The sequence below is a fragment of the Bradyrhizobium sp. USDA 4454 genome (genome assembly GCF_054822705.1).
In genome coordinates this window covers 1,358,735-1,474,077 of sequence record NZ_JBTRCN010000001.1, presented here as the reverse complement: position 1 = coordinate 1,474,077, position 115,343 = coordinate 1,358,735, and the positions used below count along the sequence as shown (strand labels likewise).

103 protein-coding genes and 3 pseudogenes are annotated in these 115,343 nt (G+C 58.3%); 38 read left to right on the top strand and 68 right to left on the bottom strand.

Annotated elements, in window-relative coordinates:
* The first annotated feature begins 344 nt into the window (after positions 1-344).
* Both ACVIW0_RS06855 and ACVIW0_RS06850 read left to right on the top strand, forming a co-directional pair.
* The gene (locus ACVIW0_RS06855) at positions 345-1,226 is read left to right on the top strand and encodes a radical SAM/SPASM domain-containing protein (RefSeq protein WP_461345034.1); all 882 of its coding nucleotides are present in this window, start codon (positions 345-347) and stop codon (positions 1,224-1,226) included.
* A 954-nt stretch (positions 1,227-2,180) separates the two neighbouring features.
* Entirely contained in the window at positions 2,181-4,508 is a 2,328-nt protein-coding gene (locus ACVIW0_RS06850; RefSeq protein WP_461351629.1) for a hypothetical protein, read from the top strand.
* Between the two features lie 592 nt (positions 4,509-5,100).
* Here the strand turns inward: ACVIW0_RS06850 and ACVIW0_RS06845 are convergent.
* On the bottom strand, positions 5,101-5,841 hold the full coding sequence (locus ACVIW0_RS06845; RefSeq protein ID WP_461351628.1) for a hypothetical protein: 741 nt from the start codon (positions 5,839-5,841) through the stop codon (positions 5,101-5,103).
* A gap of 1,693 nt (positions 5,842-7,534) precedes the next feature.
* Positions 7,535-7,975: a VirK family protein gene (locus ACVIW0_RS06840; RefSeq protein ID WP_461351627.1), complete on the bottom strand. Its 441-nt coding sequence runs from the start codon at positions 7,973-7,975 to the stop codon at positions 7,535-7,537.
* Positions 7,976-8,661: 686 nt separating this feature from the next.
* On the opposite strand from ACVIW0_RS06840, the gene ACVIW0_RS06835 reads away from it, so the two are divergent.
* From ACVIW0_RS06835 to ACVIW0_RS06820, 4 genes are all read left to right on the top strand, one after another.
* Positions 8,662-9,594 (top strand): hypothetical protein, encoded by a 933-nt coding sequence (locus ACVIW0_RS06835; protein ID WP_461351626.1) that lies wholly within the window; start codon positions 8,662-8,664, stop codon positions 9,592-9,594.
* A gap of 2,043 nt (positions 9,595-11,637) precedes the next feature.
* Positions 11,638-12,327, top strand: coding sequence for a response regulator (locus ACVIW0_RS06830; RefSeq protein ID WP_461351625.1), 690 nt, complete (start codon positions 11,638-11,640; stop codon positions 12,325-12,327).
* 26 nt (positions 12,328-12,353) lie between these two features.
* The gene (locus tag ACVIW0_RS06825) at positions 12,354-13,811 is read left to right on the top strand and encodes a type II and III secretion system protein family protein (protein WP_461351624.1); all 1,458 of its coding nucleotides are present in this window, start codon (positions 12,354-12,356) and stop codon (positions 13,809-13,811) included.
* 9 nt (positions 13,812-13,820) lie between these two features.
* Positions 13,821-14,456 carry a CpaD family pilus assembly lipoprotein gene (locus tag ACVIW0_RS06820; RefSeq protein ID WP_461351623.1) on the top strand — a complete coding sequence of 212 codons (636 nt, stop codon included), beginning with the start codon at positions 13,821-13,823 and terminating at the stop codon, positions 14,454-14,456.
* Between the two features lie 172 nt (positions 14,457-14,628).
* On the opposite strand, the gene ACVIW0_RS06815 is transcribed toward ACVIW0_RS06820, so the two are convergent.
* The 11 genes from ACVIW0_RS06815 to ACVIW0_RS06765 all read right to left on the bottom strand — a co-directional run bounded on the left by ACVIW0_RS06815 (position 14,629) and on the right by ACVIW0_RS06765 (position 23,731).
* Positions 14,629-15,666, bottom strand: a complete 1,038-nt coding sequence (locus ACVIW0_RS06815) for an EscU/YscU/HrcU family type III secretion system export apparatus switch protein (protein WP_461351622.1) — start codon at positions 15,664-15,666, stop codon at positions 14,629-14,631.
* Positions 15,663-16,478, bottom strand: coding sequence for a type III secretion system export apparatus subunit SctT (gene sctT / locus ACVIW0_RS06810; protein WP_461351621.1), 816 nt, complete (start codon positions 16,476-16,478; stop codon positions 15,663-15,665). Before sctT ends, ACVIW0_RS06815 begins: the two co-directional genes overlap by 4 nt.
* A 699-nt stretch (positions 16,479-17,177) precedes the next feature.
* A complete protein-coding gene (locus ACVIW0_RS06805; protein WP_025038819.1) occupies positions 17,178-17,453 on the bottom strand; it encodes an EscS/YscS/HrcS family type III secretion system export apparatus protein in 276 nt (91 codons plus the stop codon).
* A gap of 1 nt (position 17,454) precedes the next feature.
* A complete protein-coding gene (sctR, locus tag ACVIW0_RS06800) occupies positions 17,455-18,120 on the bottom strand; it encodes a type III secretion system export apparatus subunit SctR (RefSeq protein WP_461351620.1) in 666 nt (221 codons plus the stop codon).
* A complete protein-coding gene (sctQ, locus tag ACVIW0_RS06795; protein WP_461351619.1) occupies positions 18,113-19,168 on the bottom strand; it encodes a type III secretion system cytoplasmic ring protein SctQ in 1,056 nt (351 codons plus the stop codon). Before sctQ ends, sctR begins: the two co-directional genes overlap by 8 nt.
* A 57-nt stretch (positions 19,169-19,225) precedes the next feature.
* Entirely contained in the window at positions 19,226-19,762 is a 537-nt protein-coding gene (locus ACVIW0_RS06790) for a hypothetical protein (protein WP_461351618.1), read from the bottom strand.
* Complete coding sequence (gene sctN / locus ACVIW0_RS06785; protein WP_461357267.1) at positions 19,738-21,087, bottom strand: type III secretion system ATPase SctN; 1,350 nt, start codon at positions 21,085-21,087, stop codon at positions 19,738-19,740. The genes ACVIW0_RS06790 and sctN overlap by 25 nt, the downstream gene beginning before the upstream one ends.
* A 2-nt stretch (positions 21,088-21,089) precedes the next feature.
* The gene (gene sctL, locus ACVIW0_RS06780; protein WP_461351617.1) at positions 21,090-21,713 is read right to left on the bottom strand and encodes a type III secretion system stator protein SctL; all 624 of its coding nucleotides are present in this window, start codon (positions 21,711-21,713) and stop codon (positions 21,090-21,092) included.
* Positions 21,710-22,327: a nodulation protein NolU gene (locus ACVIW0_RS06775; protein ID WP_461351616.1), complete on the bottom strand. Its 618-nt coding sequence runs from the start codon at positions 22,325-22,327 to the stop codon at positions 21,710-21,712. The genes sctL and ACVIW0_RS06775 overlap by 4 nt, the downstream gene beginning before the upstream one ends.
* 22 nt (positions 22,328-22,349) lie before the next feature.
* A complete protein-coding gene (sctJ, locus tag ACVIW0_RS06770; protein ID WP_461357266.1) occupies positions 22,350-23,189 on the bottom strand; it encodes a type III secretion system inner membrane ring lipoprotein SctJ in 840 nt (279 codons plus the stop codon).
* Between the two features lie 32 nt (positions 23,190-23,221).
* A complete protein-coding gene (locus ACVIW0_RS06765; protein WP_461351615.1) occupies positions 23,222-23,731 on the bottom strand; it encodes a nodulation protein NolB in 510 nt (169 codons plus the stop codon).
* Positions 23,732-23,995: 264 nt separating this feature from the next.
* On the opposite strand from ACVIW0_RS06765, the gene ACVIW0_RS06760 reads away from it, so the two are divergent.
* The 11 genes from ACVIW0_RS06760 to ACVIW0_RS06710 all read left to right on the top strand — a co-directional run bounded on the left by ACVIW0_RS06760 (position 23,996) and on the right by ACVIW0_RS06710 (position 34,167).
* Positions 23,996-24,637, top strand: a complete 642-nt coding sequence (locus ACVIW0_RS06760; protein WP_461357265.1) for a secretin N-terminal domain-containing protein — start codon at positions 23,996-23,998, stop codon at positions 24,635-24,637.
* Positions 24,638-24,935: 298 nt separating this feature from the next.
* Complete coding sequence (locus ACVIW0_RS06755; protein WP_461351614.1) at positions 24,936-25,565, top strand: hypothetical protein; 630 nt, start codon at positions 24,936-24,938, stop codon at positions 25,563-25,565.
* Positions 25,566-26,173: 608 nt separating this feature from the next.
* Positions 26,174-27,979: an HrpF/NolX family T3SS translocon protein gene (locus ACVIW0_RS06750; protein WP_461351613.1), complete on the top strand. Its 1,806-nt coding sequence runs from the start codon at positions 26,174-26,176 to the stop codon at positions 27,977-27,979.
* A 330-nt stretch (positions 27,980-28,309) separates the two neighbouring features.
* Positions 28,310-28,444, top strand: a complete 135-nt coding sequence (locus tag ACVIW0_RS06745; RefSeq protein WP_461351612.1) for a hypothetical protein — start codon at positions 28,310-28,312, stop codon at positions 28,442-28,444.
* Positions 28,445-28,831: 387 nt separating this feature from the next.
* Complete coding sequence (locus tag ACVIW0_RS06740) at positions 28,832-29,128, top strand: hypothetical protein (RefSeq protein WP_461351611.1); 297 nt, start codon at positions 28,832-28,834, stop codon at positions 29,126-29,128.
* Between the two features lie 73 nt (positions 29,129-29,201).
* Positions 29,202-29,408 (top strand): nodulation protein NopA, encoded by a 207-nt coding sequence (locus ACVIW0_RS06735; protein ID WP_076828259.1) that lies wholly within the window; start codon positions 29,202-29,204, stop codon positions 29,406-29,408.
* A 114-nt stretch (positions 29,409-29,522) separates the two neighbouring features.
* Positions 29,523-30,413, top strand: coding sequence for a SctD/MshK family protein (locus tag ACVIW0_RS06730; RefSeq protein ID WP_461351610.1), 891 nt, complete (start codon positions 29,523-29,525; stop codon positions 30,411-30,413).
* A 33-nt stretch (positions 30,414-30,446) separates the two neighbouring features.
* Complete coding sequence (locus tag ACVIW0_RS06725; protein WP_461351609.1) at positions 30,447-30,986, top strand: hypothetical protein; 540 nt, start codon at positions 30,447-30,449, stop codon at positions 30,984-30,986.
* Positions 30,987-30,988: 2 nt separating this feature from the next.
* Entirely contained in the window at positions 30,989-31,417 is a 429-nt protein-coding gene (gene sctY / locus ACVIW0_RS06720; RefSeq protein ID WP_461351608.1) for a type III secretion apparatus assembly chaperone SctY, read from the top strand.
* 8 nt (positions 31,418-31,425) lie between these two features.
* Positions 31,426-33,537: a type III secretion system export apparatus subunit SctV gene (sctV, locus tag ACVIW0_RS06715; protein WP_461351607.1), complete on the top strand. Its 2,112-nt coding sequence runs from the start codon at positions 31,426-31,428 to the stop codon at positions 33,535-33,537.
* Between the two features lie 105 nt (positions 33,538-33,642).
* Positions 33,643-34,167 (top strand): tetratricopeptide repeat protein, encoded by a 525-nt coding sequence (locus ACVIW0_RS06710; RefSeq protein ID WP_461351606.1) that lies wholly within the window; start codon positions 33,643-33,645, stop codon positions 34,165-34,167.
* Positions 34,168-34,493: 326 nt separating this feature from the next.
* Here the strand turns inward: ACVIW0_RS06710 and ACVIW0_RS06705 are convergent, their stop codons facing one another.
* Entirely contained in the window at positions 34,494-34,679 is a 186-nt protein-coding gene (locus tag ACVIW0_RS06705; RefSeq protein ID WP_461351605.1) for a hypothetical protein, read from the bottom strand.
* Positions 34,680-35,462: 783 nt separating this feature from the next.
* Between ACVIW0_RS06705 and ACVIW0_RS06700 the strand changes: the two genes are divergently transcribed.
* The 3 genes from ACVIW0_RS06700 (at position 35,463) to ACVIW0_RS06690 (ending at position 38,574) form a co-directional block, all read left to right on the top strand.
* Positions 35,463-36,173, top strand: a complete 711-nt coding sequence (locus tag ACVIW0_RS06700; protein ID WP_456709120.1) for a hypothetical protein — start codon at positions 35,463-35,465, stop codon at positions 36,171-36,173.
* A gap of 872 nt (positions 36,174-37,045) precedes the next feature.
* A complete protein-coding gene (locus ACVIW0_RS06695; protein ID WP_456709119.1) occupies positions 37,046-37,795 on the top strand; it encodes a P-loop NTPase family protein in 750 nt (249 codons plus the stop codon).
* 59 nt (positions 37,796-37,854) lie between these two features.
* Entirely contained in the window at positions 37,855-38,574 is a 720-nt protein-coding gene (locus ACVIW0_RS06690; protein WP_461351604.1) for a hypothetical protein, read from the top strand.
* Positions 38,575-38,783: 209 nt separating this feature from the next.
* Here ACVIW0_RS06690 and ACVIW0_RS06685 read toward each other — a convergent pair whose 3' ends face one another.
* From ACVIW0_RS06685 to ACVIW0_RS06675, 3 genes are all read right to left on the bottom strand, one after another.
* A complete protein-coding gene (locus ACVIW0_RS06685; protein ID WP_461351603.1) occupies positions 38,784-40,604 on the bottom strand; it encodes an NEL-type E3 ubiquitin ligase domain-containing protein in 1,821 nt (606 codons plus the stop codon).
* 775 nt (positions 40,605-41,379) lie between these two features.
* The gene (locus ACVIW0_RS06680; RefSeq protein WP_456709116.1) at positions 41,380-41,625 is read right to left on the bottom strand and encodes a hypothetical protein; all 246 of its coding nucleotides are present in this window, start codon (positions 41,623-41,625) and stop codon (positions 41,380-41,382) included.
* A gap of 187 nt (positions 41,626-41,812) precedes the next feature.
* On the bottom strand, positions 41,813-43,408 hold the full coding sequence (locus ACVIW0_RS06675; RefSeq protein ID WP_461351602.1) for a hypothetical protein: 1,596 nt from the start codon (positions 43,406-43,408) through the stop codon (positions 41,813-41,815).
* Positions 43,409-45,174: 1,766 nt separating this feature from the next.
* Between ACVIW0_RS06675 and ACVIW0_RS06670 the strand changes: the two genes are divergently transcribed.
* The 8 genes from ACVIW0_RS06670 to ACVIW0_RS06635 all read left to right on the top strand — a co-directional run bounded on the left by ACVIW0_RS06670 (position 45,175) and on the right by ACVIW0_RS06635 (position 53,099).
* Positions 45,175-45,411, top strand: coding sequence for a hypothetical protein (locus ACVIW0_RS06670; RefSeq protein WP_461351601.1), 237 nt, complete (start codon positions 45,175-45,177; stop codon positions 45,409-45,411).
* A 116-nt stretch (positions 45,412-45,527) separates the two neighbouring features.
* Positions 45,528-45,929: a hypothetical protein gene (locus ACVIW0_RS06665; protein ID WP_461351600.1), complete on the top strand. Its 402-nt coding sequence runs from the start codon at positions 45,528-45,530 to the stop codon at positions 45,927-45,929.
* Positions 45,930-46,761: 832 nt separating this feature from the next.
* A complete protein-coding gene (locus ACVIW0_RS06660; RefSeq protein WP_461351599.1) occupies positions 46,762-47,832 on the top strand; it encodes a cytochrome-c peroxidase in 1,071 nt (356 codons plus the stop codon).
* A 1,348-nt stretch (positions 47,833-49,180) separates the two neighbouring features.
* On the top strand, positions 49,181-49,684 hold the full coding sequence (locus ACVIW0_RS06655) for a hypothetical protein (RefSeq protein WP_461351598.1): 504 nt from the start codon (positions 49,181-49,183) through the stop codon (positions 49,682-49,684).
* Positions 49,681-50,877, top strand: a complete 1,197-nt coding sequence (gene modC, locus ACVIW0_RS06650) for a molybdenum ABC transporter ATP-binding protein (RefSeq protein ID WP_461351597.1) — start codon at positions 49,681-49,683, stop codon at positions 50,875-50,877. The genes ACVIW0_RS06655 and modC overlap by 4 nt, the downstream gene beginning before the upstream one ends.
* Entirely contained in the window at positions 50,861-51,565 is a 705-nt protein-coding gene (locus tag ACVIW0_RS06645; protein ID WP_461351596.1) for a DUF2478 domain-containing protein, read from the top strand. The genes modC and ACVIW0_RS06645 overlap by 17 nt, the downstream gene beginning before the upstream one ends.
* A gap of 424 nt (positions 51,566-51,989) precedes the next feature.
* Complete coding sequence (locus ACVIW0_RS06640) at positions 51,990-52,544, top strand: peroxiredoxin (RefSeq protein WP_076828230.1); 555 nt, start codon at positions 51,990-51,992, stop codon at positions 52,542-52,544.
* Positions 52,545-52,550: 6 nt separating this feature from the next.
* A complete protein-coding gene (locus ACVIW0_RS06635; RefSeq protein ID WP_461351595.1) occupies positions 52,551-53,099 on the top strand; it encodes a carboxymuconolactone decarboxylase family protein in 549 nt (182 codons plus the stop codon).
* 187 nt (positions 53,100-53,286) lie between these two features.
* Here ACVIW0_RS06635 and ACVIW0_RS06630 read toward each other — a convergent pair whose 3' ends face one another.
* The 7 genes from ACVIW0_RS06630 to nifH all read right to left on the bottom strand — a co-directional run bounded on the left by ACVIW0_RS06630 (position 53,287) and on the right by nifH (position 61,141).
* Positions 53,287-53,583, bottom strand: coding sequence for a ferredoxin family protein (locus ACVIW0_RS06630; RefSeq protein ID WP_461357264.1), 297 nt, complete (start codon positions 53,581-53,583; stop codon positions 53,287-53,289).
* A 39-nt stretch (positions 53,584-53,622) separates the two neighbouring features.
* Positions 53,623-54,930, bottom strand: a complete 1,308-nt coding sequence (locus ACVIW0_RS06625; protein ID WP_461351594.1) for an FAD-dependent oxidoreductase — start codon at positions 54,928-54,930, stop codon at positions 53,623-53,625.
* Positions 54,931-54,941: 11 nt separating this feature from the next.
* On the bottom strand, positions 54,942-56,051 hold the full coding sequence (locus ACVIW0_RS06620; RefSeq protein ID WP_461351593.1) for an electron transfer flavoprotein subunit alpha/FixB family protein: 1,110 nt from the start codon (positions 56,049-56,051) through the stop codon (positions 54,942-54,944).
* A gap of 968 nt (positions 56,052-57,019) precedes the next feature.
* Complete coding sequence (gene nifW, locus ACVIW0_RS06615; RefSeq protein WP_461351592.1) at positions 57,020-57,361, bottom strand: nitrogenase stabilizing/protective protein NifW; 342 nt, start codon at positions 57,359-57,361, stop codon at positions 57,020-57,022.
* Positions 57,362-57,837: 476 nt separating this feature from the next.
* Positions 57,838-59,022 carry a homocitrate synthase gene (gene nifV, locus ACVIW0_RS06610; RefSeq protein ID WP_461351591.1) on the bottom strand — a complete coding sequence of 395 codons (1,185 nt, stop codon included), beginning with the start codon at positions 59,020-59,022 and terminating at the stop codon, positions 57,838-57,840.
* A 374-nt stretch (positions 59,023-59,396) separates the two neighbouring features.
* The gene (locus ACVIW0_RS06605) at positions 59,397-60,107 is read right to left on the bottom strand and encodes a nitrogen fixation protein NifQ (protein WP_461351590.1); all 711 of its coding nucleotides are present in this window, start codon (positions 60,105-60,107) and stop codon (positions 59,397-59,399) included.
* Positions 60,108-60,256: 149 nt separating this feature from the next.
* Complete coding sequence (gene nifH, locus ACVIW0_RS06600) at positions 60,257-61,141, bottom strand: nitrogenase iron protein (RefSeq protein WP_229157553.1); 885 nt, start codon at positions 61,139-61,141, stop codon at positions 60,257-60,259.
* A 567-nt stretch (positions 61,142-61,708) separates the two neighbouring features.
* Between nifH and ACVIW0_RS06595 the strand changes: the two genes are divergently transcribed.
* Positions 61,709-62,122, top strand: a complete 414-nt coding sequence (locus ACVIW0_RS06595; protein ID WP_461351589.1) for an ArsC/Spx/MgsR family protein — start codon at positions 61,709-61,711, stop codon at positions 62,120-62,122.
* A 459-nt stretch (positions 62,123-62,581) separates the two neighbouring features.
* Positions 62,582-63,313 (top strand): OmpW/AlkL family protein, encoded by a 732-nt coding sequence (locus ACVIW0_RS06590; RefSeq protein WP_461351588.1) that lies wholly within the window; start codon positions 62,582-62,584, stop codon positions 63,311-63,313.
* Between the two features lie 540 nt (positions 63,314-63,853).
* On the opposite strand, the gene ACVIW0_RS06585 is transcribed toward ACVIW0_RS06590, so the two are convergent.
* The 13 genes and pseudogenes from ACVIW0_RS06585 to ACVIW0_RS06525 all read right to left on the bottom strand — a co-directional run bounded on the left by ACVIW0_RS06585 (position 63,854) and on the right by ACVIW0_RS06525 (position 75,441).
* The gene (locus tag ACVIW0_RS06585; protein WP_461351587.1) at positions 63,854-64,201 is read right to left on the bottom strand and encodes a (2Fe-2S) ferredoxin domain-containing protein; all 348 of its coding nucleotides are present in this window, start codon (positions 64,199-64,201) and stop codon (positions 63,854-63,856) included.
* Positions 64,202-65,586: 1,385 nt separating this feature from the next.
* The gene (locus ACVIW0_RS06580; protein ID WP_461351586.1) at positions 65,587-66,033 is read right to left on the bottom strand and encodes a Rieske (2Fe-2S) protein; all 447 of its coding nucleotides are present in this window, start codon (positions 66,031-66,033) and stop codon (positions 65,587-65,589) included.
* Between the two features lie 586 nt (positions 66,034-66,619).
* Positions 66,620-67,774 (bottom strand): DegT/DnrJ/EryC1/StrS family aminotransferase, encoded by a 1,155-nt coding sequence (locus tag ACVIW0_RS06575; protein WP_461357263.1) that lies wholly within the window; start codon positions 67,772-67,774, stop codon positions 66,620-66,622.
* A 44-nt stretch (positions 67,775-67,818) separates the two neighbouring features.
* Positions 67,819-68,088 carry a hypothetical protein gene (locus ACVIW0_RS06570; RefSeq protein ID WP_461351585.1) on the bottom strand — a complete coding sequence of 90 codons (270 nt, stop codon included), beginning with the start codon at positions 68,086-68,088 and terminating at the stop codon, positions 67,819-67,821.
* 33 nt (positions 68,089-68,121) lie between these two features.
* A complete protein-coding gene (locus ACVIW0_RS06565; protein WP_461351584.1) occupies positions 68,122-68,481 on the bottom strand; it encodes a DUF3024 domain-containing protein in 360 nt (119 codons plus the stop codon).
* Between the two features lie 15 nt (positions 68,482-68,496).
* Positions 68,497-68,736 carry a nitrogen fixation protein NifZ gene (locus ACVIW0_RS06560; protein WP_456709096.1) on the bottom strand — a complete coding sequence of 80 codons (240 nt, stop codon included), beginning with the start codon at positions 68,734-68,736 and terminating at the stop codon, positions 68,497-68,499.
* Positions 68,733-69,053 carry a nitrogen fixation protein NifZ gene (locus ACVIW0_RS06555; protein WP_461351583.1) on the bottom strand — a complete coding sequence of 107 codons (321 nt, stop codon included), beginning with the start codon at positions 69,051-69,053 and terminating at the stop codon, positions 68,733-68,735. Before ACVIW0_RS06555 ends, ACVIW0_RS06560 begins: the two co-directional genes overlap by 4 nt.
* A 1,341-nt stretch (positions 69,054-70,394) precedes the next feature.
* Entirely contained in the window at positions 70,395-70,619 is a 225-nt protein-coding gene (locus ACVIW0_RS06550) for a 4Fe-4S binding protein (protein ID WP_461345087.1), read from the bottom strand.
* 10 nt (positions 70,620-70,629) lie between these two features.
* On the bottom strand, positions 70,630-72,189 hold the full coding sequence (gene nifB, locus ACVIW0_RS06545; RefSeq protein WP_461351582.1) for a nitrogenase cofactor biosynthesis protein NifB: 1,560 nt from the start codon (positions 72,187-72,189) through the stop codon (positions 70,630-70,632).
* 341 nt (positions 72,190-72,530) lie between these two features.
* Positions 72,531-73,395, bottom strand: a pseudogene (locus tag ACVIW0_RS06540) (SIR2 family NAD-dependent protein deacylase).
* A complete protein-coding gene (gene nifT / locus ACVIW0_RS06535) occupies positions 73,392-73,580 on the bottom strand; it encodes a putative nitrogen fixation protein NifT (RefSeq protein ID WP_461357262.1) in 189 nt (62 codons plus the stop codon). Before nifT ends, ACVIW0_RS06540 begins: the two are co-directional and overlap by 4 nt.
* A 39-nt stretch (positions 73,581-73,619) precedes the next feature.
* On the bottom strand, positions 73,620-74,864 hold the full coding sequence (nifS, locus tag ACVIW0_RS06530) for a cysteine desulfurase NifS (protein WP_461351581.1): 1,245 nt from the start codon (positions 74,862-74,864) through the stop codon (positions 73,620-73,622).
* A gap of 256 nt (positions 74,865-75,120) precedes the next feature.
* The gene (locus tag ACVIW0_RS06525) at positions 75,121-75,441 is read right to left on the bottom strand and encodes a HesB/IscA family protein (protein ID WP_461351580.1); all 321 of its coding nucleotides are present in this window, start codon (positions 75,439-75,441) and stop codon (positions 75,121-75,123) included.
* 271 nt (positions 75,442-75,712) lie between these two features.
* On the opposite strand from ACVIW0_RS06525, the gene ACVIW0_RS06520 reads away from it, so the two are divergent.
* Positions 75,713-76,303, top strand: coding sequence for a hypothetical protein (locus tag ACVIW0_RS06520; RefSeq protein WP_461357261.1), 591 nt, complete (start codon positions 75,713-75,715; stop codon positions 76,301-76,303).
* A gap of 9 nt (positions 76,304-76,312) precedes the next feature.
* Here the strand turns inward: ACVIW0_RS06520 and ACVIW0_RS06515 are convergent.
* Positions 76,313-76,648 (bottom strand): annotated as a pseudogene (locus ACVIW0_RS06515) (Rieske (2Fe-2S) protein).
* Here ACVIW0_RS06515 and ACVIW0_RS06510 point away from each other — a divergent pair.
* Entirely contained in the window at positions 76,619-76,801 is a 183-nt protein-coding gene (locus tag ACVIW0_RS06510; RefSeq protein WP_461357554.1) for a hypothetical protein, read from the top strand. The pseudogene ACVIW0_RS06515 and the gene ACVIW0_RS06510 sit on opposite strands and share 30 nt — an antisense overlap.
* 593 nt (positions 76,802-77,394) lie before the next feature.
* On the opposite strand, the gene ACVIW0_RS06505 is transcribed toward ACVIW0_RS06510, so the two are convergent.
* From ACVIW0_RS06505 to ACVIW0_RS06460, 10 genes are all read right to left on the bottom strand, one after another.
* Entirely contained in the window at positions 77,395-78,252 is an 858-nt protein-coding gene (locus ACVIW0_RS06505) for a host specificity protein (RefSeq protein ID WP_461351579.1), read from the bottom strand.
* 424 nt (positions 78,253-78,676) lie between these two features.
* Entirely contained in the window at positions 78,677-78,976 is a 300-nt protein-coding gene (gene fdxB, locus ACVIW0_RS06500; RefSeq protein WP_461351578.1) for a ferredoxin III, nif-specific, read from the bottom strand.
* A 3-nt stretch (positions 78,977-78,979) separates the two neighbouring features.
* Positions 78,980-79,189 carry a CCE_0567 family metalloprotein gene (locus tag ACVIW0_RS06495; RefSeq protein WP_461351577.1) on the bottom strand — a complete coding sequence of 70 codons (210 nt, stop codon included), beginning with the start codon at positions 79,187-79,189 and terminating at the stop codon, positions 78,980-78,982.
* 8 nt (positions 79,190-79,197) lie between these two features.
* Complete coding sequence (locus ACVIW0_RS06490; RefSeq protein ID WP_461351576.1) at positions 79,198-79,662, bottom strand: NifX-associated nitrogen fixation protein; 465 nt, start codon at positions 79,660-79,662, stop codon at positions 79,198-79,200.
* 6 nt (positions 79,663-79,668) lie between these two features.
* Positions 79,669-80,064, bottom strand: a complete 396-nt coding sequence (gene nifX, locus ACVIW0_RS06485; protein WP_461351575.1) for a nitrogen fixation protein NifX — start codon at positions 80,062-80,064, stop codon at positions 79,669-79,671.
* Entirely contained in the window at positions 80,061-81,467 is a 1,407-nt protein-coding gene (gene nifN, locus ACVIW0_RS06480; protein WP_461351574.1) for a nitrogenase iron-molybdenum cofactor biosynthesis protein NifN, read from the bottom strand. The genes nifX and nifN overlap by 4 nt, the downstream gene beginning before the upstream one ends.
* Positions 81,468-81,476: 9 nt before the next feature.
* The gene (nifE, locus tag ACVIW0_RS06475; protein ID WP_461351573.1) at positions 81,477-83,123 is read right to left on the bottom strand and encodes a nitrogenase iron-molybdenum cofactor biosynthesis protein NifE; all 1,647 of its coding nucleotides are present in this window, start codon (positions 83,121-83,123) and stop codon (positions 81,477-81,479) included.
* Positions 83,124-83,211: 88 nt separating this feature from the next.
* On the bottom strand, positions 83,212-84,768 hold the full coding sequence (gene nifK / locus ACVIW0_RS06470) for a nitrogenase molybdenum-iron protein subunit beta (protein ID WP_461351572.1): 1,557 nt from the start codon (positions 84,766-84,768) through the stop codon (positions 83,212-83,214).
* Positions 84,769-84,832: 64 nt separating this feature from the next.
* Entirely contained in the window at positions 84,833-86,335 is a 1,503-nt protein-coding gene (gene nifD / locus ACVIW0_RS06465; protein ID WP_461351571.1) for a nitrogenase molybdenum-iron protein alpha chain, read from the bottom strand.
* A 391-nt stretch (positions 86,336-86,726) separates the two neighbouring features.
* Positions 86,727-87,608 carry a LysR substrate-binding domain-containing protein gene (locus ACVIW0_RS06460; RefSeq protein WP_461357260.1) on the bottom strand — a complete coding sequence of 294 codons (882 nt, stop codon included), beginning with the start codon at positions 87,606-87,608 and terminating at the stop codon, positions 86,727-86,729.
* Between the two features lie 139 nt (positions 87,609-87,747).
* Between ACVIW0_RS06460 and ACVIW0_RS06455 the strand changes: the two genes are divergently transcribed.
* From ACVIW0_RS06455 to ACVIW0_RS06430, 6 genes and pseudogenes are all read left to right on the top strand, one after another.
* Positions 87,748-88,497: an SDR family NAD(P)-dependent oxidoreductase gene (locus ACVIW0_RS06455; RefSeq protein WP_461357259.1), complete on the top strand. Its 750-nt coding sequence runs from the start codon at positions 87,748-87,750 to the stop codon at positions 88,495-88,497.
* A 20-nt stretch (positions 88,498-88,517) separates the two neighbouring features.
* The gene (locus tag ACVIW0_RS06450; protein WP_461351570.1) at positions 88,518-89,363 is read left to right on the top strand and encodes a transketolase; all 846 of its coding nucleotides are present in this window, start codon (positions 88,518-88,520) and stop codon (positions 89,361-89,363) included.
* Complete coding sequence (locus ACVIW0_RS06445) at positions 89,360-90,370, top strand: transketolase family protein (RefSeq protein ID WP_461351569.1); 1,011 nt, start codon at positions 89,360-89,362, stop codon at positions 90,368-90,370. Before ACVIW0_RS06450 ends, ACVIW0_RS06445 begins: the two co-directional genes overlap by 4 nt.
* Before the next feature lie 166 nt (positions 90,371-90,536).
* Entirely contained in the window at positions 90,537-91,562 is a 1,026-nt protein-coding gene (locus ACVIW0_RS06440; RefSeq protein WP_461357258.1) for a TRAP transporter substrate-binding protein, read from the top strand.
* A 3-nt stretch (positions 91,563-91,565) separates the two neighbouring features.
* The gene (locus ACVIW0_RS06435) at positions 91,566-93,449 is read left to right on the top strand and encodes a TRAP transporter large permease (protein ID WP_461351568.1); all 1,884 of its coding nucleotides are present in this window, start codon (positions 91,566-91,568) and stop codon (positions 93,447-93,449) included.
* Positions 93,450-93,941: 492 nt separating this feature from the next.
* Positions 93,942-94,090: pseudogene (locus ACVIW0_RS06430) on the top strand (transposase); the annotation flags it as partial.
* Between the two features lie 201 nt (positions 94,091-94,291).
* On the opposite strand, the gene ACVIW0_RS06425 reads toward ACVIW0_RS06430, so the two are convergent.
* The 20 genes from ACVIW0_RS06425 to ACVIW0_RS06330 all read right to left on the bottom strand — a co-directional run bounded on the left by ACVIW0_RS06425 (position 94,292) and on the right by ACVIW0_RS06330 (position 114,904).
* Positions 94,292-95,539 (bottom strand): cysteine desulfurase, encoded by a 1,248-nt coding sequence (locus tag ACVIW0_RS06425; RefSeq protein WP_461351567.1) that lies wholly within the window; start codon positions 95,537-95,539, stop codon positions 94,292-94,294.
* Positions 95,536-96,858 carry a Fe-S cluster assembly protein SufD gene (sufD, locus tag ACVIW0_RS06420; RefSeq protein ID WP_461351566.1) on the bottom strand — a complete coding sequence of 441 codons (1,323 nt, stop codon included), beginning with the start codon at positions 96,856-96,858 and terminating at the stop codon, positions 95,536-95,538. Before sufD ends, ACVIW0_RS06425 begins: the two co-directional genes overlap by 4 nt.
* A 19-nt stretch (positions 96,859-96,877) precedes the next feature.
* Positions 96,878-97,630 carry a Fe-S cluster assembly ATPase SufC gene (gene sufC / locus ACVIW0_RS06415; RefSeq protein ID WP_461351565.1) on the bottom strand — a complete coding sequence of 251 codons (753 nt, stop codon included), beginning with the start codon at positions 97,628-97,630 and terminating at the stop codon, positions 96,878-96,880.
* 59 nt (positions 97,631-97,689) lie between these two features.
* Complete coding sequence (gene sufB / locus ACVIW0_RS06410; protein WP_461351564.1) at positions 97,690-99,186, bottom strand: Fe-S cluster assembly protein SufB; 1,497 nt, start codon at positions 99,184-99,186, stop codon at positions 97,690-97,692.
* Positions 99,187-99,377: 191 nt separating this feature from the next.
* Entirely contained in the window at positions 99,378-99,572 is a 195-nt protein-coding gene (locus tag ACVIW0_RS06405) for a 4Fe-4S dicluster domain-containing protein (RefSeq protein ID WP_128971097.1), read from the bottom strand.
* 637 nt (positions 99,573-100,209) lie between these two features.
* Positions 100,210-101,322: an alanine dehydrogenase gene (gene ald, locus ACVIW0_RS06400; RefSeq protein WP_461351563.1), complete on the bottom strand. Its 1,113-nt coding sequence runs from the start codon at positions 101,320-101,322 to the stop codon at positions 100,210-100,212.
* A gap of 420 nt (positions 101,323-101,742) precedes the next feature.
* Positions 101,743-102,789 carry a hydrogenase expression/formation protein HypE gene (gene hypE, locus ACVIW0_RS06395; protein WP_461351562.1) on the bottom strand — a complete coding sequence of 349 codons (1,047 nt, stop codon included), beginning with the start codon at positions 102,787-102,789 and terminating at the stop codon, positions 101,743-101,745.
* Positions 102,786-103,928 (bottom strand): hydrogenase formation protein HypD, encoded by a 1,143-nt coding sequence (gene hypD / locus ACVIW0_RS06390; protein ID WP_461351561.1) that lies wholly within the window; start codon positions 103,926-103,928, stop codon positions 102,786-102,788. Before hypD ends, hypE begins: the two co-directional genes overlap by 4 nt.
* Entirely contained in the window at positions 103,925-104,161 is a 237-nt protein-coding gene (locus ACVIW0_RS06385) for a HypC/HybG/HupF family hydrogenase formation chaperone (RefSeq protein WP_461351560.1), read from the bottom strand. Before ACVIW0_RS06385 ends, hypD begins: the two co-directional genes overlap by 4 nt.
* A gap of 1 nt (position 104,162) precedes the next feature.
* A complete protein-coding gene (gene hypF / locus ACVIW0_RS06380) occupies positions 104,163-106,421 on the bottom strand; it encodes a carbamoyltransferase HypF (RefSeq protein ID WP_461351559.1) in 2,259 nt (752 codons plus the stop codon).
* The gene (gene hypB, locus ACVIW0_RS06375; RefSeq protein WP_461351558.1) at positions 106,418-107,116 is read right to left on the bottom strand and encodes a hydrogenase nickel incorporation protein HypB; all 699 of its coding nucleotides are present in this window, start codon (positions 107,114-107,116) and stop codon (positions 106,418-106,420) included. Before hypB ends, hypF begins: the two co-directional genes overlap by 4 nt.
* Before the next feature lie 251 nt (positions 107,117-107,367).
* The gene (hypA, locus tag ACVIW0_RS06370; RefSeq protein ID WP_229159175.1) at positions 107,368-107,709 is read right to left on the bottom strand and encodes a hydrogenase maturation nickel metallochaperone HypA; all 342 of its coding nucleotides are present in this window, start codon (positions 107,707-107,709) and stop codon (positions 107,368-107,370) included.
* Positions 107,702-108,796 (bottom strand): hypothetical protein, encoded by a 1,095-nt coding sequence (locus tag ACVIW0_RS06365; protein ID WP_461351557.1) that lies wholly within the window; start codon positions 108,794-108,796, stop codon positions 107,702-107,704. Before ACVIW0_RS06365 ends, hypA begins: the two co-directional genes overlap by 8 nt.
* A 99-nt stretch (positions 108,797-108,895) precedes the next feature.
* A complete protein-coding gene (locus ACVIW0_RS06360; protein WP_461351556.1) occupies positions 108,896-109,759 on the bottom strand; it encodes a hydrogenase expression/formation protein in 864 nt (287 codons plus the stop codon).
* A gap of 20 nt (positions 109,760-109,779) precedes the next feature.
* Positions 109,780-110,190 carry a thioredoxin domain-containing protein gene (locus ACVIW0_RS06355; RefSeq protein WP_461351555.1) on the bottom strand — a complete coding sequence of 137 codons (411 nt, stop codon included), beginning with the start codon at positions 110,188-110,190 and terminating at the stop codon, positions 109,780-109,782.
* 184 nt (positions 110,191-110,374) lie between these two features.
* Positions 110,375-110,665 carry a HypC/HybG/HupF family hydrogenase formation chaperone gene (locus ACVIW0_RS06350; RefSeq protein WP_461351554.1) on the bottom strand — a complete coding sequence of 97 codons (291 nt, stop codon included), beginning with the start codon at positions 110,663-110,665 and terminating at the stop codon, positions 110,375-110,377.
* Positions 110,634-111,260 carry a HyaD/HybD family hydrogenase maturation endopeptidase gene (locus ACVIW0_RS06345; RefSeq protein WP_461351553.1) on the bottom strand — a complete coding sequence of 209 codons (627 nt, stop codon included), beginning with the start codon at positions 111,258-111,260 and terminating at the stop codon, positions 110,634-110,636. The genes ACVIW0_RS06350 and ACVIW0_RS06345 overlap by 32 nt, the downstream gene beginning before the upstream one ends.
* 17 nt (positions 111,261-111,277) lie before the next feature.
* Positions 111,278-112,009 (bottom strand): Ni/Fe-hydrogenase, b-type cytochrome subunit, encoded by a 732-nt coding sequence (gene cybH, locus ACVIW0_RS06340; protein ID WP_461351552.1) that lies wholly within the window; start codon positions 112,007-112,009, stop codon positions 111,278-111,280.
* Entirely contained in the window at positions 111,999-113,789 is a 1,791-nt protein-coding gene (locus ACVIW0_RS06335; protein ID WP_461351551.1) for a nickel-dependent hydrogenase large subunit, read from the bottom strand. The genes cybH and ACVIW0_RS06335 overlap by 11 nt, the downstream gene beginning before the upstream one ends.
* A gap of 23 nt (positions 113,790-113,812) precedes the next feature.
* Entirely contained in the window at positions 113,813-114,904 is a 1,092-nt protein-coding gene (locus ACVIW0_RS06330) for a hydrogenase small subunit (RefSeq protein ID WP_461357257.1), read from the bottom strand.
* Positions 114,905-115,343 lie beyond the last annotated feature (439 nt).

The following is a 115,343-nucleotide window of genomic DNA, read 5'->3' as shown; positions in this document are numbered from 1 at the left end:
ACGGAGATGATGTGGTCCTCAGGATCGAGCACCTCCCGGAGCCCGATTTGCGGCTCTCCTCGACAACATTAAGAGCTGTCGAGCTGACGTGTTTCTGGAGGAAAGGAGGATGCTAGGCGCAGACATGGTGGTAGGCGGCAATCGACACCCAGAGAGAGGAGCGCCGTACGGGTCCTCCTGTAGCCTGTTGTCGAAACCAGCGTGGCAAGGCACGGGCTTCATTCAAGGCATCTGGCCCAACGTCCAAACTCCGGTTGCGATCGTTTCAGGCAAGACGCGACGCTGCGTTAGCTGCGCTCGATCTGCGGCAATTGCCTGCTCCGGCACCTGAAAGGACCAGATACATGACGGCATACCCTAGGGTCTTACAAGAGTTGCGTGTGGTTGAGCCCGGCCATCGGGTATTGGAGATAACCACGACCACCGGCTGCATCGTCAGATGTTCTTATTGCTCCCAGGACAAGTTTGCAGATCGCCAAAGGCCCGTATCCCAAGCCAAGCATCTGGGTGTTCAGGATTTCAAGCAATGTCTCTCACGCGTACCGACAGCTACTGGCATTAGTTTTTCCGGATATTCGGAACCCTGGTTGCATCCGCATTGCAGCACGATGGTTGAGCATGCTTACGCACGCGGCCACGACGTCCGGATCTTCACGACCCTTGTTGGAATGAACAGGACTGACGTTCGACGTCTGCAAATGCTCCGATTCAAGACTTTCGTCGTGCACGTTCCCGACGATGGCACTTATATGAACAGCCGCCTCGTCGGAAAAAACTACATCAATGTCATGCGCCGACTGATTGAGGCAAACATTCCCTCGATTCAATTTGTGATCCTGGGTAAAATCCATCCTGATCTAGCCGATGTAATCCCCGCCAAAAAGCTGCAACGCTTGCGGCCGCTGAGTAGCAGGCGAGGACATATAGATCCGAAAATGATCACCCCGCGGCAGCCGATCGCCGGCACTTTGACATGCAATGGGAAACAGCAACATCGGAATGTCCTTCTTCCAAACGGCGATGTTACCTTGTGCTGCATGGATTTTGAGCGGCGTCATGTCATTGGGAATCTTTTGCGCGACGAGTACGAAGATCTGTTCGAAGGCCGGATCTTTAGCGAAATCGCCGACCGCATGAACGGTACGGATGGCTTTCTACTTTGCAGGACGTGTGAATTTGCCAAACCGGAGCCGGAATGCTGTAGGGCCCCTGCCCGCGCGCTGTGAGGAATGGCGATACCAATGGAAGCTCGCCGCACCAGCTGGACTCGTGCCAGAAGGCGGATCAGAGCGCGCTTCGGCGAAATGCACGAGCCGGGGCCCGCCCGTAAGAGAGCCCCGAGGATCGCCTATGTTCAACTGGTGCGACTGGAGGTGGTAGATGCTTTTCCGGCAGGATGACGAACGATTCGGCCTCGCGGTTGATCTCGTGCCTCTCGATTGATCCAAAAGCCCTTGCCGTGTTCAGCAATTCAACACCGCTCTCCAATGGAAGTTTCGAGAGTACAAGAGAGCGTAACGGGCCTGCCCCACATGCCCGCCTTGACTCGACCAACGTTGCGCTTGCAATTCAGCCAGGTGAATAGCTACAGAATATTTCATCCACGATCGATCACAACGACATCGACTTGCGGATCGTCCCAAGAAAACCCGCACACGGCGGCGCCGGTGCCGTCAGCTCCCACAAACCGTGCGATGTGGGCATCCGACAACTCGTTCCCCGGAAGGTCATCACCTGCGCATCGTGAGATTCTGCCGCAGAATCAACTGCGACATTGTACGCTGATCTTCCGCTCAATAGGACGCTCATAGCGCAAACAGTATTGGCCGACGACCGTTCTCATGGGGGGAGGGATTATCCGGCTGAAGGAGCGATACGCTCTCCTCTCATCAATCGCGAACTCGGCCAATGGCAGACCGATCATCACGATGACAGGCCTGGGATCCTCGCGATCGCGAGCTGAGCGTTGGATCGAGGTCCTCGCATCGCATTTCAGTTCGAACCTCAGTTGAAGGATTTGTCATCCTGCGCTCTCCTTTTCGCGACGCGAACACACACCATCGCCTTGGGTGCCGCCCTTGTTCGCTATCATTCTCTGTCGTGCTTGGGGGCCACGTCAGGTTTTGGTCAGCCACCGCTAGTACCGAGGCGCCGAGACCGATGCAAGCGGAGACGCGACCATGAACCAATTTGACAATATCAACCCTGCCGGTAATCGTCCCGCTGCGTCTGAGACAACCGTGGAACAACCGCAACCGCAGCAAGTCCACTTTGAGCAGCAGCTCGCAGACGTGCAACAGCTGGGGCCTATATATGATCACAGGCAGCTTTACGATGTTAGTGAGGAAGACGATCGCCTGATCCAGGCAGCGTCTGGTGTGGCCCTCGAGCGAGGACCACTGCCCGGGCCGACAACCATCAGCATTTACGATCGCCGCCTTCGCAAGTTGGCTGAGGCTCTGAAGGAGGATGGCAAATCCATGGCAGCCCTCGATGATGATACGTTGCTCGATTGCGCCAAGAAGCTATTGCCAAACGATAAGGTTATCGCCCCAGCATTGTCGATGGTCAGCCGCTACCGCAAGCCTGGCGCCGCCGCTCGGATCACCGCGACACATTACCGTCCATCGGACGAAGACGAACGCCTCATTAGGAAGGCCGCCGAGGCAGGCTTCGGTCGAGGGATCGACGCGAAAACGGCCGGAAATTACGCAAGCAGTCTTCGGAAGTTGGCGTCAGCTCTCCGCCCCCTGTCCATTGCCAGGCTCAGTGCCGACAAGTTGCGCGGTCACGCCGATACTTTGTTCCCGAAAGACACGAAACTCCGCTACGCTTTGAACAGACTCCGCGACTATCGCGCGGGCGTCAGGCAGGACAATTTAGAAGGACAAGGAGGTGGCTCGCATCCGCCAACTCAGCCGGCCGTGCGTTCGTCCATGCTGACTGTCGAGAACCAGCTTTTGGAGAATGCTGCGGATCAGGGCGTATTGCTGGCTGGCAATCTCAATGCTCCGGAGGTTTGGCGTGAAATGGATTTGGCCGCTCATTCTCCCCCACAAAGTGTCGCGCAGGATCTGCTTTTCGACAACGCGGCGCGGAGCGGAGAGCTTGCGGTCTCCTGCTTCGATGCACCGTTACTTTGGCAGGGAATGCGCGCCCCCGCTTTCTCGTCCGTACAGAGTTTTGCTCAGGAAGAGCTTTTCGATGCTACGGATCGCGAGAGCCTGATGGCAGCCGCACCCTACGATCAATCGGCGCTTTGGCGAACGATGAGCGCAGCCTCCCATTCGAACCTGCAAAGCGCCGACCAAGGGGCGCTTTTCCATGGCATCGATCGAGATGATTTGCTGCCGGGGATGGCCTTCGATGCACCGGAACCGGCGTCGCGGGTGAATCTGGTCGTCCCTTCGCCCGTGCAAAGCATAGCCCAGAAACAGCTTTTCGAAGCCGCGGATCTGGAGGGCTTCCTGGTCGCGGACGATCTTATTGTGCCGGAGTTTTTGCGGGAACTGGAGTCAACTGCCAACCTGCCCATTGAAAGTGCCGGCCGAGAAGAGTTTCTCGATGCTGCAACCTCGCAGCCGAACTCGCGACTGCGGAACCTTGCCTCTGAAGAATACCTCGCACGGACGATGGACCAAGGCGGTGCCGCCCCGGCCACAACGCCATTCCCAGCCAGCGAAAGCTTTGATGCTTCTTTGGTCGTTCCAGATGACTTCTCCCACGGCAACCAGCCCGCGCCGGATATGATGCGCTCCAAACTGGGCCATTGGGGACTGTTGCCGGACGCGACGCAGCCGGTGAAGACCTACGACATTCACGGCGAGCCCTATACTGCCGTGTTAGGACCCGGAGGACACAATGATATTCAGCTTATTCATCTGCGCTCTCTCGCCGTCGGCGACACGTTTGATGTTTCATTCGCCGTGCCGAAGGACTTTTCCCATTGCACCCAGCCGGCACCCGACATGATGCTTTCTCAGTTGGGTAATTGGGACTTCTTGCCTGATGCGGAAAATCCGGTGATGAACTATGAGATTGCCGGTGAACGCTACACGGCCGTATTGGGACCGAGAGGGCCCAACGACGTTCAACTTATCCACCACCCTGGGTTCGTTTTGCGGGGTGAAGCTGCGCTTGTGACGCCGACGGCTCCCCCGCATATCTATAGCGGCCCTGTATCCGGGTTGAATCCACCCGCCACGCTCGAATTACGAAAGGACGCCCCTTCGACACTGGAGCCAAACCTTCCACTGCCGTCTGCGGCTTCGGCATGGAGCCATCAGCCGGCCCCGCAAATGCCTGAACTCGGAGAGTTGTTCGGCCCAGACTGGAGGGACGGCCCCCGAGAGGCTTCGCCTTTCGTGATCGACATGCTCCAAGACCTGGGTCTTCTGCCGAGCCAGGGCGTCCCCATGACCTGTTTTTTGATCCACGGTCAGCCCTACACGGCCGAAAGCTTACCCGGAGGCCGCATTCTTCTATTTCATCGGCCGCAATTTGACTGAGTGAGGTGCTCGTTGGCACCTTGTACGGCTACTCAGGCCGCGAAATCACATCGAAGCGTTTGCTTTTAGAGAACTTAAGACCGCAAGCGCATCAGAAGAGAGCTCGGCAAACTGTATCCGCGAGCGCGGAGAAGACCTTCAAAGACGCCGCTGGACATCTTCGCCTTCAACGTCGGTGACGGCCAACACGTCCTTCATATTGAGAATGTCGGCATAGAGATGGACGCCGTCCACGCGGTAGGCGAAAGCTCATGAAGGACGATTAAGAAGAGCCTTTGAGAAGACTCTCTCCATGCGACTTGTCCGAACCATCGATTTCGTCAAGTTCGCCGAAACCAAGAATGCCGCCCTTCTTACGTTCTCCTCGACTTGGATCATCGGTACGATGAACCTGCTAACGAGCCAGGCCAGCTTGCCACTTGGTTACAACGTCGCATTCTGCGCAGCGCTTCTTCTCTTCGCTGTGGGCGGTCTGGTTTGTATTCTGTCGTTTGTCCCGCAGGTGTTGGCTCATTTTTTCGAGACGGATGACGACTCCGTCAGCTTGCTATATTGGGGCGCCGCGCCGAGCACACATTCAGGCGCTGCCTTCTTATTCCATATGCGAGGCGCTCCAAACCCTGATGGCCCGGGGTGCCAGTCTGGTATCGACGAGTTTGCTCCAGGACTTGCCTACTTCGATCCAGCGGCATTTTCGCGCGGGCAAGGTCTCCAGCACTTTTTGGGCAATAGGTGCGAGACTCGCAGCTTCGGAGGTTGGGTCAAGGCCAGCATCTGCAAGGATTTTCACGGCGGTCTCTTTGGATCGCATCCACGCCGCTTCGGTGAACCTGCTCTCCGAGAAATACTCGAAACAGGTGCGAAACGTCAGAGCACGGCCGATGACCTTATGGTTTGGTAATCCCGTCTCACTGAGCCATCGGCGCAAATGGTCGCACCATTCCTTGCTGCTCAAGTCGAGAAGGTGGTCACCTTCGAAAATCAAAAGCGCCGCCATGCCGGCGATTTCACATCGCACGTCCTCATCTTGTTTTTCGAACCATTCGCGGATTGCTTGCAAGGGCGTCCTCGGCATCCCGGCCGCGCCGGTCCGTTTGAACGGGACGACGTTTTCCAGTGGGGGCATGCGCGGCCAAGGCTTGCCCTTTGCGTCCCATAAGACCCAACGCTCTGCGATCGCTTTTGCTTCTTCCGGTGATCTGGTCCGCCAAAGCTCCTTGAGCGCCTCGCCGACGTAGTATGAAACATCTGCCTTTAGGCCACGTATACGTGCGATTGCTGCTAGGCGTCCGGCGTCAAGGAGCCGGGCCGCGAAGTTGTTCTCTGCATTCATCTTCCGAGGTCTTCCCCGTCCTCTCCAGCGCGTCCCGCTCATTCTGCTCTAAGCCCATTACAAACTCGCTATTCACGCCGTTTAAAGCTAGCGGTGACGCGACAAGACGCCCGCCGGTATCGGCAGACGCCGTCTGCCTAATGTCACTGGTCACTAACTACAGTGGCCAGCCATGGCCGCAAATTGCGGTGGTAGCCATGCCCGGAACGCCCCTAGGCATGGCTAAGGATGTGCATTCTTCGTGCCAAGCAATAGTCGACAGTTTCGATGACGTTTGTGTTGGGTTTGTCTGTTTCCCGACATACTAAGGTGTCGATCCTAGCAGGAGAGCTTGTCCGCAGCGGCTCATCTTGATGCTGCGGTCTCCGCAACCACGCGAGCGAAGCCACTGGTGGATCAAAAAGCCCATTGGCGCTTTAAATCGGCTCGCCGGCAACAGCGCTGGGCTGCCCCATGGTTAGTTTAGTCAGTCCAGTTCGTACAAGATTCCTGCTCCAAGCTGGTTGCTCTCACTCCTAGACACACAACCTGCGTTACAATCATCTCAATAGCAGCCTGGCCGTTGGTGATTGTGCTTTCTGTCTCGGGCGTCTTCACAATCTTCCGACAACGACGGCATTTTAACGTCGCCGGCACGTACATACGCGAGAGATGCGCTGAGACCCAATTAGGACAATATTCATTAGTCGAATTTTGGACAACTTAACGAGCGTATCGCGTGCGGAGATCGACTCTAACAAACAGATCGTTCCTTTCCGAGGAAGATCAGTTCTTTACTTTCTTCCATCGCAAAAAAAGGAGATGTGGCTTTCAACTCTTGACGAGATCGATCGGCGCCGCCTTGGGCTTACCTTAGTCGAATAAGCAATTTATCGAGTTGGCGCGTCGGCTTCGCCGACTTGGCTCGACGCGCGCCGAGCCTCCCACCCCGGCCTTCGATTTGCCCCTCGCGAGGGGCTCCGCCCCCGGCGCCCAAGAGGACCGTTGCGCTCGCCGCGGCCGTCTCCCAGCCTTCCGCGCTGCGCTTGTAAGGGCTGAGTGACCCCCTCCGCAACGTCGTCCCTGCGTGCGCCCCCGGTCTCAGTGGGCTTGGCGTGTGACGATTCAGAGTGGAAGTCTGCGCTGAATCGTTACCCCAAATGGAAAACTGAAAAATCAAGAATTGCGTTCAAACGAGAGCTTAAGGTGTACAAACGCACCGCGGTAGTCGCGGCACGATCTTAAGCGGGATGGTTCAATCACTGTGACCACGTTTGGGAGCACGAAACTCTCAGATGAAAGGACCAAAAAGACGCGGCATGCATGATACGAGCACATTGTCGGGCGGCCGAGGAGTAAGCGTCATTATCGCGGGCCATCAGCTTGATCGGGTTCAATCCTCACAGGATCGCGGGCCAGCTGCGGACGTAATTTGGAAAGACCCGCCTGGAATGTTCAAATGAGAGGCCTGTCCGCGAACAATATGAGGATAGCCGGAACCGCCGATCTTCCGATAGGTGAGGTTCAATGAGGATCGATGGCCTACGGTACCTTGAGACAGCAATTTCGTCCACTCGATGTGCTCAGGAAAAGACGGCCAGAAACAATCTGGCCATCTCTCACGATCGAAACCATCCGTCATGACGTGCGAAGGTGTTTGCACGGTTAACGGATCAAGGTTTCGAAGCGCGCCCCCCTGCGCTGTTCTGTTCGTTTACCAGATGAACTTAGCGCCATCCGGCAGTTCGCAGATGAATTCGCCCTGGTTCACGAGTTCGGTGGTCCCGACGACAAGCTTCGAGGCCCGCACGGTGAGCCTGCCTTCGCGGCTGAGGCTATGGCGGATGTACTCGGTCACGGCATGTCCGGAGCTGTCCACCGTTTGGTGGGCATTGGCGAAGCTAATGCCGTTTTGGGGGGTGACCCTGAAGGCGTTGATGACCAGACCAGCCTGAGTTGCCGACGCAGCTTTGGCACCCTCCGCGGAGGTACAGCGGCTCATGTCCAGTACGAGCTTCACATTCTTGCCGGTCTGCAGGGCGTTGAGCACCTCGGTGTATTTCGGTGAGACCTCCTCGGCTCTCGCCATCGTGCTCACGCCTATGATCGAAAGCAAGCACAACACGATCGCCTGTCCTTTGCCGGCACACTTCATACGCTCTTCTCCCTCGATAAGCATCACAGATCGCAGTTGCGAGACGTCGTGCTCCTAAGTCGATTGGCGGATTCAAGACATCTGCGCGCCTGCCACAAAGACAGCCTGCCGCAACTAGGCGCAAGTGGTTGTGACGGCTATTCCGACGTCACAACCTCGTAGGTCAGGTTTGCTAAAGTGGCTCGCCCCCGTGCGAAATCGACTACAACGATTTGATCGAGCGTCGGTCGCTTGGAAACCACAAAATGACAACCGGTCGCGCTCGCCCATTAATGCTGATCCGACGACCGAAAGGATGCCATTCTTGCATCTTTGTAAGCAAAACGCCTTGAAACGAACACGTCGGCCCCGTCGCATCCGCCAACTCGTGCATATGATAGCCGGGCACGGACTGCGGCCCCAAGAGGGCATGCCCGCAATGTGATGGTAGAGCGAACCTCGTGCGGCGGTCCGAACAAGCTCAGTCAAGGAACCTGATCTCGGCCTATTCGCAACAGCAATGACAGAGGGCACCAGACAGCGCCGACTTCTGATGCCTAGTATTGCGCGCCTTCCTTCTGGCTGACGATCGCCTTACTGACCAAATCGATCCGGCCACTCATGGCTTTCTTCCTGGTCCGTCAGCTTCTCGAAAGCTGCGCCTGCAATAGTCTACGCCAATAGCCGGCGCGCGAATGGAGACTGAAATGAACGTTGATCCCCGGATCGCCGCAGACACTACATTCGAGGCTCACGACGTGTTGCAGCAGCCGAGCCGCGACAGGCATTGCGAGGATCAAGCAAGCTTTGAGCAGCAGCTCGATGGCCTGGACCTAGATGACCAAGATTCGGTCTTCCCAAAGTCGGATTCAGTCTCGTCAGTTCCAGACTCCACAACCGGCTTGTCCTCGTCTGCGCCGAGCGAGGCTCCGAACGCTAGTTACTATCCAGCCGCATCATTTGTCAGCGCCCGCGCCCAACTTGCCGCAACACTGACGGGTGCCACCCTTGAAGCACTCAGGAACGAGATCAACCTTGCCGAGCGGCAATCGGCGCGTTGGTCACCGGCGACCGCACCTCCCGTCGATCGGGACCGCGTATTCGAGGACGTGGCGGGCTCGTCATACGTCACACTGCGGCGCTTTCAGAATCAGGACAGCGATTGCAAGCCGCGCGCCGAAGAAAACACAAGCGCAATATCGCATGTCCGTAACACGGCTCGGGATCACACTTCCGTTGGATACCCGCTAGAGCGCTACCCTCTCGACCGGGCCCGCCAAGCTGGCTGGCATATGCGCGGCAAGACAACCGCATCTGCCTTCGTATCGTTGGTCGAGGATCCGGAAAAACTCGCCGTTTCGCGCGATACTTGGGCGAGAGCGATCGCCAACAATGCGGACGCGCTGCACACCTACACGGTGCCGAAGTCGGCGGTCTGGACGCCCGACGACGTGCTGAGCAGCATCGGGCTTGGAATGAATGCCGACGATTCCTACCACATCGACGGGGACGTCGATTTGATGTGTTCACTCGGCAGAACTCCAACCCGAGAGACTGAGCGTCTCTTCCTTGGCGGCAATTTGGAGAGCTATCGAACCGCCAGCGAAGCAAATCCCTATAAACACGGGAGTAATGAATAGATAATCTGGCCGCGCCATTTAGCATGGTTCGTTGGGCTCATGTACCAAGACAACCTCAAAGTAGATCTGGAGCACGGCACATCTTACGCGTAACGGTTTTAGCATAGGGCGTGGCGCGGCCGATGTCTGATCAACATCGCCAATTGAACACGGCAGACCCTACGCAATGCGCTACGGGCGGTTGAGAACTCCGAGAGGGAAAGTCACACCTGGACGGCCGGCGGAGCTGGCGTTCGGGCATCCTGGTATCCTGGCTGCGTTATGACATCGCACCGCACGGCCTCAATTTATTAGTGGTCATCACACGTGGCCGGAAGCGTGGTGAAGTAAGGTGCTGAACACCAAGCATCGCCCGTTTTAGCCAGCTCGACCTTACATTGACCGCGCGATCAGCGCTTCGGCCGCGATGGCTTCAGCTATTCATTCGTCTGCGGCAAGCGAAATTGTTGCATCAGGCCGATCCGTCACCTGGATGTGTTCCATCAAAACAATCGATTTTGCCGGTGACACCTAAGCGCCTCATAGTCGACCGCGATCTATGGAGGCAGCATTCAAAATGACGTCTGGCAATCGATTCTCTGTCCAGTTCCTTGATGATCAGATTGATTCGCACGATCGCTCGTCCGCATCTCGACTGGTAGCCCATGCCCGTCACGTGAACGCATACCCGCCCCGGTCTTCCCGCAATATTGCCACGCATGAGGCGGGTACGTCGATCGTCCGATTGTGAAGCCATGGCTTTGCTTAACGCGTCGCAAACGACTGGCTCTTCGTGCACATCCATGGCTCTGGCCCTAAGCGTGATCGGACGGCGAAATAATCACGACCTGGACAGCGCGAGACAGACCGCTATGCGAAGGTTGATGATCTAGTCCAGACTGTGTCGCCCGTTGTCTCTCAAGGCTTTCGAGTTTGATGGCACCGCGACAAGCAGTCGAAGGCACTTGAATCTTACCTAGCGTCAGATTGTAGGATTTCCGACAGTTTCGCGACAGGATCCGCTCGCGTGAACTCTTCCCGACAGGTAGCAAGAAATGCGAACGTCTCAAAAACTCGATGCTCGGTGGCTCCGCCTCGTTACGCTGCTCGATGACTTCTATTCAGAGCGGACTGACTTCTATTCAGAGCGGACATCGTGCGTCGCCTCTGCGCATAGCAGAGGACGAAGCGCCCCACGCGTAGCCAGAGCAGGATCCGGCCGGCAAGAGGAACGGGAGCAGTCGCAATCTTGCTCATGCCAGTCACACGCCGAGCTAGAGATGAAATCATTCATTCGCCATCCATCCCGTAGGACGACACGGTGCCGGCGTAAGCACCTCTGGCGATGCGCGATGACAACACCGGATTCGATTCGCTCTTCGTCCGCAGCATTCGCTCCGCGGCGACGTGGGAGGACTTCGGCGCGTTCGAACTTCGGGATGCTTGGCACCTCGCGTGGTAATCACCGGCCAGCGAGAGGATGCCTATCAGGCCGATAGACGTACTGATCTTTTGTCATGCATCGCGGCCTTATCCAGCACTTGGCCAGATGCAGAGCGCATGAACCGTCTTGAATGCGCGGGAAAACTTGCATTGTCGTGGCTTGACGACAGTACGGGCTCAACGCCTAGCAGGGACTGACCGCGAATTAAGACGAATTGGGAGAGTTTCCAAATGTCAGCTTCGCTAGTCTGTTCGGCCAATTCAGCCGGTCTAGCCTGCGATTTCGTTTCGCTCGTGCGGCTTGGCCCAATCGCTCCTACAGGCGGCCTCGGCCTACAAACGCATCAGCGCGCTGCCAAGGCTTTCAACCTTGTTGGAAATCGCAGAGCTCTTGCCGACATACAGAGTCTTTTGAACGCTGTCTCCGGCGGACGCAATGCGCGCCAGGCCGCCTATGCGATGACGATAGACTGCCAGACATTGATCGCCCGTGCTTATGCTCAACCTTGGTATTTCCGACTTTTCGAATTCACCTCAAAGCGGCCGCCTCTCGGATCCACCGAGCCTTATGGTCAACCGTGACACGCTCAAGTCCTGCCGAGGATGGACGAGAGGCAATGAATGCGAATTCTCCTGGTTGATCATCATGCCGACTTTGGTCGCGCCGTGAAGGAAGCGCTCTTGGATTGCGGCTTCGCCGTTGATGTGACGCGCACACTGGATGAGGCGTCGGCCGCGCTGGAATGCGCGAACTACCACATGGTCCTGCTTGAATCTGTCTTGCCCGACGGAGACGGACTTGACTGGCTGAAGCAGTTGCGGCGCGAGGGACGATCAATGCCGGCGATGATGATGAGTAGTCTCAATGATCTCAGCCGCCGAATTGCAACTTTCAATGCGGGTGCAGATGATTTCCTGCCCAAGCCCGTGTCTATCGACGAACTTATCGCCCGCATGCGAGCTATTCTGCGGCGGTCGACGCAAATGACAGCGCCGGTGGTAACATTCGGCAACCTGCATTTCGACCCGATCGCAAGGCAAGTCTCTGTTGGCGGTCGGATACTGAGAATTGCGCGGCGCGAAGTGTGCATTCTCGAGCATCTGCTCAACCGCGCCGGCCGCACCGTGCCGCGCACATCGCTGGAAGATAGCTTGTATGCGTTTGACGACGAGGTCTCGACCAATGCGCTGGAAGTCGGGATCTATCGCTTACGCGCGCATTTGAACCAGGCCGGTGCGACGCTCAGGATCAAGACTGCGCGCGGCGTTGGCTACACCCTTGAACTCGTTGGCGCAGCATCGGCTGCCTAGCAATCCAACTTGAAAGCAACAATCCCTTGAAGGTCGTCAAGAATGCTGCCGGCGCCAGTCTGCCGCCGATGGTCATCATCTCGCAACGCTCTGCCGCCCTGCCCCGCTTGTGCTACGTCCTGTGCGGGCTTGCTCTGCTGTTTCCACTTGCTGGCGCAGCCGAGACAAAACGGGACGGCAAAGGAGAGCCTGCACGTGCGGCGCCTGGCAGCACCACCGGCACGCTCAACCTCACCTCCTCGCAGGGCAAGACGGTTCATCTGAACGCGCCGGCAGCGAGCATTTTTGTTGCCGACCCGGCGATCGCCGATTACCAGGCGCCATCGAGCAGCACGATATTCGTATTCGGCAAAAAATCCGGACGAACCAGCCTGTTCGCCTTGAACGAGAACGGCGAGGCTCTCGCCGAGCTGCGCGTCGTTGTCACCCAACCGATCGAGGACCTGCGTGCCACGCTGAAGGCTGAGATCGGCGATTATCCGATCCAGGTCAGCTATACCCCACGCGGCGCAATCCTTGGTGGTACGGCTCCCAACGCCGATATCGTCGAGACGGCCAGGAAGGTGACCGAGCAGTTTCTCGGTCCGGGTGCGCTGGTCGTCAACAAGATTCAGGTGGCAGGTTCGCTGCAGGTGAATCTGAGTGTGCGGGTGGCAGAAGTCTCCCGCAGCGCCGTCAAGGACCTCAATATCAATTTCACGGCTTCCGGTCCGAACGGCGCTTTCCTTGTCACCGGAAAAAGTGGCGGTTCCGCGCCCGCCCGCGGCGGCGGCACGATCGGCATCGGGTACAGCGCTGGCAATACCAACCTGAGCGCTGTTCTCGATGCGCTCGCCAGCGAACACCTCGCCTCGATCCTGGCTGAACCGAACCTGACCGCCATGTCTGGGGAATCCGCAAGTTTTCTGGCCGGTGGCGAATTTCCAATTCCGGTGATGCAGGACAACCGGCAAGTCTCGGTCCAATTCCGACAATTCGGAATCAGCCTGGAGTTCGTCCCGACCGTTCTCAGCAATAATCAGATCAATATCCATGTGAAGCCTGAAGTCAGCGAGCTGTCGAAAGAAGGCGAAGTCAGCGTCAACGGAATATCGGTGCCCGGTCTCTCCACGCGTCGTGCCAGTACTGTTGTCGAGCTCGCCAGCGGCCAAAGCTTCGCCATTGGGGGGCTCATCAGGCGCAATTTCAGTACCGACATCGGCACTTTTCCTTGGTTAGGAGATGTTCCGATCCTTGGTGTGCTGTTTCGCTCCTCTTCATTTCAGAAGCAGGAGACCGAACTGGTCATCATTGTCACTCCCTACATCGTCCGGCCGGGATCTGGCCCGGGCAAGATGAGCGCTCCAACTGATCGCATCGGGCCACCTTCGGACGTAGGGCGCACCCTGACGAATACGCTGGCTGGTTCATCGAAGGGCCGTGAGGCGGCGCCGGCCACGGCCAGATCGGGTGCAACCGTCGGTGCCGGCTTTATCATTGAATGAGGACTGCCAATGACCTTGCGACGACACCTATGTCTTTTGATCGCAGTTGCGGCTGCCCTTGGCGGATGTGCAAACAGTACTGCGATTTATTCCGGACCGGCCGGACAAACGGTCAGGGTGGAGCGGAAGACCAGTGTCCTGCTGCTTCAAAATCTTCGTCGCAACGAGAGATACGGCCTGCGGGATTTCATTGCGAATGCTAGCCGCGGGCGGCGCGATGCACTCCAACTCGACGTAGCCGGCTCACCGCGGCTCGTAGCGCAAGTTGCCCATGAGGCGCGCGCGATGGGCATTGCCCCCTACAATATCCGCCTGTCCGCCTCTCCCGTCGACCTACCCGCACATTTCGGGGTCCGGATCGAGGCAATTACCTACGAAGCACATCCGGCCGCCTGTCCGCCGTTCGCTGTCACCGGCCCTTCTCTAAGCGACAATTCGTTCGATCCAACGCTTGGCTGCTCAGTCCGCAATAACCTCGCAGTCATGGTCAATGATCCCGGCGACCTGCTAGGCAATAGCGCCGTCATGCCGACCAGCGGTGATCGTGCAGTGCTTCCCATCACAGCGCGTGGGCCCGCGGCGACCGGCAATCGCAGCAATTTGGAGGATGGAGCCCAAAACAAGGGTGCGCCCGAAACCCAATAATATCCGGCCAGGACCAATGACGCTGGGCACTCCGGTTTCCATATCAGTTTTTGCGATCGGCCGACGAGCTCGTGGACTCCGGTCTGTGCTCGGCCGTTGTTTTTGGTTCGCGGAGCTTTTGCCAAGTTATGCGACAATAGGGGTTTCGACCGAAGGTCCGAGCGCGTCGACGCTACACAAGGCCGGCGGCAAACACCGCCTTTGCGACCCTCTCAAAACAAACCATGGGAACGGCCTTGCCCATCGCACCTTTACTGATCAGCTGACGCGCCAATACGTGATCCTCGACAATGCTCAGACGCTGGGCCCGCGCCTGCCCAAGTAACTGTAGCGCCACCTCGCCTTCACCGCGGCACACCAGGACCGGGACGCCTGTCTCGCCCCGCACGTAGCGCAGCCCAATCACCGTCGCCGGTCCAGTCAATATCAATGTTGCCTGATGGATGCCGAGCGGAGACTCGTTCGCCGATTCGCGACGGAGCCTGCGGTGTTCACCCTTGATGTGCGGATTACCATCCTGTTCCTTGGACTCGCGCTTGGCCTCGCTCTGCGTCATGCGCATGTCGCGCAGGAATAACCAACGCTGAATGAGCAGATCGGCGAGCCCACCAATCAGAAAGGCGACGGCAGCAATCGCTATCAGCACTTTCAGCTCGTTAAAGACAAAACCAAGGCAGCTTAAATCGCACACGGGCAAATAGACCAATGCCCTCCAACCTGAGAGCACAGTGAAGACGAACGTGGCACCAAGAACCAATACTTTGACGAGGGACTTTCCAAGCTCCACAAGCGAGCGCTGGGACACAATCCGCTTCAGCCCTTTGACCGGATCCAATTTCTCAAAGCTAGGTTTCAGCGGCTCGACGGAAATCGTCAGCCCGCCGTTGGCCAAGACGCCGGCCAAGATGGCCGCAACCAACGCCGCACCCAGGATTGGGGCTACGGCTGCCATTGCAAGGTCCATCAATCCGACCAATGCCTGCCGGACCGCACCGTTGAATGGCTGGCCCTGCAGCTTGTCGATGAGCCGCACTGCTTCGCGCCATCCGTCTTCGATCGGGCCTGCCCTGAAGCACAGGCAGCCGAAACCAGCGCAAAGGCTTGCCGCGGTCACAAAGTCGGCGCTACGCGGACTCTGCCCTTTCTTACGCGCGTCCCTCAGCTTCTTGTGGCTCGGTGGAAGCTTTTTCTCCTCACTCGTGTCATTCATTTCAAGAACTTCTCGAGCCAATCCAGTACACCGTCGAACTGAACGATCTCGGCTCCCATATATTCGATCAGGAAGACGGTGTAGCTCACCATGATGATGCCAAAGGCGGCATTCTTGATGGTCGGAGAGAGATCGTTCAGCTTGATTTGCGGCGCAAAGCGCCCAAGCAGCATGAGGGATACGTCAATCAGAAGCAGCAGAGCCAGCACAGGCCCGGCGACCACGAGCGTCGCATGCATGATATGGTCGAGAAGCTTGATAAATTCCATTGCCCCCTGCTGGGTCAGGGGCGGTAGCAGCCGATACACGGGCCAGATCAGATAACTCCCGTAAAGGCATCTGACCATTGTCTGCAGGCCTCCCGATACGACGAAGATCGTAACCGCCGCAGTTCCGAGAAAGAGCCCCATTGCGGAGGTTTGGCTGCGTGTCGCCGGATCGTCTACCTGACTGGAGATGCCGCGCTGGGTATCAATGATGTCACCAACGGCTTGGATGCTCCAAAGTGGTATGCTGAGCAGAAAGCCGAACAATAGGCCGATAAATATCTCCTTCACACCGAGGAGCGCGACCGCAATTATACGGGTGCCGGGATCCAGCGCCTGCAAGCCGCTCTTGATTTGCATCAAGCAAGGCAATCCAATTACAACCGTCGCGCTTGCGCGGATCATCCCGCCAATGTGCGGCCGCGTGAATACCGGATGAACCAGCATAATGCCAAGCGCACGGGCCGCGCTAAGTCCAGCCGCGACGACGAATTCGACGGCAGTCTGAACCAGACTTTGCGTCTCGGTGGGTGACAACGCATCCATTTGAGCTCAGCTCACCGCTCGCTTCAAGCCAATCTAATCGCCCGGGCGCCTCGCCATTATGCGAGTCGTCAACTCTGCTGGTCATCTACCTCGTGTCCTAGCGGCTGCAGATCGACATACCTAACGCTAGGGTCACGTCACTTGCGCTTCAGCTCTCCGCAGCCACGGCTGTCCACCAATAAGGTATGACCATCTCAATGATAGGACCCGCCGAATAGCGCCGCTACCAGGCCAGCAAGCCAAGCTCCTTTGGCTGTCACCGGCCGCAGGGCGGTTTCTGGTGACCTGGAGCTTCGGAGCTTGCATCATTCAACAGTTCGCGGCGATCGGTCTCGGCCGGCACTTCATCGCGGCTTGATCCATCAGATCGTCAAAACCCTGCGCCCACTTGAGATCAAATCGGTTCGCCTATCCACCTAGTTAACAACTCGCCAGGTTATGCATCGAGGGCCAGGCCTCACAGCAGGTCATTTCATCGTGGAGCCAGACTCGAATTGAGTGGATGACAATTTCAGATGAGGTCATTCCTCCTCCGAAGGCCGATCGAGCTGAACAGGACACTCCGGATATCTATCTGTCCCATGATAATGAGGCGAGCTTTCGGTAAGCTGACGAAACTCGTCTCTTCCATGGTTCAGAATGAGGACAGACAAGCGCGACGCCATAGCTGCAGGCTTGGTCCGCCTTGCGTTCCCCGCACTAATACCTCGCTGTGAGCGCCGGGAACTCGGTGAAGATGTGCTGTGCTTGCTCGATCAGTGGCGCGCTCAGCACCGGGGCGAACAGAACGAGCACCGCGACGACGACGAGGAGCTTCACTGTCAGTGGCAAGGTTTGATCCTGGAGCTGGGTTGCTGCCTGCACGATGCCGATACCCAGTCCGGCCACGAGGGCTGCCAGGAGCGGGGGAAGAACCCAGATCATGAATAGGACAAGTGATCGGCTCAGGTGGGTGAGGATGCTGGCTTCGTCCATCTCAACCTCCGGGGGTTGCGTAGCTTAACACCAGTCCGTGCATGAGCCGCGACCAGCCGTCGATTGTGACGAACAGAAAGAGCTTGAAAGGAACGGATATCATTGTTGGTGACACCATTGACATGCCCATGGCCATCAGAATTGTCGTCACGATCAGGTCAATCGTGATGAATGGAAGATAGAGAAGGAAGCCGATCTCAAATGCACGCTTAAGTTCCGAGATCAAAAAGGACGGCACGAGAATTGCAAAATCATCGGCTGTTGCGTTGCTGCGCATCTCGTCCGACCAGATATGTTCCGTCGATGACAGGAAGAACGTGCGCTGCTCCTCAGTAGTGAACTTTTTGAGGTGGGCGCGCAGCGGCTCGCTGCCCTCCTTGGCGGCGGTCAACCAGTCGTCGGCGGTCTGGTAGCGAAGTTGCGGATCGGTCACGCGGCTGTAGGTCTGCTCGAACACTGGAGCGCCTATGAACACGGTAAGAATCAATGCAGCGCCATACAGAACGATATTCGGTGGTATGGACTGAGTCCCGAGCGCGTTGCGAACCAGGAACAGAACGACAGAAACCTTTATGAAGGCGGTCGTTGTGACGACTGCGAACGCCAGTAGGCCAAGGCCGACCGTCGCCGCAAGAAGCGCAAGGATGCTCGGTTGAATGTCAACCATTGACTGCCAACCTGCTACGCAACCGGATCCCAAGCGCCTCACCAATGCGCACGATATCGCCCCGGCCGATCAATTGACCGTTGGCTACAATATCGACCGCACCGTCCAGGGACCGCCCAAGTTCGAACACGTGTCCCTCGTTGATGCTTCTCAACGTACCCAGCGGGATAGGCCAGCGGCCGCATTCGAACACAAGCGTGATCTCAACACTGTCGATGTCGGCTTCCGAGGGCGGGATTGCTTGTTCCGTTTGGGGGCGTATCGTCATATCTACATACCTTAGAGGATGGGGCTGCAGGCGGAATGGTCCGCGAAGGACAAGTCTGTCGTCCACGGCCTGCGCCGGCGCCCACAACTTGTCCGCCGTGAGGATCAGCTGGCTATGGGCAAAGGGAATGACGTCGGGCAGCAGTGCGTCGCCCGGCTGTGCTTGGCGAAGTAGCCTGACAGGCGCCCGCAGCGAGCCGATCTCTGTCGTAATCACGACCGGCAATTCCGACGAAATCTTGCCTTGCTCTCGCGGTAATTGGCCGATCAATTCGCCTAACAAGCGAAACGCAGAAGGAATCCGACCATCAAGCGGTGCGAACAATAACAGGCGGGCCTTTCCCGCCAGCGCTCCGATGGCAACATCGAGCTCCAGATAGGGGTCTTTGGCCGTTGCGTCTTCGATGCGGATCAACTGCACATTCGATGCGAGCACGTTCTCTAGTCCAGCGATCCAGGGTTCCAGTGCGAGCTCGAGAACGAGCGAGCGGGTTGGGTCGGAAGGTAACGTAAGGCCCTGCTGGACCGTTGAAATCAGTGTCTCGACGAGAAGACGAGGTAAGGACAAAACAGCTGTCTCGCCGCCGGCGCCAAATACGCAGTCGAGCATCGACATGTCATATGGCTCTGCCTGCCAGACAAGACGGCTCACACGGATGGATAGTGGCTTGTCGCCATGGCGGCTCTGGAAGATGGTACGCCGTGCGGCAATCTCGTTGGCCCACGAGACCACTTCATGCGCCAGCTTCACCGCTGGCTGAAATAGTGCGGGTTCAGCCACGGCGCTTACCGACAGGTTGCACAGGCGCAGTTCGTGACGTCATAACAGAACAAGCCATTAGAACGCCCCGCCGATCGTCTGGCTGCGCGAACCACCCTGATATCGGAGCAAAACCTCATCGTCGGCGTCGACTTCGGCCGCAGACTCCGAGCGGACGGCGCTCGAGCGCTGGACATTGCCCTCAATCTCTTGCCATTTCTGGCTCGCCGCCGAACGCCCGGCCCATACTGCCCGCGCCTCACTCACCGCCCGCTGTGCCTCCTCATGCGCGATGCGTGCCCGCTCAAGCGCCTGACGCGCCGATTCGATCTCTGCTGCCAGTCGCCCAGTGACGAGTTGACACCGTCGATCGAGTTCGGTCACGGACGTTATGCCGAGCGCCGCCAGTTCCCGATAAAGTTCAGCTTCGACCTTGGCGCGATGCTTCTGCGCGGCTTCAAGCCCCCCAGACGCCAGCTGCAGCGCGTCGGCTGCAATTCGGCGCTTGGCTTCCATGTTCGACAATTCACGAAGCGCGCTTCGCTCCCTCATGTCTTTCACCAGTCGCAATTTCGACGCTTGCACGGGATTCAGGCCGTGAGACGCGACATCCATGAAACGGTCTCCTCAAAGCTGGACGGCTCGTCCTGTCCCTGGCGCAAGAATGCGCGCAGTTCCTCGATTGAATCGATTGCCCGATCAGTCAGTGGGTCGCTGCCGGGCTTGTATTCACCGACCTTGATCAGAAACTCAGCTTCATTGTAGCGCGAGAGCAGATCGCGGAAGACGGAGGCCGCCTTGCGATGTGGCGCGGAGGCGACCGCATCCATGACACGACTTCGGCTCGACAGCACATCGATGGCGGGAAAATGCTCGCGCGAAGCCAGCGCGCGCGAAAGAATGATATGACCATCAAGAATGCCGCGCGACTCTTCGGCAATCGGATCGCCCGTGCCGTCACCTTCGACAAGCACTGTATAGAATGCCGTGATGGAGCCCCGCTCTCCCATACCGGCACGTTCCAAAAGACCAGGCAGCAGCGCAAAAACGGAAGGAGGAAAGCCGCGTCGGGTCGGAGGTTCTCCCGCGGCGAGGCCGATTTCGCGCATCGCGCGGCTAAAGCGCGTCAGCGAATCCATCATTAGCACGACCTGCAGTCCTTGATCCCGAAAATACTCCGCGAGTGCGGTCGCCATATGAGCGCACTGCGCCCGCTCCATTGCGGATCGATCGGATGTCTCAACGACAACGATCGTGCGCGCAATGGCATCTCCAATATGACGTTCAATGAATTCACGCACCTCGCGGCCGCGCTCTCCTATGAGTGCAACTACGGTGACATCAGCGGCCGCCCCTTTTACAATTTGCGACATCAGCGTCGACTTACCGCACCCAGCATCTCCATAGATTCCGATCCGCTGACCTTCGCCACACGTCAGAAGCCCATCCAACACGCGAACGCCGAGAGGAAATGGCTGCTCGATGCTACGCCGTTTCATCGGGTTGGTTGCCCTGCCGCGGAGCGGACGAGTGTGGACCGTCTTTATGGGCCCCTTGCCGTCGAGTGGACGGCCGAAGCTGTCGATCACGCGACCGAGCAGGCCGGGCCCGACCGACACTTCCTGCATGCGCCCGGTCGGGACCACTTCCGCGCGGTGTGACAGGCCTACCATGTCGCCGATAGGCGTCAGCAGAACCCCATCCGGCAGCAAACCGATGACTTCGGCCTCAAGCGCCCATCCGGATGCGTGATCCTGCAACAGGCAAAGTTCTCCGACACGGGCCCCTGGTAATACGGCATGAAGTAACGTGCCGATCGCTCGCGTGATCCGTCCCCGCACAGCACGCGTATCGACATCCTTTGCTGCGGACCTTACAGATGCCAGCGCCGCACGCAAATCTCCTTCTCTGGCCGCTTGACCAGGGCCTGATCGTTGCATCGTCACGATTCGCCTTCCTGAGAGGACGGATCAAGGCTGAGACGCAATTTGCGGAGTTGTGCGGCAAGTCCTAAATCCACATTGCCGAACTCGCTCCACAGAACGCACTGGTCAGGTCCCATAGCCGGGTCCGGATCAATTCTGACTTTCGGCCGACCATTCGTCCCGTCGAACGCCTCGAATTCATGTCTTAGTGCATCAGCGTTCACAGGAGACACGTGAAGGCATACTTCCGCGCTGCCATATCTTTGCTCGACGGCGTGACGAACGGTTCTTACCAGCATCTCGCCGGGATCAAAGGAGCCCAACAGGTCGGTCAATATCTCAAGGACGAGCTGTGGCAACTCCTGCTGCAGAACGGCTTTTCGCCGGGCCACATCGGAAGCAGCTCGGGCGATCAGCTGCGCCATTTGGTCCGATCCTGACCTAAGACCCTCGCTGTGGCCGCGCTCCCGCTCCTGCTGATAGGCTTTGCTTGCCCAGCTGCGAACTTGCTGTAGATATCGGTCGGCTAGCGCACGCGTCTGCACCGCATCGTACCAGATGCCGAGTTCCGCGGCTGGTATGAGTGGACCGACCGGCCGTATCCGCGGGCTATCTGGCTGGGCCATCTCATTGGCCGTCATGCCGCTGGCGCCTCGTTGGCCAAGTGGGCTACCACCAAAGACAGCAAACGACCCGCTGCGCTGTGGTGTTCGGCTGCTGGGGATTCGGCGGCGGTCCCAACACGTAAGCGGAAAAGGACGCGCAAACGGTCAAGCTCCGATGCGTCCTTGAGCCAGGCACCAAGACTCGCATATCCGTCATGTTCAATCTGGCTCGACAGTTTATACGGATCGACAATCGATGTGGTCGCGACTGCAGCAGATAAGTGTCGGATTGCGAAAGCGTGCGCTTCCGCACCAATATTTTCGATCAGAATCGCCACATCACGCTTTGACACAAGCTTCAGCACCGAACGGGCATGCCAGATACTGCCAGCGAGCAAGGCCGCCCGACGCGGATCATGCCCGAGCAGAACGTCCCTGCCCCAGTCAGTTCCGTTCGAGGCCAGCTCACTTAGCAGCAATTCGGCCAGTCTTTGCTGCAACCTCGGAGTCTTCTGCAACTGCAGCACCGTGGCCTCCGACAGGAGCCCATCAAGATGGCCGGCCAAACGGCTGGGATGGATCAAGGCGGCAAGCTCGCGCAGGCGATCGGAATGCGCGTTGAGTGAATGATTTTGGTCGGGGGATACCATCGATACGAACCTGAATGCCGGCCTATTTCGCATCGGAGGAGAGCTTCTTGCCAGCGGACTGGACCGCTGGCTTGCTGGCACCACTGCCGAGATTTATCAGCTTACGCCAGGATTGGCGAAGTTGCCCCCCGCGTGCGCTCAGCAGCAGGCAAGATACGACGCCCAATACGGCGAGCGCACCGCCTGCGCCGATCGCAATGGGAGCCGCGACGAACCTGGTTGACTCGTTTGACGCTGCCGCTGGCGTAACCGAGACCTCATGCTGAGTCCGCTCGACGGGCACGAACACGACCGCCACTTTGTCGTATGATAGACCTTCGATGCTATTGGCGACGAGCATCTTGATTTGCGGCAGCAAGGCTGAGAGCTTCGCGCTGGAGGCGTGCCGAATGAAAACCGACGCCGAGGACGGGGTTGCATCCTGCCGCAGCAGATCATTCTTCGGTAGGACGACATGAACACGGGCGGAGAGAACCCCATCAATATCGTTGATCGTACGCGACAATTCTTCACTTAGGGCATAGACGTAGCGGGCCCGCTCCTCGACCGGAGAGGCAACGAGCCCCGACCCCTTGAACACCTCACCAAGGCTCTTGAAAGGCTGGCGCGGCAAGCCCTGGTCATTTAGCAACTCGATGGAATAGGCGAGCTGCTTTTCTTCGACCTGAATGGTGCTCGTCCCATCCTTACCGACGACCCGGATGGCATCCACGCCCCTGCTCAGCAGCAGCCCAAGCATCTCGTTGGCGTCACGCTCCTGCACTTTGGTATACAGATCCGTTTTGCAACCGGTGAGGGTCGGTAAAAGTAGCAGCAGAACAAGAGCATGAAGCCGCTTGCTCGCGGGCCGACCGTTACCGATCTCACCTTTCGTCAAGACAGCCAACGGCCCGCTCAGCCTGCTGATAGAAGTTTATTCAGAGATGAACTGACGGCACCCGTACCCTTGGAGATGAGCGAAACTTGGACGACGCCGTTGTAAACATCGCGCAAATTCGTCAGCGCCGAATCGAAATGATCCGCACCTTCCGGCTTGCCTGCCGGATGCACCTCGACTTGCTGCGGCCGCAGGAGCGGTTGCGCGGCCGGACCAAGCTGGAAACTCTTCGCAGGATCAAGGCCGCCGACGAGCGTCGGCGAAACTGCATCTCCAGGAAATGGTTTGCCCTGGTGGATAGCAGAAATGCCCTGAAGGACGTGATCGCCAAGCGGGCTCGCCGGCGTGACGGCGCGCTGCACCTCCGGCACTGATGAAACTGGCGCGCGCTCGGTCGCAGAAGAGTCGCCCCCCTGTTTCAAGGCGGCCTGCGCGAGACTCTCGTGAAACTGAGCGTGCGCCAGCGAACAGCCGCTGGAGGCACACTCGACGGGGTTGGCGGAGACCGACGCAATTCCAAGCAACATGGGAGAAATCATTTCTGTCCCGCGGTGAGATTAGCCATTCGCTCTCATGAATGGGCTGGCACCCTAGAGACCCAAACTGACCAAAAGCTGACGAGCATCTGTCATCTAATAATCACGGTTGGCTTCCAATTTCGGGCGAAGCGTCGGCCTCCAAATTTTGGGACGAATTCCGGTGCTTGGTCTCAATTAGAAGAAAATCGCGGAATGCTCATCCCGTCTACAAGGTTGCATATCTTGAAGAAAGTTCTCTGTCTTGCTGTTTTCATGTGCTTGGGCGCCATCAAGGCGCTCGGCGCCCCGCTGGCGCTGCCGTCGACGCCGTATAGTTACACAGTGCTGGATCAGGACCTCGCGACCGCGCTGCAGGAGTTCGGTAACAACCTCAATATCAGAGTCAATATCAGCACCGGGGTGAAGGGACGAATTCGCGGGCGAATGCCGGACCTCCCACCGCGGGAGTTTCTCGAACGGTTGATCAGTCTCTACAATCTTCAATGGTACTACGATGGGCTGGTGCTCTACGTATCTGACGCGCATGAGGCGCAAAGTCGCCTTCTGATACTGAATCCGATCAGCTTTGACGCGTTCAAGGCGGCGCTCGACGCACTTAACATCTCGGACGAGCGCTACATCGTGAGAGCCGTGCCGGGAGATGGCCTCGTCTTCACGTCCGGTCCGCCTCGCTTTATCGCGCTTGTGGAGCAAACACTCAAAGGACTGGTGACGGAGGCACAGGCGAGACGAAACCCGAACGGAGCCGAAAAGCCACCGCATGAGTCGGTCTTGATGCTGTTTCGCGGATCTTCCAGCGTGGTCGTTCGCGAAGGACGCCCCAACGACGCTCCTTCACCCGAGCTTTCACATCAAGACGGCGTGGATCACGCACCCGATACTGGTAAGAAATGAACGGATAATAACAGATGGGTTGGGAAGAGATGTAATTTCTACCTATGCTCTCTGTCAGCTTTTCGAAAGCTGCAGCTGTCATGACGAGAGGGCGGCTGTCCAGCGGCGATGCCGCAAGACAGGCAATAAAGGGCCGGGCCTGCACCACGGATGCTCGAGCCGAAAAGGGCAAGCAGTATCCGTGACCTGCTTTGCAGCCTTAGCGTTTCATGCGAGCTTTTGAAAAGCTCTACGAAGTCCGTCATGAACTTCGCCGCATCGGTTGAGAGCCGCTTTGTTGTACAAAAGGAGGAACAGGATGGACTTCAATGCGCTAGGCGGAGCAGACAGGAGCCCACCGCCCCGCCCGCTCTCATCGCCCGCCGATCGAAGTGAGTTTGAGCGTGAACTGATGGCATTGCATGAAATGCCTGGATACAGTCAGGACCTGATTTGGCAGGAGCTTGGAGGCCGACCGTCGCACGTCGGGCCATCATTGACCGGCGGCGAGCAGTCCAATTCCCAACAGGCGGCCGCTCAAGATCGCGCGGGCTCCTCCGATTTCGGCAACGACCCGGTTTGGCAAGATCTTGAGCCTGGACTCATGCACGCGGGGTCGCCTCACGCCGGACGGTCTGAAGGGCGGCCCGCGCTGCCCGCACGCGTCGCGCCGCCGGAACTTGGCGATTTCGTCATGGCGAACGGATATCTCGCCAGGGAAAACTGGGTCTTTATCGGCCAAACAGCTTCACCTGCTCAGATCGAGATGCTGAGAGGCCGTGACGTCATGCCGAGCAGAAATGTCCGGACTACAACGTTCACCATCCTGGGTGTGCCTCACACGGCGCAATGGCGAGCAGAAGGGTTCATTCGTCTCGAACCGTCGCTGGAAGCCGCTTTTAGGCCCGCAGGTTCGGGCGAACACCCGCCACGTGACCAAGCACAATAAGATTGACAGATGCAGAGTGCATCTGAGATTCGAGGCGTCAGAGTACCATGCACCGCTCAACTTTATGGGCGATGGATTGATTCGTGCGGCCACCCCAGCAATCTGATCCGGTCATGCTGCATCGCCCCGATCGGGCAGACGCCAATAACTCGTTTGACACGCAGGCGCGAGCTGGCTGAGCGCTGGTGAGTTGCCGAGAGATGTTGCGGAACCCGCGATGTGTTGCATGAACCGGCGCACGCGACTCCTGCGAAGATCGGCAGACTCGTTGGCCTGGCTGTCGCAGAGGCGACCGAGCACCGAAGCAAGCCGATGCCGAACTGAGGACCGTCGCCGCCTAGAGCGACGTCATTTCTCAACTCATTGTGAAATCCTTTGAGCGCCGTCAGCTTCTCGAAAGCTAATCGCTCCTACCATACGGCGTGAATATCTAGACGGCGATATGCCGATAGATTGTAGCCAAACTGAGCGCTGGGAGCGCTGTGCAATCGAAAGCAAGCGGTAGGAGCCATTGAAGCCTATCGACATCTCTTGCTCGTTGTTCGCCGCGATCTCAGGCTGCGCCACATAGCCAGCTTGTGGTGCGATCTCAAATCAGAGGACGTATGATGTCAGTCAACAATCTGCCGCTAACCACCAGCTCGAATTTGGCTTTGTCGGGGCTAGCTTCCGGGCCCTCGCCGGCGCGTGACTTTTCAAGCTTCGAGGCGGTGCTGGTCAGTTTGTCGTTGAAGGACGCGACTGACGAGCATTCCCCACCGCAAGGTCCGGCGACCGAGGACTCGGCCAAGCAACTGACGGAGGAACTCACGCAAGAGGTGCGGAACATCATCCCGCCGGAGATTAAGGCCGCACTGGACGCATGTCAGGAGACCCCCGAGCCGTCCTCTGAGGATTCCTCCTCCGCTGCGAACGCCCCAAAGATTGCAGAAGCCCCCGTACAAAGCTCCAGAATTACGTGGAACAGCGGCACCCCGACTGAGGCCGAGCTGCAGATTGTGTCGGTGCTGATCCGACACAAGGACAAATGCCCGCTGGATTGGAACTCTCTGGGAGATTTGGCCAACGATCCCTCCACACCGCCGGATCTAAAGGCGGCGATCGAGGCACTGCAGCGAGATCCCGAGCTCTTCTACGCGATAGGCTCGCAAGGCGACGGCCACTGCGGCGGCAAGATCAAGGCGGGTGATCTCTCCGGCTTCTCCGATCACCACCCGCAAGTCGCTGAGTTCCAGGAGCAGCGGGCAAAGAACTATACGCAAAACTACATCCCCTCCGACGGCAGCGGCAATGGCGAGCCATCGGTTATGATGCTGACCGATGCATTGCGCGAGCTCTATCGCTATTCCGACAACCTGCCCAAGAACCTGAGCCTCTCGGATTTCAAGCAGATCGTCGACGGCGAAGCCAAGACGGGCAAATGCCCGCCGCAGGTTATCGCGGCCGCTCAATACTTCCTCGACCATCCGAACGAATGGAAGCAGTTGTATGGCGGCTCGATAGACAAGGTCCACAAAGAGGACTTCCTGCAGGTTGCTTCATCATCGGTGAATCTCACAAAAGCCGAGCTCGATACGCTCGACACGATCAGCAAGAACCAAAGCGCCTTTTTCGGGAAGGGCGACCTGACGCGCGAAAAGCTGGCGAGCATGGCCGACGACAAGAGCCTCGCGCCCGAGGTGCGAAAGGCGGCAGCCCAGCTGCTGTCCGATCCTGTGCTGTTCGGGTTGATGAACAACGCGATTACGGGCTACAAAACCCACCACAAGTTCTTCGATTTCGGCGGCGGCCATACGGTCGATTCGGGCAATATCAGCAAGAGCGACTTCAACCAGTTCTTCAGCAACATGTCCGGTGCGAACCGCACCGTTCAACATGTGAAGACGCATGCCGCCCGAACGGCCGCCGATAAGGACGCGGTCGCGGACATGACGATGGGCGTGGCAGACCAACCCGACGTCAAGTCTCCCAAAAAGAACGGTGGCGCCTTCATGCACGCAATCAATGACGTGCTCAAGGTTGGCTCTAAGGTACTCGACTGGGCTGCGACAGCAGTCGGTGTACTTAGCTTCATTCCAGGCTTGGGTGAATTGGCCGATTTGGCGTCAATGGTGCTCGAAGCCGAATCGCAAGCTGCAAATCTTCTTCATACGGCGATCAGCGGTGGCAACATAAAGCAAGCGCTCGAAGAGGCTGGCCTGAGCCTTGCGGCACAGGCGGTAGGCTGCATCGGCGGCCCTGAGGTCAAATTGGCAATGCGAGAAGGCTTGGTGAAGCAGGCAATTCAAGAAGCGGCAACGGCGGGGGTCAACCTCCCGGTTTCGGTAGCCCAGTCCTACGCGGAGGACTACCTGAACAACTTGAAGGCTCGCATCGAGTCCGAACGCATGCAAACTGCAGGCGTTAACGCCTAGTCGGATCACACTATCTGTCAAGATCAGGCTGAAAACGCCGGTCGAGCTTGTGCGGCTAACGCGCGGTCGGGCCTCCCTGCCGAGTAGTCCGCCGCGCAAGCTCTACCATCCTCGATAGCGCCGCCGGATCCGAGGACCTTGCTCGCTCTTCAGTGCTCACAATTTATGTGGGCCGCGATCGATCGCGCGAGGCCGACCTCAAATCCAGTCTGCCGCTGCGAAGGTCAAACGGCTGCATACGCAGCTCGGCACGAAGCTCAATGCATCAAAATCGCGCGACATAACCGGTCAGAGCCGCGGAACCTGCCGGCCTGTGCAAGGATCAGGAGCATGCTGATCGCAGAGCGCCAGGGCGAAGGACCCTTCTCGAGCGGCACGCTGCTGTTCGCGCTGCATGGAGGTGGGTCCCCCATTGATGAATCCTTCATGAGCCCCCACGACCGAGGGATCGTCCTTGACCGCTGAATCGCCGTCAATTTCGCTTTCCGCCCGCTCCAAACCAAGTCAAGCTCCGTCCCGCTGCGCCCGGCCGCAAGCAAATTGTCGAAGACCCCGCGGCATCGAAAGTGACGTCAGCCCTGGATTGCAGCGCGTCGACTTCAAAAGCGATGTATTAAACGCGTTAACATCCGCCTGCTGAAGCTTTCGACTTGATGAGCAGCGATTCGACCGGTCGAGCTCCATAAACGAACGTTTGTCCTGGTACATACCATCTGATCTACAGCTTTCGCATATCCAGCATCGGCCCATGGCATTTTCTAGAACTCGTCAGCTTCTCGAAAGCTAACGTTTGCACATTGGTGGGTGGAGACTGCCTCCATTGGCACGATTGAATTGACATAGGAGAACCCGATGCGCGTTACAAGCTCCAGCGCCACTGGGCACGTTGATGCCGACCTTCATGCGGCTGGCGGCAAAAGCAGCGGCAAACAAGGATCTCACAAACCTGACGAGCGCGATGATCATGGTCGATCGCCAGATGCGAACATTCCCGTAAACGGCGGCGCATCCACGCCAGGCGGAACCTCGCACGAAGCCGCGATGCAGCAAGCATTTAGCGCCGCTCTCGGAGCTGCTGCTCTGCAGCTTGCAAATAGTGCAATGAGTCATTTCGACGACGTCATGGCCGAAACAGAAGAGGATTCCTGACGTCGCATGTTGCGGCGTAAGGAAAATAGGAGCCGCACGTTGCGGCGAAATTCAAGCAAACAGGAGAACTAATATGACTAAGGGTGTTGGTGCAGCGGGCACCGCTGCTGCTGCAACCGCTTCCACCGCCGCTGAAGTTGCTGGAGAGGCGGCATTCCAACGGCAAATCGCCGCTCTGACTCTCACCAGCACCAAGGCTGCTGAGCGGGATGTGGAACTCCGCGTCGTCTCGACCGAGCTCTCGACCGTCAAGAAAGCAGCCGATGAGCGGGTGCAGTAAGGGATGAGGTGGGCGACGTACGTCGCACACTTTCTCGGGCTGCTTAGTCCGTGAAGTCGCAACGGGCCGTACGGTTTTGCCGTACGGTTCCGTTCGCTGTTCAGGAGAGCGACCGTGAATGAGCCACATCGCTGGCGTTTCGAAGTGCTGCTGGGGTGCTATTCTGGGTTAACAAGTGAATTGGGGGTCGGATCGTGTCTGATCGGCAGCAGCCTCGATGCTGATTTAATCTTTGTCGAGCAAGGCCTCGAACCGCACCATCTTCGTGTTACCCCGCATTCCAATTCCATCGAGATTGAGGCCCTGGCGAGCGACGTCCGTGTCGACGGGCACGACAATATTTTGCCTAACGAGCCCGTCGTTGTCCCTCTTCCCGTCGTCCTGCATGCCGGCCAGATGTCGATCCGTTGGTCTATCGAGGGTCTCGAAAAAGCCGGCTCTATCGATCGCCGGCGTGTATCGCTCATCGGACTTGCCTTGGTTGTTATCGGCTTTGCCGCGGTTGGCGTATTAACGACCAGTTTTGTCCAGACCGACACCGCTGCGGTGCCAAGTTCCTCGCCTCCTGCCGCGGACATTGCACCCAAGCTGGCGCTCAGCGCTCCTGATGCTCCGGCCACCGATGCAGCTGCCGGGCTGCTGCAGGAAGAAGTCGACAGAGCGGGCCTTGTCGGCATCAAGGTCGGTTCTGGGGCCGGGGTTGTCACGGCCGACGGCAGCGTTACGCCCGCTGCACTCGCCGCTTGGCAAGACATCCAACAACGGTTTGATCGCACTAGCAACGGCGCTTATACGCTCGTCAATGCAGTCGCCATCAAGGATGAGAAGACACCTTCCGCGATCGGGATCCAGGCTGTGTGGCGCGGTAGCGATCCTTACATTGTCGTTGCTGGCCAAAAGTATTTTGTTGGCGCACTGTTGAGCAATGGATGGACCGTCAACGGAATTGAGGAAGGGCGTGTTCTGCTGAGCCGGAATGGCCGTCTTTCCGCTCTGTCTTATTAGTGTTTCAGGCTGCAGGTAAGGAAGCAAAGTGCCATGACTAGGCTGCCCCCGAATTCTGTCGAGCCTGGCCCATCTTTTGAGGGACCAAACGTTGATCATCATGCATCTACTATCACGCCGGTCAATTCTCGAGCCAAGTCCATCGGGATCGATCAGACGCGCGGCAATGATGACAGGAGTCACGGCGCAATTTCCCAGCATAACGACGCGCCCGATCGCTTGGTTGAGGGCACGATCGACAGCGCGCTCGAGCTCGGTTCGATCAATGCGATTTCGCGCGTCAATCTCGACGAGGCCCGCGCCCAACCAGGTCAGGTCGAGCCAGGCTCGGAACTCGCTTGGCTTAAGGGGCCTAATCTCGCGCATAGCCTGCTCTCTTTCGTGACGCCGCGGCTACGTCATTCGCACGTTCTGCGTCCCGAGCAACACGGCCCTCTTTTGGAGCGTTTAGCCAATACGCTATCTGCCGCGCCAGAGGACTTGGTAGCACGCGAAGGAGCCGCCCTTCTGCAGCTGGAGCTGCAGCGGTTAATCTTGCTCCGGCAGAGCCACAACGGCTTGATCAAAGGCTAGCGATGGCCGAGCCAGACAAACTGCAACACGTCACATCTACGCAGCCGCCAGACGTTTCCGACGCCGATGCTCTCGAACTGGTCTCTGGGCCGGAGCGAGATTTGCTCTGCGTGCTTTCTTATATCTATCTTTCGTGCGGGCAGAGCGCAAAGAGCCTGGCTCTGTTGCGGCTTGTTGCTCACGAACACTCTCGAGACATCGGCCTGCTGCGGATTCTGGCCTATGCTCTCATCTCGGAGCGTCGCGGTGACGAAGCACTGTCGGTATTGGATCGGCTTGACAAACTGGATGGCGAACCGTCTTCGTCTCTGCCCTTGATGCTGATGCGCAGCCACGCCCTGCGTCACGCCGGCCGCATGACCGAAGCGCAGGCCGTCTTCAAGCGCTATGTTTCATTGCGCGGTAACACAGCTCCAGCCAAACAACAATAAGGCTTCTCATGGCCAACGTTCTACGAAATCTCATCACGCGCGCGCCCGCCCACCCGGATTTGATGGTCGCGCTGATGCTTCTTCTGGCGATCGGAATGATGATCATGCCGATCCCGATCGTCGTGATCGATATGCTGATCGGCTTCAATCTTGGCTTTGCCATACTGTTGCTGATGGTCGCCCTGTATCTCAACACGCCGCTCGACTTTTCGTCCCTGCCGGGCGTGATCCTGATCTCCACTGTTTTTCGTCTCGCTCTTACCGTTGCAACAACGCGGCTGATCCTGGCCGAGGGCGACGCCGGCAGCATCATCCATACGTTCGGCGATTTCGTCATATCTGGCAACATCGCCGTCGGCATTGTCATATTCCTGATCGTAACCATGGTGCAATTCATGGTTCTGGCCAAGGGCGCCGAACGAGTGGCAGAGGTGTCGGCGCGCTTCACGCTTGATGCGCTGCCGGGCAAGCAGATGGCGATCGACGCTGAGCTGCGCAACGGCCATATCGACCAGCACGAAGCCCGCAGCCGACGCGGCGTGCTGGAGCGGGAAAGCCAGCTTCACGGCGCGATGGACGGCGCCATGAAATTCGTGAAGGGCGATGCCATCGCCGGACTCATAGTCATCTGTATCAATATGCTAGGTGGTATCACGATCGGATCGCTCTCCCGGGGCATGTCCCTTGAAGAAGCGATGCATCAATACACCATCCTGACGATCGGTGATGCGCTCATTTCGCAGATCCCGGCCCTGCTTCTGTCAATTACGGCCGCAACCATTGTCACTCGTGTCAACGGTCCTTCCAGACTTAATCTAGGCGCCGATATCGTCAACCAGCTTACGGCCAGCACACAAGCGCTCCGGCTGGCCGCCTGCGTCCTGCTTGTGATGGGCCTCGTTCCTGGCTTCCCTTTGCCCCCCTTTGTCATACTGGCCGCGCTCTTTTCCGCCGCCAGCTTTGTCAAGGTTGGCGAGCCAGAGAACAAGACCGCTCCCAAGGCCGGCGTCAGTCCCTCCGGTTCGGCTCCCGCTTCCACGCAGGCTCAGAAGCAAACCCTGCCTGCCGAAGCACTTCCGATTACCCTATTGCTAGCGCCGAACCTGATGAAGGCAATGGACGTGGGGGAACTCGAGCGGTGCGTCGCACGGGTTTCGGCACTGGTCTCAGCTGATCTGGGCATCACAATTCCACGCATTCCCGCCCAAAGCGCAAACCACCTTGCCCGATCGCAATTCAGTGTGGCCGTCGAGGGCGTGCCCGTAGAAGAGGGCGCTATTGACCCGACAAAGCTCCTGCTTGATGACGACGTAGCGAACATCGAATTGAGCGGCATCCCCTTCTGGCAGGATCCAGACACGAATCGGATCTGGATCGAACAGGGCCATGCGGCTGCTCTCGAAGCGGCCGGCATAGGGCATCACGGACCGAGCGAAATCATCGCCTTGCGCGTCCGGTCTACGTTGATGCGCTATGCACAGCGCCTGGTTGGCATTCAGGAAACGCGCCAGCTGCTCGGCAGGATGGAGCAGGAATATGCCGATCTTGTGAAGGAGGTGCTGCGCACGACACCGATCCCTCGGATCGCGGATGTCCTGCGCCGTTTGCTGGACGAGGGCATCCCGATCCGCAACACCCGCTTGGTTCTGGAGGCGCTTGCGGAATGGAGCGAACGGGAGCAAAACGCTGTACTGCTCACCGAATATGTGCGCTCTGTTCTGAAGCGGCAGATCTGTCACCGCTATGCCAACGCACATCGCGTTGTGGCTGCCTTTATCGTCGAGCGTGAGACTGAGGACATCGTGCGGGGTGCCGTGCGCGAGACCGCCGTCGGCCCATACCTCGTTTTGGAGGACCGGCAAAGCGAAATGCTGCTCTCCCAATTTCGCCAGATCCATTCAAGCATCGCGCGCAGCCAGAACCAGCCAGTTATTCTAGGTTCGATGGATATCCGGCGTTTCGTTCGCGGCTTTCTCACCCGTAACGGAATCGACCTACCTGTCCTTTCCTATCAAGACCTCGCCGCGGATTTCACGGTCCAACCGATCGGATCCGTGAAGCTGGCAGCCGCCAAGGACAAGAGCCCTTCCCCGGGTGGTCTCCTGAGCGCTGCGAGTTGAGACTGCACGGCAGATCATCGTGAGCAGGCTATGAATTCAAATGGAACCAAACGTCGGCTACGCTTGTGCTTCGTTAGTCCAGCCCCATGGTCGGCTCTGCCTGCGATGCTCACTATTGTGATGCTCACCGGTTGCGCGAGCCCGTCCGATCTTTCGCGCCAGCAGCGGTCCACGTCAGACTTAGCAAGCGCCAAAGAGTTTGACCCCGCCATGCGCGAGCGCATCTCGCGCGCTCTCGTTGATGCTGATGAGCAGAGTCTACGCGCTACGTTGGACCAACAACCGGACAACATCAATGCGGCAATTTCCCTTGCACGGGCCTTGTTGGCGCGCAACTCCGCAGATGAGGCACTTCAGGTGCTCAATGCGGTACTATTGGCAACACCCGGCGACCTGCGCGCATTGAATGCCAAAGGCGTAGTACTCGATCAACAAGGGCGCCACGAGGAGGCGCAAGTGCTATATCGTCGAGGCCTCGCGATAGAGCCCACAAATACGATGCTGCGCAGCAATCTCGAGTTGTCGGCCGCACTTGAAAGCAAGACGGGCATCCGAAACTCCAATCAGGAGTTGCAACCAGGCGACCAGCACGCATTAGCCAGATCGAGATCTCACAGCCGACAACCGTAAAAAGCCTATCCATGTCAGTCGGCTGGCCGACAGACAGCCAGATAATAATCGCGTGCAGAGACTACAAGGCGCATTTGGTTTCGAACGATGTTGTCGCGAGGAGCGCAACTTTATCGTGTATAATCGGGAGAGCCGAGCGCTGTCTCTTGGCTAAATGGCGTGAGCCCGACACGCGCTCGCTTGGACGGAGCAGGCCTCTACCCTCAGTTGGACGCCGGTAGGCAGCCGATCTTTCACACGACTTCGTAACCAGGTCACCTGGCCAACATTCTGGATCTTGAGTTTACCTATTCTTGGGTAGCGGATCTTTGGAACGTCCGGCCCCTTCAACGAAGACATGCAGGCGAACAATTAAAATATCTCTCGAGCTCCGCAACCGCGCGTTCCTCCCACTCTATAGCTTGCGCCAGCAATGAGCCGCCTTGTATTGGCCGAAATGCGGCGGCCTGCCGGCACAGAGACGCTATCGCGCGATAGCGGCGCACGTTTTCCATAACGGCAAGTCCAATCATGTGCGGATATTTCCCCTGCTGTCCCAGGCGAGAACTTGCTGCATAACAGTTTTCGATCCGTTAGCGGCAAGGGCGAAAGGCGTGAATGGTTGGCAGATTCTTGCCGGCCTGACAGCCGATGAACCTTTCCCAGGAGATGATCCTCCATCAAACGCGCTTCGGCATTGCCGGCCGAGGGCGCCGCCGCTCCGCGTTTGCTCCGCATACATCTTCAGCCAGGTAAGAGTATAGATGAAGAACAGGAGCGAGGGCACGTCTCGGCTTGCACAACAATCAAGCGACCTTTGTTACTGGTTGGCTTCCAATTTGACGTCGCATGGGGAGGCCAACGTTATCAACCCCCGCGACGAGGCCAAGGTTTGGAATCGACGCCGACGTACATCGACGTCTCTTGGTGCCAGTCCGAACCTCGGTCCCATGCCACACTACGGGGCTAATTCAACGCGGTCCAGACTGACCGATCCGTAGCCCGAACCAGCGGCGTCGCTGGATCTGGAGACATTAAGCCCATCAGCATGACAGCCCGCCGAGGCAGCACTCTCAGCGTCAGGTGCACCATCTTTCGCCTCCAAACGAGAGTCGGGCTTTCGATTTGCGGCCCTGGCCCCCAGCAGTTGCTGCCCCTCTCGGGTGACGCTTCCGTCAAGGCTGACGTCTCCGACCTAGAATCAACTCGCCAAAACAGATGGGGGACAGCACGTGTTGTTTGCAGCAGACTGCCTTACAAGCGCTCGGTTAACAATGGCACGCTGGAGCGCTCGCACCGCGATTAGGGGCACTCAGATGATCACGCCGGTTCGGCGGAACTGGAGTCCAAAAGAACTATTCAATTCTCTTACGCCAGCGATGTTCAACGCTGAGCCGTCGGCTATACGTGCGCGTTGGGATAAATTGTGGCCTGACCTGTACACGGAGTATGACGCCCGGCACTTAAAACAAGAGTTAGCCGACCGACAACTCATCGTTAGCGATGAAGCTGCGGCATTCTTCAGCGCCTGGGCGATCGACGAGGAGCGCCACACCGATGGCTTCATCCGCGTCATTGAACTCGTCGCTAATGGATCCGAAAAGGATCTTCGGGAGAGATTAGACGCTCGGTCGCACGATTTTGGTCCAATCGGTGAACACCTGAAGGACGAATTCTCCCTGATGGTTATGATTGCATTTGATGAGATGTGCACCTGCCGTGCCTATGCGGCAGAGAAGCCCTTCTATGACGCCCTTGGCAACACCACGTTTCATCACTGGCTGAGGGAAGTGATTGCCGATGAGGCGGTTCACTCGATGAACGCCGTGAACGTTATCCGTGCGCGCCACCGCGACCGCATTGGCCAAGCGGCCTCAATTCTCGATAACCTAATCCGCGCAACCGAAAGTCTACGCTATTCCGGAACCTTCGTCCTCGACTACTTCGGCGCAGTGTACTCCAAAGAGCTGCTCGCCGGCTCTCGCCTCGTGACTATGAGAAATATCAGCAGGCCATTCACGGTGTAGCATGGAATGTTGACAGGGATCCTATCGAAGCTTGAGTCGCGCCACATCGCCGCCCTTCGCCTAACTTTCCATCCTGCCAGCTGGCCCAGCTCTTCATTTGCGTTCGAGCGGTTTCGACGACCGCGTCGGGAAGCCGCAATTCGACGCCCGATCTTTTGCAAGTCCGCCTTAGCTAGATAGATGCGGTTGACATTGCGCCCGATGTTGTCGGACCGGTGCCCGGATTCCCTGCCTAACTTGTCCGCGACAAGATAATCCTGCTTCGACGCGAACAGATGCAGGATTGCGATTTGCGCCGTCGTGGATTCAAGCGCTCGCACATCCCGACGCCATCCTACGAGGGAGAGAGCGAGTTCGTACCCACCCATTTTTGAAACTGACAAGCCGCGTTCTAGTGAAAACGTCATCACGCGTCTGGAGACATTGGATCGGGCCAACCCATGTCGAACGAGCTAGATCCGCAACTTTTTCTCAAGGTCAATGTAGCACCACCTCAATCCTGTTTACATCGAGGTTGAAAGCTGACGCAGCGTAAGATTCACGCCCTTTATGCCAATCCAACAATCGGTAGATAGAACCTATCGTTATCGCAACGACCACCAAGCCACGGTTGATCCTTTGGTCGCCGACCTTTCGGCTACTCACAAACCTGACGTAGATCACGAGCGGAAGCGATTACTTGCTGCTATCGGCGTGCGCTGGCGTCTCAATCAAACGACGCAACTTGCTTGATGTTGAAAACGTTCATCAACCTGAGGAGCTCGCGCATCGAAAATTCAATTACCCTTCTTTCTGCCATGTTCTCACCCAAAGCAGAGACACGCCGTTGCGCACTTCGCGCGCGGCAATAGCGAGTGTCTCAGGAGACTTTGATGGTGAAGCCAGTTGTGATTGTGGTGGGCGCGGACAAGGGAGGAGTCGGCAAGACGACCGTATCACGAACGCTGCTGGACTACTTCAGCGTCAACAACGTGCAAACACGCGCCTTCGATACGGAGTCTCCGCGAGGGACGCTGAAGCGCTTCTATCCCGGCATCACCGAGATCGTCGACATGACGACGACCGCTGATCAGATGAAGATTTTCGATACCCTGAACTCCGGGCTATCCGTCACCGTCATCGACGCTCGCGCCGGATTGCTGTCCACAGCACTGGCCTCCTTGCGCGACATCGGATTTCTGGATTCGGCGCGGTCCGGCCAGATTACCTTTGCCGTATTCCACATCCTAGGATCGTCTATCGCTTCGCTCGACGAGATCGCGGAGACCGCTGCCTTCATGGGCGGCGCGAAGTACTATCTGGTTAAGAACTTCATCAATGACACTCAGTTCTTCCAGTGGGACCAGTCGACCTACAATTCCTATTTTCACCGCATCAAACAGGCGACCGAGTTGACCATCCCGAAGCTTAACGAGATGGCCTATGAGCAGGTTGAAGTCGCATCCGTCCCGTTCGTAGATTTCGTGGCAAACAAGGGCCGCAACGATGAGCCCGCGAACAACTCTTTCGTGCTGCGCGGTTATGTCCGGCACTGGTTGGCAAATGTCTGGAGCGAATTTGATCGCATCAACTTGACGGAATTGGCCGGCGCCAAGTCCACTACTCGAAGTGGCGAGAAGTAGTCGCATATTCTTGCGGGCCAAGAGCAGGCCCACATACGAACGAGATTGATCTGCTGGCTATGTTAGCGACCCCGATCTACATCATCTGCTCTCCTAGCCCGCAGGTCGGAAAAACCCTCATCGCTCGCGTCCTGAGCGAGTTCTTGCTGCTCAAAGACGGAACCGCCCTGTCATTCGATGTCAATCTAAAAGAGCCCTCACTGCTCGATTATCTCCCTAAGATCACCGAGACCGCCAATGTGACGGACACTTACGGCAAGATGCAGCTGATGGACCCGCTCATCGTTCACGATCGGATACCCAAGGTGATCGATCTCGGCTTCCATGCCTTCGACGAATTCTTCAAGATGTGCGAGGAAATCGGCTTCATAAAGGAGACGGCGCGCCGCTATGTTGCTCCTATCATTCTCTTCATCGCAGGCGCTGACCGCATTTCCTTTCGCGGTTATGACATGCTGCGGCGGCGGATCCCGCCCGCATCGCTGGTTACCATCCACAATGAATTTGCGCTGCGCGGCGGATTACCTGAAGTCATGGATGGCGAGCGGGTGCTCCAGATTTCCGCGCTGCCGCTGTTTCTCAAGAGATATGTAGACCGACTTGGCTTTTCCTTCACCGGATATCTGCGGGACGAAAAGGACTGGTCCACCGAGCTGCACCAGTGGATACGACGGAACTACACGATGTTCCGTGATCTAGAATCGAGTTTGATGCTGCGAAGCTCCTATCGATCGCGTGGAACGAACATCGAGAGCCTGCGTTGCACAAAGGCAACGTGAGGCTGAGACTACTCGCCGTCTATTTGTCCAGCTTATGAGCAGTCGTTTGACCGACGCCAGCGGCTTTGCCCATAATATAAAATGCACTGTGCGAATCCCCGCCTGAACTGTTCCTTGAGCTCATCAGCACCCAATCGCGCGACCGGCAACTGCCCTCTTGGCCTTTGCGGACGGCCGAGACGTATCGATGATCTTTCCAGCGGAGGAGCTCATAGCTCGAAGCCGAGCTTCCCGAGCACCCGGTCCATGACCGTGCCTTTGATCTCGCGGGCGATCTCGTTGCGTATCTGGGCGCCGAGCACCCGCTCGGCATCGGCATCTCCTGTCAGACCATCCTCCGCCAGCCGCCGATCCAAGCGGGCTTGAAACGGCTCACCCATCGCCTCGACGAGCCGTTCCTGCATCTCGGCATAGTCTTCGGGCGCGATGCGCCTTAGCACACTTTCCCATGGCTGCCATCGGGTCGCCAGGAACTGCGGAAATTCCGTCGATTCCTGGTCCCGCACTGCCGTCTCGGCCCCCGCGACATCATCCCCAGTAACGTGAGAGACGCTCATGAAGCGCATGTCAGGAGCGATGTGCCGCAGCTCCAGCGCATCACGCAGTTGGGTTTGGTAGGCAAGGTAGACCTCGATCTCATCGACGTCAGCGTCCGGATCGGCACGACGAAGCGAGTTGACGGTCTCTCGCGCAATTCGGTCCAACGCCTCCAAGCGAAACATAACGCGGCCGTGCTGGAGCAGTTCGCCAAGGCGTCCGTCATAGGCGCCGTCCTCGACATCCGCGTTCAGGCGTGCGCTCTGCATGCCGTTCCAGGTCAAAGTGATGCGATCTTCGCAGCTCGCGCTCGCTCCGGAGGCCAGCTCGAAATACTGCTCGCGCAGATTCGGCCTGATGGCTGCCTGCCGCAGATCTTCGGCGACCGCGTGTCGGAACGCGTCGCTACCATAGTTCACGGTGCCGCGGAGCCTGTCGAGAAAGCGTGCATAATCTGAGGCACCCGGCTCTTCGGCGAAGGCCTGCCAAGCGGTTATTGCTGCCGATTCGGCCTCGAGCCAGTGCGCGACAACCTCCTGCAGCGACCGCGGCTCAACTTGCACCGCGGCTGCGGTGGTCGAGAAGAAAACCTGCGGGCCGGCATAGTCTCCGGCATGCATGGCGGTCGCCAGGCCGGCTTGCACCGCGTCGGACAGGGGATTGTTCTCCAGATCAACACTCGCGTCCCGGCTGAGCTGTGTCAGCACAGTCGCGGGCACGTTGGTTAGCTGGTTGTTGCTGGCGGCAAGCCATAGCAGTCCGGCCGGAAACGTCTCGGGCAGACTGGTCAGCCGATTATGGCCGGCACTAAGCCATTCAAGCCCGGGCGGAAGAGGCTCGGGCAGATCGGTCAGCTGGTTATAATCGACATTCAGACGCTCGAGCCCGGCTGGAAGCTCGGGCAGACGAGTCAGCCGATTGCCCGCGACGTCCAACTCTTGAAGCGTCGGTGGAAGGCAATCGGGCAGGCTGGATAACCGATTGTTGTCGACATTCAGGCGCCGCAATCCAGGCGGCAGCGCTTCGGGCAGGCTGGACAGCCCGTTGCTAATGGCATAGAGCCGCCGCAGACCGCGCGGAAGCGCGGGCAGGCCGGTCAGCCGATTGTTGTTCGCATAGAGGCGCCGCAGACTGGCCGGAAGACCTTCGGGAAGGCTGTTCAGCTCATTGTTGTCGACATTCAGGCGGCGCAAGCCAGCCGGGATCAGGGCCACCAAGGTGGTCAGGGACAGGGACGACAAATCCAGTGGCTCATTGAGATCGCCCGCGTCCCTCCAGGCCCTCATTCCACTTAGCGCCTGCTGCCGATCTTCATGCTGCCCGTGCCTGTCTTCGGCAGACCAATCCGTCAAGACCTGATCCGGCAAGTCCGCAGACGCCTGCGTATCTGTCAATGCTTCGTCCCATTGCAATGAGACCGGAGACCCAGGTTCGGAGCTTTCCCAATCGGAAGCTCCGGAAGGAGTCCCAGCGCCAAGTTGTTCTGCATTCATAAATATCGTCTCTTCGGAGCTAAAGGAAGTGAATGCACCGGGGGCGGCATATCATGAAGCCAGTAGAGTCCCGCTATGGATGCCCTTCATCGGCTGACGCACATCACGAAGCGGTGGCCACTGCTTGGTGCGATTACTCTGCGCCCGATGGCGACCGAGGACCACTCTCAACGGGCCTTGCGCGCGGATTGGGTTAATACTGGAATCCATCTCCCTCTCCTGCCATGCCTGAGCACATCGGGCCGTCCTTGCCAGCGATTAGGGACATTCAGCCTACGAGATATAGCTGTCGACAGGCTGACGTCCTCGAAGCGATGATCAATGCGGCGCCCAACGTTCCTTCGGTGTCTCTCGACGCTTAGGCGCAGCGCTCCGCAAAAAGTCCGAGGGGATCAAGTTTCCTGCTCGGCAAAATTGGTGTCCGAGCGGCGCACGCCGGCTGCGTGATGCTGAGGGAACGACGACGTTGCCGTTCCTGGACCGGCGAGCTACGTCACCCTTTCTGCGAAACGTTGGTTTTGATCGCCGAGCCGAAAGCTAACTGATTGTTGCGCGCAACGCGCTAGCCGCTCACCGAAGCCAAGGCGCGCACCCCATCAGCAAAGCCGACCTGAATGATCAGTCTCCAGCTACTAATGAGCGCGGCCATGCCCCTCAAGCTCGACTGGCGCTTTCGCGGCTTGCGGAAGGCGAATAGTAATTCCGCTCGCGGATCCCTTCCGGGTCGAACAGACACCGCACATCACGGTCGGGATCGAATTTCCTTACGTTGCACTCAGTGTAGCCAACCCTCACCGCGACCAACGAACTCAAGCACCGACTGCGCTTGGTTGATCTCGCGCGACACGCGCTTCAATATCCGTACTGCGACCTCTTCCGTCGCGATCAACCCCGCTCTCTCGCAGGCCAGCCCGAAATGATACATCACCTGTTCGTCGGATGGCGCGATACGATTCTGAAACAAACTGATCGTCAATGATGAGAGCATATGCTCGACGACATCGTTTTCAGCCTGATTCACAAATCTACGTCCTTCTGATTAGTCGCTCAATTCGGTACAATATGGGCGTCGCCGATAGAGCTATGACACCTTTCATTGTTCCGGGTTATCGTGTCATGACATCGCCCCATGAGTATTGAACACCGCTAGCTGGCGCTTTCTTTCTTCGAACGCCTCATCCGCTAACGTCGCCTCTCCTCTCACGGGCCTACGCCGTCTCAGACGCGAGTTGCAGCTCCCTGATGATCTCAGTCACCCTCCCTTGCCCGGCGGCGTGTTGCGGCCACTTGCTAAAGCCACTCAGCAAATTCTCCGCTTCTAGCTTGGTAAAATTAAAGAGCCTAATACCCCGCCCAAGGACCTCATTGACGATCGTAATCGTGGCCTGGCGAGCGGCACTTTCTGGTGGCGATCTGTTGAAGCCGATCAGCAGGCCCCTGAGATCCTGGGTAGTGAAATCCGAGAGCCCCGTCTTCCGATCGGCGCGGCGAAGGACCTCGTCTGCTAGCACGACGGTCACTTGACCACACGGCAGCTCATCCGGCCAGTTAGTGAAGCCGCTCACTAGGTTCGCAAGTCCCTGCTGTGAGAACTCGCAGAGCAGAGCGGCGCGGCGCAGGACCTCGCAAGCGAGTGCGACCGCGGCTCGGCGAGACGCGGCCTCTTCCGGCCACTTACTAAAACCGTTCACGAGGTTTGACAGACCCTGCTGAGTCAGATCGGGAAGCTGGGCAGCACGGCAAGATACTTCACCGGCGATCGCGACCGCAGCCTTACGGCAAGTCGCATCGTCAGGCCATTTGCAAAACCCATTCACCAGGTTCGCCAATCCTTGCTGGGTATAATGCGGAAGCTGGACGGTACGGCGCAAGAGCTCACTTGCGATCGCGACTGTTGCTTGACGAGATGCATTCTCCTCTGGCCATTTACTGAAGCCATTCACCAAATTCGTCAGATCCTGCTCGCTAAACTCGTGGAACCGCGTCGCACGTCCAAGCACTTCGGTTGCAACCGCGACGGCGACTTGACCACAGGGCAACTCCTCAGGCCACTTGCTAAAACCGTTTACAAGGATGGCCAACCCCTGCTGAGGGAAATCGGCGAGCCGGCGGGGACGCCGCAAGATTTCCAGTGCAAGCGCGGCCGCGGCTTGGCGCGAGACCGCCTCTCCTGGCCATTTGCTAAATCCGTTTACCAGGCTCACCAAGCCTTGCTGTCTAAATTCAGAGAGCTGATGGGGGCGCCCTGCTCGGCGGATGACCTCTCCCGCGATTGCAACCGCGGCTTGTCGAAAGTCACTCCCTTCCGGCCACTTGCTGAAGCCGTTTATCAGCCCTGCCAGGCTGAGATTGTTCAATTCTTGAAGCGATCTGCTTTCCTCGCAACAAAATTTGGCTATTCGGACCGCCCCATGGCGACATTCCACTCTCCTGGCGTGCCTGCCGAATGATGCCACAAATACGGAAAGCGCTCTGATACCGATCTTTCTCATCAGAGCATGGTCCAGCTGCGACACGCGAGAAGCTATTCTCTCGCAAGTATCCCGCCCCGCCTGACCTCCAGCCCTTCGGCTCACGGCATTGCATGTCGTGGCATAGCCCCACGATTTCTCTGCACGGATGCTTTCCTCGAAACTCGGCAGAAATCTGGATTGAAACTCAACGGCAGCTTGTTGCAGAAACACAGGCAAGTCCGCCTTGCACAGTTGCTTGTCGCGCGTGACCACTGCAGTTGAGAATTCAACAATGCCGCTAGCACGATCGATTTCGTTTAGCGCCGTCGTGAGATTAGTTTGAACGGACATAGGACCTTCCGAACTTTCATCGCAGCGCCCTTCGGCTATGTGCGTCATCGCCTCTGGCTAGATATTTATCATCTACGGTCTTGGAGCATCTGCCTGTGGGCGCCGGACTCTTCATTCAGGGCGCCTTGCTTGCGCGACTAGCTGCCCGCATGATTCCATCGGTCCAGCCATATGGCGCCTCCCTTGCCAGCACTTGCCAACTGCCCGCCCAGCGTTCCCGTGGCGATGGGGCAACTGCCCTTCCTGGCTATCGCCTACAAGCAACAAGATGGCAATCAGCAAGCCGTCTTCCCTCGATCCCGATTTGCCAATGAGCCGTCGACGCCTGCCCTATCCCGAGCTTTGTCTTGGCGCATCGGCGCAAGTCTACAACCTGTCGCAACGTTAGATTCAAGCTATAAATCGGCCTCCTGGATCCGTGGCGCATTGTATACGGCGGATGTCGATCGCAATGATTCCCGGTGGAGGGCTTCTTTAGCGAGACACCGCGTCCAGCCGACATTTACGTCGATAGCTGAGATCCCACCCTCGGCTCATGCGCTTTGTTTGATCGATTCGCGAGCGCCGGAACCGCGGTCAGGCCCATCCATAGAGGAAAACATTTCGCCCTACCATTTCTCATGCCGTGGGTGGAGGCGCCTTACTCATAAATATATCCATTGGGAACGACGATAGCCAATGCCCGGTGGCAACGCAGGATTGCCCAACCATTAGAGAGGAGGCCAGTGCAATGAAGGCGCCACTCTTTATACCGCTCGAACGGCCAGAGAATGTGGCCGCTTCATTCCGTCTCGCGCTACTGGTCTACAGTTTAGCCGCGCCCAGCCTGGCAATCAACAAAGCCGCCGGACGCTTGTAAGTTTTGGTGCCATAGAGCACGGCGAGATGCGCCCAAGTTTGCCAGTTCATGCTCAAGCTTCCTAATGCCGGACGTGATTTAACATCTCTCCATCTTTCGTATCTGATGAGCAGGAAACTGCAGAGCGCAGGAATCATGCGAGATACGCCATCAAGGCGCGGAGAAAACTCGCGAATCTGCCGCGATTTCTCGTCAGGCGCGCGGTGTACGGTGATAACGATTAGTAGGGGCCTTGCACAACTCGACCCGCTCGCCACATCTGCGCAGAAATGGGGTGGACAGTCACAAGTCCTCAGCCGGAATTATTCGGCGTGAATGCGGAGCCACCGCTACTCATGAAGATTCGCGTACTTAAGCTCGAATGCCAAAGTGAACTACATCTGCAATGACTTCGATCGATGATAGATTAAGTGAGGTCAGGTGGCTGCGGAACGAGATCTGGCGCCGCCGGCGGCTACTTAAGACCGATCTATCTGGCGCGGAACGCGAGGGTGTTGAGAAGCGCCTGCTTGAACAGCTGTCTGCCTTTGAGCGGCTCTTGTCGACGACGTTTCCTTTGGTTTTGAACCCTAATGTGAATTCAACCACGAGCACCTACAACCCGGCCAAGCGGCTCCTCTGAAGCGTCCATCGAAAACGCCGCAATGGCATCGAGCCGTTCCTTCGCGAACTCAATTGGGGGTTACCTCGGCGGTCTTCTCGATTCCCTCGAGCCCCCCCAAATCCCAATGTGAGAATATCTGGAAGACCGCGATCGAATGACTGCCCCAACGCGAGCATTCGCGATCTTTTGCCAGTTATAATTGATTTAGTCACCGGCGGGAAATGCTAGGCTGCCGACAACAACGCCATAGATTGATGGACAATACCGGCTCCCGAACGATGTGCAGCCTAACGATCTCCGACGTTGAAGCAGATTCGTCCGTCGGATCATTTGCAGGCAGCCGATGGCAACTTCACGGTTGCCTTGTCCGCCGAAGGGGCTGCAGCGCAGATAGCGCGCAACCGCCGCAGTAGCACATCGAACCTCAAGGCGAACCATGACCTCGTAACACGCACAGTGGGCCGGTCGATCGCCGAACGAGGTCAATCGGTTCGCGACGTTCATTTTCCGATGGTGGATGCGTCCGGCTCGACTGGGTGACGATTCCAGCCCAATAGAACTTCGAAACAGCAGACAGGGCAAGTCCAGCGCTAATCAGCCTGGAACAGTCACTGTGCGTCAATTTCGGTGACTTTTGCCCGGACGGATCACTCTCGATGGAGGACGATCGGAACCCTATTGAGACGTCGCTTTCGTCCGCCGCTTCTATCCGCGGCGGTTGGCATCGCGCGGCGACATTCGACGCCCAAGCTTTTGAAATTGTCCCTAAGACAAAACATGGCTGCGTCTACATCCCTACGTCCTGTGAAGCGCTCACAGAAGCGCATTACGTCTGGTCTGCACGACGTGAGGACCTCCTCGGCCCGCTGATCTCGCGCGCGAGCGTGTCCTGTACACCACACGGCCCCGATCGCGATCACAGCAAGGGCGGCTGCCCAGCGGCGCGCATTGTAAGTCCACCCAGTTCGTCGTTTTTGATTCACCAGACCCCTCTTAAGCCGCGTATCGTTCACTATGGTTCTTTGCTCAACGAACATCATCTGTTTACCGGGAGCTAGGCGACAGCGCGGCAGCGGCCGTCGCGGGGCGGCCGCAATCATCGCGGTCTCCGGAATCATCATCTCGCCGCGCGCAACACGTTCAATGCGAAGACCGAGACACGAGCAGAGGCCGGCTGCGCTTTGCAGCGCGCGCAACACGTTCCGGCGTTTGCGACATTCGCGATGCTAGCTCCCAATGTGCCGTTCCCTGATGCGAAAGTTCTGCTTCGCAATGCCTACAACCTGACGCTACGATCGATTCAAGCATTTTGAGTCCAGCAAGTGTGGATACGCTCTGAGCCGGGCACATCCGCATTGCCGACGAACTCGCGCCAGCTGCCGTTTTCTGACTGCCCCCGGCGTATGAAACGTCGCCCGTGTTGGTCGATGATCGCTCGGCCTAGTCGGGTTGAAGGCGCGCTGGGATGATCGGCGAGAAGTTGTCGCCAATGCTGCTCGCTTGTTCGCCGCCCGCGCCAACGATCTCAGAGCCTACAGACAAGAGTTTGGCACGACAGTGTTCCGAGATGCACAAGGCTTTGGACCGGTGGGTTCGAATAGCTTGCCCCGGATTGTGAGGGCCGCGGCTCTGACCGACGGCGGATTCCGTAGGCTAAAGCCGCCTGTTGCCTATTAGTAGTTTGCAATTGCTCGACGCCAGCTCGGCGGTCTTCGAGCCCCCCTGGCACGGCAGTTGCTACTCAGCGCGTGAGCTGGGCTTGGGTGAGCCTAGCCGCAAGCGGAAGACATCATTCGTCGTTGATTGCTGCGGATTTTTCTGTGGACGAACTGAAGCGCCCGCACCGCCCTATGCTTGCGATTGCATGATCTACGACGGACGAGGCTGACTATGAGGAAACCAGCGGCAGGCGAGCTCTATATGGTAGGCAAGCTATTTGCCGTGGCCATTGCCATTCTGGTTTCGTCAGCGGCGGATGCCAATGATGATCTAATGAGCGCCGCCAGGCGGCTTTTCAAGCCGATCCCTTCAATGGTTCCGGCGGTGAAGGACAACCCGATCACCCACGAAAAGGTTACCCTTGGCAAGTCCCTGTTCTTCGATCCGAGGCTTTCGGCGAGCGGGGTCATTAGCTGCAACACGTGTCATAACGTTGGGATGGGCGGGGTAGATGCCGGTCCGACTTCGATCGGTCATCGCTGGCAGCAGGGTTCACGTCGCGCGCCAACTGTCTACAACGCGGTCTTCAACGTGGCACAGTTCTGGGACGGGCGCGCGGCAGACCTCAAGGCGCAGGCCGCGGGCCCTATCCAGGCCGGCGTCGAGATGAATGCGACGCCCGATCGCGTGCTCAGCACGTTAAATTCAATGACGGAATATGTCGTTATGTTCAGTAAGGCGTTCCCCAACGATGCGGCGCCCGTTACCTTCGAAAATTCTGCCAAGGCTATCGAGGCTTTCGAGGCGACCTTAATCACACCCACCGCCCCCTTCGATCAGTACCTTGAGGGCGATCGATATGCTCTCAGTGACAAGCAGAAAGTCGGGCTGAAGCTATTCATCGAAAAGGGCTGCTCCTCCTGCCACAACGGAATCAACGTCGGTGGACAGGATTACTTCCCGTTCGGCGTGATTGAACGGCCCGACGCAAACGTGCTTCCGAGAGATGATAAGGGACGTTTTTCCGTCACTAAGAATCCTAGCGATGAGTATGTTTTCCGCTCCGCGCCATTGCGCAACGTCGCATTGCGGCCTCCCTACTTCCATTCCGGTCAGGTTTGGAGCCTTAAACAAGCGGTTGACGTAATGAGTGAGGTTCAACTCGGAATAAAGCTGAGTGACAAAGAAACTGACGAAATTGTCGCCTTTCTAAATTCGCTTACTGGGCAATTGCCGAAGATCGATTATCCGATACTACCCACACGCACCAACGTCACCCCACGGCCCTCTTTAGACAAATAGGCCGTCAAGATCGCGAAACTCACTTTGATTAGCGAGAATACAGCGCGGTGACTCAGGCCGCGACGAAGTCCCAATCGCGTGAGGTCGAGCTAGAGCTGTCAGCCAAACGTCTAAGCCGCTACCCTTTCGTAGACACCTCGGGTGCACTGACGGTGAGTTGGCCATAGCGATCGCGGATCGTCAGCGCTCGCTCATAATCGGACTGAACCAGCGACCGACCGTCAATCTCGTCGGCCAGGACGTGCGCGGCAGCGGATTCCGGCCGGACCAGCATCGCAAGATTACAAGAGCTCCAGATCGCCATTTCATCCACGAAATGACAGGCTTGCGCCAACCGCGGCGACCTGATCAATGTCCGATCGCTGCTCGGCCGCCTGTAATACCTTGGCTTCGCCACAGCTGCCGTGATTATTGCGGCCAGTCAGCTATGCGATCATCTCCGTCAGCAGATCGCGCGCCTCGGCCTCGACAACAATTGCAACCGGACGCTAGGTGCCGCTGATTGGACGTACATCATTTGGTCGACAGCTCTTTGACTTTCCGTGCTGTGCAATCGATGGGCTGCCAAAGATCGAACCTCTGCCGGCATCATGGCAGCGACCCTGCCAGTCGAATCCGTCTGCTCCGAGAACGCAACTTTGTGCTCTCGACATCTTTATGCTGGGCAGATGCGAGATGCGCAATGGAGCGATGGTGTTGTGGTGGGTTGCTCTGATGAGAGAATGCTCCACGCAGGGACACCGTTGATCATTCGCGACCGAATCCACCTGTGTTCCGATGTGACCAGGAGATCGATCATGAGTTCGCGCGTGACGCCTCGCCATCGGGTTATTTGGACGATCGCAGGCCACGAATTGGGCTGGATCTGAATGCTCATGCCAGCGATGACTCGTATCCGTGAGATGCCCGTCTAGGCGATTACACGAAATCTTCTAGATAGCCAGTCACGTTCCTCAGTTTGCCAATGACTCAACCTTCTCTCCTCGGGCAGATCGGTACGATCTGACAAACTGGATCGTATTGTCTTATGCATTGCTGACGAGCTGCTTGACGATCGCATGTTCCCCAACGAACCATCTCCAGCGCAGCGACGATAGCATCTCGCGCAGCTTTCATCTCATCGCCCTCCGTGTGCGGTTGACGACGCGAGCGTCCAAAAAGCCACCATAAGCATGAGCGACCATCTAAGGCGTCGGGCAGAGAGCGATGCGAACCCCCTTTGTCGCGCGAGCCGCGCACCATATTCCATGAAACGGCACGCGAATTGCTGGGCAGGGTTCAACGAGCTTCCGCGAAGAAAGCGGTCGCAACGGACCCGGGGTCCAGAATGAGGCTTATCCGATTGATCTTGATCGATCTGACTTTGATGCTGCTTGCACCGGGGAACGCAGAAGCCACCATTAGGGCCACCGGCGCAGCTTTCACATCTGCTACCAATACTGTGGCGTCATTGGAGCGGATTTCGGCCGCAGAGCCAATCTTGAGCTCCGGCGCGAGCCGACAGCCTTCCCGCTCAACGACACAAGCGGCGCTATTTCAGCTTGCAATGAATACTCTTGGTCCGGCCAAGCCGGCTGAGCGCTCCACGATGCTGGAATTGGGCTCTCCCTGTGTGATCGGCAAGCGCGCAGGGCAGCGTCCGATTGCCACGATCATCGATAGCTCGGAGATGCTCAACAAGCCGCTTATCCTAACACCATCAATCTGTAGAGCCGCAGCCATGCGTTATGGCCTTTTGGGGGCGGAGACACCGGGCTGGAGCGGAACAGACTGGATTCTCGGAGGCATGGTGATCGCGACGATTCTGCTCGTGATCTTGGTAGAAAGATGCATCACAGGCGCGGGCACGTGAGAGTAGCAAGACCTGGCTATATCGAACTCGCCTTCAACGGCTCTCTCGCAAACGTCCCGCTAGCGGCCCAATTTAGCGTACCCGCGAAAGGCGTCACGGCTATTTTCGGCCCGCCTGGCTGCGGCAAAACCGCGCTCGCACGGTGCATCGCCGGCGTGCAGCGTCTGCCGGGTGGATTTTGCGCAATCGATGGTGAGATTTGGCAAGATCAGACGACGTTTCGGCCGCCTCATCTGCGTCCCGTCGCTTATGTATTCCAACGACCAATTCTCTTTTCTCATTTGTCCGTCAAGCGCACCCTTGTGTTCAACGCGTCGAAATCGAAACCGACACTGATCGATTTTGATGGCGTGGTCGAATTGCTCGCCCTTACCCCGCTGCTCGAGCGTTCGCCATCACATCTTTCTGACGCCGAGCGACAGCGCGTTGCCCTGGGCAGCGCGCTGCTAGCACAACCTCGGCTACTTTTGCTTGACGACCCGCTCATTTTGCTCAACCGCTCCGCTAAATGCGAGATCTTGCCGTTTCTCGAGCGCATGCGGGAAGAGCTCCCATTACCCATGATCTATGTCAGCCATGACATGGCTGACATAGAGCGCTTTGCCGATCATCTCGTCATGATGAAAAATGGCGTTGTGACTGCGGCCGGGCCACTCAATGTCGTTCAGATCGGCTCGGCTCTTGCCGCGCGCGGCGATGCGGCAGTCTGCCTGGATACCGTGGTCGGCGGCTATGACGGGCGCTATGGGTTGATCATCCTTCGCCTCAAAGGTGCGCGCCTGTTGGTTCCTGGAGCGCCGCTTAGGCCGGGCGCACAGCTGCGGCTGCGCGTCGCAGCCGGCGATGTCAGCATCGCGTGCGAGCCGCCGCGCGCCAGCTCTATCCTCAATGTCTTTCCGGCACGCATCAAAGCCTCTCTGCCGTTCGACGACGCTGAGGTCACCTTGGTCCTGGCTCTCGAAACTGGCCGTTCGGGCGTACCGCTTCTCGCCCGCATCCCGCGTCGCTCCTTTGATGCACTACAGCTCGGCAATGGCATTGACGTATTCGCCGAGGTCGCGCGCGCTGTGCCGGTCGCAGTTCCCGAGCGGTTGCTCGTAGGGCCTTCCACATCAGCAGTAGGTATTCGACAGATAAGCGCCGATACGGGAAACGAACAGCAATCGGAGTACGACGATGAGCGACGATCTTGATGAGATAAATCCGAAGCATATTGCGGCCGTCTTCGACGCGTCAGACGATGTAGATGTGCTACAGCGCGATTTGGCCCATGATCTCGCGCGGCAAGCCGTACGCGTCGGCGGCATCATCCGACGACACTTGACGGGCGCTCACGGTACCCGGCTTGGCCGCAGGGGACATTACGTCAGGGCAAGAGATCTCGATTTCCGAGCAAGTCGGCAGCGCAGCGTTGTCTATAAGCTCGACACAAATGGACTTGCGAAGACCGCAGCTATCGCTTTCCGAGCGCTTCGCGACCTGGCTGATCTCATCGAGAAGAGCATTTTGCCGGCGCAAACAACTGGCGGCCGCCCCCGCGCCGAATTCGTCGACCCAGTCGCCCGTGACGTACCACTTCTGACAGCCGTTCTAGTTAGATGTCTTGCCGCTTGGCGAACTCTCCCGGCTAATATTGGCAAGTTGCTATTTGCGATCGCGCCAAATCGTTCAGCGATGGTGGCGCGATATCTCCACGTGCCTAGCGCGCAGCTGGGCTTTCATTCCCAGCTGCGACAATTTAGGCACTGTGTTACCGGAGCGCTTGATGACCACTGTACGACCACCGGATACGTCGGCTCCGAAATCGCCCGTCGGGCTCCTTCGCCGTCTCTGAAAACTGCCTTAGCTCCGGGCTCCGCCCCTCGTTGCGAGGCGCCATGATTGCTTTGATGCAAGGCTCTGATTGTTGACGTTCGACCGGCGAGAAGTCGCAGTTCAATCAACTTGGCGGTACTCAGTCGAGGCCGATATCAGCCCCTCAGCCGGGTTTGCAGTGCCTGCCGATCAATGACGAGATTGGTGAGACTGAGGTCTGACTGCCGTCCAACCTGACGCTACGTAGATTTCAAACCTTCATTGCCACCGCAGCGAGCCTGGTTAGGTTTCATTCCTGCTTCAGATGCTGCAAATCCTCGCAGCGTGGTGATCAACCTGCCGTTTCGAGCGGCCTTAACGCGCAAGGCGAACCCTGCAGCCAAGCCGCTGCGCGGCACAACCAGGACAGTCGGCTCTTGAGAACTGATGGCATGTCGTTTGCTTCACCAGCGTGGTCACCATGTCCGGAAAACAAACGTGTGAGGACCGTATGCTTGGAATAGGAAGTCAATTGCCGCCGTTCGAGGTCACAGGCGTGAAGCCTGGCTTTCAGGCGCAGGAAGAAGATGGGCAGAGTGCATTCGAGACGTTGACCGAAGCCAGCTTCCCAGAAAAATGGAAGATCATCTTCTTCTATCCCAAGGACTTTACCTTCGTCTGCCCGACCGAAATCGCCGAGTTTGCTCGGCTTTCCAAGGAATTCGTCGACCGCGATGCAGTAGTCCTGGGGGGCTCGACTGACAACGAGTTCTGCAAGCTTGCGTGGCGACGCTCACATGTCGATTTGCAAAATTTACCAATTTGGCAGTTTGCCGACACAAAGGGGACCCTGGTCGATGGCCTTGGTGTGCGTTCCCCTGAAGGGGTCGCGTATCGTTACACCTATATTGTTGACCCCGCCAACAGGATCCAGCACGTCTATGCGACCAATCTCAACGTTGGGCGCAGCCCCAAGGACACACTGCGCGTGCTGGACGCCCTCCAAACCGACGAGCTCTGTCCCTGCAACCGCGAAATCGGCGGCGAAGTCCTGAAGGTCGCTTGAGGCAGCATGTCGTCGATTGAACAGTTGAGCGAAAAGATCCCCGATTTCGCCAAGGACGTCAGACTCAATCTGACGTCCTTGATGGCCGATGAGACACTCTCGCCGCAGCGGCAATACGGGCTGTTGCTGGCGAGCGCGATTGCGACCCGCAATGCAGACGTAATTGCCGCAATGGAATCCGCCGCGGTCGCGGAGATGACGCCTGTGGCGATCGCCGCAGCGAAATCTGCGGCCGCAGTGATGGCGATGAACAATGTCTACTACCGCTTCGTTCACCTCGCCTCTAATCCGGAATACAAGACAATGCCGCCACGGCTGCGCATGAACGTGATTGGCAGTCCGGGTGTTGATAAGTCTGATTTCGAGCTATGGTCACTTGCTGTCTCCGCAATAAACGGATGCGGTGCTTGTATCGATGCCCACGAGAAGACGCTCCGAGCTGCGGGCGTCAGCTCCGAAGTGATCCTCACTGCCGTGCGCTCTGCTGCTATCGTCCAGTCAGTGGCGATTGCTATTGAAGCCGTTCGCCCGAACCCTAACCAGGCAACGGGCTGATGCCTCCTCTGCCATCCGATCGACAGGATGTGGCGCCGTTCCGTATCGCCACACCGGTCCCGCTACCTTGATACATGCCTAGCTCAAATTGCGTACCGTGCCAGAGGCGGAACGTGCGAAAGATGCCTAATATTCCGACGCTTAGGGGCGGTTCGCGTCACGGCTTCGTTCCATCCTCACCTTACCCTCAGCCAAACTTGAACAGCACCCCATACCCGCCGCGCGGATAACTCCACTGGATATCGCCGGTGGGCTCGGCGATCACCCGGCAGGTCCCGCACTCGACACAGCCGTCGACAGTCACCTCCACCCGCCCCTCATCGTTCAGCTCATAGCATCGCGCGGGGCACGCTTTCAAAAGCGCAATTAGCTGCGGCGATGGGGACGTGTGTGCGCGAACCTTTACGTGAGGACGACCAACGTCGACAAGGTAGCGGTTGTAATACAGCTTGTCTTCCACGCGCACCGATGGTTCGGCATCCATGCTTTGTCCTTCCATACTTGGAACTCCCAGTATTGATTATTAGCGCCAGGCTCGCGCAAAGCGATATGCATCGCCGAACAGCCCCATCCATGAGCGCGCATTGACAAACGATTTCAAGGTCGCATTCTCCTTCTCAACCTTTGGCGTACCATCGACCCGCACAAAGTTTTGCATTGCCTTAGAGATGAGCTGCGGATAGGTGAGAAAGAAGTTTTGTGAGTGAGTATGCATCAGCGGCGGCAAATCCTTGTACTTCTTGAGGTCCTTGATGACGAAGGACTCATCCAACATCTTCTTGTAGAGCGACAGGTTTGTCGCTGTCATCGGCTCGCCGCGCGATTTCACCAGGCCGACCGCTTCGGCCGCTATGCGACCTGAGGTCATCGCGAGATTGGAGCCCTCGCGATGAACGGCATTGTTGAGTTGCGCCGCATCGCCAACGACCACCCAGCCTTCCCCGTAGAGCTGCGGGATCGATTTGTAGCCTCCTTCAGGGATGAGATGCGCCGAATATTCCTTGACTTCGGAACCAGCTAGCAGAGGCAACACAGAGGGGTGCCTTTTGAATTGATCGAGCAAGCCGTAGGGCGTCTGGCCGGTGCGCTGGAAATCGGCGACGAGACAACCGATGCCCAGCGAAATACACTCTTTGTTGGCATAGATGAAACCCATTCCGGTCATACCGCGGGAAATGGTGCCCGCCGCCTCGATCACGACGCCTTCATCGCCCTTTAGATTGAAACGCGCTTCGATGGTCTCGCGGGGCAAGAAGTGCATTTCCTTGACGGCGAGCGCAACATTATCGGGTGTTGGCCGAGCGCGCAGGCCCGCGCGCGTCCCAAGCAGACCATTGACCCCTTCAGCGAGCACGACGACATCGGCACGTATTTCGCCGTCGCGGCGGTCTGTACGAACGCCGACAATCCTTTCCCGCTCGTCCCGTACGAGCTCCGTCACGGTCGTCTCGCAGAGGACGGTCACGCCGGCTTCGCGCACCTTTGACGAGAACCATTTGTCAAACTGCGCGCGTATGATCGTGTAACGGTTCGGCCGCTCCTCGTTGAAATCGTCCGAGCGGTAATGCATCCCGACATGCGAGCGGTCGTCCATCATCCAGAACCGTTGTTCAACCAGATGACGTTCGAGCGGCGCCTCTTCGCGAAACTCGGGGATTAGCTTTTCCATCATGTCCGCGTACAGGATTGCGCCCTGCACATTTTTCGATCCAGGATATTCGCCGCGCTCGAGCTGCAGCACCTTCATGCCTTGCCTGGCCATGGACAGCGCCGCCGCGTTACCAGCCATACCCGCCCCTACCACGATGGCATCGAACCTCTCTTCAATCATCATCATCTCCTTTAAACCGCGATCCGGGCGCGCGAATTCGGCAAGAGCCGAGCGCGAAATGCCGCCGTCAGCGCCGGCAGCAATTGCATGGCATCAGTGACGATCGCAACATGGGCGAAGTCGAAGATCGGAGCACGTTTGTCAGTATTGATGGCGACGATTAGATCCGCCCCCTCGACACCTACCCGGTGCTGGATCGCGCCGGAAATCCCGGCCGCAATATAGAGCTTTGGCCGAATCGTCTTGCCGGTCTGACCGATCTGCCGGTCAGATGTAACCCACCCCTTCTGCACCAGAGGACGCGAGCAGCCATATTCAGCGCCAAGAAGAGTTGCAAGCTCGCGCACCAGCCGGAAGTTCTCAGGCGATCCCAGTCCCAAGCCTCCCGCAACCACGACGTCGGCATAGGCCAGATTTGATGTCTCGGAATCACGATCTGGGAGGAACGACAGAACTTTCGTGACAATATCGTCTTCGACGAGGCCGAGCGGATGGACGATGATACGGGCAGCATCACGTGCGACGCGCTCAGGCATCGGCATGACCCGCGGGCGCACGGTTGCCATCTGCGGACGATAGTTCAGGGTATAGATCGTGCAGAGCAGCGAACCGCCAAAGGTCGGACGGGTCGCGGCAAGAGAACCATCGGCATCGACATCGAGCGCGGTGCAGTCGGCAGTGAGCCCCGTCGACAAAGTGGTCGCCACCGAACCCGCGAGATCGCGTCCCAGCGTGGTCGCGCCCAACAGCAGGATCTCGGGCTTGTAGGTATTGACGAGTTCGGTGAGCGCCTTGGTATAAGATTCGTTGCGGTAATCCGTCAGAACGTTGTCGCTCACGAGATAGGTCAGGTCGGCCCCATAGCAAAAGGATTCAAGTGCTGCGTTACGGGTGGACTGCCCCTCCGGGCCGATGACGACCGCGGCGAGATTCACCTTCAGCTTGTCGGCAAGCCTGCGCCCCGCTCCCATGAGCTCCCAGGAGACCGGATGAACCTGGCCGCGCTCCAGCTCGACGAAAACCCAGACATGCTTGTAGGCCTTAAAGTGCTCCGGCAGTTCCCTCTTGGCTGCTGCGCGGCCGGCCGCCGCAGGCATAGCCGTTTTCGTGACATTGCTCATGCTTTAAAGTCCCCTCAAGAATACGCGCGCCCGCGCCACAGGTTTGTGTCTAGATTCGGTTGGCTGATGATCAGTTCTGATCAGCAAGTAGCCGGCCGCTCGGCTGCCCGGCCTGCTTGGTGCAAACCGACCAGGCAATAAGTCTCGTCATCGACGTAGACGCTCCGGGCGGGCCAGAGCCAGAAATGTCCTCAACGGTAGCCTCTCTCGCGCTCGCTTCGACAAGCGCCATGGTGCCGACGACGCCTCTGCGGCGTCTGTGCCCGCAAGAGTTGCTGAGTCCGCTTACTCTGCAATATCGGCGCCTCACTTTCGGCCCGACACTCTGCACCGGCTGCGAGCACCAACGCGATCCGAGCAGCGCAGCTGCCATCCACTGCGTGGCCAGGCTCCAGCGCCGGCACCTTGCCTTGGCCGAGCTTGGCGCCCCCGCCGGACGCATGTTGCCATCCGCGTTGCAACGAATGCTCCTTTGCGCGCATCCGCGGACCTGCTCGACGCTGACGACTATGTACATGCCCTCTCCAGCTGTTTCGCAACGGACGACTTAGCCATTGACGCCCTCTCACGGTCCGCGTTGGCTGCGTTCGCATCAAAGGCCATATCGGACGGACCTGGCGCGAGCGTGAGCCGCGAGATCATGCCGCATCGCTCAGTGGACGGTAGAAGCAGCGTCATAGTTCTTCCCTTCATCTCAGTCGACCGCCATCTGTCAACATCGATGACGCGATAGGCACGACAACAGCAAGTGTCGTACCACTTGCAAAAACCATTGAAAGTCGTGTGGAAGCATTGATTTGACAGAAACTTAAATGCTTGCTCAGGGCTTTGGACACGACCAGTCCGGAGCTGGGTCGGGAATGCGACAGCGCCGCTCGGGTCGTGGCTGGCGGAGAGATAATCTGGATGAAGGAGCTTCAGAAAGTACGGCAATCGTTAGAGAACACCACATGCGGTGGAGCGCGAGGTCACTTCAGCTCGCTCAACGGAACAAAGCCTGTCGGTTTGCCAGGGTCTGCAACCGCATCCTTCAAGACCTTGAAGACTCGCTGATCAATCGGCGGCGATGCCACGAAATCAGCATAAGCCTGCTCCAGCATCGCTTTGCACCGAGCTGTGATTTCAGGCTCTGTGGCACCAGAAAATTGCTCTTTGGCGAAATATTGTCCCATGCGCTTTAGGATGTGAAGGCGCGCGACATTTACAATCCTGGGATCATAATCGACGCCAAGCAACGAAAAGAACTCCTCTGCCGATGCGGCGGTGCTTAACCGGTCCAGGATAGAGGCTGCCGGGAATGAGTTGATCAACGAAAAGTCTCCTCTGGATCAGCTCTCGGACGCAAAGCAAAATACGCTTAGCGCCTGATGATATTGCCGCTGTTCTACCTCGCACAGCAGGATGCGCATCGCCAACGCCCGCCCTGGAACGGCAAATTCGCGATCGAGATCCGCAGGTTCGGCGGGCGGCGACGTCAGCCCGGATGAGGAAGGGGCATGAAGGGCCAAACCGCAATCGGTGCTGACGCTCGTCCGACCGGTGGCCGCGCGGAACGGCAGCCTCCAGAGAAGACGTCGCTTGGCAGTCCGCGGACGGCTCGCTTCTGGGTTGCAGATCACAGCATGAATGCTGGAATAGCCCGCAACAACTGGAGCGCAGATTTGCAACCGGCGAGCTGGCATGCGGAAGTGGGGCATTTTCGCGCCAATCAGTGGTATCGGATAGCTTCCTCGCGACGCCCTTGGTCTCTCGAATAGTCGGCGTAAACGATGCTGAGCACGGCTCTTCACCCGCCTTGGGTAACTGGACATCCGCACACGTCACGCCAAATTGCCGCCACCGTTTGGCGCTCGACCGGCAGCTTGTGGTCGATCGCATGCTTGCGAACTCGCGACAGGATCTGTCTTGCTTGATCGGCGCTGGCGGCGAGCTTGAGTTCATCGAGCAATGCCGTAATCGCCGCAAGTCCGGAATGCTTGCCGATCACAAAGCGGTTGCGGCGGCCAAGCAAAGCCGGATCAAGCGACTGATAGGTACGCTGATCTTTCAAAAGGCCATCGACATGAATACCGGATTCGTGCGTAAATACGTGCTCTCCAACGATGGCCTTATTCAGAGGAATGGCACGCGCGGCCGCGGCTGCCACCAGTGCGGCGACGTTCTCGAGCTCCGGAAGTATGATGCCGGTCTCGCGCCCGTAGAGCTGCTTGAGTGCGACCGCGACTTCCTCAAGCGGCGCGTTTCCGGCCCGCTCGCCTAGCCCGATGACGGTCACCGAAGCGTGGCTCGCGCCAGCTTTGATGGCGGAGAGTGTATTGGCGGTTGCGAGTCCGAGATCGTCGTGACCGTGAAATTCGAGTTCCAAATCGGTCGTCACACGCAGTTTCCTGACGAGCGCGTAGGTTGCGTCGGGATCGAGCACACTGAGCGTATCTGCAATCCGAAAGCGACGCGCGCCCGCGGCCTTTGCGACTGCAATCAGCCGGATCAGAAACTCGACGTTAGCGCGCGAAGCGTCCTCGCCGCCAACAGAGATCTGAAGCCCCTTCTGACGAGCATAGCCGACCAGTCGCCTCACCTGTTCCAGTGCCAGGCCGCGATGACCGCCAAGCTTGGCCGCGATCTGCACATCGGAAGTCGGGATCGACATGTTGATCATGGACACCTGGGCTTTAATCGCCGCGTCGACGTCCGCTTCCCTCATCCGGCACCAGCCTATCGTAGTCAGCGGAAGGTCTGCTTCGACAATGGCGCGGATTGCTGTGATTTCCTCGCTGCCCATCGCGGGCGTTCCCGCCTCGATCTCCGTGACCCCGGCCCGCGCAAGCGCCTGCGCGATCGACAGCTTTTCCTTTGTGGTGAACGCAACACCGGGCGCCTGCTCCCCGTCCCTTAGCGTGGTATCGTTAAGCACGGTCGGCTTTGCGCGTTCTTGATCGGGCCATGAGGGTTCGTTGGTAGAGGCGATCACGCAGGCTGGCTCCTCATCTTTTGACCACGTCTCCTTCAGCAACCCGCATGCCACTGCGCTATCCCCGGCAACCGATTGACAATCTCCGCTCCGTCCTTAACCTTCGTCGCCCAACGAATTATCGAAAGGCGACGGGCTCATGAAATGGACACTTCGCTATTCGCAAGTCTGGTCCCAAGTCTCGCTCGAAAGCTAACTCGATTGCAGCGCGCCGAGATGTGGCGCTTGATCACGGAGCAATTCTAGCCGGCTGCCTTGGATCCATGGTCAGTTGCTGGCATCGATACGGCGTTTGGCCGCACAACCAACCTGCCGGAGTTCGCCAGATCTGGGAGCGCTCTCGTGCCGCAACGTACGAGAACATTTGTGGCAAGTCAGATGGGCCAGTCAGCGGCGACCTCCTGGCGGTCCGCCAGCAACAGAAGGTCGCGCCGGCGCTCCGCCATCCGGCTCTCACCGCTTTCTTCGCCGAAACACAGGTTGAAGTCGTTACATTGCGTGCACACTGGTGTCGTACACATTGCGAGGCCTTCATCCTCGCAAAGCATGCGATAGAAGAAACGCTTCCAACGCATATTGTTGACATTGCGCGCGGCGAGCGGCGCGTAATGACGGCTGAGCAACCGAGAGAGCTCGCCACGATTGCGCAATCCGAGATCTTCCCATAGATGGTCTGGTTCGACGGCTCGTCGTGCGATCATGGCAGCCAGCCAGCGGCCGAGATCTCCTTCCGTCGAGCGGTGCTTTAGCAGAAGATCGCGCACCATTGCGATTTCTTCGTTCTCGTGGCATGTGTACCTCAGGAGCTCATCGGGGAGTCCGATCTCAAGTGAGGAAAAGTACCGTGCGAGCAAAGCCGCGAGTTCATCGCCCGATAGGCCAGCCTTCTCCGGAAGAGCGCCACCATCCATTGTGGCAGCCGCCAGAATAGATGCCAAAGCGTGGCGGTCAAAATGACTGTCACTGGCAATGTCGGCATCCGCAGGAGGCACGCCGGTGAGGAGGCGGTAGACACCAATTCCGCTGCGATTGCTCGCATCAGGCTCACGAGCAACCATGAACGGAAGGAAGTGCGCTTCGGACATGATCTTATGGGTCTCCATAGCGGCCAGGTTTACACGCCGCATCCTGGTCCCGGCCGGCGGCGCTGATCAGAATGCCGGCCTCCCCGGATGGGGGTTGGGGGGAGGCCGGCATCCGTCGCGGGCCTTGACAAGGCCGCGACTCACGACCCTTACGAGGCCGCAAGTTCGGCAGCAGTTTTGCCGATGATGGTTTCGTCGACCGGCTTCATAATGCCATGCTCCATCAGCATGTCCTCGAGCTCGTCCATGGAGATCGGAGTCGGAATGATGCCCTTCCCGCCATTGTTGTGAACCTTGGTAGCGAGATTGCGATAGTGATCGGCCTGTTTCGAGTCCGGCGCATACTCAAGCACTGTCATGCGGCGGAGTTCGGCATGCTGCACCACGTTGTCGCGCGGCACGAAGTAGATCAGCTGCGTGCCTAGCTTCTTGGCCAGTGCCTCCGCCAGTTCCAGCTCCTTGTCCGTCTGTCGTTCATTGCAGACCAGGCCACCCAGCCGCACACCGCCCGAGTTGGCGTATTTCAGGATACCCTTGGAAATGTTGTTGGCGGCATACATGGCCATCATTTCACCGGACATCACGATGTAGATCTCCTGCGCCTTATTTTCACGGATTGGCATCGCAAAGCCACCGCAAACAACGTCGCCGAGCACGTCATAGGATACGTAGTCAATGTTCTCGTAGGCGCCGTTCTCCTCGAGGAAGTTAATTGAAGTGATGACGCCACGACCGGCGCAGCCGACGCCCGGCTCAGGACCACCGGACTCCACGCAGCGGATATCCTTGTAGCCGACCTTCATCACGTCCTCTAGTTCAAGATCCTCCACGCTGCCGGCGCTCGCCGCCAAGCTCAGAATCGTGTCCTGCGCCTTGGCGTGCAGGATCAAGCGAGTCGAGTCCGCCTTAGGATCGCACCCGACAATCAGGATTTTCTGACCCATCTCGGCCAGCGCCGCCAACGTGTTCTGGGAAGTAGTCGACTTGCCGATGCCACCTTTTCCGTAGAACGCGATTTGCCTTAGTGAAGACATGTTGCTCTCCATCAACCGATTTTCCAAACGTTGCGCGCTTCTGATGCGCGACCTTGTTTCTCTCTCAGAAACGGGGCACACGGGTTCAAGGGAAGGAGCACATCGCTCGTCTTACGCGTCGGCGTGCACTCAGCCCTCACTCAGTGTTGCTGCCCGATATTAGCAACCGCCGTGCCAACGCTCATAAGCGCTCCCCAAGTCTTTGATTACATTTGAAAAGCGAGGTGGCCGTGAGTGCGCCCAGCTGTTTTGGAACTATCGGTCAGCGCGGCTGTCAGAAAGCGAACAAGAGCGGCAACGGCTGGCGCGAGAAGCCCGTTTGCATGGGCTATCCAATTCTTCAGCCATGGAAGGGGACTTGGAATGGAACTTGCTATTCCTCTCGTGAACCGGCTCTCTGGGACTTGAGCAGTGCGACAATGTCGGTTGCGATCCAGACTAACCGGACAGCAGATACCAGCAGCGCTTAGCCAACCGACATTGAAGATGATCGGTAAGACCATCGAATGGGCGTAGAACGTAGCAGCCACATGGCAATTCAGCTCGGCCATGCGACATGGGTATGACATGGCGACAGTCATCTTTTATCAAAAGCCCGGCTGCGCGACCAATGCGCGTCAGATTCAAGCGTTCAACGCCGCCGGTCACAACATTATAGCCAAAGATATTTTGACGGAGCCGTGGACTTCGGACGAATTGCGCCGCTTCTTCGGCAATACGCCGGTCGCCTGCTGGTTCAACCAAGCCGCTTCCCGTATCAAATCAGGCGAAGTCAATCCCGACATGATCGACGCCCCACGCGCACTAGCGTTGATGTTAGGTGATCCGCTCCTGATACGCAGACCTCTGATCGACGTCGATGGATCACGATGCGCTGGATTCGATCATGAGCTCGTGCTGTCGCTGCTTGACCGCAAGACCCCAGCTGATCTCGAGGGATGTGCGCGTGACGCAAACGAGACGCGCTGTCCGCAAATGTGAGGCTGGGAAAGAACGCTTTGATGTGACGCACCATGCGAAGAACCACATTTCCTGCTTCCGGCTTGCTTCGCGAGCGCCGATTTTGCCCTCGCCGAGAAGGCCGGCATGGTTGCTCCGTAACACGGATCTATCCATATTGCGCCTTGGGTGTGCGCCCCCAATGCGAGGAGTTGCTGCATCGCTACCTTGATCGTAGATGGCCGAGCGGGACTGGTTGGACCAGCGACTCTGGCCAACAAACAATTTTCTGAAGAGACTGAACTCAGCACAGGCTATGAATCGAACAAGCGATCTGAGCAAAGACAACGACGCTTCGACGGCCGTGTTTCTTATGCAACTCAGCCGTATAATTGCGACGAGCCAGGCACCTTTTTGATCCGCATCAAATCCTCCGCCGCTCGTCCCGTGTGACAGAGTTCTCGCGCGCCTTATCGCGCGACTATTGGAATGGAGAATTCGATGAGAAAAAATACAATCCTGACGACGACGTCGCTCCTCACGCTCGCGATCTCGTTGGCCAGCATCTCGGCACAGGCTGCGGATCTCGGTCCGGCGCCGGTTTACTACAAAGCGCCCCCGATCGAACCGTTCAATCCATGGATGATCCGCCTGCGGGTGCTCGGCGTTCTGCCGGATACCTCAGGCAGTTCAGTCCACGTCGACGGGGTGCCCTCGCTGTCTTCTCCCAACTCTGGGCTGTCGATCAGCGATCAAGCCATACCGGAGCTCGACATCACCTATTTCTTCACAAAGAACATCGCGGCCGAACTCATTCTCGGTGTGACCCGCCATCAGATCAGCGGCACTGGCGCGCTTACTGGACTCGATATCGGCAAAGCCTGGCTATTGCCGCCGACGCTGACCCTGCAATATCACTTTACCGATTTCGGCCCACTTAAGCCTTATATCGGCGCAGGCATCAACTACACCGCATTCTTCAATCACTCGGCGGCCAATACATCGTTCGCCGGCCTTAGCGTGACCGATCTGCGCATCAGCAACCAATTCGGCGCGGCAGTCCAATTCGGCTTCGATTACATGCTTGACCGTCATTGGGGCCTCAACTTCGACGTGAAGAAACTGTGGCTGCGACCGGACTATTCTGCGACCGTAAACAATGCGATTCCCGTCTACGGGCGTGCCAATATCGACCCATGGCTCATCAGCGGCGGCATCGCTTACAAGTTCTAACGTCAGGACAGAATCCAGAGAAGAAGACCAGGTTGATCAATCCGGACGCGGCGAGCCGTCGAGCGCGTCCTTCAACCGCACCGCAGTGCGTCCGCGAGCGAGATGGCGTGTCAAAGACGCGTCGTCTCGCGAAGAAAGTGAGCGCCATCCGCACCTTGGCTTACCCCGTGTCGCGTACAGATCCGACAGCTATCAAAGAAAACGTTCTTGCTTTGTCAGGCGTTGCGACTGCGCCAGTTGCCGATCGGGGCCAAAAATTTTCAAGGCGGTGCGTTGCGCCGTGACAATGACCGTCTGACAAGCGAGTTGACGCTCAAGGTTCAGGCCCCGGGCACGAGCAGCGCTCTAATCTGGGCCCCATTTCACCGAACGTCTCAAAGACGCGCCTTCACGATAAGCTCCATGACGAGCTGCTCGCACGCCCTGACGCCTGAAGGCCGCCCGGTCATCCTGAGCAGACCGACGCGCCGAGGGGACAGCTCATCGACGGAGAAGCTGTCCATGCTCGATTGCCCGGCCAAGCGGCGTGAAGCAAGGCGTCTAGCTGCGCTTTAGCACCATTACGAGGCGGTCGACTCGTTTGCCCTGCTTGAGATGGGATTCCAGGATTTCGTCAACGTCCTCCGGCGTAGTCGCGCGGTACCAGATCCCGTCAGGATATATGACCATCAAGGGACCGGAGTTACAATAGCCGAGGCAGCCAGCCATCGTGAAACCGATATCACTAAGGCCTTGCGCTTCGATCGCCTTGCCCATTCGATCCCACAATGCTTGCGCGCCAGAGGCGCCGCAACTGCCGTGCGGATGGGTAGGTGGACGCTGCGTGTTGCAGGCAAAGACGTGATGCCTATAAATTTGGGGGAGCTCGAATTCGGTTTCTGAATCCATGTGCTTATCCTGTGATCGGTGCGAGCGATCCGAAAGAGACATGGCCCCGGGCTCGCATCGCCCTCACAGTGTCTCTTGCTGTTGAACGCCGCATCGATCGATTGATGTTACGGATTTCGACGCGCGTCCTGGGAACGCAGGCGAAATGAGCTAACGCGACACTAAATTTAATCGCTGACGATCAGCGGCAGATGACGACTCACGTCCGGCACAACCTTCCTGATTCGCTTCAACGTCTTCTCCTATCATCGCAATCTCTTCGCTCCTTCATTGCTCAATGGCCCGGTTGCTCCAAGCAAGTTCCACACCAGATGCACAATCCTCGCGTTTTACGACGATCTCTTGTTCTACCAAGGCGCTCCTCATCGTTGAGGCTCTGGAGTTCCGACAATGTCGTTTCTTCTTCTGTTTTGGACAGAACAATCGTTGGCTTCGCGTTTGACGCTCTCCATTCTTTCTCGGCGTTCGCGCGCGGATATGCGGCAGTTGCGATCGACCGTTTCGGCTGTTTCATGATCACGTCGTAACAAGCTTCGACAGCCCTATGCCGCTTTTCCAGCGGTGAGCGATCGGCTCGTGAAATCCGACGCCCTGCTCAGCCTTGGCGTGATCGGCTAGCTGCATCATCGGCGCGAGCTACCGTATCCGGTCGCCCAACACTGCATGATGCGCTCCAGCGTTGCCGGATTTCTTTACCTCAACAAGATAGCGCCTGTCGCGAAAGACCAGTCAGGAGTGATCGGATCTGCGTTCAAGGTCATTGTTCAGGCTTGCATGGACTTGATCGGCCGCGGCAACACAGCGGTCCCGGATCGCGCCCACAGCCGTGCACGATACCGTCAAGGCGCACTTGCCGCCTTAATGTCGAACAGCGAACACGTGTTGATTCATACATGCGTCCGTAAACCGGCGGCGCCCACTGAGGAGCCGAGCACTATACATTGAGAGGTCGCATTAAGGCGTTTGGCATCGCACTTGCAGCCCAGGCAATAAGCCAGCCATGGCGGACGGCCAACAGCTTCGGACACAGGATCGTCATTGTTCCTCCCAAACGATCCTGTCAGTCTGGGTCTCCCCATTCTCGCAGCCCAGACGGTGTCCTCGGCGGACTTCCAGCCGCCGAGGACATTTTCTTGAACTATTCTATCGGCCGGCAGCAAAAACCATGTCCCGCCTATCAGGTCCATTTGGCGAGTTGACGTAAGAGCAGCCTTTTGTTGTTGCGGCGGAGCTCGCCGGGCGTCTGGCAGCAATGCGCTGGATTGCCGTTTGCTCTGACAAGCTAAGAAAGCGTAATACCCATCTGCACCAGCGCTCAGGAGCGACGATTTCGTCCTGTGATAAAATCCCTCAGACAACTTGAACAACAGCCAAATGATCCACCGCTAATCGGGATGGATCGTGATATCCATTGTTTCTTCGCTGTCCTCGAAGCACTCGGAAGCCCGATCCTGCTCCAGCAGCTTGACGCCGCATAGGCAAACGTCACCTTCGATCACGGCGAGCGCAACCGGCTCAAGCGCTTGTCCTTTGCAAGGACCTTCGATGCACACTCCGGTTTCGATCTCGAACCTTGCACCGTGCCGGCCGCATCGGAGAAAGGAGCGGTCTGCCGAGAAAAACTCGCCGGAGCCGATGTTGAGCCAGACGCCGTCATGCGGACAACGGTTGACATACCCAAGATAGTCGTTGCCGAAGGTGCGCACCACAATAATGGAAAACAGCCGGCTCTCGCCGCTGTCATCGATACGCGACAGGCTAAAGCCCCTGGCGCCACTCCGCTCGATGGCATCGGCCGGACAGATGGCAAAAACCTCGATCTGATCGCGCATTGGGTTCCCGATCATCGCTTGATCATCCCGGCCTCGCGGACTCCTGCTTGAAGGCTTCGATCGTAGTGCGGCTCAGTCGGAAAATGCCACGGCCACGAGCGAGCGGCCGATATGCCGAGCTAGCGCGGGCATTGAGGACTTCAAACCATTGGTTCGGCGTGAGCTTTGCCGGGCGCTCGCTGATCTGGACCACTCTTCCGTTCGGAGCGAAGCGGACGTGAATGATGACTTCTTGTACGTTCATAGTAAACTCTGTTTGACTAACTCGAGACAGCCCAGCCGAAACCGAGGACGGCGTGCTCAGATTCGAGCATCTTGGCGCGTAGGCCTTAAGCCACGGCGTGGGCACGGCACTTTGCGACGATCGAGCATGTTTTCTGCGAGCGCGAGGCTGGAGCATTTCTTCCACAGCATCCCGAACAGTACAGGATGCAGCGGCATGCGGCGTACTCCGCATTTACACGGATCGCTATCTGCCCGCGGAGCATCGCATGACATGCGCTCGGTTGATTTCTCATCTCGCGCGCGCCCAAAGCTCCGATTGCGCTCAATCAGTCCTCCTTTCATGTGGTGCATAACGATCATCTCAGTAGATCGCCGCACCTGCGCCCACGTTGATCGAGGCATCTTTCATGGTGTCCACGATAAACGCGATCTGCTTGTTCGCGAGATGGGTGTGAAATGGCAGCGCTAAAGCGCGATCGGCGACCTTTTCCGTAACCGGGAAATCGCCACGGCGATAACCGAGGTCATAATAGTGGCGTTGCAAATGCAACGGTTGGCTGTAGGCAGCGGATTGAACCTGGGCGGCGCGCAGATCATCGACAATGGCATCGCGACCGGATCGCGTGAAGCGTGTACCCAATTGAACGAGATAAAGCATCCAGTTCACATCCGTCACATCGGGACCGACATAAGGCGGCTTGATGCCCTCAAATGACTGGATATGTACGTTATAGAGCTGCTCGATGAGCCGACGCCGCTCCAGGATTTCATCGAGACGCTTCAGCTGCGCCAGCCCCAAGGCAGCCGTGAGATCGCTCATGCCAGCCTGGTAAGGTGCTGTGCTCGCGACGACAACTGAGAATCGCTCGTCCAGGCGGTGGGCGCGATGGCGGCGCAACCGAACCGCAATATCGATGTCATCCGTCACCACCATTGCGCCTTCACCGCAGCTTAGGGCAACCGGCTGGGCAAAGTCGAACACGGCCAGGTCGCCAAATCGGCCGACGAGCTCCCCCTTGTAACTCGATCCGATCGCCTCGGTGGAATCCTCCAAAAGCAGCAGCCGGTGGCGCTGTGCGACCGTCCGTAGTTCTGCCCATGGCGCAGGATGACCGTTCGGATTGGCGGCGACAATCGCCCGCGTGCTGGCCGTAATCCTCTCCTCGACCTTCGCGGGAACCAATGTTCCCGACCAATAGTCGACGTCGGCAAATACCACCCGTGCGCCTGCAAGACTGATGGCATGCGCTGTTTCGCGAAAGGCGTAGGGCGAGGCGATGACCTCGTGCCCTGCTCCGATCCCGAGCGCCTTCAGTGCAAGCAGGAGCCCAATAGTACCACTCGAGACCGCAACGGCATGTTTGCGGCCCAGATAAGCCGCGAAACCCTGCTCGAACGCCTCAGTGATCCGTCCACTGGAGATCTGCGACGAACACAGCAGGGCTTCCACTGCAGAGAGCTCAGCGACGGTAATATCCGGGTCCGACAGTGGGATGAAGGATACATTATTCTCCAGATTGTGCGCGCCACCGCACGGATGCCCTGCGAGCTCAGTACCGCTCACTGCGCAGCGTCTCTTTTGGCCAATATGATGCCAGTCGCCCGCGCCGGATCGGCCGTAAGCTGCACGCAGTGATCCGATCCATCGAACAGATGGAGATCGAAACGCACAAACTGCCGGAATGGCTGATCCGTCATATCCGACGCATCGCAGCGCACACAAGCAAGCTGCGGAAACCGGCGCCGCAGCTCGACAAACGGCTCCTCCTCGGCCCCGTCGGCCGCAAGCAGCTGCTCGATTTCAATCAATTCCTGCGTAGTGAGCGTCATCGTGGCTCCTCTGAGACCCCTCAAAAGCCGCCCTCATTGCCAGAACAGATGCTCCGGATCCGCGTTCAATTCGTCGATCGCTGAAGTCAGGCGGTGATATAGGCTGTAAAATTCCCAGATCCCTTGGGCGTGGTTCTTGCAAAACACCTTCCAGATTCCGCTCACGCCATCATAGAGAATCAGCGCGACGTCGATTAGAGCGCCGTCCTTGTCAATATTGCGCGAGCAACAGGGGCTCTCGACGAGGTAGCCGCCCTTCACCGGCGTCACCTTCGGCGAGACGTAGAGATAGCGCGTGCGGGAGCTCAAGCTGCGCTCGATCCGCCTGCGATCAAGCTCGTTGGGGTGCGCCACCAGCCCGGTCTTGACCTTCCTCATCAGCCCGGCATTCATCGCAAAAGCCTCCCCTCAAAGAACTGTGATTTCTTCTTCAAGACAGCCGATGAGCAGCCGCTCTCCAAAATCGACAGTATAGATCGGCACGTTCGCCTCGGTATGGATGGCAACCCTGATGATCTCTCCAACCACTCCGGCGCCGAGCAAGACGCCGTCAGGCTTCGCATTGGGAAAAGAGCCGTCGTTGATGATATCGACTGCGGTCTTAACCCGCTGGCCTCGCCGATATTTTGGAAAGCCGGGTTCACTCATGACACGGCGTCTTCCGGCAATGGCAGATCATCGACCTCCTCGATGCCATCCACTGGCTCGAGTTCCTTGCGCTTCATGCCAACGCGGTAGCCGCTTTCCAGAAACTCGACACCGTAGATGTAGAACTGCTGCAGGAATGTGCCGATCGAGATGACGTAACCGATCTCACCCTTCTTGACCAAGATGTCGCCAATCTCCTTGCCACGAAAGGTGCCATCATTCCGGATGGTGCGATTGGCTCGTACCTTTTGGCTAAAACTGAAGACAGGCGGCTCGTCGAGCTCGACGACGTCGCTGTCGCGAACAATACCGCTCATGTAGCGCTCCTCATGCATCGCTCGCTGGCACACATGCCGGGGGTGCCGCCCAGCCCGACCAGGAGACATCTTTCACGATTATGGTCATCCCTCGCCGCACTCAGCCAATTCGTCCACCGCAATGCGGTTCGCCAGTTCGTGTCGACGTGCTGACCAGGATGTCGCTGTAGGGCCGTTCGTGACAGCCGCTCTGCGATATCTAGCCGCGCTCTAGCGTATCTGCCCGTAGCTACGCCAAGTAGGCCAGCAACGGCAGCGCGACGCGGCACGATGTGGCGGAACTGGACGTCCTTGGCACAGACCGACTGATTGCGGAGCTGCGCGGCGAAGTGGCGCACGAGAGTGTCGCCAGCTCCTTGTCGGTCAGCATCGGCATCATTTCCCGGTATGAAACGATCTTCCGGCTTGGACGACGAGGCTTCTATAGCCGTCAGGCATCGACAACAAGACAACGGCATTAGCCTGCGTGGACACGATCGCTCGGACCTCGACGTCTGCGCGCCAAGCGCCGCCGTTGATGAGCGCGGGATTCTGCTGGGAGAACTGCTGGAGACGTTGCCGGCACGATCATTTGCGCAAATAGCCGGACGGCGGCAGTAGCAGCCCTTCTTGCGGGATGGACGGGCGCAGGCACGGTAATTGCAGTGATGCTCCGGGGCGGCGTTGCCAATGTGGTCGATCATCGGATTGGCTGCTCCGCTCAAGGACGTCCGCGAACGATTCGGTACCGATCGTGTCAGTCGGTTCGAGTTCGAACAGCTTGGTGGCGGCCTCGTCCCTTCTTGCAGATTGCCGGCCCATATCGGGAGGCCGGTGAAGTCCTTCAACCTGGAGGGATGCAACCGTGGCATGATGATATCGGCGTGATCAAGAGCAGCATCAGTCACGTAAACCGTCCACCGGTCTTGGCCCGGGACTTCGCCGAACAAAGTACGCGCGATCAGCGCTCCCTGACCGGCAGATAGCGACTTGGCTGCTGCCTCGAAGGTCATCGGCAGCTTCGCTCGCCCGGCCCATTTCGCGATGTTGCGGGTCGGTAAGGCTGATCCCGCCGGGCATGCACGGATCGGCGTGGCCTTGTCAGTCACTTCAACGATAGCCGCGCCGCCTAGAAGCCTACGCTCGGAGTTGAGAGGCGTTTTTGGCGCGCAGCGCCAGATGAAATGCCAGCCGACGCTCCGCTGCCAGCGAGCAAAAGCACGATCGCGAGGACATCCGCAGCAGTCGCCTTCGCGAAGAAATGTGCGAAGGTCGAGACCTGCGGTGTTGACAAAGCGCCGCACGACGTTTGCAACGCTTTCAGCCCCAGCTCTTGGCATGCCGTTCATGGAAGCTCGCGTTCTAGGCTGGCGCCTGATAGCGGGGCAAGGAGTTGTCAATTACGCAGGTATCGTCGACCGGACAGGCCGCGGCGCATTGCGGCTCGTCGAAATGGCCAACGCATTCGGTGCATTTCGTCGCTTCGATGACAAAGCTTCCTCCCTTTTCCGAGATGGCCACGTTTGGGCATAAGGGTTCGCAAGCTGAGCAACTGGTACATTGAGAGGCGATGATCTTGAATGGCATATACCCCCCCTTACGCCGCAGAGATGAGAGCTCCCTGGCGGATCGCGGCGTCGCCCCGCCTCTCATGCTGGACATCACCGCTCTTCACCTTGTCGAGATAGGACCTGAACCAGGCGATCGTCGACTTCTCGATGAACTCATGCGCGTATTGATCAACCGGCTCGATCCCGGCCTTGATCAGGTTGCTTTTTGGGCAGCCGCCGATCTTGGCCACGAACACCGCATGGCAGTCATGGATGCCACGAATGATGGTCGAAAGCCTGTCCTCCTCGCCATAACTGTCCTGGCAGTAGACGTCGACGCGACGGTGACCGATGAATTTGGCGCCGGATGTAGAAAGTTCGTATACTTGGAATTCCTTTGCATGCCCAAAGTGCTCGTTGATGAGTCCCGAGCCCTTGGTTGCGACCGCCACCAGAACCGTGATCGCGCTCGTCTCGGCGGCGAACTGTGTAAGCTCTTGTTGGTGGGCCACGACGCTGGCGGCCCGCTCGTCCTCTACCCTGTCTTGATAAGACTTGCGCGTAGCAAGGTCATATTTGACGTCCATTTTCATGATCTGATCGGTACTAAACTCTGCGCTGCGATCCTCTCCGATCAATCCGACAGCATCAGCGCGGCACTGGCGACAATGGCGCATGATGTTCATCTTCCCTTCACAAGCATCCTGCAGCGTCTTCAATTCCTGCGCCGTCGGCCCGCGTTGACCGTTTAGGCCAAACACTGTGCCGTGCTCAGGCGCGGAGATCAGCGGCATGATATTGTGCAGGAAGGCACCGCGCGCCTTCACCGCCTTGTTGACTTCGACGAGATGCTGATCGTTAATGTGGGGGATCATCACCGAGTTGACCTTGCACAGGATACCCCGTTCGCTAAGCATCTGCAGCCCTTGCAGCTGACGGTCGGTGAGTATCCTCGCCGCTTCGATGCCGATGTAGCGTTTATGGTTGAAGAAGATCCAAGGATAGATCTTGGCGCCGATTTCGGGATCGATCGTGTTGATAGTGATGGTGACGTGGTCGATTTTGGACCTGACGATCGTGTCAACATGGTCCGGCAGAGCCAGTCCATTGGTCGACAGACATAGCTTGATGTCGGGCGCCGCCTTGGCGACCAGTTCGAATGTCTTGAACGTCTTTTCTGGATTGGCGAGAGCATCGCCGGGACCAGCGATGCCGAGCACGGTCATCTGTGGAATGGTGGTCGCGACCACGAGCACTTTTCTCACCGCCTGCTCGGGGGTGAGCTTTTCGCTCACCACGCCCGGGCGAGATTCATTGGCGCAGTCATATTTGCGATTGCAGTAGTTGCACTGGATGTTACAGGCTGGCGCGACCGCCACATGCATGCGGGCGTAATGATGATGCGCTTCTTCGCTGTAGCAGGGATGGTTCTTCACCTTTTCCCAGATTTCGCTCGGCAGATCGCCTTGGCTTGTCTGTGACCCGCAGCCTGCCTGGGCTGTCTTGGCTGCGGTGCGACAGCCCTTATGCTCGGCGGCAGACTGCATCATCGTGCCGTTATCCAGCGCAGCTTTGGCGTATCCGCCGCTCCCCACGACCGCATTCATTCTCTTTCTTCCCCGCAGGCACATTGGCTTCCCAGGACCATCCGTGAGCGAGCCTCAAGACGAGGCGTAGCAACTCACATGCCACGGCGCAGAAGACGACATTTGGCCAGCAGTCATAGCGTTAGGCGGCCCGACCGACGTTGAGACATGTAAGAGCGCCAATAATACGCTTGTTAAGAATGCGACAGATACGTCCTCATCCTCACTCAGAACTCTGCGGGCTGGCGCATCAATTATGGTGCCAAAGCGCGCGCAACACCCGGCTTCATCTGAGCGGGCGTTTCGTGCATCGCGCCATCTCACAACTGGCGATACCAGTTGGGCTATCGAGCTTCACACATCTAACGCGTGAGCAGTATCTCAACCGCGCAAGGGAGCCGAATCGCAAGCGGCGCCAGACCTTGTTCGAGCAGAAAGCGGAACTCGTTGCGCGACAGCGTATCCGGATCGACGATCGCATAGTGGGCGCCACCCGAGCGCTTGATAATCTGCCGCGCATAGCTGCGCAACAGCTGGTCGTTAAAGCGACAGCCGATGAAGAGAAAGGTCCGTCCGCTCCGCCTTTCCTTGATGATGTCCGGAATTGGCGTCTGAATGTCGATCTCGGTCAAGGCCTCGACATAGTCAGCATCGGAGATCAGGAAGTTGTTGGCCGGGTGCACGCTGCCATGCGGCTTATAGAGCACCGTCGCCCAGCTGCCCGGCCACGGCACTGTCGATCTCTTGGCCAGAGGAATCATAGAAGCGATACCAACGATCCTCGCCAATGCCGGCACGGGTAATACCCTGCACTTCACCCCATCCCTCGCGCTTGCCCAGCGCGGCGCGCATCGCCCCATCGTACCATGCATCGACGATGACGGGCGGCGACAGGGACGCGAAATGATGATGTAACGGCGTCGGCTCCGCTGATCGAGCGAAGGCCTGCACCATCAAAGTCGTCAGCGTAAAGCGATGTTTGCTGACCTCGATATGCCGCGCCGACGCCCACGCATTGCCTTTGGTCCGACGAGGCAGCGCAATCTTGCTGGCGAAGAAGTCGGCCAGCGCCTCGGGCGTGGCCGGCACATCGGATCCGGACAGTCCGGTGACGCCAGGACCGAGATAGGGCACCACGCGCGCAGCCCTTAACCCGGCAGCGATGTCGACGAGAATGGTCTTGGCATCGGCTGCATCGACAAAGTCGATCCGCCGAGGCCCCTTCACGGACCCTCTCCGTCCGCGCCTCGTTTTTTGGCGTCGATTGTGATTGGCAATTTTGTATCGCTCGCCATTTTGGGCAAATCGAGTACCCAGCCATTGGCTATTTTGATCCACCCGCCCCAGAGCGTCTCAAATTCGGACTCGACGATCGGCTCTTCGAGATCTTTCTTTGGTACGTAGATCGACAGGCCTGCCTCTGGAGACCGGCGGGATCATGATTTTCACATTCAACTCCTTGACTGAGTGCTATGGCTGGCCAAGCGGGCCGACTCCCGCGAAGTGGCGCGCAGGCGAGCCACGATGTCAGACACGGCGTACACGACCTCGTCGACCTCCGCGAATGAGGTTTCTCGCGATAGCGAGAAGCGCACCGCACCGCGCATGCTCCACGCCGGCACCTGCATGGCCTGCAAGACATGCGATGGCTCCATTGAGCCCGCATTGCAGGCTGATCCGAGCGACACGGCAATGCCGGCCCGATTGAGATGGTGGGCGATTGCTTCGCCTTCGAGATGGTCGAAGGCAATATTGGTCGTGTTCGCTAAACGGTTGCTGATATCGCCGAGCGGAATGCACTCGCCAATGTGTAGTATTCCCTGCTCCAGACGGTCGCGCAACGCGGCAATGCGCACGCGCTCCGGTTCGAGCCGTTCCGCCGCAAGCTCTGCAGCCTTTCCAAGTCCAACGATTGCGGGAATATTCTCCGTTCCGCCGCGGCGCCGCCGTTCCTGTGATCCGCCCCAGATGAGTGGCCGGAACTTTGTCCCCTTGCGCAAATATAGCGCGCCGATGCCTTTGGGCCCATGCAGTTTGTGTGCGGATAGCGACAGCATGTCGATCGCGCTGTCCTTGAGGTCTACGCGCGTCTTGCCGACGACCTGGACCGCATCGGTGTGAAATAACGCGCCTGCCTCATGGGTCAACCCTGCAAGAAACTCGACGGGAAATATCGTACCGGTCTCGTTGTTGGCCCACATAACGGAGACAATCGCTGTCCGTGGCCCAAGTGCGCTGCGAAACGCCTCGATATCAAGCCGGCCGCGGGAATCTACCGGTACGACGTGCGTCTTGACTCCTCTTGTCGCCAATTGCTCGGTTAGCGCAAGAACGGCAGAGTGCTCGACCGAGGTGGTAACGATTTCGTCGCGACTTTCCTCGGTCTCAAGTGCGGAGAGAATCGCGGCATTGTTGGCCTCGGTCCCTCCCGAGGTGAAAACGATCTCATGATCGTAAGCGCAGCCTAGCAACCCCCGTAAGCTACGCCGAGCCTGCTTCAAGGCGACTGCAACCTCGCCGCCAAAGGCATGCGTGGATGAGGCGTTGCCAAATTGCTCGGTAAAGAACGGCAACATGGCTTGCACAACAGATGGATCGGTCCGCGTCGTTGCATTATTGTCGAGGTAAATTGGCACTTGAATTCCGCTTAATCCAGTATCTCGCCGACAGCCGCAACCGGGACGAGACGAACGCATTCGCCGATTTTTTCGACCAGCCTCGTCCGAATGCGGTCCACCGTCAGTCTAGGACGCTTACGGAACGCGGATGCGCCATACAGACTGCCGATGGTGCTGTGGTTATTGGTCCCGATGAGCCGACAGTTGCTACGATCGCCATGCAGATGCACTTTGCATCTGTCCGATTGCGTCGCGAATGCAACGCTCTCTTGCAGCGATCGAGGATTGCCATAATTGTTCCGGTTCCGCCAACATGCAGCGATGTTCCTCTTCGTCAGCTGAACGATTTTCCGCAGGAGCAGCTCACGGTAGCGTTCGGGTTTTGAAAGGTGAAACCGGAGCGATCCGGCGCCAAGACGAAATCAATGGTCGTGCCGATCAGATGCTCATGGCTCTTGCTGTCGACAAATACCTTCAGACCGCCGCATTCGATCACGGTGTCACCGAGCGTCGGCGCCTCGGCCAAGCCCATATTGTATTTGAACCCATTGCAGCCGCCTGCTTCGACCATAATGCGCAGGCCGCCGGTCGGGTGCATCGATGATGCCATCGCGCCTCTGATTGCACTCACCGCGCTATCTGTCAGGTTGATCATGGTCTACCTCTCAAGAGCTTAGTCTGCCTGACAATGGCAAGTCATGTGCCACCGTGCACAAGCTTGATCCCGCGTATTTTTTTTGATCGTATCTGTTGGCTTCAGCACCGGTGTCGAGTTCATGACAACGCTGCCTGGGACGATCGCCTCTCGCATACGCGTTTTATTTCGCGGCACGGCTGGATCGTTACAGAGGCGGCGGCAAGCATTTTGCATCGCGGCTGGCATCGGCCAGCGCGCCGGTGGAAAGCTCAAATCGAGGACGAATTTAATGACTGCAATCGAGAACACCGCACTCGGTCGACTTGAAAAGGAGGGCCGCCTGCTCAATGCTGTACTCAAGGGTGGGACGACCAAGCCGGGGCGGTTTGGCTTTCGCGGCGACATCGCACTAAAATTTCAGACTCAAGTCGCGGACGAGAAGCGGCCGCCGGATTATTCGATCGAACAGGTTCTGACGGTCGCGCAGGACGGAGAAGGCACTATTCCGGTGCTGGCCGGCTACCTGCACTCCTTCGCCTATCTTGCTGACGTCGCGGCCGTGCTTGATGGTGCCTTAAGCCCACAGGGCAGTTATTTCTTGTTCTGTAACAACATAGATTTGCTGGCGAAATACCAGACGAAGCTCGGTGGCATTACCTTCCACGTCCTGCCGTGCGATGAGTCCACCGTTTGGAAGGAAATGATGGACCTGGTCGGGCTCAACAAGGACGACCTCAAGAAGCTTGATGCAGGCGGTAAGCTTGACTACCTCCTCGAGGCGGCAAAGAAACTCGATCTGTCCTACGACGAGATTTCATACGAAGACGGGCTAAAAAGGATGGAGCCAGTAAAAAACCGCAACGAGAACCGGCCGGTCTGAGCGCGGACGTCATTCGTTCCGGGACGCATCGTCTTCGACAAGACGCACGCCGATGACGCAGATTATCACCCTACAGAACTGTCGAGGCGATCGGCGTGAGCGTTCTGTCCTTACACGAACCACCGACGCACAGCCCGGTTGCGAGCTCGAAGTGGATCAGTGCTTGCCGCACATCAGCCGAACGCCGTATCGGTCGAGGAACTCGTTCCGTTCCCAGTCTAAAGCAACGCTATTGTGCGGGCATCTATTGACATAGCCAAGCACCTTCTTGCCCCAGCGTACCACAACGATGGACCACGGCCGGCGATTGCTGTCATGATCGAGGACCAAAAGGTGGAATCCCATGGCCTTGTGGCTCGGAATATCGTTAAAGCCACAAATCGCGCAAATAGCATCTGGCTGTATTTACTGCTCGTCTACCGCAAGGGCTCTGCACTGTTGCTGTGCCTCGAGCTGCAAGAACCGTCGGAGCGCTGCTCGGCGTTCGCGCAGCTTTAGTGGTGCCGTACAACTTGTCCGGCTAGCAGAACCGCAAGCGCGTACGCAACTCATTGCTCCTGTTGTAGCGGTCCATTCCGCCTCCCAGCGTACGCGCATTGGCGCGCCCGGGCGTCTCTATGAAACTGATGTTCTATTGCAGCGATAATTTCGCCCATGCGCTGGAGAGCCCGACAAGACGCTCGATCGTACGCTGGAACGCCCGTTTGGTCGCACCCGATGGCACACCTCGTGTTAGTCGTCGCAAAACGATCTTCACGACCGCCAACTACGCAACTCGTTGAGTGATACCAGGTTCAACGAAAGTACTGACATCGTGAGCGCAATCGGTTCTCGCATTTTCCTCAGATTGCCGCTCAAAAGCCGGATTAAAGCAGGTCCTCACCCAAACTGGCACCAAGGTCCTGCTGGCTCGGCGCCGCAGGCCCTCCGGCACGCATGACACAAGGCCGGCCCCGCTCCACCAACCAACTCACGAACTGGTATTTGGCAAGCATAAGGGAGCGCGACGTGGCGCGCGCTCCCTTCAAGGCTACGACTTCCGCTCGTGCGTCAGCAATGGCGAAAAACCGATCAGTCCCGCCACGCTCCGATCATTCCGAATCGTCTTCAACAGCCATTCGTCGAAGTTCGCGCTCCAAGTAAAACGAAGGATCATCGTCAGATGAGTCCGTCTCAACGCTCTCTTGACTACCGCTGCGGGCCTCTTCGACCTTGGAAAGATACTTTGTAGGCTTGCCTACTCGCTGCCACTCGTCGTTCTCGTTCTTTGTCCACACGTCGGGATGCTGGTGAGGGTCGAGCACCCAGTGATTCTGGGCCACGTGAACAAAACCCATTTCAGCGAGACGGGGCTCCATCCCCGGTCGGGCAGGACGTGACAAGACCAGTGGATGATCACCGTCCAATCGCAATTGATGCTCGAGCAGGATATCGCCTGCGTTTTCGACAAGCGGGTGAGTAACGCGTAGATCTACTACGGACGTGATATCGTTACGCCCGAACTGTTCTCGAAACCGATCTCCCTTGATCCGGACCGGGCCACCCACTGCTAGCAGGCCGACACTTTCGTTACCCAGCTGATAGCTGAAGAACCGCGTGGGGCTATTCGGGTCATGGTAAGTGTTGGCATAGGCTCCAGCGACAGTTGCAGCCCACTCAGCTTTCCTCGAGACAAACTGAGAGTACTCTTGTGGTTTGTCGGCGATGTCCATGATATCGCGACGCAAGTATCTCTCCACGAGATCCATGAATTCGTCTTGTTCGTGGATTTTGATAATGGGAGGATCGGAATTCAGAGAGTATGACGCCGCTGCCCCCGACGACGACCCACCTCGTTCCATGCGGCCAACTGTTTCCGCGAAACGGGGGCTATCTCCCGCCTCGTTCGAATCATCGGCCTGATAAGCGCTTGTGGACTGGCTGGATGAGCCAACGGTTCTGCCATACATCAGATCGCTCTCCTATCGGCGAATTGCACGCAATCGAGCTCGTGCCGCGCAAGCTCCGCCGATGAGGATACAGAATCTAGCTGACCACAACCTGACCGCAGCACCGGCCCACTCCGGGGCCGGCAAGCCGCCTCCCCGGAAGAAGGGCAGCGACTCGGCAACCGTAGGGCCCGCCCAATAGGCGAACCACGCGCCCCTTGTCGCGGACGGACAATCAAGACTTGGCGCTCCACATTGCTGCGCTCGACCAGCACGAAAACAGCCGGTCAACTATTTTGGAATTGATCTTGGTCTCGGACATTCGAGCACGCCGCCTGATCGGCACGCGAGCTCACCTGATCACGTGCGCGTCACCTCCCCCTGGCCCACGTGGCGCATTGAGTGCATGTATCTTCTCTCTGCTGCCGGACGAAGCGGCCTCCGCTCAGGCGACTTCAGCTCCGGCTGAGGCGTGGATCTGGCAATTGGCCGGGCACACCCTGGCGCAGGCGCCGCAACCGATGCAGGCGCCCTCATCGTTCAGAACCATGATCTTCTTTTCGATCTCATCGTCCGCGTCATCGTCTAGATCGACAAGCTCACCCTCTTCGCTGATTCCTTTCAAAGTCATGACATCTCGACCGCACACTTTGAAACAACGGCCACAACCGATGCACTTCTTGTCATCGATCGATATCAAGTATTCCGGTATCCACTCGCGGCCATCGCGCGCTGCAAATGACATAATTCAGCCCCTCTGGTTATTTTCCAGCGCCTTCAAATCATGACTCTTGCGCTCGAGTTCGGCATAAGCATCGTACGCCTTCTGCGCCACCGTCATGATCGAGCCCCAGTTGGCAGGTAATTCTTCCGACAGGTCGTGCAAATCCATTTTGGCTTGCAGCGCTTTGCCTGACAGCTTCTTCAGTTCTGCTTTCAATGCATCACGATCGCTCATGAGCGCCCTCAATAGTTCGCCACGTCCGGAAATCTGCGAACCATCTCGACTCCGTCGTTGACATATTTGTCGCCTTCCTCTGCCAGCTTTACGAGATTAGCGAAGCCGAAACGATGCACATCGCGTAGCTGCTTGTTCACGGCGATCAGGCGGCCTGCGATCAATACCACGCGGCCGAAGCCTTCATGATGCAGCTTCATAATGGGCTGGATCATCACGCCGGTGACCCTCTCGATCGAGAGCGCGACCGCGTCGAAGAATAATTCAAGCCGCCACAGCGTGTCGGGATCGGGATCGCCGACAATCGGTAGTGAGCGCCGCTTCTCCTTATCCAAGATATAGGGTTCGAGCAGGTCGAGATCGCTCTTCTTCGTCCAGGCGCCGTTGGCATCCTGAGCACGCCAAATCTTGATCAACTCCATGAGGAACGGTGTGTCGATGCCGCTACTCTGTCGCATTATTTCTTCGGTCATCTCACCTCATTCGTCGAATTCAAACGCGCGGCGCTGGTCCTTGGCCATGGCCTTGCGCAGCCAGGGAGGTGGCGTTCCCTTCAGTACGTCCTGAAGCTTTTCAAGCAGCACTAGGATGCTTTCCGGCTTGCTCACCTTGATGGGATGGATCTTGTTGGCTACCACCCGCGCGGCACCAGCACCGCCGATGGCGGCGACGTACAGAATTGCGCATTCCTTGATTGCCTCGATCTTCGGCGCCAACTTATCGTCGTTGCCGTCTTCCTTGAGATCGCCCTCAAACTCAATTGCTTTAAGAAAGACGTGCCCGCCCGGCGTGACATCATAGATTGCGATGTTCTTTGCCCATCCAAAATGGGCATCGACCCGTCTGAGATCTTGCGTAGCGAAGGCGACCTTCATGCAATCGACCTCTCAGCTGTGCCAGGCGAGCTGTGGCCGGCTCGTCGCGGTAGTGCGGCCGGAGCCCGCCAGCTATCGGGCGTTGGCTGATGGTTCTCCTCGCGGTCAGCAATCACGAGATTGGCGATATCGAAGATCATATCGCGCGTACCACGGTAGCCGACGGATAGCTGGTGTCCTGCACCAAGCCGATCGAACATCGGAAAGCCCGCACGATAGAACGGGATTTTCAGCCGAGCCGCCGCTTGCCTGCCATGCGAATGCGTGATCAGCAAGTCGCATTGCTTGGTTCTGGCGAGCTCTTCGAGGTCATCGAGGTCGCCAAGGAGGACCTCCTCGGTCTTGACTCGCTCAATAACGGCCGACTGCGTGGTTGTCACTGCTGCGATCACCTGTGCGCCCATGTCGTGCAGCATACTGGACAGGTCGAACAGGAGGTCTGGCTCGGCGGCAATCGCAACTCTGCGACCACCAATATGGAAGTGCGCGTCCAGCATTGCGTCGGTGAGTTGGCCACGCTGCCGCCGATACTTCACCGGTACGGGCCGGCCGCTGATCTCGCTCAAAAAGGTGATAAATTCGTCGTTTGGATCGAGACCGCAAAGCCGTTCGAACAGGCGAAATGGCACGCCGGCCTTGGCCTGCAGGACCTCCGCCGCGCGTCGCATCTGTGCTCCAATTGCGATCGTCCATTGAGCGCGCCCCATGCTCGCAATTTCGTCGATGTCTATGCCGCCTGTGGTTGTCGGCATAAACTCATCGGGGATATGCCCATCAAGCGAGCCTGCCAGATCAGGCAAAAAGGACGGCCGCAACCCGAAATCCTCCAAGATGGCCCGGAGTTCGTCTAGATCACCGGGGGTGAGGTGGCATCCTGGAAGAACATTCACCTTGGACGGGTCGCGCAGTCCACTCACGCCCGGCCCCTCGACCAGCGCCTCCACAATGCGCACCACAGCCTTCTCCCAGCCGTCCTGGAACGCTCCCTTGAAATCGGGTGTCGAGACATAGACCAGCGGCAATTCCGCAAGTTGCGGGTGCTTGTCGCGGATCAGCTTGAGGTAGGCATCGACATCGTCGCCATTGGTCTCTGTGACTCCGGTCGAGCAGATGCCGACGATCTTTGGCTTGGCTCGGCTGTAGATATTGACTATCGCCTGCTCGAGATTCTCGTAGCCACCGAGCACGGTTGCGACCTCGCTCATAGCGGTGGTTTGCAGCGGCACTGCCTCCTTGAAATGGCGCACGAAGAGCGTGAGCCCGAAGGATGTACAGCCTTGCGAGCCATGCAGAAGCGGCATAGCCCCACGCAATCCCATAAAAGCGAAGGCGCCACCGATCGGCTGGCTCATCTTCAGCGGATTGACCGCACAAGATTTAGTAGACGCTTTGACGAGGGCCATACCAGGTCCCTATTGTGCGGCCTGTGGCAGGGCAAATGGTGAGGCCGCCAAGATTCTTTCGATGCGTCTGTTGCAGCAGCCGCCGACCGCATTGGTGTGCTCTCTGACAGCTTCCACGCTGATCAAGCCATGCGCGGTGATTGCATCCTCGATTGTTCCGAGATCGACCTTGTTGCAGGAGCAGATCTCCTTGGCTCGGCGCGCCGTTTCGCCGAGCGCAGGATCGCAAGCGATCTCGGCCAGCGGCCGTCGCATCTGCACCATCGCCTTCGCCAAGACCTGCCATGGCGCTGGTCGACGCAGCTGCTCCCACATCGGATTAGAGAGCGACTTATCGATCTCCTGCACCAGTTTGACCATTCCAACATAGCCCAGATAGGCATGACAGCGCTCCTGGTTGATATCGATCCAGGGCATCGCCGCCTTCAGTGCGACAAACTGCGATTTGCCGCCCGACAGCATGATGTCCGCTTCCGCCTCCTTCAACATTCTGTACATTTCGCGCGGCGTCATGTCCTCGATCATGTGGGCATCCTGCCCCATCAGCTCCTTGATGCGTTCTTTGTCCTCCTTGGTCGATTTCTTCACACTGGTTCCGACCAATTCGAGGCCGGCTTCCTGCAGTGCCGCAACGACGGACCATGACTTGACGCCGCCGGTAATCAACAAGACCTTTTTACTTTTGAATCGTGGCTTGTACGGTTCGATGGCAGCCCAGGCGCGCGCTTCCTCGCGCGCGATCACCGCATCAGTGCGCCCGAGTAACTCTTTGGGGGCTCCGCGCTCGACCAACAAGCGGGCAATCTGGCGAAGCGAATCACTCGAATCCTGAATACCGTAGAACGCCCCCTCGAAGAATGGGATCCCATAGCGCTCCTTCATCCTGCGTGCGACGTTGATCATAGATTTTGAGCACACCAACATCGCCGCCCGCGCGCGATGAGAAGAAGCGACCTCGCGATACTTTCCGTCGCCAGAGATGCAGGAGAGAATCCGGATTCCGAGCTCGTCCAGCAACGGTTTGACTTGCCAGAGTTCTCCTGAGAGATTGTATTCTCCGATCAGGTTGATGTCGTACGGCGTTGTGTAGTCCGGCTCCTGCGTTCCGATGACGTGTTCGAGCAGGGCCTCGCCGGCGAGCTTGTTACCCAGGTTCTTGGAGCCAACGAACCCGGGGGAATTGATCGGGATCACTGGCTTACCGAACCTTTGAGACGCCGCCTTGCAGACCGCATCGATATCGTCGCCGATCATTGCCGGGATGCAAGTCTGATAGACGAAGATCGCGGGAGGGTCCCACTTATCGATGATTTCTTTAATTGCTCTGCACAGCCGCTGCTCGCCTCCGAATACGATATCGGTTTCGGTCAGATCGGTTGTGAATGCGGTCCGCCACAGGTTCAAGCCAGAAGACGCCGAGCCGCGATTGTCCCAGGAGTTGCCTTCACACGCAATCGGACCGTGCACTAGGTGGGCGACATCGGTAAACGGCTGCAGCGCGATCTTGGCACCGTCGAAGGCACAACCCCCTGCAGCACTGCCCGGCTGCAGTTGCTTGGTACAGCCCTTCCTGCGTTCAGCCTCCGACTTACTGCCATTCTTGGCGCAGCCCGGCTCGTCGAAAATATTCTGGACCCTAGCCGCCAGCGAACTCATCCGTTTTCCTCTCGGCGGAAGCTAATTGAAAAGTTTAATGCGTTTGTGCCATCGCCGGGCCCGGCGATGGCACGTGCACCATTCGTCATCAACGAATGATGTCGAAGCTGTAGTCGGTTTTGCCAAGAAGGTTGGTCTTCTTGTCGATTTCGTCGAAGATCTTGTCGAGGATCTTGACCAGTACATTCAGGCCGCCCTGATAACCCCAAACGGGCGAGCGGTGATGGTGATGCCGATCAAAGACTGGAAAACCAATTCGGATCAGTGGCGTTCCAGTATCGCGCTCAAGGTACTTTCCGTACGTGTTGCCAATCAGAAAATCGACCGGCTCGGTAAACAGGAGCGAACGCATGTGCCAGAGATCCCGGCCAGGGTAGACTTGGCAGCCCTGACCAAACGGCGAGCTTGCAAGCAGCGCGGCCATTTTTGTCTGCCATGCCTTGTTGCCGTTGGTGGAAAGCACATGGGTTGGCTCGGCGCCTAGTTCGAGCAGAAAGGCAGCTACCCCATAGCAAAGATCCGGATCGCCATAGATCGCGAACTTCTTGCCATGGATATGCGCACTCGAATCAGCGATGGCATCGACCAAGCGGCCACGCTCTCGTGCGAGTTGTTCCGGAATGTCTTTGCCTGCGATCCGTGATAACGCCACCAGCAAGTCATCCGTTGCGGATATGCCAATCGGGTAGTTGAAGGATACGACATCCTGTCCATGCTCGGCCACGAATGGCAGCGTCTTCTCCGTACACCATTCCTGCATGGAGATTGTCGCCTTGGCGTGAACGGCGTTGGCTGCATCTTCCAGCGAGGTGCCACCGTCATACATCCGGAACTCGCCATCTGTCGGGGTGTCGAAGACTTCGGAGTTGTCGGCGAGTATGGTGTGCTTGATTCCCATCAACTCCAGAATGCGCTTGATCTCACGAAGGTTTCCGACGGTATAGCCATCGAACCCTCCGATGATGTTGATGGCCTGGTTCGGCCTGCGCTCCAGCTTCGGCGCTGTTCCAGCTTTGCCGTCCCAAAAATGCTCCAAGATGCCCTTGAGCGCGTTGTCGTAGCCGGTGACGTGGCTGCCGACAAAGGCCGGCGTGTGAGCGAATGGCACGTCGAACTCCGCCGGAACCGAGCCCTTCTCCTTGGACGTCTTGATGAAGGCGTTCAGGTCATCGCCAATCACCTCAGCCATGCAGGTCGTGGAGACCGCAATCATCTTAGGTTTGTACATGTTGTAGCTGTTGGCGAGCCCGTCGATCATGTTGTTCAGGCCACCGAATACAGCAGCGTCCTCCGTCATGGACGAAGAGACGCAGGAGCTCGGCTCCTTGAAGTGTCGCGACAGATGGCTGCGATAATAGGCCACGCAGCCTTGCGAGCCGTGGACGAAGGGCAGCGTGCCTTCAAAGCCGACGGAGGCGAATACGGCGCCAAGCGGCTGGCATGCCTTGGCCGGGTTTATCGTTAGCGCCTCCCGCGCAAAATTCTTCTCGCGGTACTCCGGTGTTTTCGTCCATTCCTTGATACGCTCGACTTCTGCGGGCTCGCGGGGATCCTCGAACATCTTCTTCTTGTCCAGCATCTGCTGGTATTCTGGACCGCGGAACAGTTCGAGATGGTCGAGCACGTGCTCGGCACTTTGCGCCATTATTCAGATCCTTTTGCTATCGAAATTGATCGCCTACTCTCGGCTGAGAGCGTGACTTGCTGCCCTATTCTGCAGCCAAGAGCTTGGCCCTCGGCGTTTCCTTCCAGGGCGCCTTCGTCTTTTTCCAAACAGGCGAGTTGACGGCCATGTCCATGTCGCGCGCGAAGATCGCAAAGCCGTCATAGCCGTGATACGGACCCGAATAGTCCCAGGAATGCATCTGCCGGAACGGCACCCCCATCTTCTGGAACACATATTTTTCCTTGATGCCCGAGCCGATGAGGTCAGGCTGCAGCTTTTCGACGAAGCGCTCGAACTCGTAGCCATTGACGTCGTCATAGATCAGCGTGCTGTCCTTTACGTAGTTCTGGGCCGTGCGCTGATAATCGTCGTTGTGGCCAAACTCGTATCCGGTGCCCACGACTTCCATCCCGAGGTCTTCGTAAGCGCCAATCACATGACGCGGGCGAAGGCCGCCGACATACAGCATGACCGTTCGACCCTCCAGGCGCGGGCGATACTTCGCAACCACCGCGTTCACCAGCGGCTGGTACTTTTCAATCACCCGCTCAGCCCCTTCCTTGATCTTGTCGTCGAAATAAGCGGCTATCTTTCGCAGCGATTCTGCGATCTTTGAAGGTCCAAAGAAGTTGTATTCGCACCAGGGGATACCAAATTTCTCTTCCATGTGGCGGGAGATGTAGTTCATGGAACGGTAGCAATGCAGAAGGTTAAGCTTGGCTTTCGGAGTAGCCTCGAGCTCAGCGAGTGAACCGTCCCCGGACCACTGGGCAATCACCCGCAGACCCATTTCCTCCAGCAGAATTCGCGATGACCAAGCATCGCCGCCGATATTGTAGTCGCCGATGATCGCAACATCGTAAGGCGTGGGCTCGAACTTTGGTGCGCCGTCGGGCGCGAGCTTGTCGAAGATCCAGTCACGCACCGCGTCGTTGGCAATGTGGTGACCTAGTGACTGCGACACGCCACGAAAACCCTCGCAGCGGACCGGCACGATGGTCTTACCTCCATACTCCTTGGATTTCGCTCTTGAGACAGCCTCGATATCGTCACCGATCAGCCCGATCGGGCATTCCGATTGGATGGTGATGCCGTTGTTGAGGGGAAACAGCTCCTGGATTTCGTCAAGAACTTTGACCAGTTTCTTGTCACCACCGAATACGATGTCCTTTTCCTGGAAGTCGGAGGTGAATTGCAGGGTCACGAAGCTATCGATCCCCGTCGTGCCAACGTAGTAGTTGCGCCGCGATCCCCACGAATATTGACCACAGCCAACAGGACCGTGGCTGATGTGGACCATGTCCTTGATCGGTCCCCAAACCACGCCCTTGGATCCCGCATAGGCGCAGCCTCGGATCGTCATCACGCCGGGTATGGATTTGATGTTGGACTTCACCCCGCAGTCGGACTTGCCGGCCTGGTGAACGTTGAGGTGCTTGGCGCGTCTTTTCGCGGTTTTCTCCGGATAGACTTTCAGTACCTCCTCGATCAGCTGTTTGTTGCGAGCCCTGATATCTGCGATACTCTGGGTCGTGGCGAGACTCATCTGATGTCCTCAAGGTTAGCTGTTGCAAGAGCGGCTTCTGACCAGGACTTTTTGCAACCAGCATGCCAGCGCCTCGCGAACACAAAACCCGTAACGATTAACGGCAGTTAGCGCGTCTCGCGCGGGTGCAACGCCGTTGTTGCGAACGCGACATCGCGCTTTGCTCGCAGACTTCTTGGTTTGACCTGTTCGGAATGGAACAAGGGCGCGTTATGGTCGAAATGGCCGCCCGCCAATTATCAGCGCGTGTTTTCGTTCCAGATGTGAACCCATAAATCTGGCGAGCGGAGGGCTTGCCAGAATCCGCTATGGCCCGATAGCGACCAAATTCCGCAGCGCGACGAAATAGCGCAAAGGGTCAGAGCGGACGTCAGCTCCAGCTCACGCTCCTCTATAAATTTGGCGCAATCTCAGACCTGATCCATTCCACGAAGGTCTGCAAAGCGCGGCGCTGACGGCCAGCGCGCGGGAACACTAGATGATGACCAACGTAGCGGATGTCGGTGGAGCGGCCAGCCAGGGGCGCTATCAGACGCCCCGATGCTATCTCACTTTCAGCCAAGCGAGTTGATTCCAACGTCACGCCAACCCCGCCGCAAGCCATGGCTATTGCGAGGAAGCTGCGGTCGAATCGCATCCCATGGATTGCCGGAGGTTCGAGCCCGTTCGCGGCGAACCATTGATACCATTGAATCTGCTTCACATCCGAGCGAATGAGAACTTGGCTCAACAAATCCTTTGGCTGGCGGATTCTCTTCGCGATCTGAGGAGCACATAGAGGGGTGACAGTTTCCTCACCAAGCGAGATCACTTCGAGCCCCTCACCGCGAGGTAAACCGTAGACGATGTCCAGATCGAAATCGTCGTTCGTGAAGCGGGCGTACTCCGTATTGGCGGCGAGCCGAACCTCCAGTTTCGGTTCGGCCGCGAGAAATTTGGTCAGGCGCGGGGCCAGCCATTGCGCTGCGAAACTTGGCGCACAATGCACCCTCAGGAGCTGCGGCCCGCGGCCTGCGACTTCTTCGATCCCGCGCCGCAAATTGTCGAAGGCCGCACCGGCGTGGCGCATCAGGTTCTCGCCAGCGGGCGTTAGACGGACGGAACGAGCACTCCGCTCGAACAGAACGGTGCTCATGGTGCTTTCCAGCTTGCGGATCGCGTGGCTGACGGCGCTCGGCGTCAAATGCAACTCGTCGGCCGCGTCGCTGAAGGAGCCAGTGCGCGCAGCCGCTTCGAAGGCCCGGATGGCGGAGATCGGGATGCTCGACAGCAGCATACCCATAAGTGAACCAGATTCACACATCCAAGACAACTGCGCGTTTGTCCCGGCCGGCCCATCGGCTCTAGCAATGGGCCAAGAGGACCGGCTGCCTACCGCGGCGTCCAAAACGACAGGGACAGGGAGGATTCGAATGCTGCTTCGCGGCAAAACGGCGATCATCACAGGGGCGGCCTCGCCTCGCGGGATCGGCCTTGCAACCGCCAGGCGATTTGCCGAAGAGGGCGCGCGGGTCGCCATCCTCGACATCGATGGGACCGCTGCGCAAGCCGCCGCGCAGGGCATCGGGGACGCTCATATCGGTATTGCTTGCGACGTCGCCGACCAGGCTTCGTGTCAGAGGGCGGTCGAAGCTGTCGCTGATGCTTTCGGCCAAATCGATATCTTGATCAACAATGCCGGCATCACACAGCCGGTCAAATTCCTCGACATCACGCCGGCCGACTGGGACCGGATCCAGGACGTCAACCTGAAAGGCATTCTGTTCCTGTCCCAAGCAGTGATCCCGCATATGCGGAAGCAAAAATCGGGATCGATTGCATGCATGTCGTCGGTATCGGCCCAGCGCGGCGGCGGCATTTTCGGTGGTCCGCACTACTCGGCGGCGAAGGCGGGCGTCCTTGGGCTTGCCAAGGCGATGGCTCGGGAATTTGGCGCCGATGGTATCCGCGTCAACTGCGTCACGCCGGGATTGATAGGAACCGACATCACATCCGGCAAGCTCGACGACGAGATGAAGGCGAAAATCCTGGAAGGCATTCCGCTCGGACGGCTCGGGGAGGCCAAGGACGTTGCCGGCATCTACACCTTTCTTGCATCGGACCTCTCGGCATACGTCACCGGCTCCGTGATCGACGTCAACGGCGGGATGCTCATTCACTAAGAGCAGCGATGGAGAGAGAGATGTCCACGAGTTCACTTGTTAACGCGCCTAGCCTTTCGCAACGTGCGCGCAACATTCGCCGCAACGCCCTGCGCATGGGCGAAGTTCAAGGCCAAGGCTATATCGCGCAGGCGCTCGATATTTCCGACGTGTTGGCGGTCGCATATTTTCACGCGATGCGCTACCGGCCCGAGGAGCCCACCTGGGAAGATCGCGATCGTTTCCTCCTTTCCAATGGTCACTACGCGATCGCCCTTTATGCCGCATTGATCGAGGCCGGCATTATCCCGGAAGTCGAACTCGAGACGTATGGCTTCGACGAAAGCCGCCTGCCGATGTCAGGCATGGCGTCCTACACGCCCGGTATGGAAATGTCCGGCGGGTCCCTGGGGCTCGGACTGAGCATCGCGGTCGGCATGGGCCTCGGGTTGAAGCGCAAGGGCTCCAAGAGCCACGTCTTCACGCTGTTCTCGGACGGAGAACTCGACGAGGGTTCAAAGTGGGAAGCAATGATGTCGGCTGCACACCACAAGCTCGACAATTTGATCGCGATAATTGACGTCAACAACCAGCAGGCCGACGGCCCTTCGAAACAGATGATGGGGTTCGAGCCGTTGGTCGACAAGCTCGAGGCCTTCGGCTGGTTCGTACGTCGAGCCGACGGCAATGACCTGGACGCCGTCGTGGCAGCGTTCGACGCAACGATTTCGCACCCCGAGCCGCAACCGAGGATCATCATCGCCGACACTCTCATGGGCAAGGGAGTTTCGTTCCTCGAACAGCGAGAAAAGAATCACTTCATTCGGGTCGAAGCGCACGAATGGAAATTGGCGCTGGCAGAACTTGATGTGGGAGACGGGTCATGAAGTCGGTTACCTCAGCTACGCCCGGAAAACCGCGGCTCACCACCTCCGCGATGATCGCGTCGATCGCCGCCGAGGGACAAAAGACGAAACCAGCGCCGTTTGGTCACGCACTTGTCGAATTGGCCAGGAGCCGCCCAGAGGTCGTTGGCCTCACCGCCGATCTGGGCAAGTACACGGACCTGCACATTTTCGCAAAGCAGTTTCCAGACCGCTACTATCAAATGGGTATGGCAGAGCAGCTCCTCTACGGTGCGGCTTCGGGAATGGCGGCTGAAGGATTCATGCCCTTTGCTACGACTTATGCGGTGTTCGCCTCGCGGCGCGCCTACGATTTCATCCACCAGACGATTGCAGAGGAGGACCGCAACGTAAAGATCGTCTGCGCCTTGCCAGGTCTCACTTCCGGCTACGGCCCAAGCCACCAGGCGGCGGAAGATCTCGCGTTGTTCCGCGCAATGCCGAACATGACCGTGATCGATCCCTGCGACGCTCATGAGATCGAGCAGATCGTTCCGGCCATCGCAGCGCATCACGGGCCCGTATATATGCGGCTCTTGCGTGGTCAGGTGCCCCTCGTCCTGGACGAGTACAATTATCAATTCAGGCTCGGGAAGGCATCCTTGATTCGGGGCGGTCGGGATGTCCTGATCATCTCCTCTGGAATCATGACCATGCGAGCGCTGGAAGCCGCAAAGAGGCTCGCCGGTGATAACGTGGACGTAGCCGTGCTGCATGTACCGACAATCAAGCCGCTCGACCACGGAGCCATACTGCACGAAGCAGCGAAACCCGGCCGTCTCGTCGTGGTCGCCGAGAACCATACCATCATCGGCGGGCTCGGAGAGGCGATTGCAGCGCTGTTGATGCGCTCCGGCGTCCATCCAGCCTTCCGCCAGATCGCGTTGCCCGATGAGTTCCTTGCCGCTGGGGCGCTTCCCACGCTGCACGATCGCTACGGCATTTCGACTGCCGAAGTTGCAAGGCAGATCAAGGGGTGGCTGCGCTAAACGCGCAGCCTCGATTCGTCAACTTCGACTGAGGGAACAATCGCCTACGCGGCGCCGCCGCGGAGAACGATGGCCGCTGCCTGACGGCCGGCGCCCGAGAACCGGCCGGAGCTGCAGAAGCGTGCCGCTGCCGATCAACATACAGATACTCAACAAGGAGGAAGCAATGCCCCAACGAAAATTGACTGCCATCACCCGCCGCCATTTGCTCCTTGCCGGCGCGGCCGTCCCGTTGTGCACCGTCCTCAGCCGTCCGGCCGCCGCCGCAGAGTTCACTTACAAGCTCGCGACCGGGCAGGACCCCGCGCATCCGGTGAATGCTCGGGCCAAGGAGGCCGCCGATCGCATCAAAGAAGCGACTGGCGGGCGCCTGGAAATCAATCTCTTTCCCGCCAACCAGCTTGGCTCGGATACGGATCTGCTGACGCAGGTCCGCAACGGTAGCGTCGAGTTTTTCAACCTCTCCTCTCTGATCCTCGCTACCCTTGTACCCGCCGCTGGCGTCGTGAATCTCGGCTTCCTCTTCCCCAACTACGATGCCGTCTGGAAGGCCATGGACGGTGAACTCGGCGCTTACATCCGTGCGCAGATCGCCAAGACGCCCATCATGGCGGTGTCCAAGCCTTGGGACAACGGCTTCCGCCACATCACGTCGTCGGGCCGTGAAATCAAGACACCGGATGACCTCAAGGGCTTCAAGCTCAGGGTACCTGCCGCACCCAATCTGACGTCGCTGTTTCTTGCGCTCGGGGCCGGACCAGCGCCGATCAACTTCAACGAGGTCTATTCCGCGCTCCAGACCAAGGTCGTGGACGGTCAGGAAAATCCCCTTCCGATCATAGCAACGGCGCGCCTGTATGAGGTGCAGAAGACCTGCAGCCTGACGGGGCACGTCTGGGACAATTACTGGATCCTCGGCAACAAGCGCGCGTTCCAGAAGCTTCCGCAGGACGTGCAAGAGATCGTGACGCGCGAACTCGATCGTTCGGCCGACGACGAACGAGCCGACATCGCAAAGCTCAGTGAGTCCCTCCGCACCGATTTGACCGCCAAGGGGATGCAATTCCTCGACGTCGACCGATCCGCCTTCCGGCAGGCGCTGGCAAAGACGAGCTTCTATGCCGACTGGAAATCCAAATTCGGCACAGAGGCCTGGGTTCAACTTGAAAAAGCCGCGGGCAAGTTGGGGTGAGCCATGGAACATGCGCACATGGACGGGGCGACACTTGCACTTCCTGAGCCTGCCTCCGGATGGCGCAAGGCTGTTGTGAACCTGAACAGGGCACTGAAGCCCGTCGTCGCCATTCCTGCCGCACTGCTGGTCGTTGCAGAGGTGATAGTCCTTTCCGTCGGCATCGTCTCTCGCTACGTGCTCCATACCCCGATTGTCTGGTCGGACGAACTCGCCGGCATCCTGTTTCTGTGGCTGGCGATGCTGGGATCGGTCGTTGCCTTCCAGCGGGCCGAGCATATGCGGATGACGGCTATCGTTGGCATGCTTCGCCCGGAAGCCAGGTTGTTCCTTGACGTTTTTGCGACGGCTGCCTCGTTGGCGTTTATGCTTCTGGTGGTTAGCCCCGCCTACGAGTTTGCGGCCGACGAAGTCTTCGTCACAACTCCGGCTCTGGGAATAGTCAACACTTGGCGCGCCGCCGCCCTGCCGGTCGGCATCGGCTTGATGCTGGTCGTTGCCGCTCTGAAGCTGGCAGCCACCGCCAATGTGAAACATCTCGCGGCTGCAATCGCTGCGGTGGGAACGCTGATCGGAGTTCTCGCGCTGCTTGCACCAATCCTTAAACCGCTCGGCAATCTGAATCTACTGATCTTCTTCGTGTTTATCGTTGGCGCCATGGTTTTCGCAGCGGTGCCGATCGCCTTCGCGTTCGGCCTGGCCACCATCGGCTACATAATGTCGGCGACCAGCACCCCCGACGTGGTCGTTATCGGTCGCATGGACGAAGGCATGAGCCATCTCATCCTGCTTGCGGTACCGATGTTCGTGTTCCTGGGCTTGTTGATCGAAATGACCGGCATGGCCCGCGCCATGGTCGGTTTCCTGGCCAGCCTGCTCGGCCACGTTCGGGGCGGCCTGCAATATGTGCTAGTCGGTGCGATGTATCTGGTCTCGGGTATTTCGGGGTCCAAGGCGGCCGATATGGCAGCAATAGCGCCTGTGCTCTTCCCCGAAATGACCAAACGCGGCGCGAAGCGTGGTGACCTCGTCGCACTCCTGGCGGCGACAGGCGCTCAGACCGAGACGATCCCTCCATCATTGGTGTTGATCACAATCGGATCGGTGACGGGCGTGTCGATCGCGGCCCTGTTCACCGGCGGGTTATTGCCGGCGGTCGTGCTGGCGGTCGGACTGTGCGCGGTGGTGTGGTGGCGGTACCGTGGAGAGGATTTGTCGCACGTTCAGCGGGCGACCAGGCGTGAAATCGGCCGTTCCTTTCTGATCGCAATTCCCGCCATTGCCCTTCCATTTGTGATCCGCGCTGCAGTGGTCGAGGGGGTCGCAACGGCCACCGAGGTCTCGACGATAGGCATCGTCTATTCCGTATTGGCGGGGCTTTTTATCTATCGGCGGTTCGACTGGCGTCGCCTCTATCCGATCTTGGTTGAGACCGCGGCTCTTTCCGGCGCGATCCTCTTCATCATTGGTGCGGCGACCGGGATGGCCTGGGCTTTGACCCAATCGGGCTTCTCGGCATCACTTGCGAACTTCATGACCTCCTTGCCGGGTGGTGCGCCGATATTTCTGATCGTCACGATCCTTGCGTTCGTCGTCCTGGGAAGCGTGCTCGAAGGCATCCCTGCCATCGTGCTCTTCGGGCCGCTGCTTTTCCCCATTGCCCGCCAGGTGGGGGTGCATGAGGTCCAGTATGCCATGGTCGTCGTTTTGGCGATGGGGATTGGACTTTTCGCGCCGCCATTCGGCGTCGGCTACTATGCGGCGTGCGCCATCAGTCGGATTCATCCCGACGAAGGCATGGGTCCGATCCTGGCGTACATGCTGGCCCTACTCCTCGGCACGGTCATAGTGGCTGCTGTGCCGTGGATTTCCATAGGTTTCCTTTAAATCTGCGAAACGTCTCAGTTGCGGAGCACCTTCTCTCCTTTCACCGCGGTCGGACAGACGCAAGAGTGAGCTTGTGGCGAGCTAGACAGGTTGTTCGCACAGTTCTTTGCCCCTCGTGGAGGCAACAATCCGCCTTTCTCTAGGCGCGGAACGACGCAGGGCGTTCAGGGCCATAAGCGATCATGGATCGCGCATCGACCAGATCGCCATGCGAGTTTTCGAAAAGGCCTGACGTGAATGCGGGTCGCCCTTGCTCGAAGCTCCGATTACTTTCACGACAGCGCGACTAGCCTCTCGAAGGCCGATCTTACGTCATGTCCATTTCGGTCATGGACGACCGGATCGAGCCACTAGTAAGCAGGGCCAAGTCCGCTATGCCGCCGAAAGCCGGCGTATTTCAGAGTGTTAGCGGCTCGGGTTGCCGGTTGATGGCGCGGCCCGGAACATGATTCAAGCTCCGAAACCGGAGGCTCAAAATCATGCACTACGAACAGCGATTACGAATGGGCGCCATCAAACCGCTGCTGCCGAACAAGCCGCGCGACGTTCAGCGCATAAATGACCGTCGTCGTGCTCAATCGCATCTTTTGGGTCCTGCATCTGGTGCGCTATGGCGCGACCTGCCGTTAGAACTACGGCCCCCGCGGATCGACGAACGCGGACGCAAAGAAGAAACGGCTGCAAGGTGCCTTGGCCGAACAGTCTTTGCCAATCGAACTTTGCTTGCCGAGACCTCAGATGTTCACCTTCTGCGATAATGATGATCGCTCAGGAGCACGACGTCATTCAACTTCGCAGCTCAATGCAGGCTCCCTCTCACCTCAGCGCAACTCGCTCGCCGATCATGCGAGTAGCTGGCGTGCCTTGATAAGCGCGCGCACGAGCACATCAATTTCTTCACGGGTGTTGTAAAGTCCAAGGGACGCACGGCATGTTGCCAGTGAGCCGAAGCGCTTGAGTAGCGGCATCGCGCAGTGCGCGCCCGCCCGCACCGCTACACCGGCGCGATCAACGACGGTGGCAATATCGTGCGCATGCGCACCTTTCACATCGAACGAGATGATCGGCCCCTTCTCGGCCGGCGCCCCGATCATGCGCACGCGGTTGATGTCACCGAGCTTCTCCCGCGTGTAAGCGAGCAGTGCGCTCTCGTGCTTGCGGATCTGCGCCTTGCCTATTGAATTGATGTAATCCACGGCCGCGCCCAACCCGATCGCTTCGACGATCGGGGGCGTACCCGCTTCGAACCGGTGCGGCGGATCACCATAAATGACGCCGGAACGTGAGACCTCGCGGATCATCTCGCCGCCACCATTGAAGGGCGTCATCGATGCCAGATGCTCAGATTTTCCGTAAAGCACGCCGATTCCGGTCGGACCATAGAGTTTGTGGCCGGTCATGACGTAGAAATCGCAATCAATGTCGCAAACGTCAACGCTCAGATGGACGCATCCCTGCGAGCCGTCGACCAACACTGGGATACCACGAGCATGTGCGACTCTGATCAGGTCTTTTACCGGCAAAACCGTGCCGAGCACGTTCGACATCTGTGTGATTGCAACCATCTTGGTGCGGGAGGTCAGCAGTCGTTCAAATTCATCGAGCAAGAAGTTACCGTCATCATCTACTGGTGCCCATTTGATCACTGCACCGAGCCGCTCCCTAAGAAAATGCCATGGCACAATGTTGGAGTGGTGCTCCAAAATTGACAGAACGATCTCATCACCCGTGCTGATGCGCTCTCGACCGAAAGTCAGTGCGACAAGATTGATCGCCTCGGTGGCGCTGCGGGTAAAGACGATCTCTTCGTTCAAATGCGCGTTCACAAACCGCGCTACCTTGGTACGGGCCCCCTCATACGCCTCGGTCGCTGCATTGGCGAGATAGTGCAAGCCACGATGAACGTTGGCATATTCGCTGGAGTACACCTGCGTCATGCGGTCAAGCACCGCATTTGGCTTTTGCGCGGACGCAGCGTTATCGAGGTAGACAAGCGGCTTGCCGTACACGGTCATGGCCAGTGCCGGAAAGTCATTACGCAAACGGTCGACCTCGTAATGACCATTGCTGACCGCGGGATGTTCGCTCATTGCCGTTCCTGCAGCCAGTGTTCAGCCTGCGCGGTCACAAAATCGCGCAGGTTATCGGCGGAGATCTCCTCAATCGACTCTCCAATGAACGCTTTAATGAGCAACATCTGCGCATCCTTCTCGGACAGCCCCCGCGCGCGCAGATAGAATACGAGATTGCCATCCAACGCTCCTGAGGTCGCTCCGTGGCCGCAGGTCACGTCGTCGGCCGAGATTTCAAGTTCCGGCTTATTGTCCGCCTCGGCCTGGTCGGTTAAGAGCAGCGCTCGCGTCGACAGGCTGGCGTCGGTCTTCTGGGCGACGGGACGAACGACGATTCTGCCCTGAAACACCGAGCGGCCGCGATCATCAACGACCGCGCGGAATTTCTGCCGACTGGTGCAATGCGGCACGGCGTGGTCGACCACGATTGTTGTGTCGGCGTGCATTTTATCTTTGATCAGATTAACCCCGTTCGCAGAGAGCTTGGATCCCTCGCCACCCAGCGTCACGAATCCCTGATAGCGATTGATGGAGCCGCTGCACGTCATGCTGAAGAGATCGAGCTTAGCTTTCGTGCCGACCGCGATGATAGCCGACGAGATGTTCACCGCATCAGCGGCGTCAGCCGCGACGCGGATATGCGAAAGGCTCGCCTCGTCCCCAGCCAGGGCGATTAAGACATCGTTGGCCTGATAGCCGCTCGCGCCTTCGGCCGAGATGAAACTTTGCACCACGGTAGCATGCGCCCCTTTATCCAGCTGCAGATATGAGCGTGTAAAAGCGGACACCGACGATCCCGTTGCGACCTGAACGATTTGAATAGGGCGTCCAATCGTGTTGCCTTCGCCAATCGAAATCACCAGACCATCTGAGGCCATTGCCGCATTGAGCGAGATCACCGCATCGTCCGTCGTCGAAAGCACCAGACCGGCCATTGCGCCAGTGGCCGAATTCTCCAACAGCTCTCGCAGTGACTGCACATGAAGCTCATTTTGCAGCTCGCCGAGATCCGATAGCTCGGGCGAGAATATGCCGTCCACCAAGACCAATTTGACCGCCTGATCGACAGCCACTCGTCTGGCCGCCCCCTTTGCGCGCGCCAACGCCGCCGCATCCGGTCGCGGAGCGAGTGGCAATACCTCGCCGATCAGGGCGCGCAGATCCGTGTATCTCCAGGCCTCCATGCGCCGATGCGGCAGGCCGGCGCGCTCATACGCTTCGAATGCCCTCGCACGGATATGGGGAACAAGGCCCGCGCCAGGCAGCCGTCCGAGCGCAGCTGCGAGAAAATTGCTCGTTGCGCACCCGGCATCGGCCTTAGCCAATACTTGCTTCATGGGGAAATCCCTTGAGCCGTCAGGCCGCGGTTTCGAACTGGGCGTAGCCACAGGCCTCGAGTTCCAGCGCGAGTTCCTTGCCGCCGCTCTTCACGACGCGGCCTTTCGACATCACGTGCACATAATCGGGCACGATGTAATGAAGGAGCCGCTGATAGTGGGTGATCACGATCATCGCTCTTTCCGGCGATCGCAGGCCGTTGATGCCGCTCGCGACAATACGCAGGGCGTCGATATCCAGCCCGGAATCGATCTCGTCCAGGATGCATAGACTCGGCTCGAACAACGCCATCTGCAGGACCTCGTTGCGCTTCTTCTCGCCACCCGAGAACCCGACATTGACGCCGCGCTTGAGCATGTCCCGGGTAATGTTGAGTGACTCGGCCACCTCACGGACCCTTTTCAGAAATTCGGGCGTGGAGAATTCCCTTCGGCCGCATGCATTGCGCTGAGCGTTAAGCGCCGTGCGCAGGAAGTTCATGGTAGTGACGCCGGGAATCTCGACCGGGTACTGGAACGCCAGAAACACGCCCTTGGCGGCGCGCTCATTTGGCTCCATCGTCAGGAGGTCCGCGCCCCTGAACAGGATCTGGCCGCCGGTCACTTCATAGCCCGGCTTGCCGGCGATGACGTGCGACAGCGTCGATTTGCCGGAGCCGTTCGGCCCCATGATCGCGTGCACTTCGCCCGCATTGACCATGAGATCGAGGCCACGGATTATTTCGCGACTGTCGACATCAACATGCAGGTCTTGGATTTCGAGCAGCGTCATTTTTGATCTGTTCCCTCAAAATACGGCGAGCCGCATTCAAGGGCTCGCGGGACGTTTGGTTATCCGACAGATCCCTCGAGAGAAATCGAGATCAGCTTCTGCGCCTCCACTGCGAACTCCATCGGAAGTTTCTGCAGGACATCTTTCGCGAAACCGCTGACGAAAAGGCCGATGCTCTGTTGCTCGCTCAAGCCTCTTTGCAAGCAGTAGAATAGCACGTCCTCGGAAATCTTCGAGGTCGTCGCCTCATGCTCGAACGTCGCCGAGGAATTCTTGGCCTCGACATACGGCACGGTGTGCGCGCCGCATTTGTCGCCGATCAGGAGCGAGTCGCAGGCGGTGTAGTTGCGCGCGCCGGTCGCCTTGCGATGGGCGCTGACCAGGCCGCGATAGGTGTTCTGCGACTTGCCGGCGGCGATGCCCTTGGAGATGATCCGGCTCGACGTGTTCTTGCCGAGGTGGATCATCTTGGTGCCGCTATCGACCTGCTGGAAGCCGTTCGAGATCGCGATCGAGTAGAACTCGCCGCTCGAATTGTCGCCGCGCAGGATGCAGCTCGGATACTTCCAGGTGATCGCCGACCCGGTCTCGACCTGGGTCCAGGAGATCTTGGTATTCTTGCCGCGGCAGTCGCCGCGCTTGGTGACGAAATTGTAGATGCCGCCCTTGCCCTCGGAATTGCCGGGATACCAGTTCTGCACCGTCGAATACTTGATCTCGGCGTCGTCGAGCGCGACGAGCTCGACCACGGCGGCATGCAGCTGGTTCTCGTCGCGCTGCGGCGCAGTGCAGCCTTCGAGATAGGAGACGTAGGAGCCCTTGTCGGCGATGATCAGCGTGCGCTCGAACTGGCCGGTGTTGCGCTCGTTGATGCGGAAATAGGTCGACAGCTCCATCGGGCAGCGTACGCCCGGGGGCACGTAGACGAACGAGCCATCGGAGAACACCGCGGAGTTCAGCGTCGCAAAATAGTTGTCAGAGGTCGGCACTACGGTGCCGAGATATTTCTGCACCAGCTCGGGATGCTCTCGGATCGCCTCGGAGATCGGCATGAAGATCACGCCGGCGGCCTTCAGCTCCTTTTGGAAGGTGGTCGCAACCGAGACCGAATCGAACACGGCGTCGACCGCGATCTTGCGGTTCGGCGTCTGCTCGCCGCCGGGCGGCGGCTCGACGCCCTCCAGGATCGCGACCTCGCGCAGCGGAATGCCGAGCTTCTCGTAGGTCTTGAGGATTTCCGGATCGATCTCGTCGATCGAGGACAGCGTCTTCTTCGGCTTCGGCGCCGCGTAGTAATAGATGTCCTGGTAGTCGATCTTCGGATATTCGACGCGCGCCCAGGTCGGCTCGGTCATGGTCAGCCAGCGGCGATATGCCTCCAGGCGCCATTCCAGCATCCAGGCCGGCTCATTCTTCTTTGCGGAGATGAAGCGGACGGTGTCTTCCGACAGCCCCTTCGGGGCCTTGTCGGACTCGATTAGCGTCTCAAACCCATATCGATACTGGTCGACGTCGATGCGCCGGACGCGCTCGACCGTCTCTTGTACGGCTACCATTGCCCACTCCATTCGCGCATGGACGATCTCCGACGGCGATGATTGCGCCGCCTCTCCTCCGAGCAGATTGCCCAAGTCACGGCCGACTCGAAGCCAGGGTGTGAAAAACTAGGAAACCGACCAAAAAGGTAGCCGCCCTCGATAGGATTTCGATCATGTTTTGCGCCGGGGCCACCCGTCGGCTACTCGATCTATGCCGGCACACAGGTATCGGGCACCGGACAAACGACGGCGCACTGCGGCGCATCAAAATGCCCTTCACATTGAGTGCACTGGCTCGGATTAATCACATATATGTCGTTCTTCAAGCTGATCGCGGCATTAGGGCATTCGTACTCACACGCACCGCAGACCGTGCATTGTGACGCGATTATTTTGTAGGCCATCACTCCGAATCCATAAGCAAAGGTGCGGGACGACGCCTTGCTTTCAAGTCTTATGCCAAGGAGTCTTGTGCTTGATTTGTCTCGGCTACTTTCGATAGCGCAAGCAGCCGCGGCGACCAGGTGTCGTAAACCCTACAATCGGCATCGCAGCTGCTTGATCTCGTAGCTAGCGCATTGTCGAGATTTCGCGATAGCCAGCGACCATGTGAAGGGGTTCGCCAATAAGACGCAGCTCGGCTCGACCTGACATGGCGGCGGAGCGCTTTTTGAAGTATCGATTCTAGCCGTGCCACCGCCTCGGTGGGGCTCGCAGATCGCCCTCTGGTGATGGCTCTGCTCACCCGGACAGCGGCAGCGAAGGCGCCACGATGTCAATCGGGCGACGTCGTGATCGGCTCAACCAACCTCTCCATATCGCAACCGGAAAAATCGTCGCGATGGCGCGACAAAGTCGATCCGGTGATTGAAGCCCCCTGGCCGAGCCGGCGCGCGTAAATGTTCAAATCTCGCAGATTACGGCAGGGATCGGCGTCGCAAATAAATCTCAACGGATCCCAACAGATTGACAGAGCCGAAAAAAAGCCACCCCGGAGGGTGGCCCAAGTCAGGGAGGAAACGCCCGTAGGGGCCTCTGGGATCAGGCTGCGGCCTGCTCGATCGGTGAGAACGGGAGCCCGAGACTGTCGGCCACCGCCTTGTAAGTCAGCCGGCCTCGATGGACGTTGAGGCCTGCACGCAAATGCGGATTTTCCAGCACGGCGGAAAAACCTTTATTGGCCAGAGCCAAGCCAAACGGCAGCGTGGCGTTATTTAGTGCTTGGCTCGAGGTCAGCGGCACGGCGCCAGGCATATTGGCCACGCAATAATGAATGATGCCATCCACTTCATAGGTTGGGTCGGCATGAGTGGTTGGGTGCGAAGTCTCAAAACAGCCGCCCTGATCGATAGCGACATCCACGAGCACGGCCCTCTTACGCATCGAGCTCAGCATGCTCCGGCGGATCAACTTCGGCGCACTCGCACCCGGAACGAGCACGGCACCAATCACAACATCGGCCGCAAATACCTCTTCTTCCACAGCTTCGATGGTCGAAAACCTGGTTCGAACGCGCCCTTCGAACAGCTCATCCAATTCGCGCAACCGAGGTATCGAGCGGTCGATGATGCTCACCTCTGCACCCAGACCGACCGCCATCCGTGCCGCGTGCGTACCAACGACGCCACCACCGATCACCACGATGCGGGCAGGCTGAACACCGGGCACGCCCCCGATCAACAGCCCTCGTCCGCCTGCACTGCGTTTTAGGGCGCTACCCGCCGCTTCGACCGCGAGCCTACCTGCGACCTCGCTCATCGGAGCCAGCAGCGGAAGGCCACCATTCCCATCAGTCACGGTCTCATAGGCGATCGCGGTGCAACCCGATTTTAGAAGCCCCTTGGCCTGCTCCGGATCCGGCGCCAGATGCAGATATGTGAACAGGATCTGGCCCTCCCGCAGCTGGCTCCATTCAGACGGCTGAGGCTCCTTGACCTTTACGATCATTTCGCTCGATGCGAATACCTCAATTGCAGAATCCAGAATCGCTGCGCCGGCGCTGCGATAATCGTCATCGGTTGCGCCAATACCAGCGCCGGCATTGGTCTCGATCATTACGCGGTGTCCTGCTGCCGCGTATTCGCGGACAGCTCCAGGGGTCAGGCCCACTCGATATTCGTGTGCCTTGATTTCCTTGGGAACTCCGACCTTCATTTGCAAACTCCCTGCCTAGTGCGCCTTTCTAATTGAAAGAGCGCAGCGATATTGCGACGCGCCAGCCCAAATGGCGCAGGAATTCAGCGATCTTTGAGCGGCCGCGCAGGTTTTCGAACAAGCCGATGCCGAGTGGGTTGAGCGACCGTGCTCGCTAAGCTTAACCGTCGTACTCCGCGATGCGATGTCTCTTGATCGGGCTCTCGGCTCGTGGAAAAGCTAACAACGACCCCAGTCTTGCCGACCTTGCTAAAGAGCGAATATTGTAGTTTGCCAGTGAGGCAGGATTTGCCCAGAGAGAGACTGGACTGTTTGCCACCGCTGATGGCCAAATGATCATTATTGATCATCAATCTGGTTCCCAGAACGGCGGTGCCGACGCTTGGCGCCTTCATGCTCGTCGCATTGGGCGTGGATTGTTCAACAAATCCGAGGCAACTGTTCGCCTGACAACCAGTCGACGATCCGTCCGCCGCCGAAACTGGTCGCTATCTGCACAAATTTGTGATCGTCAGCTACCGTCTCGCCAATATCAGCAGCATCGTATCCGAGCGGATGCGCCTTCATGGCTGCAAGCACTGCATCGGCCAAATCGGGCGCGACGATCGCAACGAGCTTGCCCTCATTAGCGACATGGATCGGATCCAGCCCAAGGAGTTCGCAGGTTGCCGCAACCGCTGGCTTCACCGGAATGGCTGCTTCCTGTAGACGGAAACCAAGGCCCGATTGATGCGCAATCTCGTTGAGGGTTGCCGCAAGACCGCCGCGCGTGGGGTCGCGCATCATCCGGATGCCGGCGCCGCCAGCCGCAATCATGACCGCGACTAGGTTATGCAGCGCGGCGGAATCCGACACGGTCTCGGTTTGAAAGGCGAGGTTCTGGCGTTTTGACATGATTGCCACGCCATGGTCGCCAAGACTGCCAGACACCAGCACGCGGTCCCCGACCATGGCCTTATCGGCGGAGAGATCGAACCCATGGGCCAGAGCGCCGATCCCGGTCGTGGAGATAAACAGACCATCGGCCTTGCCGCGCTCGACAACCTTAGTGTCCCCCGCAATAATGTAAACGTCCGCCCCGCGCGCTGCCGCGCCCATCGAATCCGCAATCGTCTTCAGATCAGACAGCGGGAATCCCTCCTCGATAATGAAGCTGGCCGATAGATAGAGGGGGCGCGCGCCGGACATCGCGACGTCGTTAATTGTCCCGTGCACCGCGAGTGAGCCGATATTGCCGCCGGGAAAGAACAGCGGCGAAACCACATAACCATCGGTCGTCATCACCATTTTACCCGTCTCAACGTCAAAGGCCGACTGATCATTGCAGCGGGCAAGCCATTCATTGCCGAAGGATCGGTGAAAAAGGCTGGAGATCAGCTGTGCCATGGCTCGCCCCCCGGCGCCATGGGAAAGATCAACGTGTCCGTTCTCGAGATCGAGCTTGCGTTGATAGCCCTGTAGGCTCATGACGTTCTCCTCACTTGAGCATCGCGAACCCGGCCATATGTCCAATATGCCGCACAAGCACCTTCCGATGAGACCATGCAGGATCCTATGGGAGTTTCCGGCGTGCAGAGGGTTCCAAACAGCTTACAGTCGACCGGCTGCTTTGCGCCGCGTAGGATGGCGCAGCACTCGCACGCCGGATTGTCGGCGACACGCAGTTCGTGCATCGCAAAACGCGCCTCCGCGTCGAACCCAGCGTAGATCCGCTTTAGCTTCAGTCCACTATTTCGTACGAAACCGAGCCCGCGCCATTCGAACTGCTCACGCGCTTCGAATACCTGCGAGATCTCGTCTTTGGCGCGCCGATTGCCTTCACGCCTCACTGCTCGGCTGTATTGGTTCTCCACGTCGTAGCGGTCTTCGTTCACCTGCCGCACCAGCATCAGGATCGCCTGCATCACGTCGAGCGGTTCAAATCCGGCGATCACGATCGGCTTGCCGAATTGCTCCGCCAGGAGCTCGTAAGGCTGCGTCCCGATGATTGTGCTCACATGTGCAGGCCCGACGAAACCGTCGATTGCGACCCCGCCAATATTGCGGATCTTCGGGTTCTCGAGAATGCTCTGCATCGCAGAGGGTGTGAGCACGTGGTTGCAGAACACGCTAAGGCTCTTCAGCCGCTTCTTTTCGGCTATCCGGATCATCACGGCCGTCGGGGGTGTCGTGGTCTCAAATCCGATGGCAAAGAACACGACCTCGCGGCTCGGCGCCTGTTCGGAGATCCGGATGACGTCGAGCGTCGAGTAGACCATCCGGATGTCTGCGCCAAGCGCCTTGGCTCGTAACAGGGACTGTCCTTGCGAGCCAGGCGCCCGTATCAGGTCGCCGTAGACGCAAAGGGTGACCTCCGGCCGCTCGACGAGACGAAGCGCCATATCGATGCGGCTGGCGGGTAGAACGCAGACCGGACAACCGGGCCCGTGGATCATGCGCACATTTGCGGGCAGCAGATCCTCAAGCCCATAGCGTGATATCGCATGCGTGTGTCCACCGCAAAATTCCATGAACCGATAGGCTTTTTGCGGATCGACTTCCGCGCTAATCGCACCGGCGAGCCCCTGCGCGAGGGTCTTGTCGCGAAATTCGTCGGCATATTTCATGGCCGGAGTTCCTGCCCTGTACTGCCTAGCTCCTGCAGGAGTTCCAGGGTGCGCTTGGCTTCTATCGGATCGATCTTGGCCAGCGCATACCCAACATGGACAAGGACGTGATCATCGACGTCGAGCTCGTCGATAAGAGCAATCGATATCACCAGGCTAACACCATCGATGCACACGACGGCCATGTGATCGGGAAGAAGTTTTACGATCTTTGCCGGAACCGAAAGACACATATCAGGCTCTCCCTTCGCGGGCGGACGACTGTCCAGCAATCTGCAAAGCGGCAATCCAGGCTTGGCCAGGGCTCAAACCACCATCATTAGGCGGCACCCGCTGTGGCACCAGCGGGGTCAGGCCGGCAGCGCAACACCCGCGCCAGATTTCATCCATCAGTACCGCGTTCTGAAAGCAGCCTCCGCTCAGAACGACGGTATTGACGCCGGTTGTCCGCGCGAAGTGCATGACCCAGTCAACGCAGGCAGCGGCGAAGGTGCCATGAAACAGCCCGGCTCCGCCTGCGGCGTCAATGTCGTTCGCAATCAACTGCGCAAATAGCGGACGAAGCGACAGCACGCCACCATCGATCGTCCACCCGGCTTCTAGAATTGCAGTCCGCCGCACTAATGCCTCGAGCTTGATCGCGGCTTCACCTTCATAGCTCTGCCGACTCACAATCCCCAGCAGCGCCGCCACCGCGTCGAATAACCGGCCCGCGCTGGTCGTCGTGGCCCCGCCCGACTGATCGAGCAAGGCCGACATACATCCAGCTTGCCGTTGCGCTGCAAAGCGCGGCGCAATTTCGTTGCCCCGCCCGAGCCAGTGTAGTACCGCGCTCCCCATGCGCCACGGCTCGCGGGCGGCGCGATCACCACCAGGCATTTGCAGCGGCGCGAGATGCCCGATGCGTCGGCACATCGCGCCTTCGCACAACAATAGCTCGCCACCCCAGTTACCGCCATCCGAGCCAAAGCCATGGCCGTCGAGCACCAGAGCAAGCGCCGGTCCCGTATGACCATGTTCAGCGATCACGGCGGCAGCGTGTGCGTGGTGGTGCTGGACTGCAATCAGCGCGCGGCCGGATGCTTGCGCGAAGCGGGTGGATGCCATGTCGGGATGTAGATCGTGAGCGATGACGACGGGCTCTACGTCAAGAATCGATGTGAGGTGTTGGATCGTCCCCTCGAACACGCGGATGCCTTCGGGCGTATCGAGGTCGCCAATATGTTGGGAGACGAACGCTTGGTTGTCTCGCGTGATGGTGACAGTCGATTTCAGCGCGCCGCCGACAGCGAGCACGGGCGGCACTGACTGCGCAAGCCGGATCGGTTCGGGAACATAGCCACGCGCGCGACGGATGAATTGGGAGCGGCCAGCCACCACCGCGACCACGGAGTCGTCAGCACGCGTCAAAATATCCCGATCATGGGTCACGACAAGGTCGGCGATCGCCTCGAGTCGACGCAGCGCCTGCGCGTTGTCGATCAGGAGCGGTTCGCCGCAAGGATTGGCACTGGTGACGACGATGGCAGGGCTTGGTTCCACAATCCAGGCTCTTGGCGAGCGAAGCGCATGAAAGATCAGATGATGCAGCGGAGCTACAGGCAACATGACGCCAATGCGGGACAAGCCTGGCGCTATGGCGGGCGACAGACATTTGCGCGAAATGAGAAGCACAATGGGGCGCGCTGCGGAGTCGAGCAACGCGAGCTCGAGAGCGTTCGCTTCCGCGATTTCGCTGACGCACTCCTTGGAACCGAGCATAACTGCAAACGGCTTCTGACGGCGCTGCTTTCTGCTGCGCAGGCGCTGCACAGCGTCCGGATTACGGGCATCGCAGAGGAGCTGGTAACCGCCGAGACCCTTTATGGCTACAATTTGACCGCCTGCGATTGCAGTGACAATGGCGTTGATCCCGTGGCTAAGCCGAGGGCCGCATTCTGGACACGCGATCGCCTCCGCATGAAACCTGCGGCTCGCCGGATCCGCATATTCGGCCGTGCAGGCGGTGCACGGCCTAAACGCCTTCATCACCGTGTTGTGGCGATCGTATGGGAGCCGTCCGGCAATAGTGTATCGTGGACCACAATGGGAGCAGCTAATGAAAGGGTAAAGGTAATGGCGATTCTCCGGATCGAACAGCTCACTGAGGCATTCCCCGCAGGTCGCGGCGTCGGCGGTGATGTACGTTGACGATTTACCGCCTTCGCTCGCGCCGATCGAAAAGTCTTCTGACGCGAGCGTCGCTATCTCCTGAACGCAGATGTGGTCGATGCGTGCCAGCGGAGGCGCCTCGAGCGGCAACATGGCAACAAATTCCGGCGCACGGCCGCCTTCGACTTCGATTGTGACGCCCTCCGGGCCGTTGGCGACAAATCCCGCCAATCCGTACCGCGTAGCGAGGCCATAGACGTAAGGACGAAAGCCGACCCCTTGCACCGCTCCGCTCACGCGCACGCGCAGCCGTGTTCGGTCGCAAATGGTTGCGGCGCTCATCGCCTGGCGTCCTTTGCGGCCTGCCTTTGCTGGGCCACCTGTCTATCGATCCAAGCGTAGAGCGCGCCAAAACCCTCGCCGGTACGGGCCGAAACCGTAACTACTTCGATCTTCGGATTCGCGCGTCTTGCATATCCAATGGTCTTGTCCAGATCGCACTCAAGCAGTGAAGCCAGATCGATCTTGTTGATCACCATGAGTGAAGAAGCCGCGAACATATCAGGATATTTCAGCGGCTTGTCTTCACCTTCGGTCATCGACAACACAACGATCTTGCAGGCCTCGCCAAGATCGAATGCCGCCGGACAAACCAGGTTACCGACGTTCTCGATGAAGAGAAAACCGCGCCTGAGCCGGGGCAAGCGGCGATAAGCCTCACCAATCATTGCAGCATCGAGATGGCATCCCTTACCCGTATTGACTTGGATAGCTGGCACGCCGACCGCTCGAATGCGTTCGGCATCATTTGAGGTCTGCTGATCGCCCCCGATGACTGCGATCGGATAGCGGAGCTTGAGCTCGGATACGGCGCGGACGAGCAGCGAGGTTTTGCCCGCACCGGGACTCGACATAAGATTAAATACCAGTAGCTCATCGGCCGCAAACAGCGTCCGGTTGTCGGTCGCGATCGCATTATTCTTGCCAAGGATGTCACGCTCGACCTGAATGATGTGTTCGCCCCGGGTTATACCCATGACCTTCAATCCAGCTGGGCCCGCGCCGCAGCTCAGAAGCGCCTGCCGACCATCACTCTGATAATGTTCGTGACCATGACTGTGGCGGGCATGGGATGAATGCTGCACTCTCTCGTCGCTTTGAAAATGTGCGTCATGGCCCTCACCGTCGTCCTGCCCATGAGGATAGCAACGGCCTCGGCTCTCCGGATCACGCGCTCTGGCAAGTTCGATTGAAGACGTCGCTTGGCTGCAACCGCAAATGGTACACATCAATCGATCTCCAGTTCTTTCACTCGCATCTGCTCGCCGCCGGTTACTTGCAGCTGATAGCTGCCGCAGCAAGGACAGGGGTCACCGCGGCGAGCAATTTCGACACTGTTAGAACAGCTCATGCACCAGGCGATGCCCGGAAGTTCGAGGATCTCAAGAGCTACCCCCTCGGCAATCGTTCGCGTCGCAACGACAGCAAAGCAGAACCTGATCGCATCAGGCGCGACATGACTCAGCGCCCCGATTTCCAGACAGATGCTCCGCACCCGCGACAACGATCGCTGACGCATCTCCTCCTCGACGATTTGGATGATGCCCAGACAAATCGCCATTTCATGCATCGACAACCCTGCGAAACCTGAGTGTGAATCCGCCACAGGGATCAAGCGATTCAATCACCGCACGAACCGCTTTCCGATGCCGTCTTGCCGTCAGAGCCGCGCCCTGCAGGTTCCGGACTAGCGGTCCGGCCCTATGGAAATTCCATTCCGTCGGAGCAAGAAATTCGAAGCGGTCTATCCGGCCCTGAGGATCAAGCTCAACCGCATGATAGAGCCTGCCCCTGGCGCATTCGACCGCGGTCGCGGCGCATCCCGGACCCAACCTGTAGCTTTTGATAATCCCAGGCTCTGCTGAGTCGATATGAGCACCGGCCTTGAGCCAGTCACATAGACGAACGATTTCTGCAATTCTGGCCTTCAGCCGCTCGACCGCACCCGACCGGCCCAGCCAGAGCCGATCACGCGTCATCTGGCGTGCCCATGGACCCGTCTCGGGCGCACGCCCCCCAAGGTCGGGACAATGACAAAATGTCGGGTCATCGCCGAGCAGCCGTTCAATGATGTTGCGGTCGTCGGCAACGGACAGGAACGAGTGCGCGATCCGGGTCGATTTCAGGTCGATCTCGTCCAGCGCGGCTATGCGAATTGCCAATGGGCTGCAGGGCCTGGGCGCGCCATCTCCGTTCGGCATGCCGATCGCGGCCAGCCCAGCCACAATTCTTGCCGTCGCTTCGCATCGAGCGGGACCGCAGGCCGGTTGTCCGCTACCGATAAGTGCTGACATTCCCTGCATGACAGAACGAATAGCCGCAGCACTGGCGGTGTCCCGGGCAAGATGTCCGACAAAGAGACCCCGCAGCAATTCCGCGATGCGCTCGGCAACGACCAGCGCAACACGATGCTGCCTTGTCGTGGGGCCGATCACTTCGCCGCGCGCCGTCTCGATCGCAGACAGAAGCGCGATTTGCTGCGCAACGGCACACAATGCGAAGAGCCGCGGGATCTGTTTGAGCAGTAACGAGGCCGGTTTGCCGGCGAACAGCCGCGCCAGCGGTGGCCGAACTCGGGGCATGATCTCGACCGCGGCGATTACGTCGGCAGCAAGCCAGACCGAAACATCGATTTTGTTGCGGGCCGCGAAGCTCATATGCACCGCTACGTCATTAGCTCGCGCAAAACATGTCGGCAGCAGGCGACCGCGCGCAGACTGCGAGGTCCCACCGGATCGCGAGCATTCTTGAGTTCTTCATGTGAAGTACGCCTCCATAATTTCCTCCAGGCGCTCGGCAGAGTCCTCGAAATCCTCGTCAGCAGCCAAGGCAACGATCGGCACGGCTCCGACCTCGACTGTATCAAGGATGACGTCGTCCAAAGAATTGAAGTACTGCACCGACCAGACGTTTCTCACCCTGGTCGCCTGCACGCGGCATGTGCCGTAACCGCGGAAGATGAGCTGGACCGGACCATTGCCCAAAGTTTGCTGCAGGAACACCATATCCACAGCACTCATCGGCAGCAACGTCAGGTTGATAACATGGGCCCGCATGCCCGACCGCCAGACACGCGCCCTCTCGCGTATTTCCGCAAGCACCGCGACCACGTTCATGGCGCCGTCCGGTGCCGCGCCGATCAGAAAGTCGGCAGACGTCAACTCAGTTGCGGCGCACTGCACAATCCGCGGGATTGCCCCAACCTCAACATATTCGTGCGCCGGTTCGGCCCCGATACGCACGCGCCAGATCCCCGCAAGGACCGCTTCCCGGAGCTGTGCAAAAGAGCCATCTGGCAGCCCAACTACGCCGGTGACCTCGCCCTCGCCGAGCACTTCGCCAATCAGCTTGCGCTCGAGCTCGCTGAGATTGGCGAGCCCGTACAGTTCCGTCCGAGTGCTCTGCCGATGACCGCGAGCGGCAGCGGCGACATTCGACAACAGCACAATGACATTCGGATAGTTCCTTGCAAGCTCGTCGCCGTCGCGCCGCGCGCGCTTGGCTACCGCCTCCATAGTTGCCGGCCCGCTATGGAATAAATCGAAACTTTCCGTGCCCGTGGCAGACTTGCCCACCACCTGCTCGGCATCCTCGGATACGGCGCGGACCGCTGCCTTCATGATGCGATGTCCGGTTGGATCTATCGGGAGGCATTGCCGGCACAAACGCTACCACCGTACAGCCAAACGATCGGTGCGACGATGCGGTCGATCTTGACCAAGCGGACCAGACGTCTGCCGATCAGGCCAAGCGTGTCGTGCCGATGGCACCAAATTAGCGTCGATCGACGACGCGGGCCGAGCCGTCCGACCAGCTTTCCAGCCAACGCATGCGCAGGCACTGCGCCGCGCACACAGCGCCGAAGAGCCTTGATCAATTCAGGAAGGGATAATGCGACATGGACGGCCCGGAGCGAATATACGGCATCGACCTTCAGCAGCACCTCGGGCGCGCTCGGGGAAGCGTGCATGACCAGGCGTGCATGCGCGCTGATGCTCTCCACCTCAGACGGACAGGGTCCGACATCATACCGAGCCGGCTGGAACTTCATCAGACTCCTTTCAGGTAGTCCTTGGTTTGCGAGGTGAGATGTAGCAAGGCGCGTGCCAATCATCGTCGCGCTGTGAGGAGACTGGAATCATCGCCCGAAGCATTTGACTTTTCCATGCGGAACGTGCGCGCGATTGATCGATTTGCGGGCATGCGTACTCACCGCAACATTCGCAGCAGAACCGCTAACGTAGGTGCTTGGGCAATTGCGGCTCACGACCGACCAGATCCGCAAAGAAGGGGTCGCAGTCCTGGCCGTTACGGCTGGCATCAAGCCCGTCGAGGGCTTCCGAGATCAGTCTTGCTTCATCCTCATCCAGGAGTCGCACGGCGGTGTCGATATGAACGAGCACCCTGGCGCCGACCGGGGCGCAGTAGAGCAGCATGACCGAGACACGCCGCTGTTCGTTGCGATACTCACAAAGTGCCGTGATGTCGTCCGTCTCAACAATCGTCATTGGTAAGCCAAGGCACATGATCAATCGCGGGCCGCTGGATCGGCTCCGCTCCCATCTCATAACTTGCATGGTCGATATTGTTCGCCAACAGCCGTTCTGATGCAGGCAGCGGCGCCGTTCGCAGTGTGGCCGGCGAACCCCACTGCGCCAGGAGTTTGCAAGCCAGTTCGATCGCCGGCGCAATCTGCAAGCGCACTGGAACCGTCAGCGGGCCGCCCCAATGCTCCAGGTCCAGCGCCTGACATCCGATGAGAGCGAGGTTTCGCGGGCAGCGACCAAGCAGATCGGCCGCGCTCAAGACCTCCTGAAATCCGGTCTGATGTAAGCTTATCTTCTTGGCGCCGGCAAATTTTGGCACCTCGGCGTCCCGCATGAGCTTCAACTGTCCGGGTGGAAGTGCAAGGTCGATGGCATCGAACACGATCAGGCAATCAGCCTGCTCAAGATAACTCACGAGGTAGAGCCCCTGCGTGCCGCCGTCGAGGATGGTGACGTTGTCAGCGACTACATAGCGGCGATGGAATTCCTCTACCGCCCGCACGCCGAACCCCTCATCGGCCCACAGGATATTGCCGATGCCAAGCACAAGGATCCGTTGCTTGTCCTCCGGCATTAGTAACCGCTTGCCATTCAATGGCGAAACTCGCGCTCACCCGAAATCATGGAGGAGATGCTCCGGCGCGACATGATGTCCTCCCGGATCACCGCGTAGATGTGAACGAGCACAAAGACCACGATCACCCACAGGCCGAGATGATGCCAGGTATGGACGTCCTGGCTATTCGGCCAGATTGAAAACACCCAGCCGAACAGCCAGTCCTGCCAACTGTCGCTACCGGCGTCCTGCCCATAAAGTGCAAAGCCTGTGACGATCATGAACGTGATCGTTTGCGTAAACATAAGGAACATCGCGAGCTGAGCCAGGGGGTTGTGCCCAACGCGTCTATCGGCCTCAACTGCAAGGAACGCGTACCAGCGAATCTCGTGGCGTACCTCGCGCCAAAAGCGCCCGCGCCAGAGCGGAACACAAAAGATCTGCATGGCATGTCGATTTCCGATCAGGGCCGAGTAAATGCGGAGAGCAAAGCCGATGCTGAGGATATATCCTGCAGAGAAATGCGCAAATCGGATATAGCCGAACAGGAAATTGCCACTTGCCTGTCCCGACATCGCCGGAGTGCCCGTTCCGATCAGATAGCCGGTTAAGGCCAGTATCAGAATGGCCGCCGCATTGACCCAGTGCCACAGTCGCACAGGCGCGTCATAAACATAGGCGCCGCGATCGCCGATGCCGCGCTCGGTCGATGCTGCATCGACAGCCGGGGGCTGCCGAGCCTCGTTTCGGATGTCCCTAACGAACATTGACTGAAGCCATTTCTTGGCCGTCAGGACTCATCACATGGGTCGAGCACGCCAGGCACGGATCAAAGGAATGGATCGTACGCAAGATCTCCAGGGGACGCAGCGGATCTGCCAACGGGGTGCCGATCAGCGAGGCTTCAAAGGCGCCAATATTACCCTTGGGATCGCGAGGAGATCCATTCCATGTCGTCGGCACGACACATTGATAGTTGTCGATCTTTGTGTCCTTGATCTTGATCCAGTGTCCAAGCGCGCCGCGCGGCGCCTCAGCGAAACCGTAGCCTATGGCCTCCGTGGGCCAGCTTTCCGGCTTCCATCTTGTGACATTGGCGGTTGCCGTATTGCCTGCCTTAATGTGAGCGACCAACTTATCCTGGAAATAACGCAGCTGATGCGCCGCCCATTGACATTCGAGTGCCCGCGCCGCGGTACGGCCAAGCGTCGAGAACATCGCGGTCAGGGGAAGATTCAGTCCCTTCAGCAGTTTGTCGGCCGGCTCCTTGAATTCGGCTTTGCCCTGCGCATAGCCGATGATGTATCGCGCCAAAGGCCCGACCTCGACGGCGCGGCCGCGCCAGCGCGGCGCTTTGATCCACGAATACTTGCCGCCTTCGTCGAGTTCCTTAATATCAGTCTTACTGCCCTTGACTTTTGGCCCGAGCTCGAAGCTCGGTTCGGTGATGCCATCCCATGGATGCAGTCCACAGCAATCGTGCGGGTATTTATACCACGAATGCGTGACGAACTCCTGGATCTGCTCGGGATCACTATGGTCGATCGGCAATATCTCCGTGAGGTTGCCATCAAGGATCACGCCGCGCGGCAGCTTGAGATTATTCGCAGAACAGTCGTTTGCGTTTTCGAGGATGTCGCCATAGGACATTACGCTGTTGCTTGAAAGTCCGCCGCCATGGAGCCAATCCCTATAGAACGAGCCGATCATTGCGACGTCGGGCAGATAGACCTGCTCGACAAACTCGATCGAACGGTCGATGATCGAGGATACGAGATTGAGGCGCTCCATGTTGATCGCACCCACCGCACCAGTTCCGTCGATGTTGATCGCGCAGGGCACGCCGCCGACCAGCCAGTTCGGATGGGGGTTCTTGCCACCATAGACGGCCTGGATTTTGACGATCTCTTTCTGGAAGTCGAGCGCTTCCAGATAATGTGCCAGGGCCATCAGGTTTGCCTCCGCTGGCAACTTGTAGGCCGGATGCCCCCAATAGCCGTTCTTGAAGGGACCTAGTTGCCCTGATCCAAAGAATTTAGTCAGCCTGATCTGCAAATCCTTGAAATAGCCAGGGGACGACAATGGCCACGGCGAGATGGACTGCGCCAGCGCAGAGGTCGACTTGGGGGCGGCCTTGAGCGCGGATACCACGTCGACCCAATCGAGCGCGTGAAGATGGTAAAAATGCACGAGATGATCATGCACGAGCAAGCACAGCTGCATGATGTTTCGGATCGAATTGGCGTTGTCCGGAATCGTGATTCCTAACGCATTCTCAACCGCACGCACGGAGGTCAGCGCATGGGTTCCGGTGCAGACACCGCAAATCCGCTCAGTAAACGCCCAGGCGTCGCGTGGATCGCGCCCGCGCAGGATGACTTCGATGCCACGCCACATCGTCCCGCTCGAAACCGCATTGCGGATCACGTTGTCGGAATCGACATTGGCTTCGACACGCAGGTGGCCTTCGATGCGCGTGAGCGGATCGATGACAATTCGCTTGCCGGAGCGATCGAGATCGAACCCATTTGGTATCTGTCCGGCCACCGTCACCCTCTTCTCAATTTCGTTTACTTGGGTGGCGCGCTGCGATCCGGCGTTTTCGTCAACCGCTTCACGGCGGTGACCGCCGCATGGGCGGCGACGGTCAGCCCAACCACCCCGGCAACAGCCATACCAATCTGATCGGCGTTCTTCTCAATACCGAACTGCTTGATAGTCGTGAGTCGGTCGTAAAATGAACCCTTGTCCCAAAAGCCGTCTTCGGAGCAACTCAGGCAGCCGTGGCCGGATTGAATCGGAAATGAAACACCGCCGTTCCACCGAAGGGCCGAACAGGCATTGTAGGTGGTTGGTCCCTTGCAGCCCATCTTGTAGAGGCAATAGCCCTTGCGTGCGCACTCATCGTCCCACTCTTCGACAAATTGGCCGGCATCGAAATGGGAACGTCGATAGCATTTGTCGTGAATGCGCTCGGAATAAAACATCTTGGGGCGCCCTTGGCGATCGAGCTCCGGAAGCTTTCCGAACGTGGTGATGAAAGTCACCAAGCCGCTCATGACCTCTGCGATAGGCGGACACCCGGGCACCTTGATGATCGGCTTGTTCTTGATCACCTGATCGATCGGCGCAGCGCCAGTCGGATTGGGCTTGGCCGCCTGGACGCATCCCCAGGACGCACACGTGCCCCAAGCGATGATCGCCATCGACTCTTCAGCCATCGACCTGAGCTTTTCAACGAATGGCTTGCCGCCATCAATGCAGAACATACCCTCCTGCTTCAGCGGCGGATTACCTTCGACCGCAAGCAAATACCTGCCTTTATACTTGGCGCGGGCTTCCTCCAGGATGGCTTCAGCCTGCTCTCCTGCCGCCGCCATGATCGTATCGTCATAGTCGAGCGAAATCATCGACAGCAGCGTGTCTTTGATCAGCGGATGGGCCGAGCGGATAAAGCTTTCCGAGCAGCAGGTGCACTCGAGCCCATGCAGCCAGATCACGGGTACGCGCGGCTTGGTCTCCAGGGCGTCGGCAATAGTGCTTGCGGCAAGCGGACCAAGTCCCAAGCTTGCGGCCGTCAAGCTGCAGAATTTGTGGAAACTACGACGCGTGATGCCCTGACGTCTGATCACGCTGTAAAGCGTCTCCGTTGCCCCGCCCATGAACCCTTCCATGTGAGTCATCGTCGGCACTAACCAACTGCTGACGCAGCAGCAAGAAACAGGCCATCGGAGCGCAACGCTTGACCGGGTGCCAAACCAGCCTTTCGACTCTTGCCCTATCGGCGGGCGAACCAGCAAGCCCCAGGCGCGCGCCGTCGAGGGCCTGTCATGCCAGTGATGTCGGGCTTTGAACGTCGATGTGAGAACTTGAACAGAGCAGCACAATGATTTGCCAATCCTGGCGACCACGTCATACTCGCTTTGCGTCGGAACACGCGCGCGCATGCCCTAATTAAAAGGAGTGGAGCAGGTGACGAGCACCGCGCCAGCCGTCCGTCTCAATCAGACTTGCTCTCTGCGGACCAATTGGGGGGTCAATCGCGTCCTTGTCCGACTGCGGAAACACGCCAAAGTGGCAGCCCAGCGCCGAACAGAAGGC

Bases quoted from the DNA above. Each gene is read 5' to 3' on its own strand.
- ACVIW0_RS06855 (WP_461345034.1), top strand. From the start codon at position 345: ATGACGGCATACCCTAGGGTCTTACAAGAGTTGCGTGTGGTTGAGCCC.
- ACVIW0_RS06850 (WP_461351629.1), top strand. From the start codon at position 2,181: ATGAACCAATTTGACAATATCAACCCTGCCGGTAATCGTCCCGCTGCG.
- ACVIW0_RS06845 (WP_461351628.1), bottom strand. From the start codon at position 5,841: ATGAATGCAGAGAACAACTTCGCGGCCCGGCTCCTTGACGCCGGACGC.
- ACVIW0_RS06840 (WP_461351627.1), bottom strand. From the start codon at position 7,975: ATGAAGTGTGCCGGCAAAGGACAGGCGATCGTGTTGTGCTTGCTTTCG.
- ACVIW0_RS06835 (WP_461351626.1), top strand. From the start codon at position 8,662: ATGAACGTTGATCCCCGGATCGCCGCAGACACTACATTCGAGGCTCAC.
- ACVIW0_RS06830 (WP_461351625.1), top strand. From the start codon at position 11,638: ATGCGAATTCTCCTGGTTGATCATCATGCCGACTTTGGTCGCGCCGTG.
- ACVIW0_RS06820 (WP_461351623.1), top strand. From the start codon at position 13,821: ATGACCTTGCGACGACACCTATGTCTTTTGATCGCAGTTGCGGCTGCC.
- ACVIW0_RS06815 (WP_461351622.1), bottom strand. From the start codon at position 15,666: ATGAATGACACGAGTGAGGAGAAAAAGCTTCCACCGAGCCACAAGAAG.
- sctT (WP_461351621.1), bottom strand. From the start codon at position 16,478: ATGGATGCGTTGTCACCCACCGAGACGCAAAGTCTGGTTCAGACTGCC.
- ACVIW0_RS06805 (WP_025038819.1), bottom strand. From the start codon at position 17,453: ATGGACGAAGCCAGCATCCTCACCCACCTGAGCCGATCACTTGTCCTA.
- sctR (WP_461351620.1), bottom strand. From the start codon at position 18,120: ATGGTTGACATTCAACCGAGCATCCTTGCGCTTCTTGCGGCGACGGTC.
- ACVIW0_RS06790 (WP_461351618.1), bottom strand. From the start codon at position 19,762: ATGGATGTCGCGTCTCACGGCCTGAATCCCGTGCAAGCGTCGAAATTG.
- sctN (WP_461357267.1), bottom strand. From the start codon at position 21,087: ATGCAACGATCAGGCCCTGGTCAAGCGGCCAGAGAAGGAGATTTGCGT.
- sctL (WP_461351617.1), bottom strand. From the start codon at position 21,713: ATGACGGCCAATGAGATGGCCCAGCCAGATAGCCCGCGGATACGGCCG.
- ACVIW0_RS06775 (WP_461351616.1), bottom strand. From the start codon at position 22,327: ATGGTATCCCCCGACCAAAATCATTCACTCAACGCGCATTCCGATCGC.
- ACVIW0_RS06765 (WP_461351615.1), bottom strand. From the start codon at position 23,731: ATGTTGCTTGGAATTGCGTCGGTCTCCGCCAACCCCGTCGAGTGTGCC.
- ACVIW0_RS06760 (WP_461357265.1), top strand. From the start codon at position 23,996: ATGTGCTTGGGCGCCATCAAGGCGCTCGGCGCCCCGCTGGCGCTGCCG.
- ACVIW0_RS06755 (WP_461351614.1), top strand. From the start codon at position 24,936: ATGGACTTCAATGCGCTAGGCGGAGCAGACAGGAGCCCACCGCCCCGC.
- ACVIW0_RS06750 (WP_461351613.1), top strand. From the start codon at position 26,174: ATGTCAGTCAACAATCTGCCGCTAACCACCAGCTCGAATTTGGCTTTG.
- ACVIW0_RS06745 (WP_461351612.1), top strand. From the start codon at position 28,310: ATGCTGATCGCAGAGCGCCAGGGCGAAGGACCCTTCTCGAGCGGCACG.
- ACVIW0_RS06740 (WP_461351611.1), top strand. From the start codon at position 28,832: ATGCGCGTTACAAGCTCCAGCGCCACTGGGCACGTTGATGCCGACCTT.
- ACVIW0_RS06735 (WP_076828259.1), top strand. From the start codon at position 29,202: ATGACTAAGGGTGTTGGTGCAGCGGGCACCGCTGCTGCTGCAACCGCT.
- ACVIW0_RS06725 (WP_461351609.1), top strand. From the start codon at position 30,447: ATGACTAGGCTGCCCCCGAATTCTGTCGAGCCTGGCCCATCTTTTGAG.
- sctY (WP_461351608.1), top strand. From the start codon at position 30,989: ATGGCCGAGCCAGACAAACTGCAACACGTCACATCTACGCAGCCGCCA.
- sctV (WP_461351607.1), top strand. From the start codon at position 31,426: ATGGCCAACGTTCTACGAAATCTCATCACGCGCGCGCCCGCCCACCCG.
- ACVIW0_RS06710 (WP_461351606.1), top strand. From the start codon at position 33,643: ATGCTCACTATTGTGATGCTCACCGGTTGCGCGAGCCCGTCCGATCTT.
- ACVIW0_RS06705 (WP_461351605.1), bottom strand. From the start codon at position 34,679: ATGATTGGACTTGCCGTTATGGAAAACGTGCGCCGCTATCGCGCGATA.
- ACVIW0_RS06700 (WP_456709120.1), top strand. From the start codon at position 35,463: ATGATCACGCCGGTTCGGCGGAACTGGAGTCCAAAAGAACTATTCAAT.
- ACVIW0_RS06695 (WP_456709119.1), top strand. From the start codon at position 37,046: ATGGTGAAGCCAGTTGTGATTGTGGTGGGCGCGGACAAGGGAGGAGTC.
- ACVIW0_RS06690 (WP_461351604.1), top strand. From the start codon at position 37,855: ATGTTAGCGACCCCGATCTACATCATCTGCTCTCCTAGCCCGCAGGTC.
- ACVIW0_RS06685 (WP_461351603.1), bottom strand. From the start codon at position 40,604: ATGAATGCAGAACAACTTGGCGCTGGGACTCCTTCCGGAGCTTCCGAT.
- ACVIW0_RS06675 (WP_461351602.1), bottom strand. From the start codon at position 43,408: ATGTCCGTTCAAACTAATCTCACGACGGCGCTAAACGAAATCGATCGT.
- ACVIW0_RS06665 (WP_461351600.1), top strand. From the start codon at position 45,528: ATGGAGGACGATCGGAACCCTATTGAGACGTCGCTTTCGTCCGCCGCT.
- ACVIW0_RS06660 (WP_461351599.1), top strand. From the start codon at position 46,762: ATGAGGAAACCAGCGGCAGGCGAGCTCTATATGGTAGGCAAGCTATTT.
- ACVIW0_RS06645 (WP_461351596.1), top strand. From the start codon at position 50,861: ATGAGCGACGATCTTGATGAGATAAATCCGAAGCATATTGCGGCCGTC.
- ACVIW0_RS06640 (WP_076828230.1), top strand. From the start codon at position 51,990: ATGCTTGGAATAGGAAGTCAATTGCCGCCGTTCGAGGTCACAGGCGTG.
- ACVIW0_RS06635 (WP_461351595.1), top strand. From the start codon at position 52,551: ATGTCGTCGATTGAACAGTTGAGCGAAAAGATCCCCGATTTCGCCAAG.
- ACVIW0_RS06630 (WP_461357264.1), bottom strand. From the start codon at position 53,583: ATGGATGCCGAACCATCGGTGCGCGTGGAAGACAAGCTGTATTACAAC.
- ACVIW0_RS06625 (WP_461351594.1), bottom strand. From the start codon at position 54,930: ATGATTGAAGAGAGGTTCGATGCCATCGTGGTAGGGGCGGGTATGGCT.
- ACVIW0_RS06620 (WP_461351593.1), bottom strand. From the start codon at position 56,051: ATGAGCAATGTCACGAAAACGGCTATGCCTGCGGCGGCCGGCCGCGCA.
- ACVIW0_RS06605 (WP_461351590.1), bottom strand. From the start codon at position 60,107: ATGTCCGAAGCGCACTTCCTTCCGTTCATGGTTGCTCGTGAGCCTGAT.
- nifH (WP_229157553.1), bottom strand. From the start codon at position 61,141: ATGTCTTCACTAAGGCAAATCGCGTTCTACGGAAAAGGTGGCATCGGC.
- ACVIW0_RS06595 (WP_461351589.1), top strand. From the start codon at position 61,709: ATGGCGACAGTCATCTTTTATCAAAAGCCCGGCTGCGCGACCAATGCG.
- ACVIW0_RS06590 (WP_461351588.1), top strand. From the start codon at position 62,582: ATGAGAAAAAATACAATCCTGACGACGACGTCGCTCCTCACGCTCGCG.
- ACVIW0_RS06585 (WP_461351587.1), bottom strand. From the start codon at position 64,201: ATGGATTCAGAAACCGAATTCGAGCTCCCCCAAATTTATAGGCATCAC.
- ACVIW0_RS06580 (WP_461351586.1), bottom strand. From the start codon at position 66,033: ATGCGCGATCAGATCGAGGTTTTTGCCATCTGTCCGGCCGATGCCATC.
- ACVIW0_RS06570 (WP_461351585.1), bottom strand. From the start codon at position 68,088: ATGACGCTCACTACGCAGGAATTGATTGAAATCGAGCAGCTGCTTGCG.
- ACVIW0_RS06565 (WP_461351584.1), bottom strand. From the start codon at position 68,481: ATGAATGCCGGGCTGATGAGGAAGGTCAAGACCGGGCTGGTGGCGCAC.
- ACVIW0_RS06560 (WP_456709096.1), bottom strand. From the start codon at position 68,736: ATGAGTGAACCCGGCTTTCCAAAATATCGGCGAGGCCAGCGGGTTAAG.
- ACVIW0_RS06555 (WP_461351583.1), bottom strand. From the start codon at position 69,053: ATGAGCGGTATTGTTCGCGACAGCGACGTCGTCGAGCTCGACGAGCCG.
- ACVIW0_RS06550 (WP_461345087.1), bottom strand. From the start codon at position 70,619: ATGCCATTCAAGATCATCGCCTCTCAATGTACCAGTTGCTCAGCTTGC.
- nifB (WP_461351582.1), bottom strand. From the start codon at position 72,189: ATGAATGCGGTCGTGGGGAGCGGCGGATACGCCAAAGCTGCGCTGGAT.
- nifS (WP_461351581.1), bottom strand. From the start codon at position 74,864: ATGCGTTCGTCTCGTCCCGGTTGCGGCTGTCGGCGAGATACTGGATTA.
- ACVIW0_RS06525 (WP_461351580.1), bottom strand. From the start codon at position 75,441: ATGATCAACCTGACAGATAGCGCGGTGAGTGCAATCAGAGGCGCGATG.
- ACVIW0_RS06520 (WP_461357261.1), top strand. From the start codon at position 75,713: ATGACTGCAATCGAGAACACCGCACTCGGTCGACTTGAAAAGGAGGGC.
- ACVIW0_RS06510 (WP_461357554.1), top strand. From the start codon at position 76,619: ATGATCGAGGACCAAAAGGTGGAATCCCATGGCCTTGTGGCTCGGAAT.
- ACVIW0_RS06505 (WP_461351579.1), bottom strand. From the start codon at position 78,252: ATGTATGGCAGAACCGTTGGCTCATCCAGCCAGTCCACAAGCGCTTAT.
- fdxB (WP_461351578.1), bottom strand. From the start codon at position 78,976: ATGTCATTTGCAGCGCGCGATGGCCGCGAGTGGATACCGGAATACTTG.
- ACVIW0_RS06495 (WP_461351577.1), bottom strand. From the start codon at position 79,189: ATGAGCGATCGTGATGCATTGAAAGCAGAACTGAAGAAGCTGTCAGGC.
- ACVIW0_RS06490 (WP_461351576.1), bottom strand. From the start codon at position 79,662: ATGACCGAAGAAATAATGCGACAGAGTAGCGGCATCGACACACCGTTC.
- nifX (WP_461351575.1), bottom strand. From the start codon at position 80,064: ATGAAGGTCGCCTTCGCTACGCAAGATCTCAGACGGGTCGATGCCCAT.
- nifN (WP_461351574.1), bottom strand. From the start codon at position 81,467: ATGGCCCTCGTCAAAGCGTCTACTAAATCTTGTGCGGTCAATCCGCTG.
- nifE (WP_461351573.1), bottom strand. From the start codon at position 83,123: ATGAGTTCGCTGGCGGCTAGGGTCCAGAATATTTTCGACGAGCCGGGC.
- nifK (WP_461351572.1), bottom strand. From the start codon at position 84,768: ATGGCGCAAAGTGCCGAGCACGTGCTCGACCATCTCGAACTGTTCCGC.
- nifD (WP_461351571.1), bottom strand. From the start codon at position 86,335: ATGAGTCTCGCCACGACCCAGAGTATCGCAGATATCAGGGCTCGCAAC.
- ACVIW0_RS06455 (WP_461357259.1), top strand. From the start codon at position 87,748: ATGCTGCTTCGCGGCAAAACGGCGATCATCACAGGGGCGGCCTCGCCT.
- ACVIW0_RS06450 (WP_461351570.1), top strand. From the start codon at position 88,518: ATGTCCACGAGTTCACTTGTTAACGCGCCTAGCCTTTCGCAACGTGCG.
- ACVIW0_RS06445 (WP_461351569.1), top strand. From the start codon at position 89,360: ATGAAGTCGGTTACCTCAGCTACGCCCGGAAAACCGCGGCTCACCACC.
- ACVIW0_RS06440 (WP_461357258.1), top strand. From the start codon at position 90,537: ATGCCCCAACGAAAATTGACTGCCATCACCCGCCGCCATTTGCTCCTT.
- ACVIW0_RS06435 (WP_461351568.1), top strand. From the start codon at position 91,566: ATGGAACATGCGCACATGGACGGGGCGACACTTGCACTTCCTGAGCCT.
- ACVIW0_RS06425 (WP_461351567.1), bottom strand. From the start codon at position 95,539: ATGAGCGAACATCCCGCGGTCAGCAATGGTCATTACGAGGTCGACCGT.
- sufD (WP_461351566.1), bottom strand. From the start codon at position 96,858: ATGAAGCAAGTATTGGCTAAGGCCGATGCCGGGTGCGCAACGAGCAAT.
- sufC (WP_461351565.1), bottom strand. From the start codon at position 97,630: ATGACGCTGCTCGAAATCCAAGACCTGCATGTTGATGTCGACAGTCGC.
- sufB (WP_461351564.1), bottom strand. From the start codon at position 99,186: ATGGTAGCCGTACAAGAGACGGTCGAGCGCGTCCGGCGCATCGACGTC.
- ACVIW0_RS06405 (WP_128971097.1), bottom strand. From the start codon at position 99,572: ATGGCCTACAAAATAATCGCGTCACAATGCACGGTCTGCGGTGCGTGT.
- ald (WP_461351563.1), bottom strand. From the start codon at position 101,322: ATGAAGGTCGGAGTTCCCAAGGAAATCAAGGCACACGAATATCGAGTG.
- hypE (WP_461351562.1), bottom strand. From the start codon at position 102,789: ATGAGCCTACAGGGCTATCAACGCAAGCTCGATCTCGAGAACGGACAC.
- hypD (WP_461351561.1), bottom strand. From the start codon at position 103,928: ATGAAATATGCCGACGAATTTCGCGACAAGACCCTCGCGCAGGGGCTC.
- ACVIW0_RS06385 (WP_461351560.1), bottom strand. From the start codon at position 104,161: ATGTGTCTTTCGGTTCCGGCAAAGATCGTAAAACTTCTTCCCGATCAC.
- hypF (WP_461351559.1), bottom strand. From the start codon at position 106,421: ATGAGCGCCGCAACCATTTGCGACCGAACACGGCTGCGCGTGCGCGTG.
- hypB (WP_461351558.1), bottom strand. From the start codon at position 107,116: ATGGGTATAACCCGGGGCGAACACATCATTCAGGTCGAGCGTGACATC.
- hypA (WP_229159175.1), bottom strand. From the start codon at position 107,709: ATGCATGAAATGGCGATTTGTCTGGGCATCATCCAAATCGTCGAGGAG.
- ACVIW0_RS06365 (WP_461351557.1), bottom strand. From the start codon at position 108,796: ATGAGCTTCGCGGCCCGCAACAAAATCGATGTTTCGGTCTGGCTTGCT.
- ACVIW0_RS06360 (WP_461351556.1), bottom strand. From the start codon at position 109,759: ATGAAGGCAGCGGTCCGCGCCGTATCCGAGGATGCCGAGCAGGTGGTG.
- ACVIW0_RS06355 (WP_461351555.1), bottom strand. From the start codon at position 110,190: ATGAAGTTCCAGCCGGCTCGGTATGATGTCGGACCCTGTCCGTCTGAG.
- ACVIW0_RS06350 (WP_461351554.1), bottom strand. From the start codon at position 110,665: ATGTGCCTTGGCTTACCAATGACGATTGTTGAGACGGACGACATCACG.
- ACVIW0_RS06345 (WP_461351553.1), bottom strand. From the start codon at position 111,260: ATGCCGGAGGACAAGCAACGGATCCTTGTGCTTGGCATCGGCAATATC.
- cybH (WP_461351552.1), bottom strand. From the start codon at position 112,009: ATGTTCGTTAGGGACATCCGAAACGAGGCTCGGCAGCCCCCGGCTGTC.
- ACVIW0_RS06330 (WP_461357257.1), bottom strand. From the start codon at position 114,904: ATGGGCGGGGCAACGGAGACGCTTTACAGCGTGATCAGACGTCAGGGC.